The organism is Streptomyces sp. NPDC014861 (assembly GCF_043081625.1).
GTDB lineage: Bacteria > Actinomycetota > Actinomycetes > Streptomycetales > Streptomycetaceae > Streptomyces.
Genome location: NZ_JBIBWV010000007.1, coordinates 113,808 through 229,150, shown reverse-complemented (window position 1 = coordinate 229,150; position 115,343 = coordinate 113,808). Strand labels below are relative to the sequence as shown.

Here is a 115,343-nt window from a genome sequence, read left to right as displayed (position 1 = left end):
CCGCCGGGGCTTCGACATCGCCCGGCTCTCGGAGGCGTACGAGCTGCTGCGCGAGTGGGGCCTGCCCACCTCCACACACAACAAGGTGGTCGGCTCCCTCCCCGAGGTGCGCGAGTTCATCGCGCACTACGGCGAGAACCGGCACTCCGTCGCCCACGAGATCGACGGCGTCGTCGTCAAGCTCGACGAGATCCCCCTCCAGGGCCGGCTCGGCTCCACGGCGCGCGCCCCGCGCTGGGCGATCGCGTGGAAGTACGCGCCGGAGGAGGTCAACACCAAGCTGGTCGACATCAAGGTCGGCGTCGGCCGCACCGGCCGCGTCACCCCGTACGCCCAGGTGGAGCCCGTCACCGTGGCCGGCTCCGAGGTCGAGTTCGCCACTCTCCACAACCAGGAGGTGGTGAAGGCCAAGGGCGTCCTCATCGGCGACACCGTGGTGCTCCGCAAGGCCGGCGACGTCATCCCCGAGATCCTCGGCCCGGTCGCCGACCTGCGGGACGGCACCGAGCGGGAGTTCGTGATGCCGGCCGAGTGCCCCGAGTGCGGCACGGCGCTCAAGCCGATGAAGGAGGGCGACATCGACCTCCGCTGCCCGAACGCCCGGACCTGCCCGGCCCAGCTCCGCGAGCGGCTCTTCTTCCTCGCGGGCCGCCAGTGCCTGGACATCGAGAACTTCGGCGCGGTGGCCGCCGCCGCCCTCACCCGGCCCCTGGAGCCGTCCGAGCCGCCGCTCACCGACGAGGGCGACCTCTTCGACCTCACCATCGAGCGGCTGCTGCCCATCAAGGCGTACGTGCTCGACGCCGACTCCGGGCTGCCCAAGCGCGACCCGAAGACCGGCGAGGAGAAGATCGTCACTGTCTTCGCCAACCAGAAGGGCGAGCCGAGGAAGAACGCGCTCGCCATGCTGGCGAACATCGAGGCCGCCAAGACCCGTCCGCTCGCCCGTTTCATCAACGGCCTCTCCATCCGCCACGTCGGCCCCGTCGCCGCCGAGGCGCTGGCCCGCGAGTTCCGCTCCCTGGAGCGGATCGAGCAGGCCACCGAGGAGGAGCTCGCCGCCGTCGACGGCGTCGGCGGGATCATCGCCGCCGCCGTGAAGCAGTGGTTCTCCGAGGAGTGGCACCGCGAGATCGTGCGGAAGTGGCGCGCCGCCGGCATCGCCCTGGAGGACGAGGGCGCGGGGGAGGACGAGGGACCCCGCCCGCTGGAGGGCCTCACGGTCGTCGTGACCGGCACCCTGGAGCAGTTCACGCGGGATGGCGCAAAAGAATCGCTCCAGAGCCGCGGAGCGAAGGTCACCGGTTCCGTTTCGAAGAAGACGGGCTTCGTCGTCGTGGGGGAGAACCCGGGCTCCAAGTACGACAAGGCCATGCAGCTGAAGGTTCCGGTTCTGGACGAGGACGGCTTCAAGATCCTGCTCGAACAGGGTCCCGAGGCCGCCCGCGAGGTCGCACAGCCGATCGAGGAGTAACCACCGGTCACCCCTCTCCGGCCCCGGGAAGCTCACCCGTTCGGCGCATACCAGATCGTTACGGGTGGCCAGGTCGCATTCGGGCAAGAGAGGGAGAGCGCTGCCCCTCGGCGCCCTCGGCAGCCTAGTGTGGTGACCGTGCGTCTCGTCCCGCACCGCCGCGCGAGGGTTCTGCGCGGCCGTGCGCCAGGACGAACGGCCCCGTGCCCTGCGCCCCGCCCCTCGAAGCCGGCGGGGCGCACCAGCGGACGTCGGACGCCACCCGGGCCGCCTCGCCGCGGCCCATCCGACAGCGACGGCACCGCCGCCTGTGAGAGGGACGGGAATGGAACCGACCGAGAGTGCCGCCCCGGTGCCACGGCCGCGCGGCCGGGTGCTCCCCGCGGGCTTCACCGGACTGCCCGCCGCCGTGGTGGGCACCGCCGCCGCCGTGCTCGTCACCGGGCTCCAGCGCGCCCTGAGCACCGGCGACCCGCTCTTCCCCGGCGGGGTCGCCGGCTGGTCCCTCGCCCTCCTCACCGGCCTCATCGTCGGCCATCTCGTGGCCCTCGGCCGCGAGCGCTGGTGGGGCGGCACCGGCTCCGGCGCCGCCCTCACCCTCGCGGTCCTCCTGCTGTACGGCTGGGTGCCCGCCGGGCTCGTCTCGCTCACCGTCGTCGTCCTCGTCAGCGCCGCCCGCCGGCACCGCTGGCGCCAGGGCCTGCTGCACGGCGCCGCCGACATCCTCGGCGTCGGCGCCGCCGCGCTCGTCCTCGCCCTCTTCGGCGACGTCCCCGGCGTCACCGACCCGTGGCACCCGCTCGACTGGGGGATCGCCGACGTCCCGGAGGTCGTCCTCGCCGCCGGCGTCTACCTCCTCGCGACCCGGCTGCTGCTGTGGTACACCCTCGCCCCGCCCGGCCGCGGCCTGCCCACCGTCGCCCGCACCGCCCTCCTCCGGCAGGGCCTCGTCGCCGTCGCCCTGCTCGGCATCGCCCCGCTGATCTGCGTCGTCGCCGCCGCCTTCCCGCTGCTCCTGCCGCTCTTCGCGATCCCCCTGATCGCCCTCGACTCCACCCTCTGGATCGCCCGCGCCCGCGCAGAGGAACAGCTCCGCGACCCGCTCACCGGCCTCCCCAACCGCCAGTGGCTGCTGGAGCGCACCTGGACCGCCCTGGAGGACGCCGAGGGCGAGCAGGCCCGCGCCGCTCTCGTCCTCATCGACCTCGACCGCTTCCGCTCGGTCAACGACACCCTCGGCCACCTCGCCGGCGACCGGCTCCTCCTCCAGATCGCCGAACGGCTCCGGCTCGCCCTGCCCCGCGGCGCCGAGGCCGCCCGGCTCGGCGGCGACGAGTTCGCCGTCCTGCTCCCCGTCGCCGACTCCACCACCAGCGCCCAGCGCGTCGCCCGCCACCTCGTCGCCGCCCTGTCCTCCCCGCTCGACCTCGACGGGCTCACCCTCGTCCTGGAGGCCAGCGCCGGCGTCGCCGTCTACCCCGACCACGCCGGCGACGCCGAGGGGCTGCTGCGCCGCGCCGACGTCGCCATGTACCAGGCCAAGCGCGACCGCACCGGCGTCGAGGTCTACGAGTCCAAGCGCGACTCCAACACCCCCGACCGGCTCGGCCTCCTCGGCGACCTGCGCCGCGCCCTCGACGCCGGCGACGTCGAGCTCCACTACCAGCCCAAGGTCCGCTTCGACGGCCAGGTCGCCGGCCTCGAAGCCCTCGTCCGCTGGGTCCACCCCGAGCGCGGAAAGGTTCCACCGGACGAGTTCATCGCCATCGCCGAGTCCTCGGGCCTGATGCCGCACCTCACCGAGTACGTCCTGGAGACCGCCCTCGCCCAGGTCGCCCGCTGGCGCGCCCAGGGCCTGGAGGTGCCCGTCGCCGTCAACGTCTCGCCCCGCGACGTCCACACCCCCGGCTTCGCCGGCGCCGTCGCCGCCCGGCTCGCCCGACACGGCGTACCGGCGGGCTCGCTCCAGCTGGAGATAACGGAGCACGTCCTCCTGGAGGACCCCCAGCGCGCCGCCGACACCCTGAACGGCCTCACCGGCCACGGCGTCAAGATGTCCCTGGACGACTTCGGCACCGGCTACTCCTCCCTCGTCCACCTCCGCCGCCTCCCGGTCAGCGAGCTGAAGATCGACCGCTCCTTCGTCGCCCGGCTCGCCGTCGACACCGAGGACGCCGAGATCGTCCGCTGCACCGTCGACCTCGCCCACTCGCTCGGCCTGCTGGTCGTCGCCGAGGGCGTCGAGGACGACGAGACCTGGGAGCGGCTGCGCGACCTGGGCTGCGACGCCGTCCAGGGCTGGCTGGTCTCCGCCGCCATGCCGCCCGCCGAGACCACCGCCTGGCTGCTCGCCCGCGGCGAGCACGGCTGGCGCCGGGCCGCCGAGACCAGCCCCGTGATCGAGCTCGACCCGGCCCCCGGACACGCCGTGCAGTGACCCGGTGAGGGTCGGCCCGGGCGGCCCCGGGGGCCGCCCGGGCCGACCGTTTCACGGGGAGCGGCGCGGGCCCCATAGGATTGGGCCCACATCATCAGACTCACCCCAGAGGATCGCTGCATGCCTGGCATCACGCGCGAGGAGGTCGCACACCTCGCTCGGCTGGCGCGTCTGGAACTCGCCGACGAGGAACTCGACCACTTCGCCGGTCAGCTCGACGACATCATCGGCGCGGTCGCCCGCGTCTCCGAGGTCGCCGAGCAGGACGTACCGCCGACCTCCCACCCGCTGCCGCTGACGAACGTCATGCGCGCGGACGAGGTCCGTCCTTCGCTCACCCCCGCGCAGGCGCTCTCCGGCGCCCCCGCCCAGGAACAGCAGCGTTTCAAGGTGCCGCAGATCCTGGGGGAGGACTGACCATGACGGACATCATCATCAAGCTCACCGCCGCCGAGATCGCCGCGAGGATCGCCTCGGGCGAGCTCACCGCGGTCGAGGTGACCGAAGCCCACCTGGCCCGCATCGAGGCCGTGGACGAGAAGGTCCACGCCTTCCTCCACGTCGACCGCGAGGGCGCCCTCGCGCAGGCCCGCGCCGTCGACGAGAAGCGCGCCCGCGGCGAGAAGCTCGGCCCGCTGGCCGGCGTCCCGCTGGCCCTCAAGGACATCTTCACGACCCGGGGCGTGCCCACCACGGTCGGCTCGAAGATGCTGGAGGGCTGGATCCCGCCGTACGACGCGACCCTGGTCGAGCGCCTCAAGGCGGCCGACGTGGTCATCCTCGGCAAGACCAACATGGACGAGTTCGCCATGGGGTCCTCCACCGAGAACAGCGCCTACGGCCCGACCGGCAACCCCTGGGACCTCACCCGGATCCCCGGCGGCTCCGGCGGCGGCTCCTCGGCCGCGCTCGCCGCGTTCCAGGCCCCGCTCGCCATCGGCACGGACACCGGCGGCTCGATCCGCCAGCCCGCCGCCGTCACCGGCACCGTCGGCGTCAAGCCGACCTACGGCGCGGTCTCCCGCTACGGCATGGTGGCCTTCTCCTCCTCCCTCGACCAGGGCGGCCCCTGCGCCCGCACGGTCCTGGACGCGGCCCTGCTGCACGAGGCGATCGCCGGGCACGACCCGCTCGACTCCACCTCCGCGGCCCTTCCGGTCCCGCCCGTGGTCGAGGCCGCGCGCAACGGCTCGGTGGCCGGGATGCGCGTCGGCGTCGTCAAGCAGTTCCGCGGCGAGGGCTACCAGGCCGGCGTCATGCAGCGCTTCGACGAGTCCGTCGAGCTGCTGAAGGAGCTGGGCGCCGAGATCGTCGAGCTGGACTGCCCCAGCTTCGACCTGGCCCTGTCGGCGTACTACCTGATCGCGCCGTCCGAGTGCTCGTCCAACCTGGCCCGTTTCGACGGACTGCGGTACGGCCTGCGCGCCGGCGACGACGGCACCCGCTCCGCGGAGGACGTCACCGCCCTCACCCGCGAGGCCGGCTTCGGCCCCGAGGTGAAGCGCCGCATCATCCTCGGCACCTACGCGCTCAGCTCCGGCTACTACGACGCGTGGTTCGGCTCGGCCCAGAAGGTCCGCACCCTCATCACCCGCGAGTTCGACCAGGCCTTCGAGCAGGTCGACGTGATCGTCTCCCCGACGACCCCGACCACCGCCTTCCCGATCGGCGAGCGCGCCGACGACCCGATGGCGATGTACCTCGCGGACCTGTGCACCATCCCGACCAACCTGGCCGGAAACGCCGCCATGTCGCTGCCCTGCGGCCTGGCGCCGGAGGACGGTCTCCCGGTCGGGCTGCAGATCATCGCCCCCGCCATGCAGGACGACCGGCTCTACAGGGTCGGTGCCGCCGTCGAGGCCGCCTTCGTGGAAAAGTGGGGCCACCCGCTGCTTGAGGAGGCTCCGTCGCTGTGAGTGCCATGGCAAAGAAGGCCAAGAACTTCAAGAAGTCGAAGACCGGTGTCTACGTCTCGCTCGCGACCACCGCGTTCGGTGCCGTCAGCGTCGCCAAGCAGGCCAAGCTGGCCCGCAACGACAACGACGTGCTGCGGCTGATCGACTCCGCCGTGTCCGCCGCCGCCATCGTGACCGGCCTCGCGATCCTGTACCGCGAGCTGAAGCGCCTCGGCGACGACGACGTCCTGCTGGGCTGAGAGGGAAAGTTCCACCGTGACTGTCACTGAACTGCTGTCGTACGAGGCGGCACTGGCCTCGTTCGACCCCGTCATGGGCCTGGAGGTCCATGTCGAGCTCGGCACGCGGACCAAGATGTTCTGCGGCTGCTCGACCGAGCTGGGCGCCGAGCCCAACGCACAGACCTGCCCGACCTGTCTCGGCCTGCCCGGCGCGCTGCCGGTCGTGAACGAGATCGGCGTCGAGTCCGCCATCAAGATCGGCCTCGCGCTGCACTGCGAGATCGCCGAGTGGTGCCGCTTCGCCCGGAAGAACTACTTCTATCCGGACATGCCGAAGAACTTCCAGACCTCCCAGTACGACGAGCCGATCGCCTTCGACGGCTACCTGGACGTCCAGCTGGAGGACGGCGAGGTCTTCCGCGTGGAGATCGAGCGCGCCCACATGGAGGAGGACACCGGCAAGTCCACCCACATCGGTGGCGCGACCGGCCGCATCCACGGCGCCTCGCACTCGCTGCTCGACTACAACCGGGCCGGCATCCCGCTCATCGAGATCGTCACCAAGCCGATCGTCGGTGCCGGCGAGCGGGCCCCCGAGGTCGCCAAGGCGTACGTGGCCGAGCTGCGCGAGCTGATCCGCGCCCTGGGCGTCTCCGAGGCGCGCATGGACCAGGGCCAGATGCGCTGCGACGTCAACCTGTCGCTGATGCCGAAGGGTTCCGAGACCTTCGGCACCCGCTCGGAGACGAAGAACGTCAACTCGCTCCGCTCGGTCGAGCGGGCGGCGCGCTTCGAGATCCAGCGCCACGCGGCGGTCCTGGAGTCCGGCGGCTCGATCGTGCAGGAGACCCGTCACTTCCACGAGGACGACGGCTCCACCACCTCCGGCCGCATCAAGGACAACGCCGAGGACTACCGCTACTTCCCGGAGCCGGACCTGGTCCCGGTCGCCCCGGCCCGCGAGTGGGTCGAGGAGCTGCGGAAGGGCCTGCCCGAGCTGCCCCGCGTGCGCCGCAACCGGCTGCGCGAGGAGTGGGCCGTCTCCGAGCAGGAGATGCAGTCCATCCTCAACGCCGGCGCGGTCGACCCGATCGTCGCCACCGTCGAGGCGGGCGCCGACGCGGCCTCCGCCCGCAAGTGGTGGATGGGCGAGCTGGCCCGCAACGCCAACGAGAAGGGCGTCTCCCTGGAGGAGCTGCCCATCACGCCGGCGGACGTGGCCCGGGTCTCGGCCCTGGTCGCCGGCGGCGACCTCAACGACAAGCTGGCCCGCCAGGTCATCGAGGGGGTCCTCGCCGGCGAGGGCACCCCGGACGAGGTCGTCGAGAAGCGCGGTCTGAAGGTCGTCTCCGACGACGGCGCGCTCGGCGCGGCCGTCGACGAGGCCATCGCGGGCAACGCGGCCATCGCGGACAAGATCCGCGGCGGCAAGGTGGCGGCGGTCGGCGCCCTGGTCGGCGCGGTCATGAAGGCCACCCGCGGTCAGGCCGACGCGGCGAAGGTCAAGGACCTCATCCTGGAGAGGCTGGGCGTCAGCGAGGGCTGATCCCGGTCTCCGGATCGAGAACCAGAGGGGCCCCGCACCGGAATTCCGGTGCGGGGCCCCTCCCGTTCCCGACGCGGGTCAGCGCTTCAGCATCGGGGCCGCGATCACACCGTCGCCGGAGTCCGTGCAGGTCTCCTCGATCTTCAGGCGCAGCCGAAGGGCACCGCTGATGTCCAGAGTCTCGGTGATCGGCTTGCCCAGCCGGACGGTCTCGTTGAAGAGGGCGGGCTTGTCGTCGACGGAGATCACGACCCGCGCGGTCTCGACCTTGGAGCCGTCGTCGACGCCCGCCGTGAACTCGAAGGTCTTCCACTCCCGGTTGAGGTCGTACTCGACATAGGCGCCGTAGTAGCAGTCGCCGATCAGAGCGGAGCCATGCTCCTTGGTGTTGATCTTGGCGCTGCCGACCTCGAAGTTGTCGGGCTCGCTGACCGAGGCGAGGGTGGTCAGGTCGGCCTCGGTCGCGTCCGGCACGGAGCCGGGGGCGACGGTCGGGGTGCCGCTCGCGGTCGGCTCCTCCGAGGTCGCTTCCGGGCTCGGCGACTCGGTGGTCGGCTCCGTCGTCGGCTCCTCCGTGGGCGCCTCCGTGGTGGGTTCCTCGGTGGGCGTCCCGGAGGTGGCCGGAGCGGAGGAGCTCGCGCCGGCCGCCTGGTTGTTCTTGGTGTCCTTCGCGTCGCGGTCGCCGAGCAGCCGGATCCCGACCACCGCGAGGACGGCGATCAGGAGGACGCCCGCGACGGCGCCGATCAGCGGACCCTTGCGGCGCTTGCGCGGTGCGGGCGAGCGCTGCGGCCTGGGACCGGTCGGCCCGCCCGGGCCGCCGACGGTGGGCATCCCGGCCGTGGGCGGCCCGTACCCCTGTCCGCCGTTCCCGGGCCCGCCGTACGTCGGCACACCGGCGCCCGGCGGCCCGTACGCGCCCTGCCCGGCGTCGTAGCCCACGGGGGCGCCCGGGACCGGCGCGGGCGCGCCGAAGCCCGTGGGGGCCGTGTCGGAGGGCGCCGACGCCGGGGTCGGCGCCGGGGACGCTGGGGTGGGTGCGGGGGTCGACGGCTGGGACGGAGCAGGCGTCGGCGTCGGCGCGGGGTCCTCCGGAGCGGCGTCCTGCGGCGCCGCGTCCCGGGGTGCCGCGTCCTGGGGTGCGGCGGACGGCGCCTCGGTCGGCGGGGGCCCCACCGGCGGGGCCGTCGGGAGCGGCGGCACGGCCGGGGCGTCGGCCGGGCGGGGCGGGACCGCGTCCCGCGGTGTCGCCGGGCGGGAGGTGGTCGTGGTGGAGACCACCCCGTGCCGGACCTCCTTGACCCACGAGGACAGCGACAGCGGGCGCTTGTCCGCGTCGGCCGCCGCGATGGCCAGCACCTTCCTCCGCTGGTCCGCCGGCAGCCCGGCGATCTGCGGGATGCCGGCGAACGCCGCCGCGAGCTGCTCGGGCGCGGACGGCGGGGACTGGCCGCTCAGCAGGAAGTAGGCGATGGCGCCGAAGGCGTACCGGTCGGTGGCCGGGGTCCGCTTGCCCTCGAAGATCTCCGGCGCCGCGTACCCGGGCGTGAACCAGACCTCGGCGGTCTGGTGGTCGGCGGTCAGCTTGCTGAGGCCGAAGTCGACGAGGGTGGCCTGGCCGTGCTCGTCCACCATCACGTTGCCCGGCGAGAGGTCGCCGTGCACCACGGTCCGCCCCGACGGCGTGGCCTTGCCGGAGTGCAGCCAGTCGAGGACGTCCGCGAGCTGTTCGAGCGTCCGCATCACCTCGCGCCGCTCGGCGGGCGTCGTCAGCGTCCGCTCGGCGCGCCAGTCGCGCAGATCGAGGCCGTCGACGTGGTTCATGACGAGGACGAGCGCCCGGCCGGTGAGCGTGCCGGACTCGCCGGGCGCGTGGATGGGCGAGCCCTGGAAGTGCTCCCGCACGCCGACGACGCCGGGACGGCTGACGAACCGCAGCAGCTCGGCCTGCTCGTTCCACTTGCGGCTGACCCGCTCGAAGATCTCCGGCGTGATCGTCGTCTTGGAGTCCAGGACCTTCACGACGACGGGTTCGGTACCTCCCGCGAGCTCGATCTCGGCGAGATAGAGCACCGCCTCCCCGCCCCGCCCGATGGAGCGCAGCAGCCGATAGCGGTCCGGTGCGGAGTCAGGCCCGATGTGGTGTGCCGACTTGCTCAACGTTCCCCCAAGGCACAGTGAATGACAGGAAGTCAGCTTGCCGCCCGGCCACCGCCGTGGTCAACCGGAGAAGCCTCGCCGGACAGCGGCGGATCCCGGGCCCGCGCCGCCGGTCCCGACCGTCCGCGCGAGCGCCTCCGTCCCGCCTTCAGGACCGCCCCGGGACACCCGACGGGGCGGGCGCGAGGCCCGTGGGGCGGGGGCGCGGGCGATGCCGTGAGAGCGGGGCCCGGGTGCCGGACGCGGCGGTCGGGGCCCGGGTACCGGGTGTGAGGGCCGGGGCCTGGGCGTCGGGTGTGACGGTCGGGTGGGTGCCGGTCCTCGTAAGCCGCGAGCTGTGAGGATCGACACGAAACGGGCAAACGATCACGTTTGGCTGCGACAGTGGGCCGCGAGCACCGATCCAGGCAGGGAGCACGTCCTTTGGCAGCCATCGCACGGTGGTTCATCCGGCACCGCCTCGTCGCCGTCCTCCTGTGGGTCCTCGCCCTCGTCGGAGTGGGCGGCGCCGCCGCCTTCGCCGGCAGCGCGTACTCGAACGACTACGAGGTGCCCGGCACCGAGTCGGGACGCGCCACCGCCCTCCTCGACCGAGGCTTCGAGGGGCTCGGCGGCGACACGGACACCATCGTCTGGCACACCGAGCGCGGCAGCGTCCGCGCCGACGCCGTCCAGGAACGGGTCGGACCGATGCTGGAGGAGGTCGCCGGCCTGCCCGGTGTCGCCGCCGTCGCCTCCCCGTACGGGGACGGCGCCGCGCGCGGCCAGGTGAGCGAGGACGGGCGCACCGCCTACGCCACCGTGACCTTCCACGAGCAGGCCGACGACATCCCCGTCTCCCAGGCCCGAGCCCTCGTCGACACGGCGAAGGCCGCCGGGACCGACGGGCTCCAGGTGGAGCTCGGAGGCGGCGCCGTCGCCCTCACCGAGGCGCCCGGCGGGCACATCGCCGAGGCCGTCGGGGTGGCCGTGGCCGCCGTCGTCCTCTTCCTCGCCTTCGGCTCCCTCGCCGCCTCCCTGCTGCCCATCGCGACCGCCCTGGTCAGCGTCGGCATCGCCTACTCCGGGATCGTGCTCCTCGGGCACATGATGACCGTCGCCGACTTCGCGCCCATGCTCGGCATGCTCATCGGCCTCGGCGTCGGCATCGACTACGCGCTCTTCATCGTCACCAGGCACCGCAAGGGCCTGAAACGCGGCCTGAGCGTCGCCGAGGCCGCCGAGACCGCCGTCGCCACCACCGGCAGGGCCGTCGTCTTCGCGGGCGCCACGGTCTGCATCGCCCTGCTCGGCATGCTCATCCTCCGGCTGAGCTTCCTCAACGGAGTCGCCCTGGCGGCCTCCCTCACCGTGGTCCTCACCGTCGCCGCCTCGGTCACCCTGCTGCCCGCGCTGCTCTCCCTCATCGGCATGCGCGCCCTCTCCCGGCGCGAGCGCCGGGCGCTCGCCGAGCACGGGCCGCAGCCCGAGCTGCCCACGGGCTTCGCCGCCCGCTGGTCCGCCTTCGTCGAGCGCCACCCCAAGCTCCTCGGCGCCGTCGCCGCCGTCGTGATGACGGTCCTCGCGCTGCCCACCCTCTCGCTCCACCTCGGCACCTCGGACCAGGGCAACAACCCGGCCTCCGCCACCACGCGGCAGGCGTACGACCTCCTCGCCGACGGCTTCGGACCGGGCGTCAACGGCCCGCTGACCCTCGTCGCCGGGCTCGACGGCGCCGACGACCGCGTCGCCCTCGACCAGCTCCCGGACGCGCTGGCCGCCACCAAGGGCGTCGCCTCCGTCTCCCCGGTCACCTACAACGGCTCAGGCGACACCGCCGTCCTCACCGTCGTACCCGACTCCTCCCCGCAGTCCGAGGCCACCAGCGAGCTCGTCGACCGGCTCCGGCAGGACGTGATCCCGGCCGCGGAGAGCGGCACCTCCCTCGACGTCCACGTCGGCGGCATCACCGCCTCGTACGACGACTTCGCCGAGATCATCGTCGGCAAGCTGCCGCTCTTCGTCGGGGTGGTCGTCGCCCTCGGCTGCCTGCTCCTGCTGCTCGCCTTCCGGTCCATCGGCATCCCGCTCAAGGCCGCCGCCATGAACATCGCCGCCGTCGCCTCGGCCTTCGGCATCGTCGTGGCGATCTTCCAGTGGGGCTGGGGCGCCGAACTGCTCGGCCTCGGCAGCGCGGGGCCGATCGAGCCCTTCCTCCCCGTGATCATGGTCTCGGTCCTCTTCGGCCTCTCCATGGACTACCAGGTCTTCCTGGTCAGCCGGATGTACGAGGAGTGGCTGGAGACCGGCGACAACCGGCGGGCGGTGCGGGTCGGCCTCGCCGAGACCAGCCGGGTGATCAACTCCGCCGCGGTGATCATGATCGCGGTCTTCCTCGCCTTCGTCCTCTCCGGCGACCGGGTCATCGCGATGTTCGGCATCGCGCTCGCCGCCGCCGTCGCCCTCGACGCCTTCGTCCTGCGGACCCTCCTCGTCCCCGCCCTCATGCACATGCTCGGCGGCGCCAACTGGTGGCTGCCCCGGAGCCTCGACCGGATCCTGCCCCGGATCAGCATCGAGCCGCCGGAATCCCGTGCCGCCGCGGACGTCCGTGCGAAGATCCCCGGGCAGCGTGTGACAGCACCGACCACGGAGGAGCACGAGGATGTTCGCGATATCGCTGGGTGACGACGGCGCCGAGCTGCGGCCCCTGGAGCCCTGGCAGGCGGAGGAGTTCCTCGCCCACATGGAGCGCGGCAGGGAGTTCATCGGCACCCACATCGGCCTCGCCGACGCCGTCCACGACCTCGACTCCGCCCGTGCCTTCCTCCGCTCCTACGCCGAGAAGGCCGCGAACGACGCCGGACGCATCTACGGCATCTGGGCCGACGGGACCCTGGTCGGCGGCGTCATGTTCCGCACCATGGACGTGACCGCGGGCAACGCCGAGGTCGGCTGCTGGCTGGAGCCCGCCGCCGCCGGCCGCGGGCTGGTCACCCGCGCCTGCCGCACCCTCATCGACTGGGCCGTCGACCGGCGCGGCATCCACCGCCTCGAATGGCTCGTCTCCACGAAGAACCAGCCCAGCATCGCCGTCGCCCGCCGGCTCGGCATGACCAGGGACGGCGTCCTGCGCGAGAACTTCGCTCACCGCGGCACCCGCGTCGACACCGAGGTCTGGTCCCTCCTCGCCCCCGACTGGCGCGCCGCCCGATCCGCCTAGGCACCCCCGCACCGCCGTACGGGGGAGGCCCGGGGGGCGCCCTAAGGCACCCCCCGGGCCTCCCTAAGGCCCCCCGTACCCCGAACATGCGGCACTCGCCCGATGCCCCGGCACCGGCTGGGCGAGGAAGGTGGAGGCATCGCAAGGAGCGATGCCGAGACCGAAGCCCAGGGAGCACCCCATGTTCGAGTACGAACTCCACCGCGCCGCCCACGCCGAGCTGGTCCGCGAGGCCGGCGCCCAGCGCCTCGGCCGCGAGGCCGCCCGCGCCGCCAAGGCCGCCCGCCGGGCCGCCCGCCATGAACCCGAGGGGCGGGTGACCGCCGGCCGGGACCGCTTCGCCCAGGTCGCGTGACCCCGTATGGGTGACCCGCGGGGCGCCTGTGCGATGCTCGGCGCCGTGGAGACCCGGTCCGTCAGCCCCGTCTTCGTCGGCCGCGCCGGCGAACTCACCGCCCTCACCGAGGCGCTCTCCCGCGCGACCGCGGGAGAGCCCCAGGCCCTGCTCGTCGCCGGCGAGGCCGGTGTCGGCAAGACCCGCCTCGTCGAGGAGTTCCGCGACGCCGCCTGCGCCACCGGCGCCGTCGTCGCCCTCGGCGGCTGCGTGGAGCTCGGCGCCGACGGACTCCCCTTCGCGCCCTTCTCCGCCGCCCTGCGCACCCTGCGCCGCCGCATGCCCGAGGAGCTCTCCGCCGCCGCCGACGGCCACGAGAGCGAACTCGCCCGGCTCCTCCCCGAGCTCGGCGACCCCGGCTTCGCCGACGGCGGCGACGAGGACGCCACCGCCCGGCTCTTCGAGCTCACCGTCCGCCTGCTGGAACGGCTCGCCGCCGACCGCACCCTCGTCCTCGTCCTCGAGGACCTCCACTGGGCCGACACCTCCACCCGCCATCTCCTCACCTACCTGCTGCGCACCCTGCGCCGGGGCCGGGTCGTGGTCGTCGCCACCTACCGCGCCGACGACATCCACCGCCGCCACCCGCTCCGCCCCCTCCTCGCCGAGCTCGACCGGATGCGCACCATCCGCCGCATCGAGGTCTCCCGCTTCACCCGCACCGAGGTGCACCGCCAGCTCACCGGCATCCTGGCCGACGAGCCCGCACCCGGCCTCGTCGACGAGATCTTCGACCGCTCCGACGGCAACGCCTTCTTCGTCGAGGAACTCGTCGCCTCCCGGACCTGCGGCGACGGCGTCACCCCGCTCAGCGACTCCCTCCGCGACCTCCTCCTCGTCCGCGTCGAGGCCCTCCCCGAGGACGCCCAGCGGGTCGCCCGGATCGTCGCCGAGGGCGGCTCCACCGTCGAGCACGGGCTCCTCGCCGCCGTCTCCCGCCTCGCCGAGGACGACCTCATCGCGGCCCTGCGCGCCGCCGTCGGCGCCAACCTCCTCCTCGCCGTCCCCGACGGCGACGGCTACCGCTTCCGCCACTCGCTGGTCCGCGAGGCCGTCAGCGACGACCTGCTGCCCGGCGAACGCTCCCGCCTCAACCGGCGCTACGCCGAGGCCCTGGAGGCCGACCCCGGACTCGTCCGCCCCGACGAGCGGGCCACCCGCCTGGCCACGTACTGGTACCACGCCCACGATCCCGCCAAGGCCCTCCCCGCCGTCCTCGACGCCTCCGTCGCCACCCGCAAGCGGCACGCCTACGCCGAGCAGCTCCGCCTCCTCGAACGGGCCATGGAACTCTGGGACGAGGCCCCCGCCGAGGTCCGCGCCGGCCTGCGCCCCATGGACTACGCCGAGTCCTACCCGCCCTGCGGCTGCGACCCCGAGACCACCCCGCTGCGCCAGCTCGACCTGCTCGCCGAGGCCGCCGTCGCCGCCCGCCTGTGCGGTGAGCGCGAACGCGCCCTCAAGATCGGCAAGATGGCGCTCCGCCTCCTGGAGGACGACGAGCACGACCCCCTGCGCGCCGCCTGGTTCTGGACCGAGAAGGCCAAGCTCCAGTCCAACCTCGGCCGGGGTGACGGCTGGGCCGAGATCTCCCGCGCCCAGGAACTCGTCAAGGGCCTGCCGCCGTCCGCGGTCCACGCCACCGTCCTCGCCGGCGCCGCCGGCTGGGGCATGCTCCGCGATCCCGGCCCCGACTCCCTCGCCGCCGCCGAACGCGCCGTCGAGTACGCCCGCCTGGTGAAGGCCGAGGCGACCGAGCTCAACGCCCGCCTCACCCTCGGCACCATCATGGTCGCCGCCGGCGAACGCGAGTCCGGCCTCGCCGAGATGCACGCGGTCCGCGAACGCACCACCGCCCTCGGCCAGTTCCACGAAGCCGCCCGCGCCCACATCAACCTCGTCTCCGCCCTGGAGTCCCTCGGCCGCTCCGCCGAGGCCGTCGAACTCTCCGACGCGGGCCTCGAACTCACCCGCGCCCGCGGCCTGGCCGAGTCCGACGGCTGGATCCGCGGCAACAAGGCCGAGTCCCTCTACTCCCTCGGCCGCTGGGACGAGGCCCGCACCGAGGCCGAACGCCTCCTCTCCTCCGCCACCAGCACCAAGCCCCGCGGTTCCGCCCACCTCCGGCTCGCCCAGATCGCCGTCGCCCGCGGCGAGACCGCCACCGCCGCCCGCCACCTCGACGAGGCCCGCGCCGTCTACGGCACCCGCGACCCGATCCCGCAGTACACCCTCCCGCTGGCCGGCATCGACGTCGTCGCGGCCGCCGCGGAAGGCCGCCTCGCCGACGTCCGCGCCCGGCTCCTCACCGCCGCCGAGGGCGGCTTCCCGCCCGGCACCCACCGCTACGGCTGGCCCCTCGTCCTCGCCGCCGTCACCGCCGAGGCCGACAGCCGAGGCCTGCCCGCCGCCGAGGAGGGCCGCGCCGAGGCGCTGGCCACCGTCCGCCGCTGCGTCCGCGCCCTGGCCGCCCCCGCCCCCGTGTGGGCCGCCCACGCCGCCCAGGTCTCCGAGGAACTGGCCCGCGCCGAGGGCCGCGAGACCTCCGGCCGCTGGGCCGAGACCGTCGACGCGTGGACCACGCTCGACCAGCCCTACCCGCTGGCCCGCGCCCGCCACCGGCTCGCCGACGCCCTCCTCACCGAGGGCGGCCGGCGCGAGGAGGCCACGGCCCTGCTCCGGCAGGCCCACGCCACCGCCGTCGCCCTCGGCGCCCGCCCGCTCCGCGAGGACGTCGAACTCCTCGCCGCCCGCGCCCGGATCCCCCTCACCGCGGACCCGGCCGCCCCGGCCCCCGAGCCGGAACCGCAGGCCGACGCCTTCGGCCTGACCCCCCGCGAACAGGACGTCCTGCGCCTGGTCGCGGCCGGCCGCACCAACCGGCAGATCGCCGAGGAGCTGTTCATCTCACCGAAGACCGCCAGCGTCCACGTCTCCAACATCCTCGCCAAGCTCGGCGTCTCCGGCCGCGGTGAGGCCGCCGCGATGGCCCACCGCCTCCACCTCCTCGACAACCCCCGCTGACCCCGCGCCGCCCGGCCCCGGTCCGGCCTCCGCCGGGGGCGCCGGGCCGTCATCTCACGTCGAGCCGCAGGATCCGGTCGTCCCCGGACCCGGGCGTCCCCCGGCCGTCGGTCTCGCTCGTCACCAGCCACAGCCGCCCGGCGCCGTCCGCGAGGACGGTCCGCAGCCGTCCGTGCTCCCCGGCCAGGAACGCCTCCGGCTCCCCGGACCGCTCCGCGCCCGACAGCGGGACCCGCCACAGCCGCTCGCCCCGCAGCCCCGCCATCCACACCGCGCCCCGAGCGAAGGCGATCCCGCTCGGCGAGGCCTCCGAGGTCGGCCACTGCGCCACCGGGTCCGTGAACCGCGCCTCGCCGGCCCGCCCCTCCGCCTCCGGCCAGCCGTAGTTCTTACCCGGCTCGACCAGATTCAGCTCGTCCCAGGTGTTCTGCCCGAACTCGGCGGCCCACAGGCGCCCCTGGGCGTCCCAGGCGATCCCCTGCACGTTCCGGTGGCCGTACGAGTAGACCACCGAGTCCGCGGCGGGATTGCCCGGCGCGGGCTTCCCCTCAGGGGTCATCCGCAGGATCTTCCCGGCCAGCGACTCCTCGTCCTGCGCGAGCCCCGTCTCTCCCGTCTCGCCCGTCCCCGCGTACAGCATCCCGTCAGGTCCGAAGGCGATCCGCCCGCCGTTGTGGATCGTGCCCTTGGGAATGCCGGTCAGCACCGGCTCCGGGGTGCCCAGCCGGTCGCCGGCCGCCCCGCCGTACCGCATCCGCACGATCCGGTTGTCCGACGCGGCGGTCAGGTACGCGTACACCCACCCGTCCCGCACCGCGAGGCCCATCAGCCCGCCCTCGCCAGCCGGCACCACCCCGGGCACCTCGCCCAGCGAGGTCTTCGCCCCGCTCCGCCCGTCCACCCGCGTGACGGTCCGCTCGTCCCGCGAGGAGACCAGCAGGTCGCCGCCCGGCAGCGCGGCGAGCCCCCACGGCGAACGCAGCCCCTCGGTGAGTGTCCCCGCCACCGTCACCCGCCCCTCACCGGCGGGACCCGCGGGCGAGGAGGCGGCGGAGCCGGTGGGGGAGCCGGTGGAGGCGGGCGGCGGCGAGCCCGGCGGCGCCGAGGTGCCCCGGGGGCCGGCGTCACCGCCCGAGGAGCAGCCCGCCGCGAACACCAGCGCGGCGACGGCCCCCAGGGCCTTCTGTACAGCAGGACGGCTCATGATCCGGTCCCTTCGACGGTTCGAGAGGTCGAGCGGCATCCCTTCCCTCTTTGATACACCGCTCGCCCCGATCGCGTTCCCGCCTCCGGCCGACTTTCTCCGATCTTCCCCGGCGCCGCCGGTCGGAGCGGTCTCAGTCCCGCTGGTCCCACGACTCCCGGGGCGCGGGCAGCGCCGCGAGCTCGGCCAGGTCCCCGCCGCCGAGCCGCAGCCCCGCCGCCCCGGCGTTCTCCACCGCCCACCGCTCCCGCTTCGTCCCCGGCACCGGCACCACGTGCCGCCCCTGGGCGAGCACCCACGCCAGCGCCACCTGCGCCGGGGTCACCCCGTCGCCGTGCCGCGCCGCCACCCGCCGCAGCCCTGCCACCAGCGGCTGGTTCGCCGCCATCATCTCGGCCGTGAACCTCGGGTGCCGGGCCCGCGGGTCGTCCGGCTCGAAGCCGCCGCCCGGCGTCAGCGTCCCGGTCAGGAAACCGCTCCCCAGCGGCATCGCCGCCAGCATCCCGACGCCGCGCGCCGTGCACCAGGGCAGCAGCCGCGCCAGCGCCTCCGGCGCCCAGACCGACAGCTCGGCCTGCACCGCCGCCACCGGGAACACCTGCTGCACACGGGCCAGCTGACGGATCGTTCCCTCGTACAGATCGCCGGTCCGCGAACGCCGGGTCCGCCGCACGCCGACCGCGCTCAGTCCGAGCGCCCGCACCTTGCCCGCGGCCACCAGCCCCGCCATCGCGCCCCAGGTCTCCTCCACCGGCACCTCGGGATCGGCGCGGTGCAGCAGATACAGGTCGAGGACGTCCGTCTGGAGGCGCCGCAGGGAGGCGTCGCAGGCTCGGCGCACGTACTCCGGCCGTCCGTTGGCGACCACGTGCCCGTCGCCGACCAGCAGTCCGCACTTCGTCGACACGAAGACGTCCGCCCGGCGCTCCTTCAGCACCCGCCCCAGCAGCAGTTCATTGGTGAAGGGGCCGTACATGTCGGCGGTGTCCAGCAGACTGACCCCGGCGTCCAGCGCCGCGTGCACGGCCCGCAGCGAGCGGTCGCCCCGGGCCTGCGACCGGCCGTAGGCCCAGTTCATCGGCATGCAGCCGAGGCCGATGGCCCCCACGTCGAGCGCCGTCGCCCCGATAGTCCTGCGCTCCACGTGCCGCTACCCCTCCCTGTGCCGCCCCCCAAAGTAACCAATGGCGCGCGGGATTCTTCGCATAGCCTCCCGGTCATGACACTCGCACCCACCACCGCTGACGTGTGGCTTCCGATTCCCGCCGACGAGATCGGCGGATTGCCCGATCCGGGCGAGTCGGGGCTGAACTACCGTTTCTGGGACGGCGGAGCCGACTTCCCCGCCGACCCGGCCGACTGCGCCTTCTACGTCGTCCCGTACATGAAGGGCTCCGCCGTCGCGGTACGGCCGCTCGCCGCGATGACCTCGCTGCGCGTCGTCCAGACCCTCTCCGCAGGCATCGACCACGTCGTGCCCGGGCTCGGTTCGCTCGGCCCCGGCGTCTCGGTCTGCAACGCCAAGGGCGTCCACGAGGCCAGCACCGCCGAGCTCACCCTCGCCCTGATCCTCGCCTCCCTGCGCGGCATCCCCGGCTTCGTGCGCGGCCAGGACGCCGAGGAGTGGCGGGACGGCTTCTACCCGGCGCTCGCCGACAAGTCCGTCCTGATCGTCGGGTACGGATCGATCGGCTCGGCGATAGAGGACCGGCTCGCACCCTTCGAGTGCGCGCGGGTGGCGCGCGTCGCACGCTCCGCGCGCACCACGGCCCGCGGCCCCGTGCACGCCCTGACCGACCTGCCCGCCCTGCTTCCGGGGGCCGACGTGGTGGTGCTCTCCACCCCGCTCACCCCGGAGACCACGCACCTCGCCGACGCGGGCTTCCTCGCGCGGATGAAGGACGGGGCGCTGCTCGTCAACGTCGCCCGCGGGCCGGTGGTGGACACGAACGCCCTGCTCAAGGAGGTGGAGAGCGGGCGGATCACGGCGGCCCTGGACGTCACCGACCCGGAACCGCTGCCGGCCGGGCACCCGCTGTGGCACGCTCCCGGTGTCCTCGTCACCCCCCACGTCGGCGGATCCACCTCGGCGTTCATGCCCCGGGCGAAACGGCTGATCTCGGGGCAGGTCGGACGGTTCGCGGCGGGGGAGGAGCTCGTGAACGTGCTCCGCACCACCTGAGGCCGCCCGGCGGTGCGCGCCCCCTCGCGCGCCGCCCGCAAGCCCCCTGGCCGTCACGGAGAGTACTGCGACCCTGTCCCTGAGTGACGGTTCTGGTGTATCGTCCCGGATCGGGGGGACTGCGTCGTGTACGGGCTGACGCTGGGGAGCGAAGTGACGGGCCATCAGAATCCGAGGGGGGCTACCGGTGAAGCACGGCCGGAGGACCGACGGTTCCACGCGGCGACGCCGTCGGCCGACCTCCCGCGCCTCGCGGCCGGCCTCGTGCGTCCGGTGCCGGACCAGGCCGCGCCCCACCGCGCGGAACGCCTGGACGGCGCACCGCCGCACACCGACTCCGCGGACCGGACCGACCTCGCCACCGAGGCGCCACGGCAGGCCGGCACCCTCCCGACCCGCGAACCGACCCGCGAACCGACCCGCGAACCGACCCGCGAACCGGTCCCGCCCTGCCCGGCCGCACCCGGCCCGCCCTCATCCGGCCCGGTCCGGCCCCGCGCGGCCGTCACGGAGCCGTACACCCGCGCCCCCGGCGCATCCGCCCCGGCACCCGCACGCCCCGGCCTCCCCGCCCCGCGCGACGGCGCGACCGGCGGTGCCCCCCGGCAGGGCTCCCGGCGTGACCCCGCCCCGCGCGACGGCACGCGTGACCTCGCGGCCCCGCACTCCTTCGGCGGGGCGGACGGTGAGGGCGGGGGCTTCGGGCACGGCGAGGGGCGGGAGGACCCGGTGACCGGCACCGGCGCGACCGCGGTCATGCGACGCGGAACCGCCCTGGCCGACCCCGGCCCGCCCGGCCCCGGGGAGGCCGCGCACGACCCCGGACGGCCGCCCTCCTGGGCCGCCTCGCTCCTCGCGCAGGTCGCCCTCGGCCTCGTCTGCGCCGGGTACACCACCGGCGCCGCCCTCGGCTGGGGCTCCCCCCGACTCGCCCTCGTCATGGGCGACTTCGGGCTCAGCGCCGCGGCCTTCACCGCCGCCGTCTCCTGCTTCCTCTACGCCAGGACCGAGCGCGGCGGCACCCGCCCCGCCTGGCTCCTCTTCGCCTTCTCGTCCTTCATGGCCGGCGCCGGGAACGCCGTCTGGGGCTGGTACGAGGTCGTGCGCGGCCAGGAGGTCCCCGAGTCCTCCGCCGCCGACCTGTTCTTCTTACTCTTCGCCCCGCCCGCCATCGTCGGCCTCCTCGTCCTGGCCAAGAAGCCCGTCACCCGGGCCGGATGGGTCTGCCTGGGACTCGACGCCTGGCTCATCGCCGGATCCCTGCTGACCCTCTCCTGGAGCCTCGCCCTCGCCCACACCGCCCATTTCCAGGGCGAGTCCGTGGCCAAGGCCGCGCTGTCGCTCGCGTACCCGCTGCTCGACATCGTGCTCGTCAGCATGGTCCTCGCGCTCCACTTCCGCCGCTCCCAGGCGAACCGCTCGGCGGTCAACACCGCCATCGCCGCGCTCGCCCTCACGGTGCTCTGCGACGCCCTCTTCACCTCGCCGCTGCTGCGCGCCAACTACGTCTCGGGCCAGCTACTCGACGCCGGCTGGTTCGCCGGCTCGCTGCTGCTCGCCTACGCCCCCTGGGGGGTCCGCCGCCCGCCGGAGACCGACCCCGTCCGGGGCCCGGGGCTGCCCAGCCGGCCCATCGCCGGCTCGCTCGCCGCCCTCACCCCGTACCTCGCCGCCGCCGTCTGCACCCTCGGCATCCTCTACAACGTGGTCGAGGGCCGCCGGGTCGACCGGGTGGTCGTCCTCACCGGCTGCGCCGTCGTCCTCGCCCTCGTCGTCCGCCAGGGCATCATGCTCATCGACAACATCGCCCTGACCCACGAACTGGCCCAGAAGGAGAACCACTTCAGGTCGCTCGTGCAGGGCTCCAGCGACGTCATCATGATCGCCGCGCCCAGCGGCGTCCTGCGGTACGTCAGCCCCGCGGCCAGCGGGGTGTACGGACGGGACGCCGAGGAGCTGATCGGCTCCGAGCTGGCCTCGCTGATCCACCCCGAGGACCTCGGCGCGGTCGTCCACGAGGTGCGCCGCTTCCTCGCCGCCTCGCCCGCCGAGGAGCCCACCACCCGCATCGAGTGCCGCTTCCGCTCCGGCCACGGGGGCGCCGGGGGGGAGTGGCTCCACGTCGAGTCCACCGTCAACCGGCACCAGGGCGGCCTGATCTTCAACAGCCGCGACGTGACGGAACGGGTCAGGCTCCAGGCCCAGCTGCAGCACAACGCCGAGCACGACCCGCTCACCGACCTGCCCAACCGCGCGCTCTTCACCCGCCGGGTCGGACAGGCCCTCGGCGGCCGTCGCGCCTCCGATCCCGGCACCGCCGTGCTCTTCATCGACCTCGACGGCTTCAAGGCGGTCAACGACCGCCTCGGGCACCAGGCCGGGGACGACCTCCTCGTGCAGGCCGCCCGCCGTCTCCAGGAGGCCGTACGGTCCGGGGACACGGCCGCCCGGCTCGGCGGCGACGAGTTCGCCGCCCTCATCCTCGGCGACGGCCTGCACGACCGGCCCGCCCGCGAGGCCCAGGTCCAGGAGATCGCCGACCGGCTCCGGCAGACCCTCTCCCGCCCCTACCGGGTCGACGGGGGCACCGAGGTCAGGGTCGCCGCCTCCATCGGCGTCGCCTTCGCCGAGCCCGGCATCGGCGCCGGGGACCTGCTGCGCAACGCCGACCTCGCCATGTACCGGGCCAAGGCCGGGGGCAAGGACCGCGTCGAGCTGTACGTGCCCCAGATGCAGGCCGAGGTCGTCCGGCGCACCGAGCTCGCCGCCCGGCTGCGCAGCGCGCTCCACGACGGCGAGTTCGCCCTCCTCCACCAGCCCGTCGTGGACCTCTCCACCGGCCGGATCTCCGGCGTCAGCGCGCAGGCCCGCTGGCGCTCCGCCCAGGGCATCCTCTTCACCCCGGCGGAGTACCTCCGGGTCGCGGACGACGGCGAGCGCACCGCCGAGCTGGGCCGCTGGCTCCTGGAGGAGGCCGTCGAGCAGGCCGCCGAGCGGGCCGGCAGCGGCCACCGCACCCCGGTGACGATCCGGCTGGCCGCCCGCCGCCTGCTCGACCGCTCGGTCCCGCTCGGCACCGTCGAGGCGCTCCTGGCCCGGCACGGGCTGCCGTCCGGCTCGCTCGTCATCGAGCTGGCCGACACCGACCACCGGATCCCCCTCGACGAGCTCGAACAGCGGCTGGTCGCGCTCCGCAGGCTCGGCGTACGGATCGCCCTGGACGGATTCGGCAGCGGACACGTGGCCGTTCACGCCCTCAGACGGCTCCCGGTCGACATACTGAAACTGGACAGGGGTCTCGTCGAAGGCTTGGTCGAATCCGCCCGGCTCCGCAAGATCACCAGCGGAGTGCTCCGGATCGCCGGGGAGCTGGGCATGCAGACCGTCGCCGAGGGCGTCGACGTTCCCGAGCAGGCGCTGGCCCTGCGGGCGATGGGCTGCCGCCACGCGCAGGGCATGGCCTTCTCGGGCCCGCTCGACGAGTACCGGCTCCGCAGGGCCCTGGTCCGGGGCGACTATCCGCTGCCCGGGGCCGTCTCCGTACCCGCCGGGACGGGCCGGGAGACACGGCGGAATCCGTCCCCCGATCCGCTCACATGATGAGACGCGCGTCCCACCCACTTGACAGTGGCGCGGCCCGAGAGGGAGGGTCAGTGCCATGCGCACCCGAATTCTCGTACTTGGACAGCGCGTCGGCTGAGGCCGGGCCCCCGCAGGCCCGCTGAGAACCACCCGACGCGCTCCCCTCGCTTGCCTTCCGGCACGAGGGGTTTTTTGTTGCACTGGTTCTCCCCGAAGTCCACGCAAAACCTCGTAAAACACCTCGCAAAAACCCTCTGCTTCGAGAAGAGATGCTGATGACCGACCAGGCCACCGGGCACCATCCGCAGCCGCGGCCCCGCGGCGGCGCGACGCCCGCCACCACCGTCGAGCACGTCACGGGTGCGCAGTCCCTCATCCGCTCTCTCGAAGAGGTGGGCGCGGACACCGTCTTCGGCATTCCGGGCGGCTGCATCCTCCCCGCGTACGACCCGATGATGGACAGCACGAAGGTCCGCCACATCCTGGTCCGCCACGAGCAGGGCGCCGGCCACGCGGCCACCGGCTACGCCCAGGCCACCGGCAAGGTCGGCGTCTGCATGGCGACCTCCGGTCCCGGCGCCACCAACCTGGTCACCCCGATCGCCGACGCCCACATGGACTCGGTCCCGCTGGTCGCGATCACCGGCCAGGTCGCCTCCAAGGCGATCGGCACCGACGCCTTCCAGGAGGCGGACATCGTCGGCATCACCATGCCGGTCACCAAGCACAACTTCCTGGTCACCAGGGCCGAGGACATCGCGAAGACCATCGCCGAGGCCTTCCACATCGCCTCCACCGGCCGCCCCGGCCCGGTCCTGGTCGACATCGCCAAGGACGCCCTCCAGGCGAAGACCACCTTCTCCTGGCCGCCGCAGACCGACCTGCCCGGCTACCGCCCAGTGACCAAGCCGCACGCCAAGCAGATCCGCGAGGCCGCGAAGCTCATCGCCGCGGCCAGGCGCCCGGTCCTCTACGTCGGCGGCGGCGTCATCAAGTCGGGCGCCACGGCCGAGCTGAAGGTCCTGGCCGAGCTGACCGGAGCCCCGGTCACCACCACCCTGATGGCCCTCGGCGCCTTCCCCGACAGCCACCCGCTGCACGTCGGCATGCCCGGCATGCACGGCGCCGTCACCGCCGTCACCGCGCTCCAGAAGGCCGACCTGATCGTCGCCCTCGGCGCCCGCTTCGACGACCGCGTCACCGGCAAGCTCGACAGCTTCGCCCCGTACGCCAAGATCGTCCACGCGGACATCGACCCGGCCGAGATCGGCAAGAACCGCGCCGCCGACGTCCCGATCGTCGGTGACGCCCGCGAGGTCATCGCCGACCTGGTCCAGGCCGTCCAGGCCGAGCACAGCGAGGGCAACCGGGGCGACTACTCCGCCTGGTGGGCCGACCTGAACCGCTGGCGCGAGACCTACCCGCTCGGCTACGACCTGCCGGAGGACGGCAGCCTCTCCCCGCAGCAGGTCATCCAGCGCATCGGGCAGCTCGCCCCCGAGGGCACGATCTTCACCGCCGGCGTCGGCCAGCACCAGATGTGGGCCGCCCACTTCATCGACTACGAGAAGCCGGCCACCTGGCTGAACTCCGGCGGACTGGGGACCATGGGCTACGCCGTCCCGGCCGCCATGGGCGCCAAGGCCGGCGAGCCCGACCGCACGGTCTGGGCCATCGACGGCGACGGCTGCTTCCAGATGACCAACCAGGAGCTCACCACCTGCGCCCTGAACAACATCCCGATCAAGGTCGCCATCATCAACAACGGCGCCCTCGGGATGGTCCGCCAGTGGCAGACCCTCTTCTACAACCAGCGCTACTCGAACACCGTCCTGCACTCCGGCCCGGACGACGTCAACCCGGAGGCCAAGGGCACCCGCGTCCCGGACTTCGTGAAGCTGTCCGAGGCCATGGGCTGCGTCGCCCTGCGCTGCGAGTCCCCGGACGACCTCGACAAGGTCATCGCCGAGGCCAACGCCATCAACGACCGGCCCGTCGTCATCGACTTCATCGTCCACGAGGACGCCCAGGTCTGGCCGATGGTCGCCGCCGGCACCTCCAACGACGAGGTCATGGCCGCGCGGGGCGTCCGCCCCGACTTCGGCGACGGCGAAGACGACTGAGCAGCGACGAGCCACAGGGAAGAGGCCCACACACCATGTCCAAGCACACGCTCTCCGTCCTCGTCGAGAACACGCCCGGCATCCTCGCCCGGATCGCCGCCCTGTTCTCCCGTCGCGGCTTCAACATCGACTCGCTCGCCGTCGGCGTCACCGAGCACCCCGACATCAGCCGCATCACCATCGTGGTCAACGTCGAGTCCCTGCCGCTGGAGCAGGTGACCAAGCAGCTCAACAAGCTGGTCAACGTCCTGAAGATCGTCGAACTCGAGCCCAGCGCCGCGATCCAGCGCGAGCTCGTCCTGGTGAAGGTCCGCGCCGACAACGAGACCCGCTCCCAGATCGTCGAGATCGTCAAGCTGTTCCGCGCCAAGACCGTCGACGTCTCGCCCGAGGCCGTCACCATCGAGGCCACCGGTTCGAGCGACAAGCTGGACGCCATGCTCAAGATGCTGGAGCAGTTCGGCATCAAGGAGCTCGTCCAGTCGGGCACCATCGCCATAGGGCGTGGCGCCCGGTCCATCACGGACCGGTCCCTGCGGGCACTCGACCGCAGCGCGTGACGCTCCGCACCGTCCACGGGGGCTGACCGCCGGTCCATCCGGCGGTCCGCCTGACGAGACCCCTCAACCTTCCTTCCGCTCCCCGCCGTACGGTGGGACGCAACACCAGCACCTCAAGGAGATTTCCAGTGGCCGAGCTGTTCTACGACGCCGACGCCGACCTCTCGATCATCCAGGGCCGCAAGGTCGCGGTGATCGGTTACGGCAGCCAGGGCCACGCCCACGCGCTGTCGCTCCGCGACTCGGGTGTCGACGTCCGCGTCGGTCTCCACGAGGGCTCCAAGTCCAAGGCCAAGGCCGAGGAGCAGGGTCTGCGCGTGGTCACCCCCGCCGAGGCGGCGGCCGAGGCCGACCTCATCATGATCCTGATCCCGGACCCGATCCAGGCCAAGGTCTACGAGGAGTCCATCGCCCCGAACCTGAAGGACGGCGACGCGCTGTTCTTCGCCCACGGCTTCAACGTCCGCTTCGGCTTCATCAAGCCCCCGGCCGGCGTCGACGTCGCCCTGGTCGCCCCGAAGGGCCCGGGCCACCTGGTCCGCCGCCAGTACGAGGAGGGCCGCGGCGTCCCCGCGATCGCCGCCGTCGAGCAGGACGCCACCGGCAACGCCTTCGCGCTCGCCCTCTCCTACGCCAAGGCCATCGGCGGCACCCGCGCCGGCGTCATCAAGACCACCTTCACCGAGGAGACCGAGACCGACCTCTTCGGCGAGCAGGCCGTCCTCTGCGGTGGCGCCTCCGCCCTGGTCAAGGCCGGTTTCGAGACCCTGGTCGAGGCCGGCTACCAGCCGGAGATCGCCTACTTCGAGTGCCTCCACGAGCTGAAGCTCATCGTCGACCTCATGTACGAGGGCGGCCTGGAGAAGATGCGCTGGTCCGTCTCCGAGACCGCCGAGTGGGGCGACTACATCACCGGCCCGCGCGTCATCACCGCCGACACCAAGGCCGAGATGAAGAAGGTCCTCACCGAGATCCAGGACGGCACCTTCGCCAAGAACTGGATGGACGAGTACCACGGCGGTCTGAAGAAGTACAACGAGTACAAGACCCAGGACGAGCAGCACCTCCTGGAGACCACCGGCAAGGAGCTGCGCAAGCTCATGAGCTGGGTGAACGACGAGGAGGCGTAAGCCCCTCGGCACGGGGCCGGACACGCTGTCCGGCCCCGTGCCGCTTCCTTGGACACCCCGTCCAACCACGGACGGGTGATCCTTCCAACGAGGCGTACGACGTGCGCCGATGCGGCACTACACTGCTCAACAACATCGCGTCTGGCCCACAGCGTCGTGCGCTTTCACGCGGCAAGCCCCCTCCACCGCCTGCGGCCGTCGGGACGGCCGTCCGCACTGCCACTGTGAGGACTCACGTGAGCTCGAAACCTGTCGTACTCATCGCTGAAGAGCTGTCGCCCGCCACCGTCGACGCCCTGGGCCCTGACTTCGAGATCCGGCACTGCGACGGCGCCGACCGCGCCCAGCTGCTCCCCGCGATCGCCGACGTCGACGCCATCCTCGTCCGCTCGGCCACCAAGGTCGACGCGGAGGCCATCGCCGTCGCCAAGAAGCTGCGGGTCGTCGCCCGCGCCGGCGTCGGCCTGGACAACGTGGACGTCTCCGCCGCCACCAAGGCCGGCGTGATGGTCGTGAACGCCCCGACCTCCAACATCGTCACCGCGGCCGAGCTCGCGTGCGGTCTGCTCGTCGCCACCGCGCGCAACATCCCGCAGGCCAACACCGCGCTGAAGAACGGCGAGTGGAAGCGCTCCAAGTACACCGGCGTCGAGCTCAGCGAGAAGACCCTCGGCGTCGTCGGCCTCGGCCGCATCGGCGTCCTGGTCGCGCAGCGGATGTCCGCCTTCGGCATGAAGATCGTCGCGTACGACCCCTACGTGCAGCCGGCCCGCGCCGCCCAGATGGGGGTGAAGCTGCTGGCCCTGGACGAGCTCCTGGAGGTCGCCGACTTCATCACCGTCCACCTGCCGAAGACCCCCGAGACCGTCGGCCTCATCGGTGACGAGGCGCTGCACAAGGTCAAGCCGAGCGTCCGCATCGTCAACGCCGCCCGCGGCGGGATCGTCGACGAGGCCGCGCTGTACTCGGCCCTCAAGGAGGGCCGCGTCGCCGGCGCCGGCCTCGACGTGTACGCGAAGGAGCCCTGCACGGACTCCCCGCTCTTCGAGCTCGACCAGGTCGTCTGCACGCCGCACCTCGGCGCCTCCACCGACGAGGCCCAGGAGAAGGCCGGCATCGCCGTCGCCAAGTCGGTGCGCCTCGCGCTCGCCGGCGAGCTGGTCCCGGACGCGGTCAACGTCCAGGGCGGCGTCATCGCCGAGGACGTGAAGCCGGGTCTGCCGCTGGCCGAGAAGCTCGGCCGCATCTTCACCGCCCTCGCGGGCGAGGTCGCGGCCCGCCTCGACGTCGAGGTGTACGGCGAGATCACCCAGCACGACGTCAAGGTGCTCGAACTCTCCGCGCTCAAGGGCGTGTTCGAGGACGTCGTCGACGAGACGGTCTCGTACGTCAACGCGCCGCTCTTCGCGCAGGAGCGCGGTGTCGAGGTCCGCCTCACCACCAGCTCCGAGTCGCCCGACCACCGCAACGTGGTCACCGTGCGCGGCACGCTCTCCAGCGGCGAGGAGGTGTCGGTCTCCGGCACCCTGGCCGGCCCCAAGCACCTCCAGAAGATCGTCGCCGTGGGCGACTACGACGTGGACCTCGCCCTCGCCGACCACATGGTGGTGCTGCGGTACGAGGACCGTCCCGGCGTCGTCGGCACCGTCGGCCGGATCCTCGGCGAGGCCGGTCTGAACATCGCGGGCATGCAGGTCTCCCGTACGGAGGAGGGCGGCGAGGCGCTCGTCGTGCTCACCGTCGACGACACCGTCCCGGCGCCCGTCATCGCGGAGATCTCCACGGAGATCGGCGCCACCTCGGCCCGCTCGGTCAACCTGATCTGACGCGGATCCCCGGGCACTCCTTCCGTACCCGGGTGAGAGACGACCGTTCCGCACGGGCGTCCCTCACCCGGGTACGGTGCTTTTCCCGTCCCGACGGCGGGCGGCTCACAGCCGGGCCGTCTTGAGGGCCATGTGGAGCAGGAGGCGGTCCTCGCCGGTGTCCAGATCGAGGCCGGTGAGCTGTTCGACGCGGGAGAGGCGGTAGTAGAGGGTCTGCCGGTGGATGCCGAGGGCCGCCGCGGTCCGGCCCGCCTGGCCCGCGTGGTCGAGGAACACCTCGGCGGTGCGGGCCAGTTCCGTGTGCGCGGGGCCGAGCAGGGCGCGTACCGCCGGATCGGGCTCGGCCTGGGGGAGGGCGGTGAGCAGCCGGTAGGGGCCGAGCTCGGACCAGTGGGCGAGCGGGCCGAGCCGGGGCTGGGCGTGGGCGGCGCGGGCGGCGGCGGTCGCCTCGTGCCAGCTGTGGTCGAGGTCCCCGAGCCCCCGGCGGGGAGCGGCGATCCCGGCGACGGCCGCCGCGCCGGCCGGTCCGCGCAGCCGCTCGGCGGCGGTGGTGGCGGGGGAGAGGTTGTCGGCGGAGCGGAGCCGCACCAGCACGGCGAGCGCCCGCGGCGGGCCGGGGCGGGCCTCCAGGACCGGGCCGCCGGGGCCGGGGTCGGCCACCGGGGCCGGGCCGCCCGCGGTCGCGTACGGGCCGGTCGGTCCGCGCCACGGGAGGGCGCAGAGGGCGGCGGCGCCGGGGACCGTACGGGGGGAGGGGGAGTCCTCGCCGGCCCAGGGGGCGACGCAGACCAGGGCGTGCAGTCCCTCCGCGTCCGGGCCCAGGGCCGTACGGAGGGCGGCGACGGCCATGTCGTACTGCCAGCCGCGCTCCGCCGCGAGGACGGCCCGCAGCTCGCGGGAGAGGTCGGCCCCGGCCCGCTCCTCGTCGGCGAGGAGCTCGCCGATCCGGGCGGCGACCTCCATCGCCGCCGTGAGCCGGTCGTGCGAGGGGGCGGGCTCGGCGTCCAGGAGCCAGACGTAGCCGAGGACGACACCCCGATGGCGTACGGGCAGGCAGATCCGGTCGCGGAAGACGCCCGCGTCGGGCGCCGCCGGGATGCGGACGGGGCCGGTCGCCCGGGTGATGCCGAAGCCCTCGAACCAGGCGCGGACCGCGGGGGTGGACCTCCGGGTCAGGATCGAGCGGGTGCGCACCGGGTCCATGGCGCTGTCGTCGTCGCTGTCGTGGGCGCCGAAGGCGATCAGTCCGAAGTCGCGGTTCTCCAGGGTCGCCGGGGCACCGAGCAGCGCCGAGATCTCGTCCACCAGCTCCTGGTAATCGCCCTTCACGGGCCCATTCTCGCACCCGCCGCCCGGCCTTTCAGACAGATGTCTGAGGGCGTGTTCACGGATGCGTGACAGCTGTAGATGGCGCAGGATCGGAGCGATCCTTAGGTTTCACGGTGGTTCTCCGTGCTGTTCCCGGTTCGTACCCCTGTGACCGGTAACGGCCCCGTTCTACCCTTGCCCTTTGGAGGTGCCCCGTGCTGGGTCCCGTGATCCTCGCCGCGTCGCGCAGCGACAAGATGCGCCGTCTCGTGTCGGCCGCGCCCGGGACCAAGCAGGTCGTCGCGCGCTTCATCGCCGGCGAGACCGTCGGCGACGTCGTGCCGATCGTCCAGGAGCTGACCGACCGCGGCCTGGAGGTCACCCTCGACGTCGTCGGCGAGGACATCACCACCGTCGAGCAGTCGTACGCCGCCCGGGACGCCTACCTGGAGCTGATCGGCCGCCTCAAGGAGCTGGGCCTCGGCGAGCGCGCCGAGATGTCGGTGAAGCTGTCGATGTTCGGCCAGTCGCTGGAGAACGGCCACGAGCTGGCCCTCGCCAACGTGCGCCCGGTCGTCGCGGCCGCCGCCGAGATCGGCACCACCGTCACGCTGGACGCCGAGGACCACACCACCCTCGACTCGATGTTCGCCATCCACGAGGAGCTGCGGAAGGACCACCCGCAGACCGGCTGCGTCATCCAGGCGTACCTCTTCCGCACCGAGGAGGACGCCCGCCGCCTGGCCGCGAACGGCTCCCGGGTGCGCATCGTGAAGGGCGCCTACAAGGAGCCCGCCGAGGTCGCCGTCCAGGACAAGCCCGAGATCGACAAGGCGTACGTCCGGATCATGAAGATCCTGATGGACGGCGAGGGCTACCCGATGATCGGCTCGCACGACCCGCGCCTGATCTCGATCGCCCAGGAGCTGGCCCGCCGCGCCGGGCGCAAGCTGGACGAGTACGAGTTCCAGATGCTGTACGGCATCCGCTCCGAGGAGCAGAACCGGCTCGCCGCCGAGGGCCACCGCATGCGCGTCTACACGGCCTACGGCACCGACTGGTACGGCTACTTCATGCGCCGCCTCGCGGAGAAGCCGGCCAACCTGCTCTTCTTCGTCCGCTCCATCCTGACCAAGGGCTGAGCCCACTACCCCTCTTTGAAGGAGTTCCGAGACTCATGGACGCTGTGACCCAGGTCCCCGCTCCCGTCAACGAGCCGGTGCACGGCTACGCCCCCGGCTCCCCGGAGCGCGCCCGTCTGGAGGCCGCTCTCAAGGAGCTGGCCGACAACCCGCGCGAGCTGCCGATGACCATCGGCGGCGTGAAGCGCATGGGCGGCGGCGAGGAGTTCAAGGTCGTCCAGCCGCACAACCACAAGGCCGTCATCGGCACCTTCCGCGGTGCCACCGAGGCCGACGCCCAGGACGCGATCGACGCGGCCCTGGCCGCCGCCCCGGCCTGGCGCGCGATGTCCTTCGACGACCGCGCCGCGATCATCCTGCGCGCCGCCGAGCTGCTCGCCGGCCCGTGGCGCGAGACGCTGGCCGCCTCCACCATGCTCGGCCAGTCGAAGACCGCCCAGCAGGCCGAGATCGACACCCCGTGCGAGCTCGTCGACTTCTGGCGCTTCAACGTGGCGTACGCCCGCCAGATCCTGGCCGAGCAGCCGCCGGCCAACTCCCCGGGCGTGTGGAACCGACTGGACCACCGCCCGCTGGAGGGCTTCGTCTACGCGATCACGCCGTTCAACTTCACGGCCATCGCGGGCAACCTGCCCACCGCCCCCGCCCTCATGGGCAACGTGGTGGTCTGGAAGCCGTCCCCCACGCAGACCCACTCCGCCGTGCTCCTCATGGAGCTCCTGGAGGAGGCCGGCCTGCCCAAGGGCGTCATCAACCTGGTGACCGGCGACGGCATCGCCGTCTCCGAGGTGGCCCTGAACCACCGCGACCTCGCCGGCATCCACTTCACCGGCTCGACCAGGACCTTCCAGCACCTGTGGAAGACGGTCGGCAACAACATCGAGAAGTACCGCGCGTACCCGCGGATCGTCGGCGAGACCGGCGGCAAGGACTTCGTCGTCGCCCACCCCAGCGCCGACCGCGCGATCCTGAAGACCGCGCTGACCCGCGGCTCCTTCGAGTTCCAGGGCCAGAAGTGCTCCGCGTCCTCGCGGGCGTACATCCCGGCCTCCATCTGGAACGACGGCTTCAAGGAGGAGTTCGCGGCCGAGGTCGACGGCATCAAGATGGGTGACGTCACCGACCTGTCGAACTTCATCGGTGCCGTCATCGACGACCGCTCGTTCGCGAAGAACAAGGCGGCGATCGACCGTGCGTCCTCCGACCCGAGCTGCACGATCGTCGCCGGCGGCACCTACGACGACACCGAGGGCTTCTTTGTCCGCCCGACCGTCATCGAGTGCACCGACCCGGAGAACGAGGTCTTCAAGGCCGAGTACTTCGGTCCGATCCTCGCGATCCACGTGTACGAGGACGAGCGGTACGACGCCATGCTGGAGCAGATGGAGTCGGTCTCCGACTACGCGCTGACCGGCGCCGTCATCTCCAACGACCGCGCCGCCGCCGCGCACACGATGGAGAAGCTCCGCTTCGCCGCGGGCAACTTCTACATCAACGACAAGTCGACCGGCGCCGTCGTCGGCCAGCAGCCCTTCGGCGGCGGCCGCGCCTCCGGCACCAACGACAAGGCCGGCGCCCCGCAGAACCTGATGCGCTGGACGCTGACCCGCGCCATCAAGGAGACGCTGGTCCCGCCGACCGAGTACGGCTACCCGCACATGGGCTGACGCCCGCCCGCCGCGTGAGCGGCCCCTGATCACCGCCCCCCTCCCCGGTCCCCCCAGGCCGGGGTCGGGGGCGGTATTCATGTGCGGCCCCGGGGGAGCCGGTGGCAGGGTGGGCGGATGACCGTGAGGACCGCGCCCACCCACTCCCTCGGCGCGGAGCGGCTGGCGGCCGTCCGCGCCCTGCTCGACTCCGCCTTCGACGGAGACTTCTCCGCGGAGGACTGGGACCACACCCTCGGCGGCGTCCACGCCTGGATCGAGGACGGGACGGGCCTCCTCGCGCACGGGGCCGTCGTCCAGCGCCGGGTGCTCCACCGCGGACGCTCGTACCGGACCGGGTACGTCGAAGGGGTCGCCGTCCGGGCCGACGCGCGCCGGCGCGGGCTCGGGAGCGCCGTCATGGACGCCCTGGAGCGGGTGATCGACGCGACCCACGCCTTCGGCGCGCTCTCCGCCTCCGACGAGGGCGCCGCCCTCTACCGGGGGCGCGGCTGGCAGGTCTGGGGCGGCCGGATCGCGGTGCTGGGCCCGGACGGGGTCGTCGGGCTCCCGGAGGAGGAGGGCGGCCTCCTCGTCCGCCCCGCGGGTGCCCTCGCCCTCCCGGACGCCGCCGCTCCGCTCGTCCTCGACTGGCGGGACGGCGACGTCGCGTGACGGAGCGGCGGCCGGGGGAGAGCCGCCGTCTCAGATAGTAGGAAGTCCGAGTAATTGTGGAGACAGATGAGGGTCCCTGCCCTAGCTTTGTAGAAGCCGAACGTCTCGCTTCATCAGCGAATGGCGGTCGAGAGCGCGACGCCCCGTGCAGGCAACCCCTGCGGCGGCGCTCCCCGCCCCTTTCCGGCGCCTTCGATCACTGATCTCCCGATCGCAGCTGATCTCCGCACATCCGGATCACCACTGATCTCAAGGAGTCGATCCCTCATGGCCACTCAGACCGCCCCCCGCGTCCGCCACTCCGCCACCCGTCCCAGCGACGAGGCCCGGCAGAACGCCGCCGCCGCCCTCCAGCGCGCCCTCGACCGCCGGGACAACGGCGGCTCCACCGGCCACTGAACCGCCCGACGCCTGTCCGTTCGTCCACATGGTGGACGATGCGTGTCAGACGATGGGACGAAGAGTAGGGTGCCGCCATGTCTCACAGCATCAATCTCGCAGTCATCCCCGGCGACGGCATCGGCCAGGAGGTCGTGGCCCAGGGCCTCAAGGTCCTCTCGGCGGTGCTTCCCCAGGACGTGAAGCTGGAGACCGAGGAGTACGACTTCGGCGCCCGGCGCTACCACGCCACCGGTGAGACCCTCACCGACGCCGACCTGGACTCCCTCAAGAAGCACGACGCCATCCTGCTCGGCGCGATCGGCGACCCGTCGGTGCCGTCCGGCGTCCTGGAGCGGGGCTTCCTCCTGAAGCTGCGCTTCGCCTTCGACCACCACGTGAACCTGCGCCCCTCGAAGCTGCTCCCCGGCGTCTCGACCCCGCTCGCCGGCCAGCCCGAGATCGACTTCGTCGTCGTCCGCGAGGGGACCGAGGGCCCGTACACGGGCAACGGCGGCACCATCCGCAAGGGCACCGAGCACGAGGTCGCCACCGAGGTCTCCGTCAACACGGCCTTCGGCGTCGAGCGCGTGGTCCGGGACGCCTTCGCCCGCGCCCAGGCCCGCCCGCGCAAGAAGCTCACGCTGGTCCACAAGAACAACGTGCTGACCTTCGCCGGCCACCTCTGGACCGACATCTTCCACCGGGTCGCCCAGGAGTTCCCCGAGGTCACCACCGACTACCTGCACGTCGACGCCGCGACGATCTTCCTCGTCACCGACCCGGCCCGCTTCGACGTCATCGTCACCGACAACCTCTTCGGCGACATCATCACCGACCTCGCCGCGGCCGTCTCCGGCGGCATCGGCGTCGCCGCCTCGGGCAACATCAACCCCGGCCGCGAGTTCCCGTCCATGTTCGAGCCGGTGCACGGCTCCGCGCCGGACATCGCGGGCCAGGGCAAGGCCGACCCCACGGCCACCGTCCTCTCCGTCGCCCTCCTGCTGCGCCACCTCGGCCACGAGGCCGAGGCCGCCCGGGTCGAGGCGGCCGTCGAGGCCGACCTGACCGAGCGGGGCACCACCGTCCGCACCACGGACGAGATCGGCGACGCGCTCGCCGCGCGAGTAGCGAGCTGACCCGCGCGCCTCACTGACACCACAGAGCAGCCGCCGGGTCTCCCAGACACCCGGCGGCTGCTTCGTCGTATGCGGCCACCGGGCGCGAGAACCTCTACTCTCCCTCTCACCGGATCGCGCTCACCCGCGCCGCGTCCACCCGTTTCGTCCTCCGGTCCCCCCGGGCGATAATCGAACGTGGGGCCGTGGCATGCGGGCACGCCGTGGGCGCGGTCCGACCCACACAACCGGTGAAGGACACGCACTCATGACGAAGCCCACGATCGAGCTCAAGCCCTCCTCCAGCCCGCTGTCCACCGCGGAGCGCGAGGCGATCCTGGCCAACCCGGGATTCGGCCGCCACTTCACCGACCACATGGTCACCATCCGCTGGACCGAGGGCCGGGGCTGGCACGACGGGCAGCTCGTGCCGTACGGGCCGCTCTCGCTCGACCCGGCGACCAGCGTCCTCCACTACGCGCAGGAGATCTTCGAGGGCCTGAAGGCCTACCGCCGCCCCGACGGCTCGGTCGCCACCTTCCGCCCCGACGCCAACGCCCGCCGCTTCCAGTACTCCGCCCGCCGGCTCGGCATGCCGGAGCTCCCGGTCGAGACCTTCATCGAGGCCTGCGACGCCCTGGTCGGCCAGGACCGGTCGTGGGTCCCGCCGCACGGCGGCGAGGAGTCCCTGTACCTGCGCCCGTTCATGATCGCCACCGAGGTCGGCCTGGGCGTCCGCCCGGCCAACGAGTACCTCTTCGTGGTCATCGCCTCCCCGGCCGGCGCCTACTTCCCGGCCGGCGTCAAGCCGGTCGCCATCTGGGCCTCCGAGGACCGTGTCCGCGCCTTCCCCGGCGGCGTCGGCGACGCCAAGACCGGCGGCAACTACGCCGCCTCCCTGCTCGCCCAGGCCGAGGCCGCCGAGAAGGGCTGCATCCAGGTCGCCTACCTCGACGCCGTCGAGCACAAGTGGGTCGAGGAACTGGGCGGCATGAACCTGTACTTCGTCTACGGGAACAAGATCGTCACCCCGACCCTCACCGGCTCGCTGCTCGCCGGCATCACCCGCGACTCGCTGCTCCGGGTCGCCGAGGACCTCGGCTACGAGTCCGAGGAAGCCCGGGTCTCCATCGACCAGTGGCAGGAGGACGCCGCGAACGGCACCCTCACCGAGGTCTTCGCCTGCGGCACCGCCGCCGTCATCACCCCCGTCGGCACGGTGAAGTCGGCCCGCGGCGAGTGGCGGCACGCGGACGGCGAGCCCGGCGAGGTCACCATGCGGCTGCGCGAGGCCCTGCTGGCGATCCAGACCGGCAAGGCGGAGGACGCGCACGGGTGGGTGCACCAGCTGGGCAAGTGATTTCAGGGCCGGTCGGCCAGGGCGCCCGGGACGGTCTCCGTCCCGGGCGTCCCCCGTTCCGGAGCGGGGGTGAGGACCGCGTACAGCAGGCCGCCGGTGAGTCCCGACAGCACGAAGCTGCAGTCGATCCCGCCGGTCAGGGCCAGCAGCGGGCCCTCGTACAGCGGGGTGGAGACGGCGGCGAGGCCGACGGCCGCGCCGAGCGCCCAGGAGGCCGTGGCGCGCGGGTGCCAGCCGGCCGAGAACCAGTAGATCCCGCCGCGTGAGCGCCGGTTGTAGACCTGGAGCGCCTCGGGGTCGTACACGCCCCGGCAGCGGACGTGACCGATCAGGGTGACGACCGCCCACGGGGTGCCGAGCGCGGTCAGGAGCAGGACGAACGAGGTCATCGCCGACCGGGCGTCCGAGGCGAAGTGCCCGAGGAGGACGAAGCCGGTGGCGACCGCGGCGACGACGAGGGTGGCGCGCGCCCGGGTGGCCCGGGGCAGGATCGCGTCCAGGTCGAGGCCCATCGAGTAGAGCATCAGACCGGCGTTGCCGACCGAGCCCGCGGTGGCGGCCAGCAGCAGCGGGAGCAGGTACCAGACGGGGGAGGCGGCGACCAGCGGCCCCGCGTAGTCCTCGCCGGCCCGGGCGGCGAGCGCCGTGACCGTGCCGAAGAGCTGCGGCACCAGCAGTCCGACGAGCAGCCCGAGCGAGGTGGCCCGCCAGACGCTCCGCGCGCTGTGCCGGGCGGGGGATACGTACCGGGTGTAGTCGCCCAGCAGGGTGATGAAGGCGACCGGCCCGCTGAGACCGGCGGCGACCGCCGAGAGCAGCCAGGTCGGCCAGAAGGAGCCCAGCAGGTACGGGGTCTCCGGGACCGGCGCGGCGGTGAAGTCGCCCGCGTACGCGACGAGCCCCACGGCCAGGAGGAGGGTCATGCCGACGGCGAGCGCCTTGCTGAGCCGGAGCAGCAGCCGGTAGCCGTACACGGCGCCCACCACCGTGCAGGCCGCGAGCAGCGTGTAGACGGCCACGTGCGTGCCGTCGCCGGTGGGGAGGCCGGTCAGCCGGGCGAGGGTGCCCACCATGACGTCGCCGCCGATCCACAGGGTCAGCGCGGTGTAGCCCAGCGAGAGCAGCAGCCCCACCACCGAGCCGACGAGCCGGCCGCGGACGCCGAAGAAGGCGCCGGAGGAGGTGGAGAGGTTGGTGGCGGTGCGCAGGGAGACCAGCGCCAGCGGGGCGGTGACGGCGACGCCGGCGACCGTGCCGGCCACCACGGAGGTCACCGAGCCCCACAGGCCGAGGCCGAAGGAGACGGGCAGCCAGCCGAAGACGATCACCCCCAGGCAGAGGTTGGAGCCGAGCAGGATCGCGACGAGATCACGGGGGCCGCTGGTGCGCTCGGCCTCGGGGACGGTGTCGACGCCCCGCTGCTCGATGCCGCGGTGACCGGTTCCGGATTGTTCGACCGCCATGGGACCTCCGGGGGAGCGGGTCGGGAACTTTAGAGTGGCGCTCAATGTGACCTGTGCCTGCACCCGACGTCAATGCTTGGAGGTGAACCTCTCAGCATTTAGAGTGTTGCTCAAAGCGTCACCCGCACCGTTCCACTTCCCCGAGGACCCCGCCATGACCGCGTACCGCATGCCCGCCGAGTGGACCCCGCACGAGCGGACCTGGATGGCCTGGCCCAGCCCCAACCCCACCTTCACCGACGACGCGGAGCTCGCCGCCGCCCGCGAGGCGTGGGCCTCCGTCGCCCGGGCCGTACGCCGCTTCGAGCCGGTGACGATGGTCGTCGCCCCCGGCGACGCGGAGGGAGCCCGCGCGCTCCTCGGCGACGGCGTCGAGCTGGTCCACCGGGAGCTCGACGACGCCTGGATGCGCGACATCGGCCCGACCTTCGTCACCGACGGCACCTCCCTGGCCGCCGTGGACTGGGTCTTCAACGGCTGGGGCGCCCAGGACTGGGCGCGCTGGGAGCACGACTCCACGATCGCCCGCCACGTCGCGGACCTCGCCGAGGTCCCCGTCCTGAGCAGCGCGCTGGTCAACGAGGGCGGCGGCATCCACGTCGACGGCGAGGGCACCGTCCTCCTCACCGACACCGTCCAGCTCGGCTCCGGCCGCAACCCCGAGTGGAGCCGCGAGGAGGTCGAGCGGGAGATCCATGCCAAGCTCGGCACCAGCGAGGCGATCTGGCTCCCGCACGGCCTCGCCGGCGACTACGGCATGTACGGCACCCAGGGCCACATCGACATCGTCGCCGCCTTCGCCCGCCCCGGCACCGTCCTCGTCCACAGCCAGCAGGACCCGAACCACCCCGACCACGGCCGCTCGCGGCTGTACGCCGACATCCTGCGCGCCCGGACCGACGCCCGGGGCCGCCCGCTGGAGGTCATCGAGATCCCCGCCCCCACCGTCCTCAAGGACGAGGAGGGCGACTGGGTCGACTACTCCTACATCAACCACTACCTCTGCAACGGCGCCGTCATCCTGTGCGCCTTCGACGACCCGCACGACGAGCTCGCCGCCGAGATCTTCCGCCGCCTCTTCCCGGACCGCGAGGTCGTCCTGGTCGACGCGCGCACGATCTTCGCGGCCGGCGGCGGCATCCACTGCATCACCCAGCAGCAGCCCGCGGTGTAGAACGTACGAGTGAGTCAGAGCAGCAGCCCCGTCCCGGCCCGCGCCCCCCGCCGGCGCAACCAGCCCGCCCCGCCCCGCGAGGACGTCTTCGCGGCGGCGATGGACACCGTCGCCGAGCGCGGACTCGACGGACTCACGATGGCCGGGCTCGGGCGGCAGGTCGGGATGAGCAGCGGCCACCTGCTGTACTACTTCCGCACCAAGGACGAGCTGCTCCTCCAGACGCTGGAGTGGAGCGAGGGACGGCTCGGGGCCGCGCGCGGGGCGCTGCTCTCCGGGCCCGGGACCTCCCGCGAACGCCTCGACGGATACGTCGACGTGTACGTGCCCGCCGGACCGCGCGACCCGCACTGGACGCTCTGGCTGGAGGTCTGGAACCGGTCGCAGAACGCCGACGCGGACGCCCGCGCCCGCCAGTCCGCCATCGAGCGGGCCTGGCACCGGGACCTCGTCGCGATCCTCGCCGAAGGCGTCTCGCGGGGTGAGTTCCGCTCCGTCGACCCGGATCGCTTCGCCACCCGAATGCGCGCACTCCTGGACGGCTACAGCGTGCACGTGGCGGTCGGTCTCCCCGGCACCGGGCGAGGTGAAGTCCTCGCGCAGGTGCGGGAGTTCATCGACGAAACCCTGATCCCGCGAACTCAAGGCACGTAAGTACTCCCGATCGTTGCCCCCTGCACCCTTGTTGTGCGGGGGGTCGCTCCGGCACGGTTCCGGGCCATGGGACGAGATCACTGGAAGAAGATCTGGATCGGTTCGGCCGGGAACATGGTCGAGTGGTTCGACTGGTTCGTGTACGCGAGCTTCGCCGTCTACTTCGCGGGCGCCTTCTTCCCCGAGGGCAACGACACCGCCAAACTCATGAACACCGCCGGCATCTTCGCCGTCGGCTTCTTCATGCGACCCGTCGGCGGCTGGCTCCTCGGCCGGGTCGGCGACCGGAAGGGCCGCAAGGCCGCGCTCACCCTCACCGTCACCCTGATGTCCGCCTCGGCGCTCCTCATCGCCGTCGCCCCCACCTACGCCGTCGCCGGCTACGGCGGCGCCGCCGTCCTCCTCGTCGCCCGCCTCCTCCAGGGCCTCTCCGTGGGCGGCGAGTACGCGGCCAGCGCCACCTACCTCACGGAGGCGTCCGCCCCCGGCCGGCGCGGCCTCGCCTCCAGCTTCCAGTACGTCTCCATGACCGCCGGGCAGGTCTTCGGCCTCGGCCTGCTCCTGGTCCTCCAGCACACGATGTCCAGCGAGGCCCTGCACAGCTGGGGCTGGCGCGTCCCCTTCGTCATCGGCGCCCTCGGCGCCGCCGTCGTGTTCTACCTGCGCCGGAACATGCTGGAGACCGAGGTGTACGAGGAGACCGCCGACGCGGGCGTCGCCCACGGCGAGCAGGGCACCCTCAAGGCCCTGTGGGCGCACCGCCGCGAGGCGTTCCTCGTCGTCGCCCTCACCATGGGCGGCACCGTGGCCTACTACACGTACACCACCTACCTCACCAAGTACCTCTCCAACAGCGCCGGGCTGCCCAAGCAGACCGCCACCCTCGTCTCCTTCTGCGCCCTCATCGCCTTCGCCTGCCTCCAGCCGCTCGCCGGCGCGCTCTCCGACCGGATCGGGCGCCGCCCCCTCCTCATCACCTTCGCCGTCGGCTCCACCCTCCTCACGGTGCCGATCCTGACGATGCTCAAGCGGGCCGACTCGTTCTGGCCGGCCCTCGGCCTCTCGCTCCTCGCGCTGCTCGTCGTCACCGGCTACACCTCGATCAACGCCTGCGTGAAGGCCGAGCTGTTCCCCACCGGCATCCGCGCCCTCGGCGTCGCCCTGCCGTACGCCATCGCCAACGCGCTCTTCGGCGGCACCGCCGAGTACGTCGCCCTCTGGTTCAAGAACGCCGGGATCGAGTCGGGCTTCGCCTGGTACGTGGCCGGGTGCGCGGCCGTCTCGCTGATCGTCTACCTGACGATGCGCGAGACCCGTGACATCGACCTGGCCCGGGTGGGCGCCTCCGGGGGAACGGCCGCCGCGCCCGAGCCCGTACCGCCGGCCAGGAGGACCGGCACCGCCGTGGATTCCGCATCGTGAGATCCGCGTCCTGAACCGCGCGGGCCTGTGGCACACTGCGGGCGTGCTTGCTACCACGATGATTATCGGCAGCAGCGCGCCGGTCCGCAGTGGCCGCTGAACCCCGGGACCCCACCCCCGTGGCGGCGGCCACCGTGCCCCAGACCCGCGCGCAGACCTCTCGCACCCGCGAGGGGTTTTTTCGTTTTCCGGCCCCACCCACGCCGGAGACGGACAGCGCGTGAGAATGGGGGCAAGTGGATCCATACCTTCCGGAGCCACATCCGACAGGAGCCAACACAGTCATGACCACCGAGAACGGCGAGAGCCCCCGTCCGGGCGCCGGCCCGGCCGACGACAGCTTCCACGTCTTCGACACGACGCTCCGCGACGGAGCCCAGCGTGAGGGCATCAACCTCACCGTCGCGGACAAGCTGACCATCGCCCGGCACCTCGACGAGTTCGGCGTCGGCTTCATCGAAGGCGGCTGGCCCGGTGCCAACCCGCGGGACACCGAGTTCTTCGCCCGCGCCCGCCAGGAGATCCACTTCAGGAACGCGCAGCTCGTGGCCTTCGGCGCCACCCGCAGGGCCGGCGGCAGCGCCGCCGACGACCCGCAGGTCAAGGCACTGCTCGACTCCGGCGCCCCGGTGATCACCCTGGTGGCCAAGTCCCACGACCGGCACGTCGAGCTGGCCCTGCGCACCACCCTCGACGAGAACCTGGCGATGGTCCGCGACACCGTCTCCCACCTGCGCGCCGAGGGCCGCCGCGTCTTCGTCGACTGCGAGCACTTCTTCGACGGCTACAAGGCGAACCCCGCCTACGCCAAGGCCGTCGTCCGCGCCGCGCACGAGGCCGGCGCCGACGTCGTCGTCCTCTGCGACACCAACGGCGGCATGCTCCCCGCCCAGATCCAGGCCGTCGTCGCCACCGTCCTCGCCGACACCGGCGCCCGGCTCGGCATCCACGCCCAGGACGACACCGGCTGCGCCGTCGCCAACACCCTCGCCGCCGTCGACGCGGGCGCCACCCACGTCCAGTGCACCGCCAACGGCTACGGCGAGCGGGTCGGCAACGCCAACCTCTTCCCGGTCGTCGCCGCCCTGGAGCTCAAGTACGGCAAGCAGGTGCTGCCCGACGGCGCCCTCGCCGAGATGACCCGGATCTCGCACGCCATCGCCGAGGTCGTCAACCTCACCCCCTCCACCCACCAGCCGTACGTCGGCGTCTCCGCCTTCGCCCACAAGGCCGGCCTGCACGCCTCCGCCATCAAGGTCGACCCCGACCTCTACCAGCACATCGACCCCGAGCTGGTCGGCAACACCATGCGGATGCTCGTCTCCGACATGGCCGGCCGCGCCTCCATCGAGCTCAAGGGCAAGGAGCTCGGCGTCGACCTCGGCGGGGACCGCGCCCTGGTCGCCCGGGTGGTCGAGCGGGTCAAGGAGCGCGAGCTCCAGGGCTACACCTACGAGGCCGCCGACGCCTCCTTCGAACTGCTGCTCCGCGCCGAGGCCGAGGGCCGGGCCCGCCGCTACTTCCGCATCGAGTCCTGGCGGGCGATCACCGAGAACCGCCCCGACGGCACCCACGCCAACGAGGCCACCGTGAAGCTGTGGGCCAAGGGCGAGCGGATGCTCGCGACCGCCGAGGGCAACGGCCCGGTCAACGCCCTCGACCGCGCCCTGCGGGTCGCCCTGGAGCCGGTCTACCCCCAGCTCGCCAAGTTCGAGCTGGTCGACTACAAGGTCCGCATCCTCGAAGGCCGGCACGGCACCGAGTCCACCACCCGGGTCCTCGTCACCACGGGCGACGGCACCGACGAGTGGTCCACCGTCGGCGTCGGCGAGAACGTGATCGCCGCCTCCTGGCAGGCCCTGGAGGACGCCTTCACCTACGGCCTGCTGCGGGCCGGGGTGGACCCCGCCGAGTAAACGACCTTCGCCGGGTATGTCTAGTTCTGGTCCATTCGGGTAATTTCGAACCATGAGGACCAGGGCGATTTCGGTGTGGTCGGCCCTCGCCGGGCTGATCCTCCTGCTGCTCCTGGCCCTGGCCCCCGCGTCGGCGGGCGCCAGGGCCACCGGCGTACCCGAGGCGGGCGCGGCCCTGAGACAGGGGCCGGTCTACGTCGACCCGGGCGCCGCCGACCAGCTCTCGACGGCCGACGCGGCCGCCCTCGCGCAGAAGATCGAGGACGCCGGCAAGCCCCTGTTCGTGGCGGTGCTGCCGGAGGGCGCGGAGTACCCGCCGCAGGGGCTCATCGACAACCTGCGCGAGCAGACCGGGCTCGCCGGCGTGTACGCCGTGCGGCTCGGCGACGACCTCGCCGCGAAGGCCGACAGCCGGGTGCTGTCGGCGGGCGCGGTGGAGAACATGGTCGCCACCGTCGACCGGCCCGGCGCGGACGCCGCCACCGAGCTGAACGCCTTCGCCGACCAGGCCCTGCCCGCGATGCGCGGCACCGCGCCGGACGCCTGGGCCGGCGGCTCCGACTCCGGCGTGCCGGTCGCCGGCCTCGTCACCCTCGGCGCGGTCGCCGCCGCCGGCGGCGCGGGTGCCTACGCCGTGGTCCGCGGCAGGCGGAAGCGCAAGGAGGCGGAGGAGCGGGCCGCGCTGGAGAAGCTCCAGGTCGTCGTCGACGAGGACATCACGGCCTTCGGCGAGGAGCTGGAGCGCCTCGACTTCCACCCGGCGGAGCGTGGCGCCGACGAGGCGATGCGCGCCGACTACGAACGCGCCCTGGACTCCTACGACCGGGCGAAGTCGCTGATGGGCTCGGCCACCCGACCGCACGACGTCAGGGGCGTGACCGAGGCCCTGGACGACGGCCGTTTCGCGCTCGCCGTGCTCGACGCCCGCCGCGGCTCCCGCCCGCTGCCGGAGCGCCGCGCCCCGTGCTTCTTCGACCCGCGCCACGGCCCGTCCACCGAGGACCGCACCTGGACCCCGGGCGGCGGGAGCTCCCGCGAGGTCCCGGTCTGCGCCGCCGACGCGGCCCGCCTGGACGACGGGCAGGACCCGCGGGCGCGGACCGTCGAGACCGATTCCGGCCGCCGCCCCTACTGGGAGGCGGGCCCGGCGTACGGACCCTGGGCCGGCGGCTACTTCGGCGGCGGTCTCCTCCCCGGCCTCCTCGCGGGCACCCTGCTCGGCTCGGCCCTCGCCACCCCGGCCTACGCCTCCGAGTACGGCGGCCAGGACTTCCAGGACGGCCAGGGCGGCGACTTCGGCGGCACGGACTTCGGGGGCGGTGACTACGGCGGAGGCGGCGACTTCGGAGGCGGCGGTTTCGGCGGCGGCGACTTCGGCGGCGGCGGAGGCTTCTGAGCTCCCCGCGACGGCTGCCGGGGAACGCCGAGCGCCCGCCGTCCGCCGGGAGGCGGAGGGCGGGCGCGCTCGTGTCCGGGCCCTGCGGGGGAGGGTCAGGCGGCGTTCTTGATCGCGGAGATGTCGAAGTTCAGCTTCACCTTGTCGCTGACCATGACGCCGCCGGTCTCCAGGGCCGCGTTCCAGGTGAGGCCCCACTCGGAGCGGAGGATCTCGGCGGAGCCCTCGAAGCCGACGCGCTCGTTGCCGTACGGGTCGGTGGCCGTGCCGTTGAACTCCAGGTCGATGGAGAGCGGCTTGGTGACGTCCTTGATGGTCAGGTCGCCGGTGATCCGGTACTTGTCGCCGCCCAGCTGCGCCGCCTCGGTGGAGCGGAAGCTCATCAGGGGGAACTGCTCGGCGTCGAAGAAGTCGCCGCTGCGCAGGTGGTTGTCGCGGTCGCCGATGCCGGTGTCGACGGAGGCGATCCTGACGTCGATGGAGGCGCTGGAGGCCGCCGGGTCGGTGCCGTTCAGCTTCAGCGTGCCCTCGTGCTCGCCGAAGGAGCCGCGGACGTTGGTGACCATCGCGTGCCGGACGGTGAAGCCGATGCTGCTGTGCGCGGCGTCGATGGTGTAGTCGCCGGTCAGGGCGGCCAGGGCCGGGTCCACGGGGAGGGTGGCGGTGGCGGTGGCGGACTCGGTGTTCTTGCGGCCGAAGATACCCATGACGTGCTCCTTCTCGGGGGTGTCGTCGAAGCGGGGAGGGATTGTTGAAGCTTCAACGAGGACGACTGTAGCCCCATTCCGTTCAATATTCAACATCTGGCCCGAAGGTTCATCCGGATGGCGTCACGAGGGCGCCGACGCCCTCTGGCGGACGCGCGTAGAACTGCGGCACCATCTCCCTGCGCGACGAGCACCACCTGCACAGCCGTCCCCACCCGTCACGGTCACCAGCAGGAGGCAACCCCCGTGAAGCTCCGCTCCGTCCTCACCGCAGTCGCCCTCGTCCTCGGCGCCCTCTTCGCCCCCGGCTTCGGCGCCCTCACCTCCGGCGGCGAGGCCCACGCCGTCACCAAGATCAGCCACGCCACCGCGACCTCGATGTTCCGCAGCTCCGGCATCACCTGGTCCTCCTCCGGCGGCTGCTCGACCCGCTCCAACCCGACCTGCACCTCCTTCGAGCAGCTCAACCTCGCCACCGCCCAGGGCGCCCAGACCCTCAGGAGCGCCAGCGGCTGCGCCCTCAACATCACCGGCGGCACCGAGACCGGCCACGCCGGCGGCACCTACTCGCACTGGAACGGCTACAAGCTCGACTTCGGCAAGTACACGTGCCTCGGGAACTACATCAAGAACACGTTCACCTACATCGGCGTACGCGGGGACGGTGCCCCGCAGTGGCGCTCCGGCGCCGGTAACGTCTACGCCGACGAGGGCAACCACTGGGACGTGACCTTCTACAACTGCGGCGGCTGCTGAACCGCACGGCACCACCGGGCGCGGGCCCCCGTCACCCCGGGGGCCCGCACTCCACTTTTGTGGACTCTCCACAAGTAAACAGGTCTCCTGGCTGTGGACTCACTCCGTCGGTCCCACGGTTCTGTCCGTCCCCGCCAGGAATCGACACGCGAGACTGTACGGAGTCGACGGCGGGGTTTCCTTGGTCGAGTTCGTAGGGTCGGTACATGACCCTTGTCGACGAGATCCCGAGCGAGCCCACCGACGCACGCGGCCGTGTCGCCGAACTGCACGTCCTGCGCGAGCAGGCGCTGGCCGGCCCCAGTGAGCGCGCGACCGAGGCGCAGCACGCCAAGGGCAAGCTGACCGCGCGCGAGCGCATCGAGCTGCTCCTCGACCCGGGTTCCTTCAACGAGGTCGAGCAGCTCCGCCGGCACCGCGCCCAGGGCTTCGGCCTGGAGGCCAAGAAGCCCTACACCGACGGCGTCATCACCGGCTGGGGCACCGTCGAGGGCCGCACCGTCTTCGTCTACGCCCACGACTTCCGGATCTTCGGCGGCGCGCTGGGCGAGGCCCACGCCACCAAGATCCACAAGATCATGGACATGGCCATCGCGGCCGGCGCGCCGCTGGTCTCCCTCAACGACGGCGCCGGCGCCCGCATCCAGGAGGGCGTCTCCGCCCTCGCCGGCTACGGCGGCATCTTCCAGCGCAACACCAAGGCGTCCGGCGTCATCCCGCAGATCAGCGTGATGCTCGGCCCGTGCGCCGGCGGCGCGGCCTACAGCCCCGCCCTCACCGACTTCGTCTTCATGGTCCGCGAGACCTCGCAGATGTTCATCACCGGACCGGACGTCGTCAAGGCGGTCACCGGCGAGGAGATCACCCAGAACGGCCTCGGCGGCGCCGACGTGCACGCCGAGACCTCCGGCGTCGCGCACTTCGCGTACGACGACGAGGAGACCTGCATCGCCGAGGTGCGCTACCTCCTCTCGATGCTCCCGCAGAACAACCGCGAGAACCCGCCGACCGCCCCCTCCGAGGACCCGGCCGACCGCCGCTCCGACGTCCTGCTCGACCTGGTGCCCGCCGACGGCAACCGCCCGTACGACATGCACAAGGTCATCGAGGAGCTCGTCGACGAGGGCGACTACCTGGAGATCCACGAGCGCTGGGCGCGCAACATCATCTGCGCCCTGGCCCGCCTCGACGGCCAGGTCGTCGGCATCGTCGCCAACCAGCCGCAGTCCCTCGCCGGCGTCCTCGACATCGAGGCGTCCGAGAAGGCCGCCCGCTTCGTGCAGATGTGCGACGCCTTCAACATCCCGATCATCACCCTTCTGGACGTCCCCGGCTTCCTGCCCGGCGTCGACCAGGAGCACGGTGGAATCATTCGCCACGGCGCGAAGCTGCTCTACGCGTACTGCAACGCGACCGTGCCCCGGATCTCACTGATCCTGCGCAAGGCGTACGGCGGCGCTTACATCGTCATGGACTCCCAGTCCATCGGCGCCGACCTGACGTACGCCTGGCCCACCAACGAAATCGCGGTCATGGGCGCCGAGGGCGCCGCCAACGTGATCTTCCGCAAGCAGATCGCGGAGGCCGAGGACCCCGACGCCATGCGCACCCGCATGGTCAAGGAGTACAAGGCCGAGCTGATGCACCCGTACTACGCGGCCGAGCGCGGTCTCGTCGATGACGTCATCGACCCCGCCGACACCCGCCAGGTGCTCATCCGGTCCCTCGCCATGCTCCGCACCAAGCACGCCGACCTGCCGTCCCGCAAGCACGGCAACCCGCCGCAGTAAGACTTCAGCAAGAGGAGTCCACCGAAGTGACCACGCCTGCCACAGCCAACCTTCTCCGCGTCGAGAAGGGCCACGCCGACCCCGAGGAGCTGGCCGCCATCACCGCGGTCCTGCTCGCCCGCGCCGCCTCCCAGCCGGAGCCCGCCGTCGCCGGCCACGGCCGCACCACCGCCGGATGGCGCCGTCTGGAGCGCGAGAACGGCTTCCGCGCCCCGCACAGCTGGCGCTGACACCCCGGACGTACGCCAAGGGCCCCCGCTCCTTCGAGGAGCGGGGGCCCTTTCGTGTGGCGGTGCCACCGACGAACCCGGCGGGACGGTTACCGCAGGCGGGCCATGAGGGCGTGCTCGACGAGGGTGATGAGCGCGCTCTTGGCGTCCGCGCGGTGGCGGGCGTCGGTGGTGATGATGGGGGTGTCGGGCCCGATCTGGAGGGCCTCGCGGACCTCCTCCGGGTTGTAGGGCTGGTTCCCGTCGAAGCCGTTGAGGGCGATGACGAAGGGAAGCCCCGAGTTCTCGAAGTAGTCGACCGCGGGGAAGCAGTCGGCGAGGCGGCGGGTGTCGACGAGGACGACGGCGCCGATGGCGCCGCGGACCAGGTCGTCCCACATGAACCAGAAGCGGTCCTGGCCGGGGGTGCCGAACAGGTACAGGATCAGGTCCTGGTCCAGCGTGATACGGCCGAAGTCCATGGCGACAGTCGTCGTCGTCTTGTCGCCGGTGTGCGTGAGGTCGTCGATGCCCGCGGACGCGGACGTCATGACGGCCTCGGTGCGCAGCGGATTGATCTCCGAGACGGCACCCACGAACGTGGTCTTGCCCACGCCGAAGCCGCCCGCCACCACGATCTTCGCGCTGGTGGTTGAACGGGCCGCGCCGCCGCTAGAGCTTGCGAAGTCCACTGAGCACCCTTTCGAGCAGTGTCACGTCTGGCTGACCGCCGGCGGCCTCGTCGCCGCCGGGCTGGTGAATGGCGACAAGTCCGGCCTCGGCCAGGTCGGCGACGAGGATTCGGGCGACGCCGAGGGGGATGGAGAGAAGGGCCGAGATCTCCGCGACCGACTTGATCTCGAAGCACAGCCGGCAGATCCGCTGGTGCTCGGGCAACTGCCCCTGCAGGCGCGACGGATCGGCCGTGGTGCTGACCAGCGCCTCGATGGCGAGCTGGTAGCGCGGCCGGGTCCGGCCGCCGGTCATGGCGTACGGACGCACGAGCGGGTTGTGTCCGCCGCCCGCGCTCGCACTGCCCGCGGCCCGCTGGGGCGCGGGCTGCGCCTGCGGCTGCTGCCCGTAGTGCTGGGGGACACCCTGTCTGCTGGGTGCGGAAGGGAAGTTGTACCGGTTCTGCGCGGTGTCGCCCAGCGGCACCTGATGCGCGTCGAAACCGTTGTAGGGGTTCGCCCCCGGGGGTGTTCCCACGTCTCCTCCTCCGACTGCTTCGCGGTCCATGTCCCTTGGAGCCGCGTCACCGCACCCTAACGGTGCGGTGACGAGATACGCACTGTGTGTCTGTTAGTTGAGAAGACTTCCCTGGAGCTCCGCCCGCAGGTCCGGGGTGAGGACGGAGCCCGCGCGGTCCACCAGCAGGGCCATCTCGTAGCCCACGAGACCGATGTCGGACTCGGGGTGGGCGAGGACGGCCAGCGAGGAGCCGTCCGAGACCGACATGATGAAGAGGAAGCCGCGCTCCATCTCCACCACGGTCTGGTTGACCGCGCCGCCCTCGAAGATCCGGGACGCGCCCGCGGTCAGCGAGGTCAGCCCGGAGGCGACCGCCGCCAGCTGGTCGGCACGGTCCCGGGGGAATCCTTCGGACATGGCCAGCAGGAGTCCGTCGGCGGAGACCACCACCGTGTGGGACACCCCGGGGGTGTTGTCCACGAAGTTGGTGATCAACCAGTTCAGATTCTGCGCCGCCTGGCTCATCGGGCTCACACTAACGCTCCTGGTTGTAGGTACTACCCGGGCCGAGGCCCGATCCGTTCGTGTCCGACCCCGCGGTCCGTCCCTGCTGGACACCCCGGCGCAGGTTGCTCAACCTGCCCCGGACGTCCTCGGGCGCGCGGGAGACCTGGGGGCCGCCCTGCGGGGTCTGCTCCGCGGTGCCCTCGACCAGGTTGGCCTTCGGGACGCGCCGGGGGAGACCGGACGGAGTGACTCCGCCCGCCTTCGGCTCGCGGAGCTTCTTGGCCTGCTCCCAGCGCTCGTCGTTGGCCGAGCGCCATTCCTCGGAGCCGTTGTTCTGGTGCTGCTCGTCCTGCCCCACCGGCTGGGCGGGCTGGGCCGACGGCGCGGACCGCTGCGCCTGGGGCGCCTGCGGGGCACCACCGCCGCGGCGCGGCAGACCGGCGTCGGTCAGTCCGTTGCCGGTGTCCGGAGCGGGACTCGGAGCCGGAGCCGGACGGTCGAAGCCTACGCGCTCGCGGCCCTGTTCGGGAGCGGCCTGGGAAGATTCCGATTCCGGCCGGTAACCCTGGTCGAAAGCGCCCTGGTAGGAGCTCTGCGCAGGCCACTCGCCCTGGTGGGAGGCATCTTCGAACGTCTGGCCGTATCCGGCGTGGGTCGCGTCCTGACCGTTGTACGGCGCTTCCGCATACGCCTGCTGCGGGTACGCGCCGGGCTGCTGGTCGTAGCCCTCGTAACCCTGCTGCTGGGGGTAGCCGTAGCCGTCCTGCGGCTGCTGCTCGCCATAACCCTGGCCGTACTCCTGGCCGTAACCCTGCTCTTGGCCGTACTCCTGGGCCTGGACCTGGGGCTGAGCCGGGGCCTGCTGGTCGTAGCCCTGGGCGTACTCCTGGCCGTAGCCCTGCTCCTGGCCGTACTCGGCGCCGTAATCCTGGCCGTGCTCCGGCTCCTCGCCGTACAGCGGCGTGCCGTCGCTCTGCACCTGGGCCTCCAGGGCCGCGCGGCGCTCCTCACGCATCAGCGAGCGGTTGACCGGGTCCAGCTGCTGGCCCTCGCCCTGCTGCTCGTAGCGCGAGTCGTCGAAGCCGAGCTCGGCCGCGGTCCGCATCGGCGCCACCGCCGGCTCGAAGCCGCCCTGCTGCTGGTGCGGGATGATCTGGGAGACCGTGAAGTCGTCCTGGACCGGCTGCTCGCCACCGCCACCGTGGGTGATGGCGTCCGGCAGCATGACCAGCGAGGTGGTGCCGGCCTGCTCGCCCGAGGGGCGGAGCTGGACGCGGATGCCGTGCCGGTCGGAGAGCCGGCCGACCACGAAGAGGCCCATGCGCTGGGAGACGGCGGCGTCCACGGTGGGCGGGTTCGCCAGCTTGTGGTTGATGTCCGCGAAGTCCTCGGCGGTGAGGCCGATGCCCTTGTCGTGGATCTCGACCATCACGCGGCCGTCGGGGAGACGGGTCGCGGTGACGCGGACCTTGGTCTGCGGGGAGGAGAACGTCGTGGCGTTCTCCAGGAGCTCGGCGAGGAGGTGCACGAGGTCGGTCACGGCCTGGCCGTGGATCTCCGCCTCCGGCACGCCGGCGATCTCGATGCGCTCGTACTGCTCCACCTCGGAGGAAGCGGCGCGCAGCACGTCGACCAGCGGGACCGGCTGGTCCCAGCGGCGGCCCGGCTCCTCGCCGGCGAGGACCAGGAGGTTCTCGCCGTTGCGGCGCATACGGGTCGCGAGGTGGTCCAGCTTGAAGAGGTTCTCCAGCTGGTCCGGGTCGGCCTCGTTGTTCTCCAGGTCGGTGATGAGGGTCAGCTGGCCCTCGATCAGCGACTGGTTGCGGCGCGAGAGGTTGGTGAAGATCGCGTTGACGTTGCCCCGGAGCATGGCCTGCTCGGCGGCGAGCCGGACGGCCTCGCGGTGGACCTGGTCGAAGGCGCGGGCGACCTCGCCGATCTCGTCCTGCGAGTCGATCGGGATGGGCTGGACGCGGGTGTCGACCCGGCCCGGCTCGGTACGGGAGAGCTGGTCGACCAGCATCGGCAGGCGCTGCTCGGCGATGCCGAAGGCGGCCGTGCGCAGCTCGCGCATCGAGCGGCTCATCTGGCGGGCCATCATCCCGGCGAGGATGAAGGCGGCGAGCAGGGCGAGGACGACGCTGGCGCCGGTGACCCAGGCGTCGGTCGCGGCGCCGGAGGAGATGTCGGTGGCCTCGGCCACGGCCTTGTCGACGAGGACCTTCTCGACCTCGCTGTAGCCGTCGAACTTGGCGGTGGAGATCGCCAGCCAGGTCTCCGCGGTGATGCCCTTGGAGGCGAGCGCCTTGATCGCGTCGGCGTCCTCGGCGGTGCCGATCAGACCGGCGACGCCGGTGTAGACCGAGCCGTCCTTGCCCTTGGGCAGGGTGACGTCGGCGGCGCGCATCTGCTTCTCGCCCGCCGCGGCCTTGCCGGCCATGACCTTCTTCAGGCGCTCGACGTCCTCGGCGGTGCCGCCGGAGCTGTACTCGCCGAGGGCGATCTGCTCCAGGTAGTTGTACGAGTTGAAGGCGACCGACTGCTGGGCGAAGACGGCGTCCTTGGCGCTGGGCCGGACGAGCAGGTGGGTGCCGATGGAGCGCTGGAGCGAACCGGCGGCCTGCGCGAGCTGGATGGCGTAGACCGTGCGGCCGTAGCTGGTGATGTTGCCGGTGCCCAGGCCGAGCTCGTTGGAGAACTCCATGAGGTAGTGCTGCACGCCGGTGTAGGCGAGCTGGGTGTTCACCGGGTCCTGGGAGGCCGTGTAGGCGTTCTTGCGGAGCGCGGCGAGCTTGGGCTCCTCGTTCTTGAACGCCTGGAGACGGCGTTCGAGACCCTGGCCCGAGGGCATGTTCCCGACGGCCGCGTCGAACTTGGCGCGGGCCGCGTCCGTGGCGGCGTACGTCCGGGTGATGTCCTCGCCCGCGCGGTCCTTGCCGGCGAGCAGCGGGGCCGCCGTCAGGTCGCGCTCGTTGAGGAGGGCGGTGGAGTACTCCGAGGCGGCGCGCACGATGAGCGCCGTCTTCTCGGCGTCCTGGGCCTCCTGCCAGGTGTCGATCGACCCCTTGACCTGGAAGCCGCCCATGACGAGACCGACGAGCACGGGTATGAGGAGGATCGCGTTCAGGCGGGTGGGCACGCGCCAGTTGCGCGGGGACAGCTTGCTGGAGCTGCCGCGGGGGGCGGGTCCGGGCACGGGCGTCACGGGTACGTCTGCGGGCGACACCGCGCCGCGCGACGGCGGGGTGAAGTTGCCCCGCGCCTCCTGCTCCGCGGAGCCATCCATGCTTCGCCTCACTCGACCAACAACCTCTCGGCGTCGGCACCTACGTCGTGCCGGTGTTTCGTTCAGGGCCGTACTACTCGGGAGTTCATGAATTGCAGCACGTGATGGGGGTCCGTTCCAAACAGTGGGACGCGGGCGCTTTCAGTGGTCCACGCCTCACATAAAACGGGCATAAAGAGCGAGCCCCGCCAAATGGCGGGGCTCAGGTGAGCGCAGCGACACCGATCGGATGCGTCGGGTGTCCGGGGCGCCCGAATTCTCTGTCGAAATGTTATGAAGCCCGGGTCGGCCGTGTCGAAGGCCACAGATCGACTCCGGCCGCCCCGGTCCGGCGGCATATGACAACTGCGCTGGTGAGGACCTTACTTGAGACGGGCCATCAGGGCGTGCTCGACGAGGGTGATGAGCGCGCTCTTGGCGTCCGCGCGGTGGCGGGCGTCGGTGGTGATGATGGGGGTGTCGGGCCCGATCTGCAGTGCCTCGCGGACCTCGTCCGGGGTGTACGGCTGGGCGCCGTCGAAGCCGTTGAGGGCGATGACGAACGGCAGGCCGCTGTTCTCGAAGTAGTCGACCGCGGGGAAGCAGTCGGCGAGGCGGCGGGTGTCGACGAGGACGACGGCGCCGATGGCGCCGCGGACCAGGTCGTCCCACATGAACCAGAAGCGGTCCTGGCCGGGGGTGCCGAACAGGTACAGGATCAGGTCCTGGTCCAGCGTGATACGGCCGAAGTCCATCGCCACCGTGGTGGTGGTCTTGCCTCCGGTGTGCGTCAGATCGTCGATCCCGGCGGAGGCCGCCGTCATCACGGCCTCGGTACGCAGCGGATTGATCTCCGAGACGGCGCCCACGAACGTGGTCTTGCCCACGCCGAAGCCACCGGCCACCACGATCTTCGCGCTGGTGGTCGATCTGGCCGCGCCGCCGTTAGAGCTTGCGAAGTCCACTGAGCACCCTTTCGAGCAGTGTCACGTCCGGCGTGCCGCCGGCTTCTCCGTTGCCCGGCTGGTGGATCGCCACCATGCCCGCCTCGGCCAGGTCGGCCACGAGGATCCGGGCGACACCGAGCGGCATCGACAGCAGGGCGGACACCTCGGCCACCGACTTGACCTCACGGCACAGGTGGCAGATGCGCTGGTGCTCGGGGAGGAGCGTGGCGAGGTGTGCCGGGTCGGCCGTGGTGCTGACCAGCGCCTCGATGGCGAGCTGGTAGCGCGGCCGGGTCCGGCCGCCGGTCATCGCGTACGGACGGACCAGCGGCTGGTCGCCCTCATGACCGTACGGATCGTCGTACGGATCGTGAGTGGCGGGGGGCGGGGTCATGAATCCTCCGGGCGTGACGGCAAGACCTCTGCCGTCTGATGGGGCCGGTGGGGGGCCGGATGGGGCGGCCGGACGATGAACGGTGCCGGGGGCGGTACGAGTTGGGGGGCGTACCGCCCCGTCGAGGGGGCAGGTGCTGCGGGCGGGTGGGGGCCGCTAGTGCAGCAGGCTGCCCTGGAGCTCCGCGCGGAGATCCGGGGTGAGCACGCTGCCGGCCCGGTCGACCAGCAGCGCCATCTCGTAGCCGACGAGGCCGATGTCGCACTCCGGGTGCGCGAGCACGGCCAGCGAGGAGCCGTCCGAGACCGACATGAGGAAGAGGAAGCCGCGCTCCATCTCCACCACGGTCTGTGCCACGGGACCGCCCTCGAAGATCCGGGAGGCGCCCGCGGTCAGCGAGGTGAGCCCGGACGCGACCGCCGCCAGCTGGTCGGCACGATCGCGGGGGAATCCTTCGGACATGGCCAGCAGAAGGCCGTCGGCGGAGACCACCACCGTGTGGGACACCCCAGGGGTGTTGTCCACGAAGTTGGTGATCAACCAGTTCAGATTCTGCGCCGCCTGGCTCATCGCGCTCAACTATCGCTCCTGCTGGTGGTTCGGACCGAGGTGGAAGCTACCCGTGGTCGAGTTGCCCGCCTGTCGGCCCTGCTGGATCCCGCGGCGCAGATTGGTGAGCCGGCCGCGGACGTCGTCGGGTGCACGCGAGACCTGGGGGCCGGCCGTGTGGGCCTGCTCCTGTGCGGTCCCGGGTACGAGGTTGGCCTTCGGCACACGGCGCGGAAGACCGGAGGTGGTGACCCCGCCGGCGGAGGGCTTGCGCGCCCGCTCGGCCTGGCGCACCAGATCATCGTTGGGCGAGGGCCGCCACGAGGCCGAGCCCGGCCGCCCGTCGCCGGCCGGCTGCGGACCCGCCGGAGCGGGCTGCTGCACGACCGGGGTCTGCATGGTCTGCTCGACCGCGGGCGTCCCCTGCTGCGGCTGGACCGGCTGGGCCGGAGCCTGCTGCTGACCCTGGTCCTGGTGGAACCAGTTGGTCTCCAGGTTGTCGTACAGCGGGGTGCGTCCGTCGCCGGGAGCCGGCGCCGGCGGCAGGGCCTCCGGACGACGCGGCCGGCCGAGCTGCGGCTGCCGCGGCTCGGGAGCCTGGCCCTGCGGCGCGACGGGCTGCGGCCCCTGAGGCGGCACGGGCCGCTGGGGCGCCTGCGGCATCGGGGAGCCCTGGGGCGCCTGAGGCATCTGAGGCGGGAACTCGTTGCCGGTGCGCCGGCGCGGGGCCGGAGGCTGCTGCGCCTGCGGTACGTAGGGCTGGCTGCCGTACGACGGGCCGCCCTGGTACTGCGGGGCCTGGGGCGCCTGCGGGGCCTGCGGCTGCTGCGGTGCCTGCGGCGCACCGAAGTCGGGGCGCGGGAACTGGCCGGTGGAGCCGGGGCCCTGCGGGGCCAGGGGCGCGTCGTAGTCCGGACGCGCGAACTGCGCGGTGGACGCCGGGTCCTGGTACTGCGGGGCCTGGTACTGCGGGGCCTGGGGCGCCTGCGGGGCCTGGGGCTGCTGGGGTGCCTGCGGCGCACCGAAGTCGGGGCGCGGGAACTGGCCCGTCGAACCCGGACCCTGCGGCGCGCCGGGCGCGGCGAAGGAACCGGTGGTCTCCGCGTCGTCGTGGCCGCGCGGGGCGTCCAGCGGCGTCATGTCCTGCTGCGGACGGCGCACCGGCTGCTGGGCCGGGTCGCTGCCCCAGCTCGCGCCCTGCGGGCGCTGCGGCTGGGGGTTCCCGCCGGGCAGCTCGGCGCGCGGGAAGCCGTCGGGCGCGCCCAGCGGGTCCTGCTGCTGCGGGGCCTGGGGCTGCTGCGGGGCCTGCTGGTTCTGCGGACGGCCGCCCCACACGTCGGTGCGGGACGGGATGGCGCTGGCCGCGCCGCCGATGAGACCGGCACCCGGGCCGGGCTGCGGAGGCTGCGGGAGCTGCGGGAGCCGACCGGTCTGCTCCAGCTGGGCGTCGGCCGGCTGCGGCTGACGGGGCTGCTGGGGAGCCGGGGCCTGCGGCGCGCCGTCCCGGGCGGGCAGCGCGGTGCGCGGGGCGCCCGCGGCACCGACCTGGGGACGCGAGGCGCCGGGACCGGTGCCGAGGCGGCCGGCCGGAGCCGGGGGACCGCCGAGACCCGGACGTCCGGCACCGGGACCACCGGCACCCGGACCACCGGGCGCGCCGGGGCCGCCGGGGAGACGCCCGCCGGGGGCGTTGCCGCCCTGCGGGGCCGCGCCCTGGGAGCCGGGGCCGGTCTTGGGGGCCGGCTTGCGGCCGCCCTGGGCGACGTCGACCGGGAGCATGACGAGCGCCGTGGTGCCGCCCGAGTCGGACGGACGCAGCTGGATGCGGATGCCGTGTCGCAGGGACAGGCGGCCGACCACGAAGAGGCCCATGCGGCGGGAGACGGAGACGTCCACGGTGGGCGGCGAGGCGAGCCGCTCGTTGATCGCCGCGAGGTCCTCGGGGGAGAGGCCGATGCCGGTGTCGTGGATCTCGACCAGCACCCGCCCGTCGGGCAGCGCGTGGCCGGTGACCCGGACCTTGGTCTGCGGGGAGGAGAACGAGGTGGCGTTCTCCAGCAGCTCGGCGAGGAGGTGCACGAGGTCGTTGACGACCCGGCCGGCGACGTCGGTCGCCGGGACCGCGGCCAGCTCGATGCGCTCGTACTGCTCCACCTCGGAGGCGGCGGCGCGGAGCACGTCGACCAGCGGGACCGGGCGGGTCCAGCGGCGGCCCGGCTCCTCGCCGGCGAGGACGAGGAGGTTCTCGCCGTTCCGGCGCATACGGGTCGCGAGGTGGTCGAGCTTGAAGAGGGAGGACAGCTGGTCCGGGTCGGCCTCGCGGGACTCCAGCTCGGAGATGAGCGAGAGCTGACGCTGGATGAGGCCCTGCGAACGGCGCGAGAGGTTGGTGAACATCGCGTTGACGTTGCCCCGGAGGAGGGCCTGCTCGGCGGCGAGCCGGACCGCCTCGCGGTGCACGTCGTCGAAGGCCGCGGCCACCTGGCCGATCTCGTCCCGGGAGTGGACACCGACGGACTCGACGGAGGTGTCGACGTCCTGCGGGTCGGACTCGGAGAGCTGCTTGACCAGCTCGGGCAGGCGTTCCTGGGCGACCTTGGTGGCGGTGTCCTGGAGCCGGCGCAGCGAGCGGATCATGGAGCGGGCCACGACGAAGGCGCCGACGAGCGAGACGCCGAGGACGAGCAGGATCAGCGCACCGTTGATGATGGCCTCGCGCTGCGACTCCTGCCGCAGCTCACGGGCCATCGTCTCCATGTCGCCGAGGAGCTCGTTCTCGATGCGGCCCATGGCCGCGATCTTGGTCTCGTACTCGTCGGTGAAGTTGAGGTAACCACGCGGCGCGCCGCTCCGCATGGTGTCGTCGGACTTGAGCACGCGCTCCGCGTACTTCTCGGCGTCCACGATGGTGGGGTTGCCGGAGTGCAGCGACTCGGTGAGGTCGGTGGCGTCGCCGCCGGTCGCCTCGTAGATCGAGGTGAAGGACTTGAAGGCGTTGTTCTCGCCGCTGAGCGCGGCCTCGCCGTAGAGGCGGTCGCCGGGCTGGATCTCGCCTCTGGCCTTGTCGCTGGCCGGCAGGGCGCCCGCGATGATCGCCTGCTGGATGGAGGCGTACTCCTTGGCGGACGAGAACGCGGCGAGCGCGCGGGTCCGCTTGATCATCTCGGGGTTGCTGGTCGCCTGCGCCATGTCCTGGGAGAGGCTGAGCAGCGAGCGGATGAGACGGCTGTACGCCTCGACGGTCACCGACTGCTGGACGCCGTCCTTGTAGGCGGTGGTCCGGATGTTGTGCAGGTCGAGGACCTGTCCGGCGATGATGCCGACGTTGGAGCGGATGCTCTGGAGCGCCTCGTCGTCCTCGCTGTTCGGGATGGCCCGGGTGGCGTCGAGGAAGGCGTCGTACTGGCGGTCGGTGCGGCGGCGCGGGTTGGCGATCTGGTAGTCGCTGACCGGACGGCCGTTGGCGAGCGGACCCGCGGAGAGGTCGCGCTCGGCCTGGAGCGTCTGCGCGAGCGCGGTCGCCTCACGGGTCAGCTTGGTCAGCAGCTGCATGTGGTCGAGCTGCTGCATGTCCTGGAGCGACTCGTTGATGCGGATGCCGCCGAGGCTGGTGGCCGCGACCACGGGGAGGGTCAGCAGGGCCACGAGGCGGGTGGAGATGCGCCAGTTGCGGAGGGCTATTCGGGGGCCGGTGGAGTTCTCGGGGGTGGCGGGCGTGGTGCCCTTCTCCCCGCGCGAGGCCGCGTTCGCACCCTGTTCGCCGGGCGTGGCGGACGGGCCCGCGCCGCGTGCGGGACCGTCACCGGACTCGCCGTTCGGGCGCGCGGCCTTGCCCTGCTTCCTGCCCCGGCCGCCCGCTCCGGGCGCCTGCTGGGTGGGGTGCGGGGCCGCGGGACCGCGATCGGCCCCGGCACGCGGTTCCTGCTCCGACGGAGCCTCCGCGCGACCCTTGCGGGCCGGGGCGGAGCCCGCGCCATCCCTCTTGAAACGTCCCTGCACTAGCGTCGCAACCTCTGGACCAGGCGCCCTTTCCGGTCGGAACCGGAGCGGACGGTGTCGGCGTCGATGGGACGCGTGTGCGCGCCCCGGGTGGTCGTCGGTGACCGGCGCAGATCCCCCTTTCCCGCCACTCGGCCGGCGCTGCGTTGCGCCCCCTGCGTGCCGGCGTCGAACCCGCGGCGGTGCCGGAATTCCAGCACAGTGCCGGAACTCCAACAAGGGCTGCGGTCTGTACCGCGCGGGGGATGACCAACCGTACGCATCGCGTCACCCCGTGTAGAAGATGATCACGGAGGTTTCGGACTTTTCCCCTCCAATATCCCGGGGTCCCCGAGTGTCCCAGTCGCGATGATCAGGAGCGGAATGGAGGGTTCAGTGGCAGAATGTCCCTTTCCGTGACTTGACATGCGTGTCCGTAATGAGCGGTATATCCACCCGTTGGTGAGCAAACTCACACGGGAATGGATGTCTCCGCCATGCATTCGAAGGGAACGCCTTGATTTAGCCTGACGCTTTACACCATTCTTCGCGCCCGCACGGGCGCCCGTCCCGGAACAAGGACTGCCAGCGCGATGACTGCACCCACCCCCGCCACCACGGCCAACCCGCGCCGCTCCACCCTCGCCCACCTCGCGGACGCCGCCGCCCTCGGCCGCGGCGCCTCCCCCGAGTACGCGACCGAGCTGCCCGGCGCCACGGCCAACCCGCGCCGCACCGTCCTCATGCAGGCCCCCGCCCCCTACGTGCCGGCCTACCTCGCCGAGGCCTGATCCGCCCCCTCAGCACGCCCGCCACCGGCGATATCCGCCGGTAGGCCGCCCCGCGCCGCGTTAGCCTGGAGCGTCAGACTCCAGCCAGTACCAAGTGAGGGGCGACAGCACTCGTGCGCATCGCCAGATTCTCCATCGACGGCAATGTCGCCTTCGGCGCGGTCGAGGGCGAGGGGCCGGTCGAGTCCGGCGGCCTCGTCCTCGACATCATCAAGGGCATCCCGTACACCGACTTCGAGCTCAGCGGCACCAAGGTCCCGCTGAGCAAGGTACGGCTCCTGCCGCCGGTGCTCCCCAACAAGGTCGTGGCCATCGGCCGCAACTACGCGGAGCACGCCAAGGAGCTCGGCAACGAGGTCCCCGAGGTCCCGGTCGCCTTCTTCAAGCCGACCACCTCCGTCATCGGCCCCGGCGACGCCATCGAGTACCCCTCCTTCTCCAGCGAGCTGCACCACGAGGCCGAACTGGCCGTGGTGATCGGCCGCATGTGCCGCGAGGTGCCCCGGGAGCGCGTCAAGGACGTGATCTTCGGCTACACCTGCGCCAACGACGTGACCGCCCGCGACGTCCAGAAGCGCGAGGTCCAGTGGGCCCGTGCCAAGGGCTTCGACACGAGCTGCCCGCTGGGCCCCTGGGTGGAGACCGACCTCGACCCGAGCGACCTCGCCGTCCAGGCCACGGTCAACGGCGAGCAACGCCAGCTCGGTCGGACGAGCGACATGATCCGCTCCATCGAGGACCTGGTCGTCCACATCACCGAGGCCATGACGCTGCTCCCGGGCGACGTCATCCTCACCGGCACCCCCGCCGGGGTCGGCCCCCTCACCGTCGGCGACGAGGTCGCCGTCACCATCGAAGGCATCGGCACTCTCACCAACAGGGTGATCAAGCGTGGCTAACGCGAACCTCCGCGTCCGTTTCTGTCCGTCCCCGACCGGCAACCCCCACGTGGGCCTGGTCCGCACCGCCCTCTTCAACTGGGCGTTCGCCCGGCACAACCAGGGCACCATGGTCTTCCGCATCGAGGACACCGACGCGGCCCGCGACTCCGAGGAGTCCTACGAGCAGCTGCTCGACTCGCTCAAGTGGCTGGGCCTCGACTGGGACGAGGGCCCCGAGGTCGGCGGCCCGCACGCCCCGTACCGCCAGTCGCAGCGGATGGACATCTACAAGGACGTCGCCGACAAGCTGCTCGCCGGCGGACACGCGTACCGCTGCTACTGCACCACCGCCGAGCTGGACGAGCGCCGCGAGGCCGCCCGCGCCGCCGGGAAGCCCTCCGGCTACGACGGCCACTGCCGGGAGCTGTCGGACGGGCAGGTCGCGCAGTACGAGGCCGAGGGCCGCGAGCCGATCGTGCGCTTCCGGATGCCCGACGAGGCCATCACCTTCACCGACCTGGTCCGCGGCGAGCTCACCTTCACCCCGGAGAACGTGCCGGACTACGGCATCCTCCGGGCCAACGGCGCCCCGCTCTACACCCTGGTCAACCCGGTCGACGACGCGCTCATGGAGATCACCCACGTCCTGCGCGGCGAGGACCTGCTCTCCTCCACCCCGCGCCAGATCGCGCTCTACAAGGCGCTGATCGAGCTGGGCGTCGCCAAGGAGATCCCCGCCTTCGGCCACCTGCCGTACGTGATGGGCGAGGGCAACAAGAAGCTCTCCAAGCGCGACCCGCAGGCCTCCCTCAACCTCTACCGGGAGCGCGGCTTCCTCCCCGAGGGCCTGCTGAACTACCTGTCGCTGCTCGGCTGGTCCTTCTCGGCCGACCAGGACATCTTCACCATCCCCGAGATGGTGGCGAAGTTCGACATCGCCGACGTCAACGCCAACCCGGCCCGCTTCGACCTCAAGAAGGCCGAGTCCATCAACGCGGACCACATCCGCATGCTGGACGTGAAGGCGTTCACCGAGGCCTGCGAGCCCTGGCTCCAGGCCCCGCACGCCCCCTGGGCCGCCGAGGACTTCGACCGCGCGGCCTGGGAGCGGATCGCCCCGCACGCCCAGACCCGGCTGACCGTGCTCTCCGAGATCACGGCCAACGTCGACTTCCTCTTCCTGCCCGAGCCGGTCCTCGACCAGCCCTCCTGGGACAAGGCGATGAAGGGCGAGCCCGCGGCCCTCCTCACCACCGCCCGCGAGAAGCTCGACGCCGCCGACTGGAGCGACCCGGAGTCCCTCAAGAACGCCGTCCTGGCCGCCGGCGAGGCCCACGGCCTCAAGCTCGGCAAGGCGCAGGCCCCGGTCCGCGTCGCCGTCACCGGCCGCACCGTCGGCCTCCCCCTCTTCGAGTCCCTGGAGATCCTGGGCAAGGAGAAGACCCTGGCCCGCGTCGACGCGGCCCTGGCGAAGCTCGCCGCGTAGGCGCCACCCGCCGCACGGGACGGGGGCGGCGGCCGGAGTTCCCTCCGGCCGCCGCCCCCGTCGTCGTACCCGCCCCCCAGGGTCGGCCGCGACGCCGACGGCGAGGCCGCCTGCTCCGCCGCCGGCCTCCGCCCCTTCCGGTTCACCGGGAGCGGGTGAGAACCCCGCCCCTCCGGGGCCCCGGCGGCGTACCGTCGATCCCATGAGCATCCGCGCCGTCCTCTGGGACGTGGACGACACGATCTTCGACTACGCGAGCGCCGACCGCGCCGGGATGCGCGCCCACCTCGCCGCCGAGGGCCTGTCCGGACTGCACGGCTCCGTCGAGGACGCCCTGCGCCACTGGAAGGAGCTCACCGAGCTGCACTGGCGGCGCTACGAGGAGAGGCCCGCGGGCAGCTGGCAGGACCAGCGGCGCCGGCGCGTCCGCGACTTTCTGGAGCGCCCGGCCATGACCGACCCCGAGACCGACGCCTGGTTCGGCCGGTACGTGACCCACTACGAGGCCGCCTGGGAGCTCTTCCCCGACGCCCTGCCCGTCCTCGACCTGCTCGCCCCGGAGTACCGGCAGGCCGTCCTGTCGAACTCCAGCATCCACGCCCAGGAGCCCAAGCTGCGGGCCCTCGGCGTCCGCGACCGCTTCGAGTCCGTCCTGTGCGCCGCCGAGCTGGGCAGCGCCAAGCCGGCCGCCGAGGCCTTCCACGCCGCCTGCGACGCCCTCGGCCTCGCCCCGCGGGAGGTGGCCTACGTGGGGGACCTGCCCGACATCGACGCCCTCGGCGCCCAGGAGGCGGGGCTCCGCGGCATCTGGCTGGATCGCGCCGACAGCGGCGACCGGCCCGGCCTGCACCGCATCACCGACCTGCACCAGCTCCCTCCGCTGCTCCGCGGGGATACCCGTTTTGGAGCACCGTCCACCTTCGGGTAATGTTCTTCCTGCGCCGAGGGGAGCAAGCCGAAAGGCAAGAACCCGGAAAGCGCAAGCCGAGCAAGATCCCCCTCGCGGGGAAGTTGCCCCGGTGGCCTATGGTGTAATTGGCAGCACGACTGATTCTGGTTCAGTTAGTCTTGGTTCGAGTCCAGGTAGGCCAGCTCGCAGAGCTCATCTGCAACCGTGGATGGCATCCACAAAGCCCCCGTTGTGTAGCGGCCTAGCACGCCGCCCTCTCAAGGCGGTAGCGCCGGTTCGAATCCGGTCGGGGGTACAGATCCTTCCCGCGGGATCACTTGGGTAGCGCCCAGGTGGACCCGATGCAGGATCGCTAGGGCCCCCGTTGTGTAGCGGCCTAGCACGCCGCCCTCTCAAGGCGGTAGCGCCGGTTCGAATCCGGTCGGGGGTACGACGCTGGTCTAACCACGTATTGGTCTATGGTGTAATTGGCAGCACGACTGATTCTGGTTCAGTTAGTCTTGGTTCGAGTCCAGGTAGACCAGCTCGGATCTGCGGCGGAGACGCTCGCACGATCCAAAGCCCCCGTTGTGTAGCGGCCTAGCACGCCGCCCTCTCAAGGCGGTAGCGCCGGTTCGAATCCGGTCGGGGGTACGCGAGATGAGAAGCCCTTCCCTTCGGGGGAGGGCTTCTTCGCTGTTGCCCTGACCCGACCCGTGTCCGGACACAACTCCGGCCCACCGCTGCGGCGTTGGAGCGGTGGGCCGGGAACGTACAGGTGAACAGAGGAGAAGGGTCAGCCGTTGCGGCGGAGCGCCTCGGAGAGCCGGGCCGCGGCGTCGATGACCGCCTGGGCGTGCATACGGCCCGGGTGGCGCGTCAGGCGCTCGATCGGACCCGAAACCGACACGGCGGCCACCACGCGGTTCGAAGGGCCCCTCACGGGCGCGGAGACGGACGCGACGCCCGGCTCCCGCTCGCCGATCGACTGGGCCCAGCCGCGGCGCCGTACGCCCGACAGGGCCGTCGCCGTGAAACGGGCGCCCTGGAGACCGCGGTGCAGCCGCTCGGGCTCCTCCCAGGCCATCAGGATCTGCGCCGACGAGCCGGCCTTCATGGTCAGCGTCGAGCCCACCGGGACCGTGTCCCGCAGACCGGACAGCCGCTCGGCCGCCGCCACGCAGATCCGCATGTCGCCCTGGCGCCGGTAGAGCTGCGCGCTCTCCCCGGTGACGTCGCGCAGATGCGTCAGCACCGGCCCGGCCGTCGCGAGGAGGCGGTCCTCACCGGCCGCCGCCGCGAGCTCCGCGAGGCGCGGGCCCAGGATGAAGCGGCCCTGCATGTCGCGGGCCACCATCCGGTGGTGTTCCAATGCCACGGCCAGTCGGTGGGCCGTGGGTCGTGCGAGTCCCGTCGCCGCGACCAGTCCTGCGAGGGTGGCCGGACCGGACTCCAGGGCGCTCAGGACAAGGGCTGCCTTGTCGAGAACGCCTACGCCGCTAGAGTTGTCCATGCAACGATATTCGCGTCTCACTCTGTGAAACGCAAGTTCAATTTCCCGAGGAACTTGTCACTCTGGTGAGGCGGCCGCACAACGGCCCGCACAACGGTCTCTAGTGGTGTCGGCGCAGCCGCCGGCCGGAGGGAAAGCGATGGGTAGGACACTCGCGGAGAAGGTCTGGGACGACCACGTCGTCCGGCGCGCCGAGGGCGAGCCCGACCTCCTCTTCATCGATCTTCACCTGCTGCACGAGGTGACCAGCCCCCAGGCCTTCGACGGCCTCCGGCAGAACGGCCGGCAGGTGCGGCGCCTCGACCTCACCCTCGCCACCGAGGACCACAACACCCCCACGCTCGACATCGACAAGCCGATCGCCGACCCGGTCTCCCGCGCCCAGCTGGAGACCCTGCGCAAGAACTGCGCCGAGTTCGGTGTCCGGCTCCACCCGCTCGGCGACGTCGAGCAGGGCGTCGTCCACGTCGTGGGACCGCAGCTGGGCCTGACCCAGCCCGGCATGACCGTGGTCTGCGGCGACTCCCACACCTCCACGCACGGCGCCTTCGGCGGCCTGGCGTTCGGCATCGGCACCAGCCAGGTCGAGCACGTCCTGGCCACCCAGACGCTGCCCATGGCCCGCCCGAAGACCATGGCCATCACCGTCGACGGCGAGCTGCCCGCCGACGTGACCGCCAAGGACCTCATCCTCGCGATCATCGCGCGGATCGGCACCGGCGGCGGCCAGGGCTACGTCCTGGAGTACCGGGGCTCCGCCATCGAGAAGCTCTCGATGGAGGCCCGCATGACCATCTGCAACATGTCCATCGAGGCCGGCGCCCGCGCGGGCATGATCGCCCCCGACGAGACCACCTTCGCCTACCTCAAGGGCCGTCCGCACGCCCCCGAGGGCGAGGACTGGGACGCCGCCGTCTCCTACTGGAAGACGCTGCGGTCCGACGAGGACGCCGTCTTCGATGCCGAGGTCGTCATCGAGGCCGCCGCGCTGGCGCCGTTCGTCACCTGGGGCACCAACCCCGGCCAGGGCGCGCCGCTTTCGGCGAACGTCCCCGACCCGGCTTCGTACGAAGACCCCTCGGAGCGCCTCGCCGCCGAAAAGGCCCTGGAGTACATGGGGTTGACCGCCGGCCAGCCGCTGCGCGACATCAAGGTCGACACCGTCTTCGTAGGCTCCTGCACCAACGGCCGCATCGAGGACCTGCGCAACGCCGCCTCCCTCCTGGAGGGCCGCCAGGTCGCCGACGGCGTCCGCATGCTGGTCGTCCCCGGCTCCGTCCGGGTCGCCCTGCAGGCCGTCGAGGAGGGCCTGGACAAGGTCTTCAAGGAGGCCGGCGCCGAATGGCGGCACGCGGGCTGCTCCATGTGCCTGGGCATGAACCCCGACCAGCTGGCCCCCGGTGAGCGCTCCGCGTCCACCTCCAACCGCAACTTCGAGGGCCGGCAGGGCAAGGGCGGCCGCACCCACCTGGTCTCCCCCCAGGTCGCCGCCGCCACCGCCGTCCTGGGCCATCTGGCCTCCCCGGCCGACCTGTCCGACGCCGTCACCACCGCGGGGGTCTGAGGAACCATGGAAGCTTTCACCACGCACACCGGCCGGGCCGTCCCGCTGCGCCGCAGCAACGTCGACACCGACCAGATCATCCCGGCGCACTGGCTGAAGAAGGTCACCCGCGACGGCTTCGAGGACGGCCTCTTCGAGGCCTGGCGCAAGGACTCCGAGTTCATCCTCAACCGCCCCGAGCGGCAGGGCGCCACGGTCCTGGTGGCCGGCCCCGACTTCGGCACCGGCTCCTCCCGGGAGCACGCCGTCTGGGCGCTCCAGAACTACGGCTTCAAGACCGTGATCTCCGCCCGCTTCGCCGACATCTTCCGCGGCAACTCCCTGAAGAACGGTCTGCTGACGGTCGTCCTGCCCCAGGAGACGGTCGACGCCCTCTGGCAGCTGACCGAGGCCGACCCCACCGCCGAGATCACCGTCGACCTGGAGGCCCGCAAGGTCCTGGCGGACGGGATCGACGCCGACTTCGAGCTCGACGAGAACGCCCGCTGGCGGCTCCTGAACGGCCTGGACGACATCAGCCTCACCCTTCAGAACGAAGCCGACATCGCGGCCTACGAGGCGGAGCGACCGTCCTTCAAGCCCCGTACAATTACGGCCTGAGCAGCGCTTTTCCAAGACTGCGCCCCCCACCCTCCGGTGGGGGGCGCAGTCGCTTGTTGAGACCCTGTCGGGCGACAACTCGCCCTAGATGGCACAATCGGTGCATGGAACGCGACAGCCAACTCGAGCTCTACGAGGCAGTCGCCGCCCGATTGAAGGAAGCGCACTCCCGAGTGCGCGCACTGCAAGTCCCGGAGGGCGTAAGGATGGCGCTGTCCCGGAAGCTGCTGGTCGTCACGGCCGCGGCGAAGCACGATCTCGCGGACGCGGCAACGCGTCTGGACCGGTTGATGAAGGACCTCGACGAGGGCCGATTCCCTGAAGACGACTGACACCAGGAACTCCGCAACGGCACTTCCGCGTTGCGGCACAAGGGTGATAAGGCCGTTTCGTGTTTGATTTGCGGTATATACATGCCTAACGTGCGAAAACGCTAGAACAGTTTCGTTCCGGCAAAGTCTCCGAAGGGGAAGACGTGAACAAGGCGCAGCTCGTAGAAGCGATTGCCGACAAGTTGGGCGGTCGCCAGCAGGCCGCCGAAGCCGTCGACCACGTGCTCGACGCCATCGTGCGCGCCGTGGTGTCCGGCGACCGGGTCTCGGTCACCGGGTTCGGCTCGTTCGAGAAGGTCGACCGCCCGGCCCGCTACGCCCGCAACCCCCAGACGGGCGAGCGCGTGCGGGTCAAGAAGACCTCGGTTCCGCGTTTCCGCGCAGGCCAGGGCTTCAAGGACCTGGTCAGCGGCTCGAAGAAGCTCCCCAAGGGCGGCGAGGTCTCCGTCAAGAAGGCCCCCAAGGGCAGCCTGACCGGCGGCTCCTCCGCCACCGTGAAGAAGGCCGCGGCGAAGAAGGCCACCACGGCCAAGAAGGCCGCCGCCAAGAAGGCCACGCCGGCCAAGAAGACCACGGCCGCCGCCGCGAAGAAGGCCACTCCGGCCAAGAAGACCACCACCGCGGCCGCGAAGAAGACCTCCGCCGCCACCAAGAAGACGACTGCGGCCGCCAAGAAGACCGCCACCGCCGCCGCGAAGAAGGCCACCACGGCCACCACCGCCAAGAAGGCCACCGCCAAGAAGACGGCCCCGGCCAAGAAGGTCACGGCGAAGAAGGCGCCCGCCAAGAAGACCACGGCGCGCAAGACCGCCACGGCCAAGAAGGCCGCCGCCAAGAAGTAGGACGGTCCCCGCACGTCCGCCGGGCCGGGCTCCCCGCGAGGGAGCCCGGCCCGCGGCGCGTCCGCGCGGCCCGGGGCCGTACGAGGGGGAGCCGGACCCGCCTCGGTTCCGGGCGCACGTCAGGGCCGTGCGCACGACGGGCCGGGGGAGCGGTTCAGAAGGTCTGCAGCGTCACCAGGGTGATCCGCGGGCCCGCGCCCGGCTCGCCCGGCTCGGCCTCGATCCGCACCCGCTGACCCGGCCGCAGCAGCCGCAGCCCGCCCGCGTCGAAGGCCTCGGGACCGAACTCCACGGGGGTGCCGTCGTCGAGCAGCACGCTGCCGCTGCGGGTGTCGGGGTCGTACGTGAACGCGGTCGCCTGCATGCACCGCACCCTATCCGGCCGGTGCCGGCCGCCGGGCCGCCGTCCGCGGGCCGAGCCCCAGCGAACCCGCGGCCTCCAGGTCCTCCCCGGTGTCCACGTCCCGGCGCACGGAATCCACCCCCGCCAGCCGGATTTCCACCGCCCCCGACGACAAATGCCTCAGCCTCGACGGTCCTCCGAAAGCCGGTTCCAATTCCACCCCCGGTGCCGCCGAGAGGAATGTCGTACCTATTTCGGCGGCATCCGCGAGAAATGCCCTCGGGAATTGCCGGGCCGCCGCGAGCACCCGCCCCAGCTCCACCGGGCGCAGCGCCGGCAGGTCCGCGTTCAGCGCCGCCACGCGCGCGTGCGGCCGCCGCTCCCGTATCGCCCGGGCCCCGTGCGCCAGCGCCGCGTTGAGCCCCGCCGCCGGGGAGTCCGGCACGACCCTGGCCCCCAGCGCCGCCAGCGCCCGGCCCGCCGCCGGATCGTCCGTGACCACCACCACGTCCCGGACCTCCGGGCACTCCAGCGCCGCCGCCACGGTGTCCTCGGCGAAGGCCAGGGCCAGCCGCGGGCGCAGCCGCTCCCCGGCCGCCGCGGCGAGCCGGCTCTTCGCCAGGGCCAGGGGTTTCAGGGGTACGACCAGGGACCAGCCGTCGTCCGCATCCGTGTTCATCGCGGCCCATTCTGTCCCGCCCCGGCGGTACGGCCCCGCCCCCGGGGCGTACCGTGTCCTCGACAGAGCAGGACCACGGGGCGACACTTGACCCCCCTGCCGGCCAGACCCGGCAAGTCCCCGCACATCCCGGAGAAAGGTGCCCCGAGTGCCCCGCCGCAGAATCGGCTTCTGGTACCGCCTCGCGGCGGTCATCGCCAAACCCCCCCTGGTGGTTCTGTTCAAGCGGGACTGGCGCGGCACGGAGCACATCCCGGCCGACGGCGGCTTCATCACCGCGGTCAACCACAACTCGTACCTGGACCCGCTGTCCTACGCGCACTACCAGTACAACACCGGCCGCGTGCCCCGCTTCCTCGCCAAGGCCGGCCTCTTCAAGGCCGGATTCGTCGGCACGATGCTCCGCAACACCGGCCAGATCCCCGTCTACCGCGAGACCACGAACGCCCTCGACGCCTTCCGCGCCGCCGTGGACGCCATCGAGCGCGGCGAGTGCGTCGCCTTCTACCCCGAGGGCACCCTCACCCGGGACCCCGACATGTGGCCCATGCCCGGCAAGACCGGCGCCGCCCGTGTGGCGCTGCTGACCAAGGCGCCCGTCATCCCGGTGGCCCAGTGGGGCGCCAACCTCGTGATGCCGCCGTACGCCAAGACGGACAAGTTCAGCCTCTTCCCGCGCAAGACGCTGATCGTGCAGGCCGGCCCGCCCGTCGACCTCTCCCGCTTCGACGGTCTGGAGCCCACCCCCGAGGTGCTGCGCGAGGCCACCGAGACGATCATGAGCGCCATCACCGCCCTCCTGGAGGAGATCCGCGGCGAGCAGGCCCCCGCCGAGCCGTACGACCCCCGCCGCGCCCGCCTGGAGCAGCGCCGCAAGGCCGCCGAGGGAGGCGCCAAATGACCAAGGCCGCCGTCTTCGGCAACGGATCCTGGGGCACCGCCTTCGCCATGGTGATGGCCGACGCCGGCTGCGAGGTGAGCCTCTGGGGCCGCCGCCCGGCCCTCGCCGAGACCGTCAACACCACCCGTACCAACCCGGACTACCTGCCCGGCGTCGAACTCCCCAAGGGCATCACGGCCACCGCGGACGCGGCCGAGGCCGCCGAGGGAGCCGACTTCGCCGTCCTCGTCATCCCCTCCCAGACGCTGCGCGAGAACCTCGCCGCCTGGGCGCCGAAGCTGGGCCCCGACACCGTGCTCGTCTCCCTCATGAAGGGCATCGAACTCGGCACCGCCAAGCGGATGAGCGAGGTCATCACCGAGGTCGCCGACGTCCCCGCCGAGCGCGTGGCCGTCCTCACCGGCCCCAACCTGGCCCGCGAGATCGCCGCCCGGCAGCCCGCCGCCGCCGTCGCCGCCTGCGTCGACGAGTCGGTCGCCCAGCGGCTCCAGACCGCCTGCATGACCCCGTACTTCCGCCCGTACACCAACACCGACGTCGTCGGCTGTGAACTCGGCGGCGCCGTGAAGAACGTCATCGGCCTCGCCGTCGGCATCGCCAACGGCATGGGACTCGGCGACAACTCCAAGGCCACGCTCATCACCCGCGGCCTCGCCGAGACCACCCGCCTCGGCCTCGCCATGGGCGCCGACCCACTCACCTTCTCCGGTCTCGCGGGCCTCGGCGACCTCGTCGCCACCTGCTCCTCGCCGCTCTCCCGGAACAACACCTTCGGCACCAACCTGGGCCGCGGGATGACCCTCCAGGAGGCCGTCGAGGCCACCAAGCAGACCGCCGAGGGCGTCAAGTCCTGCGAGTCCGTGCTCGATCTGGCCCGCCGGCACGGCGTCGACATGCCGATCACGGAGACCGTCGTCTCCATCGTCCACGACGGCAAGCCGCCGACGGTCGCGCTCAAGGAGCTGATGTCGCGCAGCGCCAAGCCCGAGCGCCGCTGAGCCCCGGAGGCCGCCGGGCCGGGGCGCCGCCGAGCCCCGGAGACCGCTGAGCCGGACGCGGGAGGCCGCTGAGCCGGACGCGGGAGGCCGCCAGCGGGGCGCTCAGGAGTTCGGACACCGCAAGGTACGCTCAACGCGATATGAGCGAGAACACCCAGAGCCCCCGCAAGCCGCGCGTGGCCGTCGTCTTCGGCGGACGCAGCTCGGAGCACGCCATCTCCGTCGTCACCGCCGGCGCCGTCCTCAAGGCGATCGACCGGACCAAGTACGACGTGCTTCCCATCGGCATCACCCGGGAGGGGCGCTGGGCGCTGACCGCCGACGCCCCCGAGCGGATGGCGATCGCCGAGCGCGCCCTGCCGGACGTCGACCAGCTCGCCGAGTCGGCGACCGGCGGCGTGGTCCTCCCGGTCGACCCCGCCAGCCGCGAGGTCGTCCTGCACGAGCCCGGCTCCCTGCCGCAGGCCCTCGGCGAGGTCGACGTCGTCTTCCCGATGCTGCACGGCCCCTACGGCGAGGACGGCACCCTCCAGGGCCTCCTGGAGCTCTCCGGCATCCCCTACGTCGGCGCGGGCGTCCTCGCCTCCGCCGTCGGCCAGGACAAGGAGTACATGAAGCGGGTCTTCGTCTCCTACGGCCTGCCCGTCGGCCCGTACGAGGTGATCCGGCCGCGCGAGTGGGACCGCAACCCGGCCGAGGCCCGCAAGAAGATCGTCGAGTTCGCCGCCGACCACGGCTGGCCGCTCTTCGTGAAGCCCGCCCGCGGCGGCTCCTCCGTCGGCATCACCAAGGTCGACGACCTCTCCGGTCTGGACGAGGCCGTCGAGGAGGCCCGCCGCCACGACCCGAAGATCATCGTGGAGGCGCTGCTGCGCGGCCGCGAGATCGAGTGCGGCGTCCTGGAGTTCGAGGACGGCCCCCGCGCCAGCGTGCCCGCCGAGATCCCGCCCGTCACCGACCACGACTTCTACGACTTCGAGGCGAAGTACATCGACTCCGCCTCCGGCCTGGTCCCCGCGCCGATCGGCGACGAGGCCACCGCCGAGGTCCAGCGCCTGGCCGTCGCCGCCTACGACGCGGTCTCCTGCGAGGGCCTGGTCCGCGCCGACTTCTTCCTCACCGAGGACGGCGACTTCGTCATCAACGAGATCAACACCATGCCCGGCTTCACGCCGATCTCCATGTACCCGCGCATGTGGCAGGAGAGCGGCGTCGGCTACCCCGAGCTCGTCGACCGGCTGATCCAGGCCGCGCTGACCCGCTCCACGGGCCTGCGCTGACCCCCTGGGCCCGTCCCCCCGGGGACGGGCCTAACGGCATTCCGGCTCCAGGGCGCACGGCACCGCCCGCTCCACCGGGCCGGCCAGATCCACCAGCGGCCCGATGTCGTGCGCGTACCGCTCGTCCAGCGTCACCTCGACGTACGTCTCCCGGTACACCGAGGTGAACCGGGGGCCGCCCGCTCCGGGCTGCTCCAGCATCCAGCGCACACCCTCGGCGGAGACGCCCTGCGCCTGCGGATCGCTCATCTTTTCGGGCCGGGGGACCCCGCAGCGCAGTACGATCGCTCCGTCACCCCACCCCGCGGTCAGCTCGGAGTCGGGGGACGGATCGCTCCGCTCCCGCCCCGCCACGGTGTCCGGGAGCTCCTGCGCCAGCGCTCGGCAGAGCGCCGCCTCCGCCGGGGGCGGCGTGGGCACCGGCACGGACGCCTGGGCGTCGGCGGAGCAGCCGGTGACGGCCAGCAGCAGGACGGCGGCCGCGGCGGGCAGGCCGAGAGGCCGGTGGGAAGACATCACCGGCCAAGGGTAGACGGGGGCTAGAGATGGACGACCGGGCAGGTCAGGGTGCGCGTGATGCCGTCCACTTGCTGGACCTTCGCGACCACCATGCGGCCGAGCTCGTCGACCGTGTCGGCCTGCGCCCGCACGATCACGTCGTACGGACCGGTCACGTCCTCTGCCTGGATCACCCCCGGGATCTTGGAGATGGTGTCGGCGACGAGCGACGCCTTACCCACCTCGGTCTGAATCAGGATGTACGCCTGTACCACGGAACCTCCAGGGCGGCCACGAGGATCTTGTGGGAGAAAGAGACGCCACGGTACCGCGTCCCCGGAAGCCGCGGGGAGACCCGCGCCTTCCGGGGCGCCCGGAGTGTGGCGTACACAGGACGGAAGTTGACGGTCAACTTGACGGTACCCAGCACGGTGACGGCCCGCGACCCGCGGCGCGAGCGGACGCTCCGCCGACCGCCGGCCGGTACGACGACACGAGGTGAGACGCGGTGAAGGGCACAGTCGGAGAACTGGGCGAGTTCGGGCTCATCAGAGAGCTCACGTCCCGGCTCACCTCCACCCCGGCGGTACGGATCGGGCCGGGCGACGACGCCGCCGTGGTCTCCGCCCCGGACCGGCGCGTGGTGGCCAGCACGGACATCCTGCTCGAAGGACGGCATTTCCGCCGCGACTGGTCGACGGCGTACGACGTCGGCCGCAAGGCCGCCGCGCAGAACCTCGCCGACATCGCCGCCATGGGCGCGGTCCCCACCGCGCTCCTCCTCGGCCTCGTCGTCCCCGCCGAACTCCCCGTCACCTGGCCCACCGAATTGATGGACGGGCTGCGCGACGAATGTCAGGTCGCGGGCGCGGCGGTGGTCGGCGGCGACGTCGTGCGCGGCGACACGATCATGGTCTCCATCACCGCCCTCGGCGACCTCCGCAACCACGACCCGGTCACCCGGGGCGGCGCGGAACCCGGCGACGTCGTCGCCTACACGGGCTGGCTCGGCTGGTCCGCCGCCGGCTACGCGGTCCTCTCCCGCGGCTTCCGCTCCCCGCGCGCCTTCGTCGAGGCCCACCGCCGCCCCGAACCCCCGTACCACGCGGGTCCGGCCGCCGCCGGGCTCGGCGCCACCGCCATGTGCGACGTCAGCGACGGCCTCATCGCCGACCTCGGCCACATCGCCGAGGCCAGCAACGTCCGCATCGACCTGCGCTCCGGGCTCATCGACATCCCCAGCCAGATGCACGACATCGGCCAGGCCGTCGGCGTCGACCCGCTCCAGTGGGTGCTCACCGGAGGCGAGGACCACGCCATCGTGGCCACCTTCCCGCCCGACGTGAAGCTGCCCGCCCGCTGGAAGGTCATCGGCGAGGTCATCGCCCCCTCCGCCCTGCCCCAGGTGACCGTCGACGGCGCCCCCTGGCACAGCGCCGGCGGCTGGGACCACTTCGGGGAGACCGAGTGAGCACCGCCCCGCCGCTCGTCCTGACCGTCGCCGGATCCGACTCCGGCGGCGGCGCGGGCATCCAGGCCGACCTCAAGACCATGCTCGCCCTCGGCGTCCACGGCATGAGCGTGCTCACCGCCGTCACCGCCCAGAACTCGCGGGGCGTCCACGGCGTCTGGGAACTCCCCGAGGAGGCCGTCCGCGCCCAGTACCGGGCCGTCGTCGACGACATCGGCGTCCACGCCGTCAAGACCGGCATGCTCGCCACCGCCCCGCTCGTCGAGACCGTCGCCGCACTCCTCGCGGGAACCCCCGGCGTCCCGGTGGTCGTCGACCCCGTCGGCGTCTCCAAGCACGGCGACCCGCTGCTCGCCGCGTCCGCGCTCGACGCCGTGCGCACGAAGCTGCTCCCCCTCGCGACCGTCGCCACGCCCAATCTGGACGAGGTGACGCAGCTCCTGGACCTGCACGTCGTGTACGAGGGCGACATGAGGCGCGCCGCCGAGGGGATCCTGTCGTACGGGCCGTCCTGGGTGCTGATCAAGGGCGGACACCTGCCCACCGGCCGGGAGGCCGTGGACCTGCTCACCGACGGCGAGGAGGAGCACTGGCTGCGCGCCCCGCGCCACGACAACCGGCACACCCACGGCACGGGCTGCACGCTCGCCTCGGCGATCGCCTCGGGGCTCGCCAAGGGGCTGCCGGTGCCGGAGGCCGTCCGCGCGGCCAAGGAGTACGTGACCGGGGCCATCGCCTCCGGGTTCGCCCTGGGCGAGGGCATCGGGCCGGTGGACCACGGGTGGCGGTTCAGGGGGTAGCGGATCGGCCGTGGCCCGGGGCGGACCCGACTTCCGGGTACCGGTACGGGTCCGGACCTGGAATCGGGGCGTACCCGGATCCGGACATCGCCAGGATCCGGGTACGCCCCGATTCCGGTACCGCCCCGATTCCGGGTACGGCGAAAGGCCGGTTCACCTAGGTGAACCGGCCTTTCAAGGCAACCGCAGGGGCTGCGCTACGACAGAACGTCGCGACTAGCGCGAGACCTTGCCGGCCTTGATGCACGAGGTGCAGACGTTGAGCCGCTTCGGCGTCCGACCGACCACGGCACGCACACGCTGGATGTTCGGGTTCCAGCGACGAGACGTACGGCGGTGCGAGTGCGAAATGTTGTTGCCGAAGCCCGGCCCCTTGCCGCAGACGTCGCAGTTGGCAGCCACGGGTCACTCCAAAGACTTCAGATTTACAGTGAGATCCGGCGCACCGGAATCAGGAGTCTGAAGTGGCTTGCCGGGGATGGCCCGGCGAGTGCCGGGCAACCGAAGCAGCATACAACGCCTGCTCCTGTGGAACGAAACTACCACGGTCAGGGCCGACCCCGTCCCGGCCCCCCGGTCCGGGAACCCCCGGTCTACCCTGCGGTGAGCTTCACCGCCGAAGGAGGACCCCCGTTGTCGCGAGCCCCGCAGCCCTTCGACCACACCGTCCGGAGTGACGAGCGTCTCGTCCTCGACGCCGGGACGGTACGGGCCTGGAGCGCGCGGACGGCCGAGGCGCTCGAACGGGAGCGGGCCGCCATCGACGCCATCAACGTCTACCCGGTCGCCGACGCGGACACCGGCACCAACCTCTACCTGACCGCCGACGCCGCCCACCGCGCCGTCGAGGCCGTCTTCACCGCCCCCGGCGGCTCCGCCCCCGACACCGCCGAGGCCGTACGGGCCCTGGCCCACGGAGCGCTCCTCGGCGCCCGCGGCAACTCCGGCACCATCCTGTCCCAGCTGCTCCGCGGCATGGCCGGGGTGCTCGCCGAGGGCGCCGACGGCGACCACCTCGCCCGCGCCCTCGCCTCCGCCGCCGCCTCCGCCCGCGCCGCCGTCGCCCACCCCGAGGAGGGCACCATCCTCACCGTCGCGGCCGCCGCCGCGGCGGGCTGCGCGGACGGCGGCCCCCTCCCGGACGTGGCCAGGAGGGCCTACGACGGGGCCAGGACGGCCTTGGAGGCCACCCCCGGCCAACTGGCCGTGCTCGGTCGCGCGGGGGTCGTGGACGCCGGCGGACAGGGGCTGGTGGCCGTGCTCGGCGCGCTGGTGGAGACGGTGACCGGCCGGGCGCCGGAACCGCCGCCGGCCCCCACGGGGGTACGGGCCCTCCCGACCGGTACGGGGGAGACCTGCGCGCCCGCCGATCAGGGCCCGGGCCATGAGGGCCCCGGCCACGAGGTGCTCTACCTCCTGGAGGCCGGCGACGAGGCCGTCGAACTGCTCAAGGCCCGGCTCGACGCCCTCGGCGACTCCCTCGTCGTCGTCGGCGGCGACGGGCTCTGGAACGTCCACGTCCACACCGACGACCCCGGCGCCGCCGTCGAGGCCGGCATCGAGGCCGGCCGCCCCCACCGGATCCGCATCACCCACTTCGCGAGCGCCGCCCCCGCGCCCGCCCCCCTCGCCCCGGCCGGAACCGCCGTCCACGCGCGCGAGGAACGGGCCCCCCGCGCGGTCGTCGCCGTCCTCCCCGGCGAGGGCCTCGCCGGACTCTGCGCCGACGCCGGCGCCACCACCGTCCAGGCCCGGCCCGGCGAACCGCCCGCCGGCGACGAACTCCTCGACGCCGTCCGCCGCGCCCACGCGCGCGAGGTGGTCCTCCTGCCCAACGACACCGAGCTGCGGGCCGCCGCCGCGACCGCCGCCGAACGCGCCCGCGCCGAGGGCATCCGGGTCGCCCTCATCCCCACCCGGGCCGCCGTCCAGGGCATCGCCGCCCTCGCCGTCCACGAACCCGGGCGCAGCTTCGACGAGGACGTCGTCGCCATGACCGCCGCCGCCGGCGCCACCCGCTACGCCGAACTCGCCGTCGCCGAACGCCAGTCCTTCACCTCCGCCGGCGTCTGCCAGGCCGGCGACGTCCTCGGCCTGATCGAGGGCGACGTCGCCGTGATCGGCCAGGACCTCACCGACACCGCCCGCACCGTCCTCGACCGGATGCTCCAGGCCGGCGGCGAACTCGTCACCCTCGTCGTCGCCGACGGCACCCCGCCCGGCCTCGCCGACACCCTCGAAGCCCACGTGCGCCGCGGCTACCTGGCCGTCGACACCGTGACGTACCACGCGGGCGAGGGCGCCCCGCCGCTCCTCATCGGGGTGGAGTAGAAGGGCCGCACCGGCAGGTTGTCCACAGGCATCGCCCCGAGTGTCCGTCCCGTGGTGTGCAATGGAACACGTGCCCGCGCTCGACGAACCCCTCAAGAAGTCACTCGGCCCCGCCACCGCCAAGGTCATGGCCGAGGCCCTCGACCTGCACACGGTCGGGGACCTCCTCCACCACTACCCCCGGCGGTACGCGGAGCGGGGTGAGCTGACCACCCTCTCCGACCTGCCGCTCGACGAGCACGTGACGGTCGTCGCCCAGGTCGCCGACGCCCGGGTGCACACCTTCAACGGCGCCAAGGGCCGGAGCCAGCGGCTGGAGGTGACGATCACCGACGGGTACGGCCGGCTCCAGCTGGTCTTCTTCGGCAAGGGCATCCACAAACCGCACCACGACCTGGCCCCCGGCACCCGCGCGATGTTCTCCGGCAAGGTCTCGCTCTTCAACCGGCGCCTCCAGCTCGCCCACCCCGCCTACGAACTCCTCCGGGGCGACGGCGACGTGGCCGTCGACACCTGGGCCGGCGCCCTCATCCCGATCTACCCGGCCACCACCAAGCTGGAGTCCTGGAAGATCGCCAAGGCCGTCGACGCCGTCCTGCCGAGCGCCGCCGACGCCGTCGACCCGCTCCCCGAAGCCCTCCGCGAGGGTCGCGGCCTCGCCGAACTCCCCGACGCGCTCCGTCTGATCCACCGCCCCCGCACCAAGGCCGACGTCGCCGCCGCCCGGGAACGCCTCAAGTGGGACGAGGCCTTCGTCCTCCAGGTCGCCCTCGCCCGCCGCCGGCACGCCGACACCCAGCTCCCCGCCGTCCCCCGCCGCCCGGCCGCCGACGGCCTCCTCACCGCCTTCGACGCCAAACTCCCCTTCACCCTCACCGACGGCCAGCTCAAGGTCTCCAAGGAGATCTTCGACGACCTCGCCACCGACCACCCCATGCACCGCCTCCTCCAGGGCGAGGTCGGCTCGGGAAAGACCATGGTGGCCCTGCGGGCCATGCTCGCCGTCGTGGACGCCGGGGGGCAGGCGGCGATGCTCGCCCCCACCGAGGTCCTCGCCCAGCAGCACCACCGGTCGGTCGTCGAGATGATGGGCGAGCTCGCCGAGGGGGGCATGCTCGGCGGGGCCGAGCGGGCGACCAAGGTGGTGCTGCTCACCGGCTCCATGGGGGCCGCGGCGCGCCGGCAGGCCCTGCTCGACCTGGTGACCGGGGAGGCGGGGATCGTCATCGGGACGCACGCGCTCATCGAGGACAAGGTCAGGTTCCACGACCTCGGCCTCGTCGTCGTCGACGAGCAGCACCGCTTCGGGGTCGAGCAGCGCGACGCGCTCCGGGGCAAGGGGAAGCAGCCCCCGCACCTGCTGGTGATGACCGCCACCCCGATCCCGCGGACCGTCGCCATGACCGTCTTCGGCGACCTGGAGACCTCCGTCCTCGACCAGCTGCCCGCCGGACGCTCCCCGATCGCCAGCCACGTCGTCCCCGTCGCCGACAAGCCGCACTTCCTCGCCCGCGCCTGGGAGCGGGTCCGCGAGGAGGTGGAGGGCGGCCACCAGGCGTACGTGGTCTGCCCCCGGATCGGCGACGAGGAGGACCGGAAGACGGCCGCCAAGCGCAAGCCCTCCGCCGAGGACGACGCCGAGAAGCGGCCCCCGCTCGCCGTCCTCGACGTGGCGGAGAAGCTCGGCTCCGGCCCCCTGGCCGGACTGCGGATCGCCGTCCTGCACGGGCGCATGCACCCCGACGACAAGGACGAGGTCATGCGCCGCTTCGCGGCCGGCGAGCTCGACGTCCTCGTCGCCACCACCGTCATCGAGGTCGGCGTCAACGTCCCCAACGCCACCGCCATGGTCATCATGGACGCCGACCGCTTCGGCGTCTCCCAGCTCCACCAGCTGCGCGGCCGGGTCGGCCGCGGCTCCGCCCCCGGCCTCTGCCTCCTCGTCACCGAGATGCCCGAGGCGAGCCCCGCACGGCAGCGCCTCGGCGCCGTCGCCGCCACCCTCGACGGCTTCGAGCTCTCCCGCATCGACCTCGAACAGCGCCGCGAGGGCGACGTCCTCGGCCAGGCCCAGTCCGGCGTCCGCTCCTCCCTCCGGGTCCTCGCCGTCATCGACGACGAGGAGGTCATCGGCGCGGCCCGCGAGGAGGCCACCGCCCTCGTCCTCGCCGACCCGGAGCTCGACGCCCACCCGGGCCTGCGCACCGCCCTGGACGCCCTGCTGAGCGAGGAGCGGGAAGAGTACCTGGAGAAGGGCTGACCGCGCCCCCGGCCCGTACGGCCATATCCTGGGGCGTACGCACTGGACGACGCAGGACGAGGACACCGATGACCCGCGTGATCGCCGGCACCGCCGGCGGACGGCGCCTGGCCGTGCCCCCGGGCAACGGCACCCGCCCCACCTCCGACCGGGCGCGCGAGGGCCTCTTCTCCACCTGGGAGGCGCTCCACGGCATCGAGGGCACCCGGGTCGCCGACCTGTACGCCGGCTCCGGCGCCGTCGGCCTGGAGGCGCTCTCCCGGGGCGCCGCCCACGCCCTGCTCGTCGAGGCCGACGCCCGCGCCGCCCGCACCGTCCGCGAGAACGTGCGCGCGCTCGGCCTGCCCGGCGCCGAGGCCCGGACCGGGAAGGCCGAGCAGGTCGTCACCGGACCGGCCCCCGCCGAACCGTACGACCTGGTCTTCCTCGACCCGCCCTACGCCGTCGCGGACGAGGAACTGCGCGAGATCCTCCTCACACTGCGCTCGGGGGGCTGGCTGAGCGAGGATGCCGTCGTCACCGTGGAGCGCAGCACCCGAGGCGGCTCCTTCGGCTGGCCGGACGGCTTCGCACCACTGCGGTCCCGTCGCTACGGCGAGGGAACGTTTTGGTACGGTCGCGCCGCCTCTACGTGCGAAGACGCACGATGACCGGACCGGAGAGCGAGGGAACCAGGTTGCGCCGCGCCGTCTGCCCGGGGTCGTTCGACCCCATCACCAACGGACATCTCGACATCATCGCCCGCGCCTCCAAGCTGTACGACGTCGTGCACGTCGCGGTGATGATCAACCAGTCCAAGCAGGGCCTGTTCACGGTCGAGGAGCGGATGGAGCTGATCCGCGAGGTCACCGCCGACTTCGGCAACGTCGAGGTGGAGTCCTTCCACGGCCTGCTCGTCGACTTCTGCAAGCAGCGCGACATCCCCGCCATCGTCAAGGGGCTGCGCGCGGTCAGCGACTTCGACTACGAGCTCCAGATGGCCCAGATGAACAACGGCCTGTCGGGCGTCGAGACACTGTTCGTGCCCACCAACCCCACGTACAGCTTCCTGTCGTCCTCCCTGGTCAAGGAGGTCGCGGCCTGGGGCGGCGACGTCTCCCACCTGGTGCCGCCGCAGGTCCTCGGCCGGCTCACCGAGCGGCTCCGGCGGAAGTGACGCGCGGCCACCGCCGCTGACGCTCCGTCACCTGGTGTCGGACGGGCCGCGACTGCCCTTACAGTCGTCCCGTCCGTCTCCATCCAGCTGTAGAGAGTGGCGAGCACCCGGTGGACGTGCAGAAGAAGCTCGACGAGATCGTCGCGACCGTGCAAGGCGCCCGCTCGATGCCCATGTCGGCCTCCTGCGTGGTCAACCGCGCCGATCTCCTCGCCCTCCTCGACGAGGTGCGGGACGCCCTGCCGAACTCCCTCGCCCAGGCCCAGGAGCTGATCGGCGGGCGCGAGCAGATGGTCGAGCAGGCCCGCCAGGAGGCCGAGCGGATCATCGAGGCCGCCCACGCCGAGCGCGGCACGATCGTCTCCGACACCCAGATCGCCCGGCAGTCCCAGGAGGAGGCCGACCGGATCCTCTCCGAGGCCCGCCGCGAGGCCGAGGAGGTCCGCGCCGAGGCCGACGAGTACGTCGACTCCAAGCTCGCCAACTTCGAGGTCGTCCTCAACAAGACCATCGGATCCGTCGACCGCGGCCGCGAGAAGCTCCTCGGCCGCGGCCCGGGTCTGGACGAGCACGGCTACGCGGACGAGGACGCCCCCGAGTACAGCGCGGACCCGCAGACCCTGATCTCCCGCGCCGACGCGTACGTGGACGCCAAGCTGGGCGCCTTCGAGGCGGTCCTCTCCAAGACCCTGGAGGCCGTCGGCCGCGGCCGCCAGAAGCTGCACGGCCGGATCGCCACCGACGCCCTCGGCGAGCACATGGCCGCCCAGGACGGCCTCGGCGCCTCCGTGCACACCAGCGACGCCGACTACCTCGCCGGCCTCGCGGAGCTCGCCGACCCGGCGCCGGTCGCCCCCGCGCCGCCCGTGCCCGTGCAGGCCCCCGCCCCCGTCGCCGCGCAGATCCCGCCCCAGCAGGACCCGTACGGCTACCAGCAGCAGCCCCCGCAGGTGGACCCGTACGGCTACCAGCAGCAGGACCCCTACGCGTACCAGCAGCCCCAGCAGGTGGACCCGTACGGCTACCAGCAGCAGGACCCCTACGCGTACCAGCAGCAGCCCCCGGTCCAGCCGCAGCCGGCCGCGCTCGACGAGACCAGCTTCTTCGACACGAGCATGATCGACCTGGAGCAGCTGCGCCGGTACGAGCAGGGGCAGTAGCCGGGCCGGTCGCCGGCGGAAGGGCCGGATTGGGCCCTGGGCGAAGCGTCCAGTATCCTGGCCCTTCGGTCGCGTGTATGTCCGCGATCCATGCTGCCCGCGAGCGGCAGCCCCCTGAGACTTGCGACGCGAACGATCCGAAAGCAGGAAGAACCCTGAGCACGCGCCTCGACCACCGCAACCCCCTCGTGTTCGACACACACGAGCTGGGGCGGCGTCCCGGTGCCCTCCAGCGGATCTCCCGCACGATCGACGCGCCCGCCGATCTCGGCGTCGCGGGGGTGGTCGGAGTGCCCGAGGGCGCTCCGGTCGAGATCGAGCTCCGACTCGAGTCGGTCATGGAAGGGGTGCTTGTCACAGGCACCGCCCGTGCATCGGCCGAGGGGGAGTGCGTAAGGTGTCTGGAGCCCGTCGAGTTCGATCTCGACGCGGACTTCCAGGAGATGTTCTCGTACCCCGACTCCGACGACCGGGGCCGCGCCAAGGCGGCCACGGACGACGAGGACGATGAAGACGAGAGCATGACCCCCCTCGAGGACGGCATGTTCGACCTCGAACCCGTGCTGCGTGACGCAGTGGTACTCGCGCTGCCCATGCAGCCGGTGTGCCGGGAGGACTGTGCGGGTCTGTGTTCCGATTGCGGAATCAACCTGAACGACAACCCGGACCACCACCACGACGCCACCGACATCCGTTGGGCGGCACTGCAGGAACTCGCCGGTTCGCTGGGATCCGACGAGAAGGACAACATGAGCGACGCCGCTACCGGTGTCGACGAGAAGCAGGAGAAGTAGCCGTGGCTGTTCCGAAGCGGAAGATGTCGCGCAGCAACACGCGCCACCGCCGGTCGCAGTGGAAGGCTGCGGTCCCCACCCTGGTTTCGTGTGAGCGTTGCCAGGAGCCGAAGCTGCAGCACATCGCGTGCCCGAGCTGCGGCACCTACAACAAGCGCCAGGTCCTCGCGGTCTGAGCGGGCTGGTGAGAGGCACGATGTCTGACAACATCAGCAGCGCCTCGTCCCACACGCTTCTGGAAGGGCGGCTCGGGTATCACCTCGAGTCCGCCCTTCTGGTGCGTGCGCTGACCCACCGCTCGTACGCGTACGAGAACGGCGGTCTGCCCACCAACGAGCGGCTGGAGTTCCTCGGGGACTCCGTGCTCGGCCTGGTGGTCACCGACACCCTCTACCGCACCCACCCCGATCTGCCCGAGGGCCAGCTGGCCAAGCTCCGGGCCGCGGTGGTCAATTCGCGTGCGCTGGCGGACGTCGGGCGTGGTCTCGACCTGGGCTCCTTCATCCGGCTCGGCCGGGGTGAAGAGGGCACGGGCGGCCGGGACAAGGCATCCATCCTCGCCGACACCCTCGAAGCGGTGATCGGCGCGGTCTATCTCGACCAGGGCCTCGAAGCGGCGTCCGAGCTGGTGCACCGGCTCTTCGACCCGCTGATCGAGAAGTCCTCCAACCTCGGTGCGGGCCTGGACTGGAAGACCAGTCTCCAGGAACTCACCGCCGCCGAAGGTCTCGGCGTGCCGGAGTACCTCGTCTCCGAGGAGGGCCCCGACCACGAGAAGACCTTCACTGCTGCCGCCCGCGTCGGTGGTGTCTCGTACGGCACCGGCACCGGCCGCAGCAAGAAGGAGGCGGAGCAGCAGGCCGCCGAGTCCGCGTGGCGCGCGATCCGCGCGGCCGCGGACGAGCGCGCGGCGGCGGCCAAGGCCGCGGCCGAGGCCGGTGAGACCGTCGCGACCGGTGGTTCCGGCGACGTCGGCGGTACCGGTGCCGGCGCCTCCGGCGAGCAGGACCGGAAGGACGGGGCCGCACCGGCCACCGCCTGACCGCTCCGGCGCGACCGCACGCGTCCTTCGCCTCCCTTCAGCGGAGTCTCTCCCCGCCCGCCCCCGCCAGGGGCGGGCGGAGCCGTTTCCGGGAGCCGCTTCCGCCGAGTGGTTTCCGCTGGGCGGTTCCCGGGGGAGGGGCTGTTTCCGGGGGCGGCTCGGACGGGTCCGGGGGCGGCTCGGACGGGTCCGGGGGCGGCTCGGGCGGGTCCGGGGGCGGCTCGGGCGGGTCCGGGGGCGGCTCGGGCGGGTCGGTCCCTGGCGGTAGGCTGCGAGGACCAGCACCCCCACCCCGTACCCCTCCGGAGGACGTCCGTGCCCGAGCTGCCCGAGGTCGAGGTCGTCCGGCGCGGACTGGAGCGCTGGGTCACCGGCCGGACCGTGGCGGCTGTCGAGGTGTTCCACCCCAGGGCGGTCCGCCGCCACCCCGCGGGCGGCGCCGACTTCGCGGCCCGGCTGACCGGGCAGCGCTTCGAGCCGGCCCTGCGCCGCGGCAAGTACCTGTGGCTGCCGCTCGCCGACACCGGCAGCTCGGTCCTCGCCCACCTCGGGATGAGCGGACAGCTCCTGATGCAGCCGGAGTCGGCCCCGGCCGAGAAGCACCTGCGCATCCGGATCCGCTTCACGCCGTCCGACGGCGACTCCGCCGCGGGCACCGCCGGCACCGAGCTCCGCTTCGTCGACCAGCGCACCTTCGGCGGGCTCTCCCTGCACGACTGGGCCCCCGACAGCCCCGACGGGCTGCCGGACGTCATCGGGCACATCGCCCGCGACCCGCTCGACCCCGCCTTCGACGACGCCGCCTTCCACACCGCGCTCAGGCTGCGCCGTACGACGATCAAGCGGGCGCTCCTCGACCAGTCGCTGATCAGCGGCGTCGGCAACATCTACGCCGACGAGGCGCTGTGGCGCGCGAAGCTGCACTACGACCGGCCGACCGCGACCCTGACCCGCCCCCGCTCGGCGGAGCTCCTCGGCCACGTCCGCGACGTGATGCGGGCGGCGCTCGCCGCCGGCGGCACCAGCTTCGACAGCCTGTACGTGAACGTGAACGGCGAGTCCGGCTACTTCGACCGCTCGCTCGACGCGTACGGGCGGGAGGACGAACCCTGCCGCCGCTGCGGGACGCCGATGCGCCGCCGCGCCTGGATGAACCGCTCCAGCTACTTCTGCCCGCGCTGCCAGCGCCCGCCGCGCGTCAGCCCGTGACGGCGGCGCGCCCGGAGTCGTACGCCTCCCGGGCCGCCACGACCTCCGGCATCCGTCCCTCGACCAGCGCGATCAGCCCGACCAGCCGCTCGGCGACGTCCCGCCCGAGCGGGGTGAGCCGGTAGTCGACCCGGGGCGGATTGACCGGCTGCGCCTCCCGGTGCACGAGGCCGTCGCGCTCCAGCGCGTGCAGGGTCTGCGCCAGCATCTTCTCGCTGACGCCGTCGACCCGCCGCCGCAGTTCGTTGAAGCGGAAGGAGCCCTCGTACAGGGCCCCGAGGGTGAGGCTGCCCCAGCGCCCCGTGACGTGCTCCAGGGTGAGCCGCGAGGGGCACGCCCGCGCGAACACGTCGAAGGCGAGATCGTCGGTCATGCCCCTCACCGTACGCGCGGCGGCCACTCACCACCAGAGCGCGCTTTCGGAAAGTCAGTGCCTCAGCGGCCGAAGTCCTGCGTCCACCAGGGGCCGCCGTCGGCGAAGTGGACGCCGACGCCGAGGGTGGTGAGGTCGCAGTTCAGGATGTTGGCGCGGTGTCCGTCGCTGTTCATCCAGGAGACCATCGCGGCGGTCGCGTCGACCTGCCCGCGGGCTATGTTCTCGGCGCCGAGGTTCGTGATGCCGGCGGCCTGGGCGCGGTCCCAGGGGGTGGCGCCGTCGGGGTCGGTGTGGTCGAAGAAGCCGCGGTTCGCCATGTCGGCGCTGAGGTTCCCGGCGAGACGGGCGAGAGAGTCCGAGGGCCGCACGGGGGAGCAGCCGACCTCGGCGCGCTCGACGTTCACCAGACGCAGCACCTCCGCCTCGGCCGCTTCCTCGCGGTCGGCGGTGGAACCGGCGGCGGCCGCCGTCGTCTCCTCGGCCGGGGCCTCCGTGGTGGGCGCGGGCTTCGGCGCGACGGGCCTCGGCTCTGCGGCCTTCGTGCTGGCCGGGGCCTTCGAGGGCTCCGGCTCGGACGTCGGCTTCGGCTTCGGCGCGGACGTCGGCTTCGCCGGGGTGGTCGCGGGCGCCGGGGCGGCGGTGCGCGTCTTCGACGGGGTGGGGGAGGGGGGCGCGGTCTTCGTGGGGGTGGGCTTCGCCGTGGGCTTCGTCTTCGGGGAGGCGGAGACCGGCGCCTTCTTCTTCTCCGGCGCGGCCCTGCCGGTACCCGCGGTGGGTTCCGCCGGGGTGCGGCTCCCCCCGCCCTGCGTGGTCAGCTCGGGGGTCCCCCGGGTCTCCGAGGCGGTCGGGCGGGTGCTGCCCACGCTGCCGGCGGTGAGGGTCTCCCCGCCGGGAAGCAGGCCGGAGGCGACCGCGACGGCGCCGACGGCGACCGCCGCCGAGGCCCCGATCAGTCCGTTGCGGACGGGGTGGCGGCGCTTGCGGCGCGTACCCCCCTGACCGCGCTCGGTGCCGGTCGCGTAGTCTGCCTCGGCGGGCGCGGCGCCGGAGCGACGGTGGCGTCCCATCTGCCCTGCCTCCCTGAGCTGGCTCTCAGCTGGATCGGTTCGCTGGATCTTTGCTGCCTTTGCTTTCGGCATGGGTCGGTGCGGAGCGTGACGCTGCGTACGGACGGCCGAGAGGTGTGCACCCGTGCGGGTGAGGCGCATTCCGTCGGACTGTACGCCATGGGAAGCCGCCGCGACGTGCTGTTCGGGCAATCCGCCCGCTAGCGTGCAGCCATGAGCGACGATGTACGGATGACCGCCTGGGTGCGTGGGCGAGTACAGGGAGTGGGCTTCCGCTGGTTCACCAGGGCAAACGCACTGGAGATCGGCGGCATCGAGGGCTTCGCCCTGAACCTCGACGACGGACGGGTCCAGGTGGTGGCCGAGGGGCCGAGTGACAATTGCCACCGTCTCCTCGACTGGCTGCGATCCGATGACACGCCCGGCCGCGTGGACGGTGTCACCGAGATATGGGACACCCCCCGCGGCGGCTACGACGGCTTCGCCATCCGCTGACCCCACCCCGCACGGACCCCCGCCGGCCCTCCGTCCGACCCCCTTCCCGAGGGGCGGACAGGGGGCCGGTTTCGCGCGCATGAACGGGCGTGAACAGGGGAACCGCCTGGTGGTTGCCAAGATTCGACACTCGTGCAAGGCTTCCGGGACAAGGATGATCGCCGCGCCCCGGGGCAACGGGTCGAGAGGCGCCGCCGCCTGCGACGCGGCCGCGAACTCCCCGTCCGCCCCGCCGATCGGGGCGTGATCGTGTTGACCGTCAAACTTTTTGGTGAGACTCTGGAAGCCCCGCGCACCTTAGCTGTGTGGCAGTAGAACACCGGCACAACACAGGTACTGCCGAGCACCGCGGGTGCGAATCCATCCCTCACGACCCACACCGCAATCGGTCGGTCACTCAGTGTGGAGGACCACTCATCATGGCAAAGGCGCTTCTCGGTTACGTCGGCGGCTCCGACCCGCGACTTCTCTCCGAGATGCGACGGCTTCAGCAGCGTGTCCAGGATCTGGAATCCGAGCTCGTCAGGATCCAGACCGAGAACGACGCGCTCAACGCTGCCGCCGCTCATCAGGGCGAGTCGCTGCTCGACCGCATCGACCTCGACGTACCCCAGGCGGAGCCTGCGCTCACCTGACACCCACAGCCTCTACGGGCTCAGGTGAGAACAGCTGAATAGGCAAGGGGCGCTTCGGCGTCCCTTCTTTTCTTGGCCCCCTCGTCACCCCCGGGTCACCCGTTCCTCACCCGAGGGTCTGCCCTGCGCGATCACGGGCGAAACGCGACACCCCGGGTAGAGTCCCGGGGGTGCACCTCAAGGCCTTGACGCTCCGCGGATTCAAGTCGTTCGCCTCCGCCACCACGCTGAGGTTCGAACCCGGAATCACCTGCGTCGTCGGGCCCAACGGCTCCGGCAAGTCCAACGTCGTGGACGCGCTCTCCTGGGTCATGGGCGAGCAGGGCGCCAAGTCGCTGCGCGGCGGCAAGATGGAGGACGTCATCTTCGCCGGCACCACGGGGCGGCCCCCGCTCGGCCGCGCCGAGGTCTCGCTCACCATCGACAACTCCGACGGCGCCCTGCCGATCGACTACGCCGAGGTGACGATCACCCGGATCATGTTCCGGGGCGGCAGCAGCGAGTACCAGATCAACGGCGACACCTGCCGACTGCTCGACATCCAGGACCTCCTCTCCGACTCCGGCATCGGCCGCGAGATGCACGTCATCGTCGGCCAGGGGCAGCTCGACTCCGTGCTGCACGCCGACCCCATGGGCCGCCGGGCCTTCATCGAGGAGGCCGCAGGCGTCCTCAAGCACCGCAAGCGCAAGGAGAAGGCGCTGCGGAAGCTGGACGCGATGCGGGCCAACCTCGCGCGCGTGCAGGACCTCACCGACGAACTGCGCCGCCAGCTCAAGCCGCTCGGCCGGCAGGCCGCCGTCGCCCGCCGTGCCGTCGTCATCCAGGCCGACCTCCGCGACGCCCGCCTCCGCCTCCTCGCCGACGACCTCGTCCGCCTCCAGCGCGCCCTGGCCACCGAACTCGCCGACGAGGCCGCCCTGCTGGCCCGCAAGGAGGCCACCGAGGAGGAGCTGCGCACCGCCCTCGCCCACGAGGCGGCGCTGGAGGCCGAGGTCCGCGCCCTCGCGCCCCGCCTGGAGCGCGCCCAGCAGAGCTGGTACGCCCTCTCCCAGCTCGCCGAACGCGTCCGCGGCACGATCTCGCTCGCCGACGCGCGCGTGAAGAGCGCCACCGACGCCCCCGCCGAGGAGCGGCGCGGCCGCGACCCCGAGGACCTGGAGCGCGAGGCCGCCCGCGTCCGCGAGCAGGAGGCCGAGCTGGAGGCCGCACTGGAGGCCGCCGAGCGGGCCCTGGAGGACACCGTCGAGCACCGGGCCGAACTCGAACGGGCCCTCGCCGCGGAGGAGCGCCGCCTCAAGGACGCCGCCCGCGCCCTCGCCGACCGCCGCGAGGGCCTCGCCCGGCTCCACGGGCAGGTCAACGCCGCCCGCTCCCGCGCCGCCTCCGCCCAGGCCGAGATCGAGCGGCTCACCGCCTCCCGCGACGAGGCCGCCGACCGCGCCGTCGCCGCCCAGGAGGAGTACGAGCAGCTCAAGGCCGAGGTCGACGACCTCGACGCCGCCGACACCGCGCACGGCGAGCGGTACGAGGAGGCCCGCCGCGCCCTCGCCGACGCGGAGGCCGCGCTGAGCGCCGCCCGCGAGGAGGCCGCCGGCGCGGAGAGCCGCCGGGCCGCCACCCGCGCCCGGCACGACACCCTCGCGCTCGGCCTGCGCCGCAAGGACGGCACCGGCGCCCTGCTCGCCGCCGGCCTCACCGGGATCCTCGGCCCCGCCGCCGAACTCCTCACCGTCACCCCCGGGTACGAGGTCCCCGTCGCCGCCGCCCTCGGCGCCGCCGCCGACGCCCTCGCCGCCGACGGGCCCACCGCCGCCACCGAGGCCCTCCGCCTGCTCCGCAAGCAGGACGCGGGACGCGCCACCCTCCTCCTCACCGCCGACCCCGCGCCCGGCACCTCGCCCCGCCCGCTGCCCGCCGGCGCGCGGGCCGCCGCCGCGCTGGTCTCCGGCCCCGCCGACCTGCTCGGCTCCGTCCGCCGCCTGCTCGACGGCATCGTCGTCGTCGACGGCCTCGACGAGGCCCGCGACCTCGTCCGCGCCCACCCCGCCCTGACCGCCGTCACCGCCGAGGGCGACCTCCTCGGCGCCCACTGGGCCCAGGGCGGCTCCGCCGGCGCGCCCAGCCTCCTCGAAGTGCGGGCCCAGGTCGACGAGGCCGCCGCCGAACTCGCCGAACTGGCCGTCCGCTGCGAGGAGTCGGCCCGCGCCAAGGAGGAGGCCGCCGAGCGCCGCCGGGCCGGCGCGGCGCGCGTCGAGGAGCTCGACGCCCTCCGGCGTACCGCGGACAAGGAGAAGGCGTCCGTCGCCCAGGCGCTCGGACGGCTCGCGGGCCAGGCCAGGGGAGCGGCCGGGGAGGCCGAGCGGACCGCCGCCGCCGTCGCCCGCGCCCAGGAGGCCCTGGAACGCGCGCGTGCCGAGGCCGAGGAGCTCGCCGAGCGGCTGCTGGTCGCCGAGGAGGCGCCCGCCGAGGAGGAGCCCGACACCTCCGTCCGCGACCGGCTCGCCATCGACGGCTCCAACGCGCGCCAGACCGAGATGGAGGCCCGCCTCCAGGTCCGCACCCACGAGGAGCGGGTCAAGGGCCTGGCCGGCCGGGCCGACTCCCTCGACCGGGCCGCCCGCGCCGAACGCGACGCACGCGCGCGTGCCGAGCAGCGCCGCGCCCGGCTCCGCCACGAGGCCCGTGTCGCGGGCGCGGTCGCCGCCGGAGCCCGTACCCTCCTCGCCCACGTCGAGGTCTCGCTGGGGCGGGCCGAACGCGAGCGGGCCGTGGCCGCCGCCGCCCGCGCCGACCGGGAACAGGGCCTCGGCGCCGCCCGCGCCCGCGGCCGGGAGCTCAAGGCCGAGCTCGACAAGCTCACCGACTCGGTGCACCGCGGCGAGGTCCTGGGCGCCGAGAAGCGGCTGCGGATCGAGCAGCTGGAGGCGAGGGCCCTGGAGGAGTTCGGGGTCGAGACCGGCGCGCTCACCGCCGAGTACGGCCCCGACCAGCCGGTGCCGCCGTCGCCGCCCGCGGACGGCGAGACGCTTCCCGGCGCCGCGTCCGACGACGGCTCCGCCACGGGGCCCGACCCGCTCGACCAGCCCCGCCCGTTCATCCGTTCGGAGCAGGAGAAGCGACTGAAAGCGGCCGAGCGCGCCTTCCAGCAGCTCGGCAAGGTCAACCCGCTGGCCCTGGAGGAGTTCGCGGCCCTGGAGGACCGGCACCGCTTCCTCTCCGAGCAGCTGGAGGACCTGAAGAAGACCCGCGCCGACCTGCTTCAGGTCGTGAAGGAGGTCGACCAGCGGGTCGAGCAGGTCTTCACGGAGGCGTACCGGGACACCGCCCGCGAGTTCGAGGGCGTCTTCTCCCGCCTCTTCCCCGGCGGCGAGGGCCGGCTCGTCCTCACCGACCCGGACAACATGCTCACCACCGGCGTCGACGTCGAGGCCCGCCCGCCGGGCAAGAAGGTCAAGCGGCTCTCGCTGCTCTCCGGCGGCGAGCGCTCGCTGACCGCCGTGGCCCTGCTGGTCTCGATCTTCAAGGCCCGGCCGAGCCCCTTCTACGTCATGGACGAGGTCGAGGCGGCGCTCGACGACACCAACCTCCAGCGGCTGATCCGGATCATGCGCGAGCTCCAGGAGTCCTCGCAGCTCATCGTGATCACCCACCAGAAGCGGACCATGGAGGTCGCGGACGCGCTGTACGGGGTGTCGATGCAGGGCGACGGCGTCTCGAAGGTCATCAGCCAGAGACTCCGCTGATCGCCTGCCCGCAACTCCCGGATTTACTCCTTCAAGCAATGAACATAAATGGGCTCATCGCTGGGTAGACGGCGAGCGACCCTGCCTCTTGACTTCAAAACTTGAACGCATAGTCTCTGCAACGTTGCTTTTACCTTCACGTGGTGGGCGGCGCGAACCTGTGCGCCACTGGTAGCCACTGGAAGGGCTGTCCCCCCACCGAGGAGTCCATGTGACCGACACGCAGGCGCCCACGCCGCCGCCGTCCGACGGCCGAGCGGCCCATCCGGACCACCTCGGGCACGTCATCTTCATCACCGCCTCCGCCGCGATGGGCGGCTTCCTCTTCGGCTACGACAGCTCCGTCATCAACGGCGCCGTGGAAGCCATCCGCGACCGCTACGACATCGGCTCCGCGACCCTCGCGCAGGTCATCGCCATCGCCCTGATCGGCTGCGCCATCGGCGCCGCCACCGCCGGCCGGATCGCCGACCGCATCGGCCGCATCCGCTGCATGCAGATCGCCGCCGTCCTCTTCACCATCAGCGCCGTCGGCTCCGCCCTGCCCTTCGCCCTCTGGGACCTCGCCTTCTGGCGGATCGTCGGCGGCTTCGCCATCGGCATGGCCTCCGTGATCGGCCCCGCCTACATCGCCGAGGTCGCCCCCGCCGCCTACCGCGGCCGGCTCGGCTCGTTCCAGCAGGCCGCCATCGTCATCGGCATCGCCATCTCCCAGCTGGTCAACTACGGCATCCTCCAGCTCGCCGACGGCGACCAGCGCGGCGAGATCGGCGGCCTGGAGGCCTGGCAGTGGATGCTCGGCGTGATGGTCGTCCCCGCGCTCCTCTACGGACTGCTCTCCTTCGCCATCCCCGAGTCCCCCCGCTTCCTCATCTCCGTGGGCAAGACCGCCCGGGCCAAGGAGGTCCTCGCCGAGGTCGAGGGCAAGGGCGTCGACCTCGACCGCCGCGTCGCCGAGATCGACCGGGCCATGCGCAGCGAGCACAGGTCCACCTTCAAGGACCTGCTGGTCTCCGGCAGCCGCTTCCGCCTCCTGCCCATCGTCTGGGTCGGCATCGGACTCTCCGTCTTCCAGCAGCTCGTCGGCATCAACGTCGCCTTCTACTACTCCGCGACGCTCTGGCAGTCCGTCGGCATCGACCCGTCGAGCTCGTTCTTCTACTCCTTCACCACGTCGATCATCAACATCATCGGCACCGTGATCGCCATGGTCCTCGTCGACCGCGTCGGCCGCCGGCCCCTCGCCCTCGTCGGCTCCGTCGGCATGGCGATCGCCCTCGCCTTCGAGGCCTGGGCCTTCTCCGCCGACCTCGTCGACGGCAAGCTCCCCGAGACCCAGGGCGTCGTGGCGCTCGTCGCCGCCCATGTCTTCGTGCTCTTCTTCGCCCTCTCCTGGGGCGTCGTCGTCTGGGTCTTCCTCGGCGAGATGTTCCCCAACCGGATCCGCGCCGCCGCCCTCGGCGTCGCCGCCTCCGCCCAGTGGATCGCCAACTGGGCCATCACCGCCAGCTTCCCGTCCCTCTCGGACTGGAACCTCTCCGGCACCTACGTCATCTACACGGTCTTCGCCGTGCTCTCGATCCCCTTCGTGCTCAAGTACGTCAAGGAGACCAAGGGCAAGGCGTTGGAGGAGATGGGCTAAACCCCCGCTGCCCCTCTCCTCACGACGGCTGCCCCGGCCCGAGGCCCTGAGCCCCGAGCCGGGGCAGCACCTCGTCACAGAACAGGCGCACGCTCCGCCACCCTTCCTCCACCGGCATCCCCCCCGCACAGCGGATGCAGCACCAGGCTCTCCAGCCCCAGAGCCGCGCACTCCCCGGGCGTCACCACCCGGTACACCCCCTCCGCCCGCAGCTCCGCCACGCTCGACGCCCCCGACCGCACCGCCGACCTGATGTCCTTCGACTGCCAGGAGGCGTAGGTCCGCGCCTCGTGCAGGAAGTGCTCCCCGTACTCCGCCCAGGTCCGGTCCGGATCCTCCGACACGTGCAGCAGCGGCGTCACCGGGCCCGGCATCATCGTCCAGCCCTCCGTCCCGTACTCCGCGCACCGCTCCGTGTAGTACGCCTCCAGCTCCGGCAGGTGGGCCGAAGGGAAGAAGGGCAGCCCCAGCCGCGCCGCGCGCCGCGCCGCCGCCTTCGACGAACCGCCGACCAGCAGCAGCGGATGCGGCCGGGTGAAGGGCCGCGGGGTGACCCGTACCGTACGGCCCCGGTACGCGAAGGGCTCGCCCGTCCACGCGGCGAGCAGCGTCTCCAGAAGCTCGTCCTGGAGCCGCCCGCGCCGCCCCCAGTCCACCCCTCGCTCCTCGTACTCCTCCGGCCGGTAGCCGATCCCCGCCACCGTCACCAGCCGGCCCCGGCTCAGCAGGTCCAGGACCGCGATGTCCTCCGCGAGCCGCAGCGGGTCGTGCAGCGGGCCGATGATCGCGGAGACCGTGACCGCGATCCGGCGGGTGGCGCCGAAGACCGCGCCCGCGAAGGCGAAGGGGGAGGGGAGCCAGTTGTTCCCCACCCCGTGGTGCTCCTCGGTCTGGACCGTGTCCACCCCGTGCCCGTCGGCGTAGGCGGCCATCTCCAGCGCGGCACGGTACCGCTCCGCCAGCGACTCGGCGGTGGCACGCGGCTCGACCAGGTTGAACCGTACGACGCTGAAGGCCATGGGGGTCCCCTCCGCGGGTGGGCTGCCGGCGAGGGGCGACCATAGCTGACGGAGTGTCAGATGAGAACGGGTCCGGCACCCCGGGAACGCGCGACCCACACTGCGTGCGTACGGCGTCACCGGCCGGGTCGTGTCCGATACTGGGTGACGTTATGGAACTCATCCTTGCTGTAGTCATCGCTCTGGTCGTCGCGGTCGCCGTGACCAGCGGGCTCGTGATCAGCGGTCGCAAGAAGAAGCAGCTGCCGCCGGCCGAACCGCCGTCCACCACGCCGACCATCACCGCTCCGCCCGCCGAGCCGCACGTCGGCGACGAGGCGGAGACGCCGCGGGAAGAACCACGCCGCACCGTCGAGGAGGTCGACCTCCCGACCGCCGATGAGGCGGTCGAGACCCCCGTCGCCGTCGAGGACCCGGTCGTCGCCGAGGCGCCCCCGGCGCCCGAGATCGAGGTCCCCGAGCCCACCGCCGGACGCCTCGTCCGCCTCCGGGCCCGCCTCGCCCGCTCCCAGAACTCGCTGGGCAAGGGCCTGCTGACCCTGCTCTCCCGCGAGCACCTCGACGAGGACACCTGGGAGGAGATCGAGGAGACCCTCCTCACCGCCGACGTCGGCGTCGCCCCCACCCAGGAACTGGTCGAGCGGCTGCGCGAGCGCGTCAAGGTCCTCGGCACCCGCACCCCCGAGGAGCTCCGCGGCCTGCTCCGCGAGGAGCTGATCGCCCTCCTCGGCGACCACGACCGCACCGTCCACACCGAGAGCCCCCAGGACGTCCCCGGCGTCGTCATGGTCGTCGGCGTCAACGGCACCGGCAAGACCACCACCACCGGCAAGCTCGCCCGCGTCCTGGTCGCCGACGGCAAGTCCGTCGTCCTCGGCGCCGCCGACACCTTCCGCGCCGCCGCCGCCGACCAGCTCCAGACCTGGGGCGACCGCGTCGGCGCCCGCACCGTCCGCGGCCCCGAGGGCGGCGACCCCGCCTCGATCGCCTACGACGCCGTCAAGGAGGGCATCGCCGAGAAGGCCGACGTCGTCCTCGTCGACACCGCCGGCCGCCTCCACACCAAGACCGGCCTCATGGACGAGCTCGGCAAGGTCAAGCGCGTCGTCGAGAAGCACGGCCCGCTCGACGAGATCCTCCTCGTCCTCGACGCCACCACCGGCCAGAACGGCCTCATCCAGGCCCGCGTCTTCGCCGAGGTCGTCGACATCACCGGCATCGTCCTGACCAAGCTCGACGGCACCGCCAAGGGCGGCATCGTCATCGCCGTCCAGCGCGAGCTCGGCGTCCCCGTCAAGCTCATCGGCCTCGGCGAGGGCCCGGACGACCTGGCACCCTTCGAGCCCGCCGCCTTCGTCGACGCCCTCATCGGCGACTGACCTCCGCGACGCCACGCGAAAGGGCCCCCGCCGACCACGGCGGAGGCCCTTTCGCGTACGCCGACGGTCAGACGTGCGTCCGATGGCACATGTACGCGAGCGTGCCGAGCAGCAGCCGGGCCTGGGGCGGCGCCCCCGCCGTGTCCAGCGTCGGCGGCCGCAGCCAGCGCACCGGACCCAGGCCGCCCAGGTTCGACGGGGGAGCGGTGATGTGGCCGCCCGGTCCCAGACAGTGCAGGTCCAGGTCCGCGTCGTCCCAGCCCATCCGGTACAGCAGCCGCGGCAGCTCCGCCGCCGCGCCCGGCGCGACGAAGAACTGCGCACGGCCGGTCGGCGTCGCGCAGACCGGCCCCAGCGGCAGCCCCATCCGCTCCATCCTGACCAGCGCCCGCCGGCCCGCCGCCTCCGCCACCTCGATCACGTCGAAGGCGCGGCCCACCGGCAGCAGCAGCGCCGCCCCCGGGAACTCCGCCCACGCCTCGGTCGCGACGTCGAGCCCCGCGCCCGCCGGGACCGGCGACGCGAAGGAGAGGGGATGCGCGCCCGGAGCCGCGCAGGCCCGGTCGCCGCAGGAGCACTGGCCGGAGACGGCCCGCGCGCCGGGCTGGACGTCCCAGCCCCAGAGTCCGGTGTACTCGGCCACCGCCGTGCACTCGGTGGTGCGTGCGCGGCGGCGTGAGCCGGACCGCATCTCGCGGATGCCGCCGATCGTGAAGCCCATGCCCCCTCCAACGGGTCGGACGCGCCGGTGGTTACGACCCGGAACACATGTGTCACGCTCGGTGACGCCACGCCCGGGGGTGCTCGCCCGGGGTGGCGCTCGGGTGCGAACGGGGTGGTGCGCCCGGTGGCGCACGCCTCTGCGCGCTCCCGTCCGCCGACGCCGGGTCGTCGCATGTCAAGTGAATCGTGTGGAGCGCCCGGCGAGTTCATTCGAAGGGGTGGCGAATGGTGGCGTTTCTTGAAACGCCCTCACGGCAGGGGTGATCGTAGGATTACTTTCGGTACCCGAACCTCGGAGGGCATGCACGGGTGGGTATGCCGGAGGCAACCCGGTTTCCCGTTCGAAGGAGGCGGAACACCGAGCGGAGCGCCGCCGGACGCGGCATTCTGATAGGGGTTCGCACGACAGGCAATCAGGTGGATGGGGGCGTTCCAGTGGGCGGCAGCGGCACAGACGGTACGAATGCCGGCAAGCGCCCCAACGAGCGGCTCGGCTCGTGGTTCGTGCGCAGCGGCTGGTCCAAGGGCGAGCTGGCCCGCCAGGTCAACCGCAGGGCCCGCCAGATGGGCGCCCACCACATCTCCACCGACACCTCCCGCGTCCGCCGCTGGCTCGACGGCGAACAGCCCCGCGAACCCATCCCGAGAATCCTCTCCGAACTGTTCTCCGAGCGCTTCGGCTCCGTCGTCGCCATCGAGGACCTCGGACTGCGCACGGCCCACCAGACGCCCTCCGTCTCCGGCGTCGACCTCCCCTGGGCCGGACCCCAGACCGTCTCCCTGCTCAGCGACTTCTCCCGCAGCGACCTCATGCTCGCCCGGCGCGGCTTCCTCGGCTCCTCCCTCCAGCTCGCCGCCGGACCCGCCCTCATCGAGCCCATGCAGCGCTGGCTGGTGCCCACCCCCGCCGGCGAGCCCGCCCCCGGCGACCCCGCACCCGACGGCCGCCGCCCGCACCGCCTCTCCGAGATCGAGCTCGACCTCCTCGAATCCACCACCGCCATGTTCCGCAAGTGGGACGCCCAGTGCGGCGGCGGCCTGCGCCGCAAGGCCGTCGTCGGCCAGCTCCACGAGGTCACCGACCTCCTCCAGGAGTCCCAGCCCGCCGCCACCGCCAAGCGCCTCTTCACCGTCGCCGCCGAACTCGCCGAACTCGCCGGGTGGATGAGCTACGACGTGGGCCTCCAGCCCACCGCCCAGAAGTACTTCGTCCTCGCCCTCCACGCCGCCAAGGAGGCCGGCGACAAGCCGCTCGGCTCGTACATCCTCTCCTCGATGAGCCGGCAGATGATCCACCTCGGCCGCCCCGACGACGCCCTCGAACTCATCCACCTCGCCCAGTACGGCAGTCGGGACTGCGCCACCCCCCGCACCCAGGCCATGCTGTATGCGATGGAGGCCCGCGCCTACGCCAACATGGGCCAGCCCTCCAAGTGCAAGCGGGCCGTCCGGATGGCCGAGGACACCTTCTCCGACGCCGACCTCGAAGGCGGCCCCGAGCCCGACTGGATCCGCTTCTTCACCGAGGCCGAGCTCAACGGCGAGAACTCCCACTCCTACCGCGACCTCGCCTACGTCGCCGGCCGCTCCCCGACCTACGCCTCCCTCGCCGAGCCCGTCATGGAGCGGGCCGTGGAGCTCTTCGGGAAGGACCCCGACCACCAGCGGTCGTACGCCCTCAACCTCATCGGCATGGCCACCGTCCACCTGCTCAAACGCGAGCCCGAGCAGTCCGTCGTCCTCGCCGAGAAGGCCCTCGGGGTCGCCCGCTCCATCCGCTCCGAGCGGGTCAACAACCGGCTCCGCAAGACCGTCGACACCGCCGCCCGCGACTTCGGCGACGTCGCCGAGGTCCTCGACCTCACCGACCGGCTCACCCTGCTCCTGCCCGAGTCCGCCGAGGCCGTCTGACCGCCCCGCCGACTCCCGCGAGCCCCCGCACCCCGGCCGCGCCGGACGTCCCGTACTGCCCGACTCGGCTCCCCCGCCGCTCAGGACACACGGACGCCGGCGCGGCCGGTCCACGTCCCGGACCCGCCGCCGCCCCGCCCCCCGCACGCCCGGGCTCCGGACCCGCCGCCCCCGCCCGCCCGGGCTCCGCCCCGGCCTCCCGCCCGGCCGGCCGGGAGCGTACGCCCGTTACCTCCCTGTGACCCGGGCGTTCACGGTCACGTAACACACCCCCGTCCTTCGTCACTGCCCCGAAACATCGAGCGGCATCGTCGGAAACCGCGCTGCGCGAATCTCTGGCCCATAACCGGCCACCCCTCAGGCCGCCGCTCACCGCCGGCCCCGCCCCGCACAGGCCGCATCCGACGACGAGGAGACGCCGATGGCACCAGCCATCACGACCCTGGCAGCAGACGCCCCCGAGCTGTCCGCCGCCAACACCGGGTTCATGCTCATCTGCACCGCCCTGGTCATGCTGATGACCCCGGCCCTCGCCTTCTTCTACGGAGGCATGGTCCGCGTCAAGTCCACCCTCAACATGCTGATGATGAGCTTCATCAGCCTCGGGATCGTCACGATCCTCTGGGTGCTCTACGGCTTCAGCGTCGCCTTCGGCACCGACACCGGCGGCATCGTCGGCTGGTCCTCCGACTACCTCGGCCTCAGCGGCATCGGCGTCACCGAACTCTGGGACGGCTACACCATCCCCGTCTTCGTCTTCGCCGCCTTCCAGCTGATGTTCGCCATCCTCACCCCGGCCCTCATCAGCGGCGCCCTCGCCGACCGCGTCAAGTTCACCGCCTGGGCCCTCTTCATCGCCCTCTGGGTCACCGTCGTCTACTTCCCCGTCGCCCACTGGGTCTGGGGCACCGGCGGCTGGCTCTTCGAGATGGGCGTCATCGACTTCGCCGGCGGTACGGCCGTCCACATCAACGCCGGCGCCGCCGCCCTCGGCGTCATCCTCGTCATCGGCAAGCGCGTCGGCTTCAAGAAGGACCCGATGCGCCCGCACAGCCTCCCGCTGGTGATGCTCGGCGCCGGCCTCCTCTGGTTCGGCTGGTTCGGCTTCAACGCCGGCTCGTGGCTCGGCAACGACGACGGCGTCGGCGCCGTGATGTTCGTCAACACGCAGGTCGCCACCGCCGCCGCCATGCTCGCCTGGCTCTTCTACGAGAAGATCCGGCACGGCGCCTTCACCACCCTCGGCGCCGCCTCCGGCGCCGTCGCCGGCCTCGTCGCCATCACCCCCGCGGGCGGCTCCTGCTCCCCGCTCGGCGCCATCGCCATCGGCGCCGTCGCCGGCCTCGTCTGCGCCATGGCCGTCGGCCTCAAGTACAAGTTCGGCTACGACGACTCCCTCGACGTCATCGGAGTCCACCTCGTCGGCGGTGTCATCGGCTCCCTCCTCGTCGGCTTCTTCGCCACCGGCGGCGTCCAGTCCGAGGCCAAGGGCCTCTTCTACGGCGGCGGCCTGGAACAGCTCGGCAAGCAGGCCGTCGGCGTCTTCGCCGTCCTCGCCTACTCTCTGATCGCCTCCGCGATCCTCGCCCTGATCATCGACAAGACCATGGGCATGAGGGTCAGCGAGGACGACGAGGTCTCCGGCATCGACCAGGTCGAGCACGCCGAGACCGCCTACGACTTCAGCGGAGCCGGCGGCGGCGCCAGTGGGCGCACCGCCGCCGCCCCCGCCCCGGTCGTCACGGAGAACAAGAAGGTGGACGCATGAAGCTCATCACCGCGGTCGTGAAGCCGCACCGGCTCGACGAGATCAAGGAGGCCCTCCAGGCCTTCGGGGTCCACGGCCTCACCGTCACCGAGGCCAGCGGATACGGACGCCAGCGCGGCCACACCGAGGTCTACCGCGGAGCCGAGTACACCGTCGACCTCGTCCCCAAGATCCGCATCGAGGTCCTCGTCGAGGACGAGGACGCCGAGCAGCTCATCGACGTGGTCGTGAAGGCCGCCCGCACCGGCAAGATCGGTGACGGGAAGGTCTGGAGCGTGCCGGTCGAGACCGCGGTCCGCGTCCGCACGGGCGAGCGCGGCCCGGACGCGCTGTAGGAGCGGGCCCCAGGGGGTACGGCTCAGGGGGAACACGGCTTCCAGGGGTACGGCCTCGGGACCGGAGGCCGTACCCCTGGAGCCGTACCCCCGTAGTCGTACCCCCGAGGCCGTACCTCCCGCCCGCCGAGTCCCGCCCGGCCACCGGCCACCCCGTCACCCGCCACCCGCCACCCCTCCACCCCGCCGCCCCGCAGAGCGAAGGAGCCGTCGGTGACCACCCTCGAACCGCAGGACGCGACCGAAGAGCAGGGAGCCGGAGGCTACGCGGCGGCCCGGCTGCGACTCCTCCAGGAGAAGGCGCCGTCCGGGCCCGAGCGCCGCGGCGCCCTCGCCCGCCTCACCGACGACTGGCTGGCCGGACTCCTCACCGCCGCGGCACCGCCCAAGGGGATCGCCCTCGTCGCCGTCGGCGGCTACGGCCGGGCCGAACTCTCCCCGCGCAGCGACCTCGACCTCCTCCTGCTCCACGACGGCAGCCTCCCTCCGGAGACCGTCGCCGCCGTCGCCGACCGCCTCTGGTACCCCGTCTGGGACCTCGGGATCGCCCTCGACCACTCCGTCCGCACCCCCGCCCAGGCCCGCGCCACCGCCGCCGAGGACCTCAAGGTCCAGCTCGGCCTCCTCGACGCCCGGACACTCGCCGGCGACACCGCCCTCGCCGCCGCCCTCCGCTCCACCGTCCTCGCCGACTGGCGCAACCAGGCCGTCCGCCGCCTCCCCGAACTCGCCGAACTCTGCCGCGACCGCGCCGACCGCGCGGGCGAGCTCCGCTTCCTCCTCGAACCCGACCTCAAGGAGGCCCGCGGCGGCCTCCGCGACGCCCAGGCCCTGCGCGCCGTCGCCGCCTCCTGGCTCGCCGACGCCCCCCGCGACGGCCTCGACACCGCCCGCCGCCGCCTCCTCGACGCCCGCGACGCCCTCCACCTCGCCACCGGCCGCGCCACCGACCGCCTCGCCCTCCAGGAACAGGACGCCGTCGCCGAACAACTCGGCCTCCTCGACGCCGACACCCTCCTCCGCGAGGTGTACGAGGCCGCCGGCATCGTCACGTACGCCGCAGACATCACCTGGCGCGAGGTCGGCCGCGTCCTCAAGGCCCGCTCCGCCCGCCCCCGCCTCCGCGCCCTCCTCGGCCGCGCCGGCGACCGGAAGCAGCCCGCCGAACGCACCCCGCTCGCCGAAGGCGTCGTCGAGATGGACGGCGAGGTCGTCCTCGCCCTCCCGCAGCCGCCCGGCTTCGCCCGGACGCCCGGCACCTCCCTCGCCCGCCCCGAACGCGACCCCGTCCTCCCGCTGCGCGCCGCCGCCGCGGCCGCCCAGCACGGCCTGCCGCTCTCCCCGCACGCCGTACGCCACCTCGCCGCCACCGCGAAGGCCCTGCCCGTCCCCTGGCCGGCCGAGGCCCGCGAAGCCCTCGTCACCCTCCTCGGCGCCGGCGCCCCCACCGTCCCCGTCTGGGAGGCCCTGGAGGCCGAAGGACTGGTCACCCGCCTCCTGCCCGACTGGGAACGGGTCCGCCACCGCCCCCAGCGCAACCCCGTCCACACCTGGACCGTCGACCGGCACCTCGTCGAGACCGCCGTCCGCGCCGCCTCCCTCACCCGCCGCGTCGGCCGCCCCGACCTCCTCCTCGTCACCGCCCTCCTCCACGACATCGGCAAGGGCTGGCCCGGCGACCACTCCGTCGCCGGCGAGACCATCGCCCGCGACCTCGCCGCCCGCATGGGCTTCGACCGCACCGACACCGCCACCATCGCCACCGTCGTCCGCCACCACCTCCTCCTCGTCGACACCGCCACCCGCCGCGACCTCGACGACCCGGCCACCGTCGAAGCCGTCGCCACCGCCGTCGGCACCGTCGGCACCCTCGAACTCCTCCACGCCCTCACCGAGGCCGACGCCCTCGCCACCGGACCCGCCGCCTGGTCCGCCTGGCGCGCCTCCCTCGTCGCCGACCTGGTCAAACGCGTCACCGGCGTCCTCGCCGGCGAGCCGCTGCCCGACCCCGAGGCCGCCGCGCCCAGCGCCGAACAGGAACGCCTCGCCGTCGAGGCGCTGCGCACCGGCGAACCCGTCCTCGCCCTGCACACCCGCGACGAACAGCCCCTCGACCCCGACGACGAGCCCGCCCCCGTCGGCGTCGAACTCCTCATCGCCCTCCCCGACCAGCCCGGCGTCCTGCCGGCCGTCGCCGGCGTCCTCGCCCTCCACCGGCTCACCGTCCGCGCCGCCGAGCTGCGCGCCGTGGAACTCCCCACCGAACTCGGCACCGGGTCCGTCCTCGTCCTCGCCTGGCGCGTCGCCGCCGAGTACGGCTCCCTGCCCCAGGGCCACCGGCTCCGCGCCGACCTGCTGCGCGCCCTCGACGGCACGCTCGACATCCCCGCCCGGCTCGCCGAGCGCGAGTCCGCCTACCCGCGCCGCCGCGGCGTCCAGGCCCCGCCGCCCCGCGTCACCGTGGCCCCCGCCGACTCCCGCCTCGCCACCGTCCTGGAGGTCCGCGCCCAGGACGCCCCGGGCCTGCTCCACCGGATCGGCCGCGCCCTGGAGGGAGCGGCGGTACGCGTCCGCAGCGCCCACGTCTCCACCCTCGGCGCCAACGCCGTGGACACCCTGTACGTGACCCGCCCCGACGGCTCCCTCCTGCCGGACGAGGAGGCCATCGACCTGGCCAGGGCGCTGGAGGAGGCGCTGGGGTGACCTGGGGCGCCGTGTGTCGTCGAGCACCGCGTGCTCCCCGCCGGCGGGGATGGTCCGCTCCGCGGCGATGGCCGGCTCTCCGAGGCGGCGTGCTCCCTGCTCCTGCGGGGATTCCGCCCTCACCGGTCTTCTTCGACCGGCGAGGTCGGCTCCGTCCCGGGGCCGGATACCCTGGGTGGCGACCATCCGCCCCGACCCGAGGATCGCGACCAACGTGTTCGATACGCTTTCCGACCGCCTCAGCGCGACTTTCAAGTCCCTCCGGGGCAAAGGCCGCCTCTCCGAACAGGACATCGACAGCGCGGCCCGGGAAATCCGTATCGCCCTCCTCGAGGCCGATGTCGCCCTGCCCGTCGTCCGCGCGTTCATCAAGAACGTCAAGGAGCGGGCCCTCGGTGCCGAGGTCTCCAAGGCGCTGAATCCCAGCCAGCAGGTCATCAAGATCGTCAACGACGAGCTGATCGCGATCCTCGGCGGCGAGACCCGCCGCCTGCGGTTCGCCAAGACCGCGCCCACCGTGATCATGCTCGCCGGTCTCCAGGGTGCCGGTAAGACCACCCTCGCCGGAAAGCTCGGCCTCTGGCTGAAGGGGCAGGGCCACTCGCCGCTGCTCGTCGCCTGCGACCTCCAGCGCCCCAACGCCGTCAACCAGCTCTCGGTCGTCGCCGACCGCGCCGGCGTCGCCTTCTACGGCCCGCAGCCCGGCAACGGCGTCGGCGACCCGGTCCAGGTCGCCAAGGACTCGATCGAGTACGCGCGCTCCAAGGTCTTCGACGTCGTCATCGTCGACACCGCCGGCCGCCTCGGCATCGACCAGGAGCTGATGCAGCAGGCCGCGGACATCCGCGACGCCGTCAGCCCCGACGAGATCCTCTTCGTCGTCGACGCCATGATCGGTCAGGACGCGGTCAACACCGCCGAGGCCTTCCGCGACGGCGTCGGCTTCGACGGCGTCGTGCTCTCCAAGCTCGACGGCGACGCCCGCGGTGGTGCCGCGCTCTCCATCGCACACGTCACCGGCAAGCAGATCATGTTCGCCTCCAACGGCGAGAAGCTGGACGAGTTCGACGCGTTCCACCCGGACCGCATGGCGTCCCGCATCCTCGGCATGGGCGACATGCTGTCGCTCATCGAGAAGGCCCAGCAGACCTTCGACGAGGAAGAGGCCGCCAAGATGGCCTCGAAACTCGCGTCGAAGAAGGGCCAGGACTTCACCCTGGACGACTTCCTCGCCCAGATGGAGCAGGTCCGCAAGATGGGCTCCATCAGCAAGCTGCTCGGCATGCTGCCCGGCATGGGGCAGATGAAGGAGCAGATCGCCAACATCGACGAGCGGGACGTGGACCGTACCGCCGCCATCATCAAGTCGATGACCCCGGGCGAGCGCCAGGACCCCACGATCATCAACGGCTCCCGCCGCGCCCGTATCGCCAAGGGCTCCGGTGTCGAGGTCAGCGCCGTGAAGGGCCTGGTCGAGCGGTTCTTCGAGGCCCGCAAGATGATGTCCCGCATGGCCCAGGGCGGCGGTCTGCCCGGCATGCCCGGCATCCCGGGCATGGGCGGCGGCCCCGGCCGGCAGAAGAAGCAGGTCAAGCAGGCCAAGGGCAAGCGCAAGAGCGGCAACCCGATGAAGCGGAAGGCCGAGGAGCAGGCCGCCCAGGAGAAGCGGGAGCAGGCCCAGCAGGGCGGCGCCTTCGGGCTGCCGGGCGCCGGCCAGGGCCCGCAGGACTTCGAGCTGCCGGACGAGTTCAAGAAGTTCATGGGCTGACGCTCCGGCGACGCCCTGAGCAATCCGGCGATGCCCTGAGCCATCAAGCGACGTCCTGAGCGATCCGGCGACGCACGGGAGGAGGGGTCCGCGGCGGTACGAAACCGCCCCGGGCCCCTTTTCGTCCACCCGGTCCACCCGGAATGCCGTGTTCGTCACGATCTTCGATACTGAGGCCACTGCCGCCCCGAGGAGAGCGACGTGGCCAACCCCGTACCCCCGCGCGACCGGACCGACCAGCCCTGGCGCTCGGAAGGGGCGCCGCCGCCCCCGCCTCCCAAGAAGAAGATGCCCGGAGGCTGGGGCAGCCTCATCCTCACCGCGCTCGCCGTCTACCTCATCGCCAACCTCGTGCTCTCCTTCTTCAACGAGGGCGACGGGCCGACGATCTCGTACACCGAGTTCAACAAGCAGGTCACCGCGGGGAACGTCACCAAGATCTACTCCAAGGGCGACGCCATCCAGGGCCAGCTCAAGGAGAAGCAGCCGGTCCCCGACGGCAAGGGCGACTACACCAAGTTCCAGACCCAGCGGCCCGCCTTCGCCGACGACGACCTGTGGGCGCAGCTCACCAAGCAGAAGGTCACCGTCACCGCGGAGCCCGTGGTGCAGGAACGCTCCTTCCTCGCCAATCTCCTCCTCTCCCTCGCCCCGATGCTCCTCCTCGTCCTCCTCTGGGTCTTCATCGCGCGCCGGATGAGCGCCGGCATGGGCGGCGCCGGCGGCATGCTCGGCCGCAAGCAGCCGCCCAAGCCGGTCGAGGTGGAGGGCGGCAAGCGCACCACCTTCGCCGACGTCGCCGGCATCGACGAGGTGGAGGGCGAGCTCAACGACGTCGTCGACTTCCTCAAGAACCCGCAGGCCTACCGCGACATGGGCGCCAAGATGCCCCGCGGCGTCCTCCTCGCCGGGCCGCCCGGCACCGGCAAGACCCTCCTCGCGCGCGCCGTCGCCGGCGAGGCGGGGGTGCCGTTCTTCTCGGCCTCCGCCTCCGAGTTCATCGAGATGATCGTCGGCGTCGGCGCCTCCCGGGTCCGCGAACTCTTCGCCGAGGCCCGCAAGGTCGCCCCCGCGATCATCTTCATCGACGAGATCGACACCATCGGACGCGCCCGCGGTGGCGGCTCCGGCATGGGCGGCCACGACGAGCGCGAGCAGACGCTCAACCAGATCCTCACCGAGATGGACGGCTTCACCGGCTCCGAGGGTGTCATCGTCCTCGCCGCCACCAACCGCGCCGACGTCCTCGACCCTGCCCTCACCCGCCCCGGCCGCTTCGACCGGATCGTCCACGTCAACCCGCCCGACCGGGGCGGCCGCGAGGCCATCCTCAAGATCCACACCCGGCAGATCCCGCTCGCCAAGGACGTCGACCTGGAGCAGGTCGCCCGCACCACCCCCGGCATGACCGGCGCCGAACTCGCCAACCTCGCCAACGAGGCCGCCCTCCTGGCCGTCAAGCGGGAACAGAAGTCCGTCACCCAGTCCGACCTCTCCGACGCCCTGGAGAAGGTCCAGCTCGGTGCCGAACGCCCCCTCGTCATGCCCGAGGAGGAACGCCGCCGCACCGCCTACCACGAGAGCGGTCACGCCCTCCTGGGCATGCTCCAGCCGGGCGCCGATCCCGTCCGCAAGATCACCATCGTGCCGCGCGGGCGCGCCCTCGGCGTCACCCTCTCCACCCCCGACGCCGACAAGTACGCCTACACCGAGGAGTACCTGCGCGGCCGGATCATCGGCGCCCTCGGCGGCATGGCCGCCGAGCAGGTCGTCTTCGGCGTCATCACCACCGGAGCCGAGAGCGACCTCGAACAGGTCACCAACATCGCCCGCGGCATGGTCGGCCGCTGGGGCATGAGCGAGACCGTCGGCCGGCTCACCGCCATTCCCAGCGACGCCCAGCAGGCGTACGGGCTCTCCGCCGCCCCCGCGACCCTCGACACCGTCGACGCCGAGATGCGCCGGATCGTCGACGAGTGCTACGAGGACGCCGTACGCCTCCTGAACGAGAACCGCGACAAGCTCGACGCCCTGAGCGCCGCCCTCCTCGCGAACGAGACCCTGGAGGAGGGCGCCGCCTACCGGGCCGCCGGCATCGAACGACCGGACCCGAACGCCCCGGAGCCGGGGGTCGGGCCCAACCCGGAGACGCGGGGCTGAGCCTGGCTTCGGGGATGTCTGGATCCGGCATCGTGGATCCCGGATCGTGGATCCAACATCCCGGATCCAACATCCCGGATCCAACATCCCGGATCCAACATCCGAGATCTCGGCCTACGGCATGCGCGCGACCACGTACCGGAAGACGTTCGGCATCCATACCGTGCCGTCCGCGCGCCGGTACGGTGCCAGCGCCTCCTCGATCTCCTTCTCCACCTGCGCGGGGTCGCCGGTCCGCACCGCCGTGTCGAAGGCGCCGGTCGACAGCAGGCCGCGCACCGCGCTCGACTCGTCGGCGTATCCGAAGGGGCAGGCGACCCGCCCCGACCCGACCGGCCGCAGCCCGGCCCGCAGGGCCAGGGCGCCCAGGTCCGTGGAGGGGGAGGGGCGCCGGTCGGCGAGCCGGTCAGCGAGGCGCAGCAGCGGCTCCGTCGCGCAGCGCTCCGGCGGCCCCCAGCCCGCCAGCACGACCGCGGTGCCCGGTTGGGCCGCCCGGGTGAGGTCGGCAGGACCGAAAGCGGTGCGGTCCGCCGCGTGGAAGGCGGTGATCACGTCGTACGGGCCGTCCCCCGGCACCTCGGCGGTGACTGCCACATCCTCGGGAAGCCGGGTCCTGGCCAGCTCCACGCGCGCGTGGTCCCGTTCCGCCCCGGCTGCCGTCGCGCCCCGCGCGGTCGCCATCAGGAGGGCGAGGCCGGTGCCGCAGTCCAGGCCGAGCAGGCGGGTTCCCGGGCCCACGCCGAGACGTTCGTAGACCGCCTCGTAGAGCGGGACGAGCATCCGCTCCTGGATCTCGGCCCAATCGCGCGCGGGGTGGTGCGGGACGAGCGTAGGTGTCATGGATCAGGCCCCATTCCGTGCCGGACGACAGCCCCCCGTAGTCAGGGAACTGCGCTTCGCGTCCGGCGTCCAGTGCTCGTGCCGGACGACTCCGGACGAGTTCGCGCCAGGCCCGGGGGAGACCCTCGGCGAGGCCCGTGCCCGGAAGAGGGGGGTGGTGCCCGAACTCGGGCACCGGCCCGGTAGTGTCCCGTCCCACACCGCTCCGGCGCGCGTGACATGACCGCGCGCCGGGGCGTATGCGCCGCTGTGCACCAGCTCTGGACGCCTGGGTACCGACTGACGGGTACGTGCAAAATATTTGAGTTGCCCCGGAATGGAACCCGGAGGGGATTCGGCTCGTTGTACCCGACGTGAGCACGACACCACCTGTCCTCGCCGCAGAGCTGGCGCAGGCGTGGGCCGACATTCAGCGGCACCACCCCGAGCTGCCGGACCTCGCCGCGCCCGAGTCCCTGATCGGAGAGTCCTCGTCCGCCTGCGGCGCCGAACTCTCCTTCGAGCGACTGCTCCACGAGGCAGTCCACGGCATCGCCGCCGCCCGGGGTGTCCGTGACACCTCCCGCGCCGGCCGCTACCACAACCGCAGATTCCTCGCGATCGCCGAGGAGATGGGCCTCGACCATCCCGAGGAGCCGCACGCCAGCAGCGGCTTCTCCCTGGTCACGCTCAATCCCGAGGCGAAGCGGCGGTACCGGCCCACCATGGAGCGGCTCCAGCGAGCCCTCAAGGCCCACACCGTCGCCACGGCCGCCGACACCAAGCGCTCCTTCCGCGGACCGGCCGCCCGGCACGGCTCCTCGGGCGGCGGCGTCCGCGTCAAGGCAGTCTGCGACTGCGGGCGCAACGTGCGCGTGGTGCCCTCGGTCCTGGCCCAGGCCCCGATCGTCTGCGGAGGCTGCGGCAAGCCGTTCCGGATCCCCGAGACGGTGGGTGCCGTCGGCTGACCTGGCGGCGAGCGGCACGGCGGCGTGTGGCACAATGGTCAGCTGTACTCGACAGTCGCACAGGACCCCTCTCTCCTCCGGCTGACGCGTCCATCGGGCACCCGAGTACCGCAACCCCACGTGGCATCTCAAGTGCCCAACCACGTCAAGACCAGGAGACACCACTCCAGTGGCAGTCAAGATCAAGCTCAAGCGCCTCGGCAAGATTCGCCAGCCGCACTACCGCATCGTCGTCGCCGACTCGCGCACCCGCCGTGACGGCCGCGCGATCGAGGAGATCGGCCTCTACCACCCGACGTACAACCCGTCGCGTATCGAGGTCGACTCCGAGCGTGCGCAGTACTGGCTCTCCGTCGGCGCCCAGCCGACCGAGCCCGTCCTCGCCATCCTCAAGCTCACCGGCGACTGGCAGAAGCACAAGGGTCTCCCCGCCCCGGAGAAGGCCCTGCTCTCCCCGGTGACGAAGGAAGAGAAGCGCGCTTCCTTCGACGAGTTCGCCAAGGCCCTCGAGGGCTCTGACGACAAGGGCGAGGCCATCACCCCGAAGGCCAAGAAGGCGAAGGCGGACGAGGCCGAGGCCGAGTCCACCACCGAGGCCTGATCATGCTCGAGGAGGCTCTCGAGCACCTCGTGAAGGGCATCGTCGACAACCCCGACGACGTGCAGGTCGCCTCGCGCAACCTGCGCCGCGGCCGCGTGCTGGAGGTCCGGGTCCACCCCGACGACCTCGGCAAGGTGATTGGCCGCAACGGCCGCACCGCGCGTGCGCTGCGTACCGTCGTGGGCGCCATCGGCGGCCGTGGCATCCGCGTCGACCTCGTCGACGTGGACCAGGTCCGCTGAAAGTTTGACACCGGCACGGGCCGGGGAGGGCAGACCGCCCACCCCGGCCCGTTGCCGTACGACAGGAAGAGTTCACCAGTGCAGTTGGTAGTCGCGCGGATCGGCCGCGCCCACGGGATCAAGGGCGACGTCACCGTGGAGGTGCGCACCGACGAGCCCGAACTGCGGCTCGGTCCCGGCGCCGTCCTGCTCACCGATCCGGCATCCGCCGGTCCGCTGACCGTCGAGTCCGGCAAGGTCCACAGCGGCCGGCTGCTGCTGCGCTTCGAGGGCGTCCGCGACCGCAACGCCGCCGAGGCCCTCCGCAACACCCTCCTCATCGCCGAGATCGACCCCGAGGAACTGCCCGAGGAGGAGGACGAGTACTACGACCACCAGCTCGTCGACCTCGACGTGGTCCTCGCCGACGGCACCGAGATCGGCGTCATCACCGAGATCTCCCACCTGCCCTCCCAGGACCTCTTCATCGTGGAGCGCCCGGACGGCACGGAGCTGATGATCCCCTTCGTGGAGCAGATCGTCACCGAGATCGACCTGGAGAACCAGAGGGCCGTCATCGACCCGCCGCCCGGCCTCATCGACGACCGCGCCGAGATCGCCTCCGCCCGCGACGCCGAAGAGGACGGCCAGGCATGAGGCTCGACGTCGTCACGATCTTCCCCGAGTACCTCGAACCGCTGAACGTCTCCCTCGTCGGCAAGGCACGCGCGCGCGGGCAGCTCGACGTCCACGTCCACCACCTGCGGCAGTGGACGTACGACCGGCACAACACCGTCGACGACACCCCCTACGGCGGCGGACCCGGCATGGTCATGAAGACCGAGCCCTGGGGCGACGCCCTCGACCAGACCCTCGCCGACGGCTACGAGACCGGCGCGCACGGCCCCGTCCTCGTCGTCCCCACCCCGAGCGGCCGCCCCTTCACCCAGGAACTCGCCGTCGAGCTCTCCGAGCGACCCTGGCTGATCTTCACCCCCGCCCGCTACGAGGGCATCGACCGCCGGGTCATGGACGAGTACGCCACCCGCATGCCGGTCTACGAGGTCTCCATCGGCGACTACGTCCTCGCCGGCGGCGAGGCCGCCGTCCTGGTGATCACCGAGGCCGTGGCCCGCCTCCTCCCCGGCGTCCTCGGCAACGCCGAGTCGCACCGCGACGACTCCTTCGCCCCCGGCGCCATGGCCAACCTCCTCGAAGGCCCCGTCTACACCAAGCCCCCCGAGTGGCGCGGTCGCGAGATCCCCGAGGTGCTGCTCAGCGGCCACCACGGCAAGATCGCCCGCTGGCGCCGCGACGAGGCCTTCCGCCGCACCGCGGCCAACCGGCCCGACCTCATCGAACGCTGCGACCCGGCCGCCTTCGACAAGAAGGACCGCGAGACCCTCTCGATCCTCGGCTGGGCCCCCGAGCCCGGCGGCCGATTTTGGCGCAGGGTCGAGGGCGTGGAACAATAGGCGACTGCCGTCCGTCCGGCGCGCGCCCCTGCCACAGGGGGAGCCGCCCGCCATCGACCGGACGGCGATCTCATCGATTCGTACATCACCGCTGATGACCTGTGGCATCGGCGAGGAAAGAGACCTCCATGGCCTCCCTGCTCGACCAGGTGAACGCGGCTTCCCTCCGCTCCGACCTGCCCGCCTTCCGTCCCGGCGACACCGTGAACGTCCACGTGCGCGTCATCGAGGGCAACCGCTCCCGTATCCAGCAGTTCAAGGGCGTCGTCATCCGCCGCCAGGGCTCCGGCGTCTCCGAGACCTTCACCGTCCGCAAGGTCTCGTTCTCCGTCGGCGTCGAGCGCACCTTCCCGGTGAACAGCCCGATCTTCGAGAAGATCGAGGTCGTCACCCGCGGTGACGTCCGTCGCGCCAAGCTCTACTACCTGCGCGAGCTGCGCGGCAAGGCTGCCAAGATCAAGGAGAAGCGCGACCGCTGAGCCCCGGCTCACCGCTCGCGCGACGCTTCACGCTCCTCGTACAGGCGGGCCGGATAGGCTCACCCCCCGATGGACACCGAAGCACAGCACACGGAGCGCGACCCCTCTTCCGCGGCGGATCCCCCACCGGATCCCGCCACGGACGCCGGGTCGCGCTCCGTGCGCGTTTCCGGGGTACCGGCCACCACCGCCGACGGTCCTGACGGCGCCACCGAGGACGCCCCCGGCGACAGCGCGGGGCGCGGTCCCTCCTGGCGCAGGACGGGCGTCGCCGGCGCCGCCTGCGTGGTCTTCCTGCTGTTCCTCAGCCACTTCGTCGCGCAGCCCTTCCTGATCCCCAGCGGCTCCATGGAACCCACCCTCCAGGTCGGGGACCGGATCCTGGTCAACAAGCTGGCGTACCGTTTCGGCAGCGAGCCGCGCCGCGGTGACGTCGTCGTCTTCGACGGCACCGGATCCTTCGTCCAGGAAGAACCGGCCGGCAATCCCGTCACGGGCCTGCTGCGCGACGCCGCGGCCGCCCTGGGCCTGGCCGCCCCCGACGAGACCGACTTCGTGAAGCGGATCGTCGGCGTCGGCGGCGACCGGGTCGTCTGCTGCGACAAGGACGGCCGGATCACCGTCAACGGCACCCGCGTCGACGAGCCGTACCTCACCCCCGGCGACCGGCCCTCCGACGTACCCTTCGACATCGTCGTCCCCCCGGGCACCCTGTGGGTGATGGGCGACCACCGCAGCCAGTCCAGCGACTCCCGCGACCACCTCGGCAGCCCCGGCGGCGGCATGGTCCCCGTGGACAAGGTCATCGGGCGCGCCGACTGGATCGTCTGGCCCTTCGGTCGCTGGACCGGCGTGACCGAGACCGACGCGTACGACTCCGTCCCGGCCCCTCCCTCCGGCGGGCACACCGTCGGACCGCGGGGGAGCGGACATGGGTAGCCGCGGTATCCGTGCGGGCGCCGAACCGGGCACGACCCCGGCACCACCGCCCGGCCGCGCCGAGCGCCGCCGGCTCGCCCGCAAGGTCAAACGGCGCCGGCAGCGCTCCGCGCTCCGCGAGATCCCCCTCCTCGTCGGCGTCGCGGTGCTCATCGCGCTCGTCCTCAAGACCTTCCTCGTCCAGGCCTTCGTCATCCCGTCCGGCTCCATGGAGCAGACGATCCGGATCGACGACCGGGTGCTCGTCGACAAGCTCACCCCGTGGTTCGGCTCGAAGCCGCAGCGCGGTGACGTCGTCGTCTTCAAGGACCCCGGAAACTGGCTCCACCAGGACACCGCCCCCGTCGCCGAGGACCCCATCGGGATCAAGCAGGTCAAGCAGGCGCTGACCTTCATCGGCCTGATGCCCTCCGCCGACGACCGGGACCTCATCAAACGCGTGATCGCGGTCGGCGGCGACACCGTCCGCTGCTGCGGCAAGGACGGGCGGATCACCGTCAACGGCGTGCCGCTGGACGAGCCGTACCTCAACCCCGGCGACAAACCGTCCACGATCCCCTTCGACGTGAAGGTCCCCGAAGGACGCGTCTTCGTCCTCGGCGATCACCGCTCCGACTCCGCGGACTCCCGCTACCACCTGGACGAGCCGGGCCGGGGCACCATCGCCGAGGATCAGGTCGTGGGCCGCGCGGTCGTGATCGCCTGGCCGTTCGGCCACTGGCGGGGCCTGGAGGAACGCGAGACCTTCACCGCGGTGCCGGACGCGCGTACGACAGCCGAGACCGCGCTCGGTATGTCGCATAGTGTGTCCTCGCGGAACGTGAACGGAATGCCGTGGCCGCCGACCCCTGCGGAACTCCTGCTCGTTATGGGAGTGGCGGGCCTGTCCCTGTTCCGGGACGGGCGGTCGCACCGAGTGAGGAGTGGATGTGGGGGAAGTGGCCGTCGGCGCACGTTCCGGACAGGACGGGCCCGAGGACAGGGCCGACGGGGCCAGAGGTGAGAACGTGACGGAAGAGAACACCGGCGGCGACGGAACGCCGCCCCCCGGCGACGAGCCGGGCGGGACCGACGACAACGGCGCCAGGCCGAAGAAGCAGCGTTCCTTCTGGAAGGAACTGCCCCTCCTCATCGGCATCGCGCTGATCCTCGCGCTGCTGATCAAGACCTTCCTGGTGCAGGCGTTCTCGATCCCGTCGGAATCGATGATGAACACCCTGAAGAAGGGCGACCGGGTCCTCGTCGACAAGCTGACCCCCTGGTTCGGCTCCGAGCCCGAGCGCGGCGAGGTCGTCGTCTTCCACGACCCGGGCGGCTGGCTGGAGACCGCGGAGACGCCCAAGCCCAACGCGATCCAGAAGTTCCTCAGCTTCATCGGCCTCATGCCGTCCGCCGAGGAGAAGGACCTCATCAAGCGGGTCATCGCCGTCGGCGGCGACACCGTCTCCTGCAAGGAGGGCGGCAAGGTCGTCCTCAACGGCAAGGAACTCGACGAGTCCGCCTACCTCTACCCCGGCTCCATGCCCTGCCAGGACTCCTTCGGCCCGATCAAGGTCCCCCAGGACCGCATCTGGGTCATGGGCGACAACCGGCAGAACTCCCTCGACTCCCGCTTCCACCAGGAGCTCCCCGGCGGCGGCACCATCGCCAACGACCAGGTCGTCGGCCGCGCCGTCGTCGTCGCCTGGCCCCTCACCCGCTGGGCGACCCTGCCCGTCCCGGCCGTCTTCGACCAGCCCGGCCTCGACCCGGCCGCGGCGGCGGCCACGGCGGTGCTCCCGGTCGCGGCGACGACCCCGGGCGCGGCGGCCATCGGCCTCGCCGGAGCGCTCCCGCTGGTGATCGTCCGCCGGAGGAAGCGGGCCGCACGGCATACCGCCGAGTAGCTTCCCGCGGGTAGGGTGCCGTCCCAGATCGTCCACGGACCACGGACCTCTGGGGTGCACATGAGCGGAACCACCAAGAAGCGTGACGGCCACGGCCGGCTCGGCAGCGTGCTGTCGGGGCTGGCCGTGGCCGTCGGCTGTCTGCTCTTCCTCGGCGGTTTCGCCGCCGGAGCCCTGCTCTACCGGCCGTACACCGTGCCCACCGGCTCCATGGCCCCGACCTTCGAACCGGGCTCCAAGCTCCTCGCCCAGCGCATCGACGGCGACGAGGTCCGGCGCGGCGACATCGTCGTCTTCGAGGACCCCCTCTGGGGCGACTCGACCATGGTCAAGCGCGTCGTCGGCGTCGGCGGCGACACCGTCGCCTGCTGCGGCACCGACGGCCGGCTCACCGTCAACGGCACCCCCGTCGAGGAACCGTATCTGCAGCCCGGACCCGACGGCACCGTCCGCGCGTCCACCGAGGACTTCACCGCCACCGTCCCCGAAGGCAGCCTCTTCCTCCTCGGCGACGACCGCGCCACCTCCCTCGACTCCCGCACCCACCTGGAGGACGCCGCCCGGGGCTCGGTGCCCCGCTCCACCGTCGTCGCCCGCGTCGAGGCCGTCGCCTGGCCCCTCTCCGGCGGACTCGTCGACCGCCCCGCCGCCTTCGCGGCCCTCCCCGGCGGAGTCTCCACCCCCGGCCCCCTCGCGCCCCTCCTCACCGCCATCGCCGCCGGCGCCGCCCTCATCCTCGCCGGCGCCGCCTACGGCCCCCTGGCCCAGCGCCTGACAGCGCGCGGCAAGCCCGCGAGGGAGAAGGTGAAGGCATGACGGAGGGTACGAGGCACGGTCGCCACGACAGCGATCCGGACAGCGGCAGGGGCCCCGCCCCCCATGCCGGCGGTACGGGATCCGCTTCACACGCAGGCGGTACGGGCTCCGCCCCCCATGCCAGCGGTACGGGCCCCGCTCCGCAGGCCCAGGTCGGCGCTACGGGCCCCGCCCCCGGCCCGCCGCCGGCGCCGGAGGTGCGGCAGGTCGCCCGGGTCATCCTGCTCGACCCCACCGACCGCATCCTCCTCATGCACGGCCACGAACCCGACGACCCCGCCGACAGTTGGTGGTTCACCCCCGGCGGCGGACTCGAGGGCGACGAGACCCGCGAACAGGCCGCCCTCCGCGAACTCGCCGAGGAGACCGGCCTCACCGACGTCGAACTCGGCCCCGTCCTCTGGCAGCGCCGCTGCTCCTTCCCCTTCGCCGGCCGCCAGTGGGACCAGGACGAGTGGTACTACCTCGCCCGCACCCGCCGCACCGGCCCCGTACCCGGACCCCAGGCCCTCACCGAACTCGAGACCCGCAGCCTCTCCGGCCTCAGATGGTGGACCTCCGCCGAACTGTCGGCGGCCCATGAGACCGTGTACCCCATCAGGCTCGCCGGGCTGCTGCGCACGCTGCTCGACGAGGGACCCCCGAGCACGCCCGTCGTACTCGCCC

Annotated in this window: 98 protein-coding genes, 5 tRNA genes and 1 pseudogene (2 of these 104 cut by a window edge); 79 read left to right on the top strand and 25 right to left on the bottom strand. The window is 72.4% G+C overall.

The genetic code is table 11. The features are described 5' to 3' along the window. The 6 genes from ligA to gatB form a co-directional block, all read left to right on the top strand. Window positions 1–1,474, top strand: partial view of an NAD-dependent DNA ligase LigA gene (ligA, locus tag ACF1BN_RS17380; RefSeq protein WP_392332459.1) — the 3' portion only. 728 nt of this gene lie to the left of the window's left edge; only the last 1,474 of its 2,202 coding nucleotides appear in the window; its start codon lies beyond the left edge, outside the window; it ends in the stop codon at window positions 1,472–1,474. A gap of 208 nt (window positions 1,475–1,682) precedes the next feature. Next, window positions 1,683–3,911, top strand: a complete 2,229-nt coding sequence (locus ACF1BN_RS17375; RefSeq protein ID WP_392332599.1) for a putative bifunctional diguanylate cyclase/phosphodiesterase — start codon at window positions 1,683–1,685, stop codon at window positions 3,909–3,911. 120 nt (window positions 3,912–4,031) lie between these two features. After that, on the top strand, window positions 4,032–4,328 hold the full coding sequence (gene gatC / locus ACF1BN_RS17370; RefSeq protein ID WP_030492502.1) for an Asp-tRNA(Asn)/Glu-tRNA(Gln) amidotransferase subunit GatC: 297 nt from the start codon (window positions 4,032–4,034) through the stop codon (window positions 4,326–4,328). 2 nt (window positions 4,329–4,330) lie between these two features. Next, window positions 4,331–5,827, top strand: a complete 1,497-nt coding sequence (gene gatA, locus ACF1BN_RS17365) for an Asp-tRNA(Asn)/Glu-tRNA(Gln) amidotransferase subunit GatA (protein ID WP_392332458.1) — start codon at window positions 4,331–4,333, stop codon at window positions 5,825–5,827. A 5-nt stretch (window positions 5,828–5,832) separates the two neighbouring features. Beyond that, window positions 5,833–6,066: a hypothetical protein gene (locus ACF1BN_RS17360; protein ID WP_392332598.1), complete on the top strand. Its 234-nt coding sequence runs from the start codon at window positions 5,833–5,835 to the stop codon at window positions 6,064–6,066. Window positions 6,067–6,082: 16 nt separating this feature from the next. Beyond that, complete coding sequence (gatB, locus tag ACF1BN_RS17355) at window positions 6,083–7,594, top strand: Asp-tRNA(Asn)/Glu-tRNA(Gln) amidotransferase subunit GatB (protein WP_392332457.1); 1,512 nt, start codon at window positions 6,083–6,085, stop codon at window positions 7,592–7,594. A 78-nt stretch (window positions 7,595–7,672) separates the two neighbouring features. Here gatB and ACF1BN_RS17350 read toward each other — a convergent pair whose 3' ends face one another. Next, window positions 7,673–9,754, bottom strand: coding sequence for a protein kinase (locus ACF1BN_RS17350; RefSeq protein WP_392332456.1), 2,082 nt, complete (start codon window positions 9,752–9,754; stop codon window positions 7,673–7,675). 423 nt (window positions 9,755–10,177) lie between these two features. On the opposite strand from ACF1BN_RS17350, the gene ACF1BN_RS17345 reads away from it, so the two are divergent. From ACF1BN_RS17345 to ACF1BN_RS17330, 4 genes are all read left to right on the top strand, one after another. Next, window positions 10,178–12,421 carry an MMPL family transporter gene (locus ACF1BN_RS17345; protein ID WP_392332455.1) on the top strand — a complete coding sequence of 748 codons (2,244 nt, stop codon included), beginning with the start codon at window positions 10,178–10,180 and terminating at the stop codon, window positions 12,419–12,421. Next, the gene (locus ACF1BN_RS17340) at window positions 12,399–12,956 is read left to right on the top strand and encodes a GNAT family N-acetyltransferase (protein WP_392332454.1); all 558 of its coding nucleotides are present in this window, start codon (window positions 12,399–12,401) and stop codon (window positions 12,954–12,956) included. Before ACF1BN_RS17345 ends, ACF1BN_RS17340 begins: the two co-directional genes overlap by 23 nt. Window positions 12,957–13,137: 181 nt before the next feature. Next, window positions 13,138–13,311 carry a hypothetical protein gene (locus ACF1BN_RS17335; RefSeq protein WP_392332453.1) on the top strand — a complete coding sequence of 58 codons (174 nt, stop codon included), beginning with the start codon at window positions 13,138–13,140 and terminating at the stop codon, window positions 13,309–13,311. Between the two features lie 33 nt (window positions 13,312–13,344). Continuing rightward, window positions 13,345–16,374 (top strand): AAA family ATPase, encoded by a 3,030-nt coding sequence (locus tag ACF1BN_RS17330; RefSeq protein WP_392332597.1) that lies wholly within the window; start codon window positions 13,345–13,347, stop codon window positions 16,372–16,374. Window positions 16,375–16,423: 49 nt separating this feature from the next. Here the strand turns inward: ACF1BN_RS17330 and ACF1BN_RS17325 are convergent, their stop codons facing one another. Together ACF1BN_RS17325 and ACF1BN_RS17320 are read right to left on the bottom strand one after the other, a co-directional pair. Beyond that, window positions 16,424–17,578 carry a PQQ-dependent sugar dehydrogenase gene (locus ACF1BN_RS17325; RefSeq protein ID WP_392332452.1) on the bottom strand — a complete coding sequence of 385 codons (1,155 nt, stop codon included), beginning with the start codon at window positions 17,576–17,578 and terminating at the stop codon, window positions 16,424–16,426. 133 nt (window positions 17,579–17,711) lie between these two features. Next, the gene (locus tag ACF1BN_RS17320) at window positions 17,712–18,722 is read right to left on the bottom strand and encodes an aldo/keto reductase (protein ID WP_392332451.1); all 1,011 of its coding nucleotides are present in this window, start codon (window positions 18,720–18,722) and stop codon (window positions 17,712–17,714) included. Window positions 18,723–18,797: 75 nt separating this feature from the next. Between ACF1BN_RS17320 and ACF1BN_RS17315 the strand changes: the two genes are divergently transcribed. From ACF1BN_RS17315 to serA, 6 genes are all read left to right on the top strand, one after another. Further along, window positions 18,798–19,760, top strand: coding sequence for a 2-hydroxyacid dehydrogenase (locus ACF1BN_RS17315; RefSeq protein WP_392332450.1), 963 nt, complete (start codon window positions 18,798–18,800; stop codon window positions 19,758–19,760). A gap of 756 nt (window positions 19,761–20,516) precedes the next feature. Continuing rightward, a complete protein-coding gene (locus ACF1BN_RS17310) occupies window positions 20,517–23,360 on the top strand; it encodes a putative bifunctional diguanylate cyclase/phosphodiesterase (protein ID WP_392332596.1) in 2,844 nt (947 codons plus the stop codon). A gap of 257 nt (window positions 23,361–23,617) precedes the next feature. Then, complete coding sequence (locus ACF1BN_RS17305) at window positions 23,618–25,465, top strand: acetolactate synthase large subunit (RefSeq protein WP_392332449.1); 1,848 nt, start codon at window positions 23,618–23,620, stop codon at window positions 25,463–25,465. Between the two features lie 35 nt (window positions 25,466–25,500). Further along, on the top strand, window positions 25,501–26,025 hold the full coding sequence (gene ilvN, locus ACF1BN_RS17300) for an acetolactate synthase small subunit (RefSeq protein WP_043219928.1): 525 nt from the start codon (window positions 25,501–25,503) through the stop codon (window positions 26,023–26,025). A gap of 128 nt (window positions 26,026–26,153) precedes the next feature. Then, a complete protein-coding gene (ilvC, locus tag ACF1BN_RS17295) occupies window positions 26,154–27,155 on the top strand; it encodes a ketol-acid reductoisomerase (RefSeq protein ID WP_360317357.1) in 1,002 nt (333 codons plus the stop codon). A 236-nt stretch (window positions 27,156–27,391) separates the two neighbouring features. Beyond that, window positions 27,392–28,981: a phosphoglycerate dehydrogenase gene (serA, locus tag ACF1BN_RS17290; RefSeq protein WP_392332448.1), complete on the top strand. Its 1,590-nt coding sequence runs from the start codon at window positions 27,392–27,394 to the stop codon at window positions 28,979–28,981. Window positions 28,982–29,086: 105 nt separating this feature from the next. Here the strand turns inward: serA and ACF1BN_RS17285 are convergent, their stop codons facing one another. Then, entirely contained in the window at window positions 29,087–30,310 is a 1,224-nt protein-coding gene (locus tag ACF1BN_RS17285; protein WP_392332447.1) for a PucR family transcriptional regulator, read from the bottom strand. Window positions 30,311–30,504: 194 nt separating this feature from the next. Between ACF1BN_RS17285 and ACF1BN_RS17280 the strand changes: the two genes are divergently transcribed. From ACF1BN_RS17280 to ACF1BN_RS17255, 6 genes are all read left to right on the top strand, one after another. After that, complete coding sequence (locus ACF1BN_RS17280; protein WP_392332446.1) at window positions 30,505–31,431, top strand: proline dehydrogenase family protein; 927 nt, start codon at window positions 30,505–30,507, stop codon at window positions 31,429–31,431. Window positions 31,432–31,466: 35 nt separating this feature from the next. Further along, entirely contained in the window at window positions 31,467–33,098 is a 1,632-nt protein-coding gene (pruA, locus tag ACF1BN_RS17275; RefSeq protein ID WP_392332445.1) for an L-glutamate gamma-semialdehyde dehydrogenase, read from the top strand. A 117-nt stretch (window positions 33,099–33,215) separates the two neighbouring features. Further along, on the top strand, window positions 33,216–33,752 hold the full coding sequence (locus ACF1BN_RS17270) for a GNAT family N-acetyltransferase (protein WP_392332444.1): 537 nt from the start codon (window positions 33,216–33,218) through the stop codon (window positions 33,750–33,752). A 267-nt stretch (window positions 33,753–34,019) separates the two neighbouring features. Continuing rightward, entirely contained in the window at window positions 34,020–34,151 is a 132-nt protein-coding gene (locus ACF1BN_RS17265) for a hypothetical protein (RefSeq protein WP_376599504.1), read from the top strand. Between the two features lie 77 nt (window positions 34,152–34,228). After that, window positions 34,229–35,269: a 3-isopropylmalate dehydrogenase gene (locus ACF1BN_RS17260; RefSeq protein WP_392332443.1), complete on the top strand. Its 1,041-nt coding sequence runs from the start codon at window positions 34,229–34,231 to the stop codon at window positions 35,267–35,269. A gap of 247 nt (window positions 35,270–35,516) precedes the next feature. Next, window positions 35,517–36,608, top strand: a complete 1,092-nt coding sequence (locus ACF1BN_RS17255) for a branched-chain amino acid aminotransferase (protein ID WP_392332442.1) — start codon at window positions 35,517–35,519, stop codon at window positions 36,606–36,608. Window positions 36,609–36,610: 2 nt separating this feature from the next. On the opposite strand, the gene ACF1BN_RS17250 is transcribed toward ACF1BN_RS17255, so the two are convergent. Then, entirely contained in the window at window positions 36,611–38,071 is a 1,461-nt protein-coding gene (locus ACF1BN_RS17250) for a cytosine permease (protein WP_392332441.1), read from the bottom strand. 154 nt (window positions 38,072–38,225) lie between these two features. On the opposite strand from ACF1BN_RS17250, the gene ACF1BN_RS17245 reads away from it, so the two are divergent. The 5 genes from ACF1BN_RS17245 (at window position 38,226) to ACF1BN_RS17225 (ending at window position 44,633) form a co-directional block, all read left to right on the top strand. Beyond that, window positions 38,226–39,245 (top strand): agmatine/peptidylarginine deiminase, encoded by a 1,020-nt coding sequence (locus ACF1BN_RS17245; RefSeq protein WP_392332440.1) that lies wholly within the window; start codon window positions 38,226–38,228, stop codon window positions 39,243–39,245. Between the two features lie 99 nt (window positions 39,246–39,344). Continuing rightward, window positions 39,345–39,899, top strand: coding sequence for a TetR/AcrR family transcriptional regulator (locus ACF1BN_RS17240; RefSeq protein ID WP_392332595.1), 555 nt, complete (start codon window positions 39,345–39,347; stop codon window positions 39,897–39,899). Between the two features lie 66 nt (window positions 39,900–39,965). Further along, the gene (locus ACF1BN_RS17235; protein WP_392332439.1) at window positions 39,966–41,321 is read left to right on the top strand and encodes an MFS transporter; all 1,356 of its coding nucleotides are present in this window, start codon (window positions 39,966–39,968) and stop codon (window positions 41,319–41,321) included. Window positions 41,322–41,605: 284 nt separating this feature from the next. Then, entirely contained in the window at window positions 41,606–43,237 is a 1,632-nt protein-coding gene (gene cimA / locus ACF1BN_RS17230; RefSeq protein ID WP_392332438.1) for a citramalate synthase, read from the top strand. A 52-nt stretch (window positions 43,238–43,289) separates the two neighbouring features. Beyond that, window positions 43,290–44,633 carry a hypothetical protein gene (locus ACF1BN_RS17225; RefSeq protein ID WP_392332437.1) on the top strand — a complete coding sequence of 448 codons (1,344 nt, stop codon included), beginning with the start codon at window positions 43,290–43,292 and terminating at the stop codon, window positions 44,631–44,633. Between the two features lie 95 nt (window positions 44,634–44,728). On the opposite strand, the gene ACF1BN_RS17220 is transcribed toward ACF1BN_RS17225, so the two are convergent. Further along, a complete protein-coding gene (locus tag ACF1BN_RS17220) occupies window positions 44,729–45,340 on the bottom strand; it encodes a YceI family protein (RefSeq protein ID WP_392332436.1) in 612 nt (203 codons plus the stop codon). A gap of 246 nt (window positions 45,341–45,586) precedes the next feature. Between ACF1BN_RS17220 and ACF1BN_RS17215 the strand changes: the two genes are divergently transcribed. From ACF1BN_RS17215 to ACF1BN_RS17205, 3 genes are all read left to right on the top strand, one after another. Then, complete coding sequence (locus ACF1BN_RS17215) at window positions 45,587–46,096, top strand: hypothetical protein (RefSeq protein ID WP_392332435.1); 510 nt, start codon at window positions 45,587–45,589, stop codon at window positions 46,094–46,096. A gap of 206 nt (window positions 46,097–46,302) precedes the next feature. After that, complete coding sequence (locus tag ACF1BN_RS17210; RefSeq protein ID WP_392332434.1) at window positions 46,303–47,886, top strand: acyl-CoA carboxylase subunit beta; 1,584 nt, start codon at window positions 46,303–46,305, stop codon at window positions 47,884–47,886. A 26-nt stretch (window positions 47,887–47,912) separates the two neighbouring features. After that, the gene (locus ACF1BN_RS17205; RefSeq protein ID WP_360317315.1) at window positions 47,913–48,116 is read left to right on the top strand and encodes an acyl-CoA carboxylase subunit epsilon; all 204 of its coding nucleotides are present in this window, start codon (window positions 47,913–47,915) and stop codon (window positions 48,114–48,116) included. A gap of 89 nt (window positions 48,117–48,205) precedes the next feature. On the opposite strand, the gene ACF1BN_RS17200 is transcribed toward ACF1BN_RS17205, so the two are convergent. The 8 genes from ACF1BN_RS17200 to ACF1BN_RS17165 form a co-directional block, all read right to left on the bottom strand. Beyond that, on the bottom strand, window positions 48,206–48,787 hold the full coding sequence (locus tag ACF1BN_RS17200) for an ATP/GTP-binding protein (protein ID WP_226651380.1): 582 nt from the start codon (window positions 48,785–48,787) through the stop codon (window positions 48,206–48,208). Next, complete coding sequence (locus ACF1BN_RS17195) at window positions 48,768–49,304, bottom strand: DUF742 domain-containing protein (RefSeq protein WP_392332433.1); 537 nt, start codon at window positions 49,302–49,304, stop codon at window positions 48,768–48,770. Before ACF1BN_RS17195 ends, ACF1BN_RS17200 begins: the two co-directional genes overlap by 20 nt. Before the next feature lie 93 nt (window positions 49,305–49,397). Then, the gene (locus ACF1BN_RS17190; RefSeq protein ID WP_030496939.1) at window positions 49,398–49,811 is read right to left on the bottom strand and encodes a roadblock/LC7 domain-containing protein; all 414 of its coding nucleotides are present in this window, start codon (window positions 49,809–49,811) and stop codon (window positions 49,398–49,400) included. Between the two features lie 10 nt (window positions 49,812–49,821). Further along, on the bottom strand, window positions 49,822–53,091 hold the full coding sequence (locus tag ACF1BN_RS17185; RefSeq protein WP_392332432.1) for a nitrate- and nitrite sensing domain-containing protein: 3,270 nt from the start codon (window positions 53,089–53,091) through the stop codon (window positions 49,822–49,824). A 350-nt stretch (window positions 53,092–53,441) separates the two neighbouring features. After that, the gene (locus ACF1BN_RS17180) at window positions 53,442–54,023 is read right to left on the bottom strand and encodes an ATP/GTP-binding protein (protein WP_346170988.1); all 582 of its coding nucleotides are present in this window, start codon (window positions 54,021–54,023) and stop codon (window positions 53,442–53,444) included. After that, entirely contained in the window at window positions 54,004–54,399 is a 396-nt protein-coding gene (locus tag ACF1BN_RS17175) for a DUF742 domain-containing protein (protein ID WP_392332431.1), read from the bottom strand. Before ACF1BN_RS17175 ends, ACF1BN_RS17180 begins: the two co-directional genes overlap by 20 nt. Before the next feature lie 156 nt (window positions 54,400–54,555). Next, window positions 54,556–54,969, bottom strand: a complete 414-nt coding sequence (locus ACF1BN_RS17170; protein WP_030496942.1) for a roadblock/LC7 domain-containing protein — start codon at window positions 54,967–54,969, stop codon at window positions 54,556–54,558. A 9-nt stretch (window positions 54,970–54,978) separates the two neighbouring features. After that, window positions 54,979–58,947 carry a nitrate- and nitrite sensing domain-containing protein gene (locus ACF1BN_RS17165; protein ID WP_392332430.1) on the bottom strand — a complete coding sequence of 1,323 codons (3,969 nt, stop codon included), beginning with the start codon at window positions 58,945–58,947 and terminating at the stop codon, window positions 54,979–54,981. 572 nt (window positions 58,948–59,519) lie between these two features. On the opposite strand from ACF1BN_RS17165, the gene ACF1BN_RS17160 reads away from it, so the two are divergent. The 9 genes from ACF1BN_RS17160 (at window position 59,520) to ACF1BN_RS17120 (ending at window position 63,627) form a co-directional block, all read left to right on the top strand. Next, window positions 59,520–59,717, top strand: a complete 198-nt coding sequence (locus ACF1BN_RS17160) for a hypothetical protein (RefSeq protein ID WP_392332429.1) — start codon at window positions 59,520–59,522, stop codon at window positions 59,715–59,717. Window positions 59,718–59,830: 113 nt separating this feature from the next. Continuing rightward, window positions 59,831–60,616: a fumarylacetoacetate hydrolase family protein gene (locus ACF1BN_RS17155; protein WP_392332428.1), complete on the top strand. Its 786-nt coding sequence runs from the start codon at window positions 59,831–59,833 to the stop codon at window positions 60,614–60,616. Continuing rightward, the gene (gltX, locus tag ACF1BN_RS17150; RefSeq protein ID WP_392332427.1) at window positions 60,609–62,084 is read left to right on the top strand and encodes a glutamate--tRNA ligase; all 1,476 of its coding nucleotides are present in this window, start codon (window positions 60,609–60,611) and stop codon (window positions 62,082–62,084) included. The genes ACF1BN_RS17155 and gltX overlap by 8 nt, the downstream gene beginning before the upstream one ends. A gap of 202 nt (window positions 62,085–62,286) precedes the next feature. Continuing rightward, entirely contained in the window at window positions 62,287–63,012 is a 726-nt protein-coding gene (locus ACF1BN_RS17145; RefSeq protein WP_392332426.1) for an HAD family hydrolase, read from the top strand. A 92-nt stretch (window positions 63,013–63,104) separates the two neighbouring features. Further along, window positions 63,105–63,176 (top strand) — tRNA-Gln (locus ACF1BN_RS17140). 40 nt (window positions 63,177–63,216) lie between these two features. Then, window positions 63,217–63,289 (top strand) — tRNA-Glu (locus tag ACF1BN_RS17135). 62 nt (window positions 63,290–63,351) lie between these two features. After that, window positions 63,352–63,424 (top strand) — tRNA-Glu (locus tag ACF1BN_RS17130). 22 nt (window positions 63,425–63,446) lie between these two features. Further along, window positions 63,447–63,518 (top strand) — tRNA-Gln (locus tag ACF1BN_RS17125). A gap of 36 nt (window positions 63,519–63,554) precedes the next feature. Continuing rightward, window positions 63,555–63,627 (top strand) — tRNA-Glu (locus tag ACF1BN_RS17120). Between the two features lie 142 nt (window positions 63,628–63,769). Here ACF1BN_RS17120 and ndgR read toward each other — a convergent pair. Then, a complete protein-coding gene (ndgR, locus tag ACF1BN_RS17115) occupies window positions 63,770–64,486 on the bottom strand; it encodes an IclR family transcriptional regulator NdgR (RefSeq protein ID WP_005311436.1) in 717 nt (238 codons plus the stop codon). 139 nt (window positions 64,487–64,625) lie between these two features. Between ndgR and leuC the strand changes: the two genes are divergently transcribed. The 4 genes from leuC to ACF1BN_RS17095 all read left to right on the top strand — a co-directional run bounded on the left by leuC (window position 64,626) and on the right by ACF1BN_RS17095 (window position 67,824). After that, the gene (gene leuC, locus ACF1BN_RS17110) at window positions 64,626–66,050 is read left to right on the top strand and encodes a 3-isopropylmalate dehydratase large subunit (protein WP_392332425.1); all 1,425 of its coding nucleotides are present in this window, start codon (window positions 64,626–64,628) and stop codon (window positions 66,048–66,050) included. A 6-nt stretch (window positions 66,051–66,056) separates the two neighbouring features. After that, the gene (gene leuD / locus ACF1BN_RS17105; protein WP_392332424.1) at window positions 66,057–66,650 is read left to right on the top strand and encodes a 3-isopropylmalate dehydratase small subunit; all 594 of its coding nucleotides are present in this window, start codon (window positions 66,057–66,059) and stop codon (window positions 66,648–66,650) included. A gap of 104 nt (window positions 66,651–66,754) precedes the next feature. Further along, window positions 66,755–66,982, top strand: a complete 228-nt coding sequence (locus ACF1BN_RS17100) for a hypothetical protein (RefSeq protein WP_030496950.1) — start codon at window positions 66,755–66,757, stop codon at window positions 66,980–66,982. A 143-nt stretch (window positions 66,983–67,125) separates the two neighbouring features. Next, window positions 67,126–67,824, top strand: coding sequence for an HU family DNA-binding protein (locus ACF1BN_RS17095; RefSeq protein WP_392332423.1), 699 nt, complete (start codon window positions 67,126–67,128; stop codon window positions 67,822–67,824). Between the two features lie 154 nt (window positions 67,825–67,978). Here ACF1BN_RS17095 and ACF1BN_RS17090 read toward each other — a convergent pair whose 3' ends face one another. Then, window positions 67,979–68,188 carry a hypothetical protein gene (locus tag ACF1BN_RS17090; RefSeq protein WP_392332422.1) on the bottom strand — a complete coding sequence of 70 codons (210 nt, stop codon included), beginning with the start codon at window positions 68,186–68,188 and terminating at the stop codon, window positions 67,979–67,981. Window positions 68,189–68,198: 10 nt separating this feature from the next. Continuing rightward, window positions 68,199–68,846, bottom strand: a complete 648-nt coding sequence (gene cofC, locus ACF1BN_RS17085; RefSeq protein WP_392332421.1) for a 2-phospho-L-lactate guanylyltransferase — start codon at window positions 68,844–68,846, stop codon at window positions 68,199–68,201. Between the two features lie 148 nt (window positions 68,847–68,994). On the opposite strand from cofC, the gene ACF1BN_RS17080 reads away from it, so the two are divergent. The 3 genes from ACF1BN_RS17080 (at window position 68,995) to ACF1BN_RS17070 (ending at window position 72,025) form a co-directional block, all read left to right on the top strand. After that, entirely contained in the window at window positions 68,995–69,747 is a 753-nt protein-coding gene (locus ACF1BN_RS17080; RefSeq protein ID WP_392332420.1) for a lysophospholipid acyltransferase family protein, read from the top strand. After that, entirely contained in the window at window positions 69,744–70,745 is a 1,002-nt protein-coding gene (locus tag ACF1BN_RS17075) for an NAD(P)H-dependent glycerol-3-phosphate dehydrogenase (RefSeq protein ID WP_392332419.1), read from the top strand. Before ACF1BN_RS17080 ends, ACF1BN_RS17075 begins: the two co-directional genes overlap by 4 nt. A 140-nt stretch (window positions 70,746–70,885) precedes the next feature. Next, window positions 70,886–72,025 (top strand): D-alanine--D-alanine ligase family protein, encoded by a 1,140-nt coding sequence (locus tag ACF1BN_RS17070; protein ID WP_392332418.1) that lies wholly within the window; start codon window positions 70,886–70,888, stop codon window positions 72,023–72,025. Window positions 72,026–72,055: 30 nt separating this feature from the next. Here ACF1BN_RS17070 and ACF1BN_RS17065 read toward each other — a convergent pair whose 3' ends face one another. Both ACF1BN_RS17065 and ACF1BN_RS17060 read right to left on the bottom strand, forming a co-directional pair. Continuing rightward, a complete protein-coding gene (locus tag ACF1BN_RS17065; RefSeq protein WP_392332594.1) occupies window positions 72,056–72,541 on the bottom strand; it encodes a DUF3515 domain-containing protein in 486 nt (161 codons plus the stop codon). 23 nt (window positions 72,542–72,564) lie between these two features. Next, window positions 72,565–72,798, bottom strand: a complete 234-nt coding sequence (locus ACF1BN_RS17060; RefSeq protein ID WP_169086459.1) for an Lrp/AsnC ligand binding domain-containing protein — start codon at window positions 72,796–72,798, stop codon at window positions 72,565–72,567. 233 nt (window positions 72,799–73,031) lie between these two features. Between ACF1BN_RS17060 and ACF1BN_RS17055 the strand changes: the two genes are divergently transcribed. Both ACF1BN_RS17055 and thiD read left to right on the top strand, forming a co-directional pair. After that, window positions 73,032–73,994: a thiamine-phosphate kinase gene (locus ACF1BN_RS17055; RefSeq protein WP_189848093.1), complete on the top strand. Its 963-nt coding sequence runs from the start codon at window positions 73,032–73,034 to the stop codon at window positions 73,992–73,994. Continuing rightward, entirely contained in the window at window positions 73,991–74,794 is an 804-nt protein-coding gene (gene thiD, locus ACF1BN_RS17050) for a bifunctional hydroxymethylpyrimidine kinase/phosphomethylpyrimidine kinase (RefSeq protein WP_392332417.1), read from the top strand. Before ACF1BN_RS17055 ends, thiD begins: the two co-directional genes overlap by 4 nt. Before the next feature lie 216 nt (window positions 74,795–75,010). On the opposite strand, the gene rpmB is transcribed toward thiD, so the two are convergent. Continuing rightward, entirely contained in the window at window positions 75,011–75,196 is a 186-nt protein-coding gene (gene rpmB / locus ACF1BN_RS17045; RefSeq protein WP_003957616.1) for a 50S ribosomal protein L28, read from the bottom strand. Window positions 75,197–75,427: 231 nt separating this feature from the next. Here rpmB and ACF1BN_RS17040 point away from each other — a divergent pair, with 231 nt between their 5' ends. The 9 genes from ACF1BN_RS17040 (at window position 75,428) to mutM (ending at window position 84,746) form a co-directional block, all read left to right on the top strand. Further along, window positions 75,428–77,125, top strand: a complete 1,698-nt coding sequence (locus tag ACF1BN_RS17040; protein ID WP_392332416.1) for a DAK2 domain-containing protein — start codon at window positions 75,428–75,430, stop codon at window positions 77,123–77,125. A gap of 61 nt (window positions 77,126–77,186) precedes the next feature. Further along, window positions 77,187–79,385 carry an ATP-dependent DNA helicase RecG gene (gene recG, locus ACF1BN_RS17035; RefSeq protein ID WP_392332415.1) on the top strand — a complete coding sequence of 733 codons (2,199 nt, stop codon included), beginning with the start codon at window positions 77,187–77,189 and terminating at the stop codon, window positions 79,383–79,385. Window positions 79,386–79,453: 68 nt separating this feature from the next. Beyond that, window positions 79,454–80,035 carry a 16S rRNA (guanine(966)-N(2))-methyltransferase RsmD gene (rsmD, locus tag ACF1BN_RS17030; protein ID WP_392332414.1) on the top strand — a complete coding sequence of 194 codons (582 nt, stop codon included), beginning with the start codon at window positions 79,454–79,456 and terminating at the stop codon, window positions 80,033–80,035. After that, window positions 80,032–80,541, top strand: a complete 510-nt coding sequence (gene coaD, locus ACF1BN_RS17025; RefSeq protein ID WP_392332413.1) for a pantetheine-phosphate adenylyltransferase — start codon at window positions 80,032–80,034, stop codon at window positions 80,539–80,541. Before rsmD ends, coaD begins: the two co-directional genes overlap by 4 nt. Window positions 80,542–80,651: 110 nt before the next feature. Continuing rightward, a complete protein-coding gene (locus ACF1BN_RS17020) occupies window positions 80,652–81,701 on the top strand; it encodes a cell division initiation protein (protein WP_392332412.1) in 1,050 nt (349 codons plus the stop codon). A 77-nt stretch (window positions 81,702–81,778) separates the two neighbouring features. After that, window positions 81,779–82,495: a YceD family protein gene (locus ACF1BN_RS17015; RefSeq protein ID WP_392332411.1), complete on the top strand. Its 717-nt coding sequence runs from the start codon at window positions 81,779–81,781 to the stop codon at window positions 82,493–82,495. Between the two features lie 2 nt (window positions 82,496–82,497). Continuing rightward, entirely contained in the window at window positions 82,498–82,671 is a 174-nt protein-coding gene (rpmF, locus tag ACF1BN_RS17010; protein ID WP_043229344.1) for a 50S ribosomal protein L32, read from the top strand. 20 nt (window positions 82,672–82,691) lie between these two features. After that, complete coding sequence (gene rnc, locus ACF1BN_RS17005) at window positions 82,692–83,537, top strand: ribonuclease III (protein ID WP_392332410.1); 846 nt, start codon at window positions 82,692–82,694, stop codon at window positions 83,535–83,537. Window positions 83,538–83,852: 315 nt separating this feature from the next. Beyond that, complete coding sequence (mutM, locus tag ACF1BN_RS17000) at window positions 83,853–84,746, top strand: bifunctional DNA-formamidopyrimidine glycosylase/DNA-(apurinic or apyrimidinic site) lyase (protein ID WP_392332409.1); 894 nt, start codon at window positions 83,853–83,855, stop codon at window positions 84,744–84,746. Here mutM and ACF1BN_RS16995 read toward each other — a convergent pair. Next, window positions 84,736–85,119 carry a winged helix-turn-helix transcriptional regulator gene (locus tag ACF1BN_RS16995; RefSeq protein WP_392332408.1) on the bottom strand — a complete coding sequence of 128 codons (384 nt, stop codon included), beginning with the start codon at window positions 85,117–85,119 and terminating at the stop codon, window positions 84,736–84,738. The genes mutM and ACF1BN_RS16995 overlap by 11 nt on opposite strands. 62 nt (window positions 85,120–85,181) lie before the next feature. After that, complete coding sequence (locus tag ACF1BN_RS16990) at window positions 85,182–86,189, bottom strand: CAP domain-containing protein (RefSeq protein ID WP_392332407.1); 1,008 nt, start codon at window positions 86,187–86,189, stop codon at window positions 85,182–85,184. Between the two features lie 213 nt (window positions 86,190–86,402). On the opposite strand from ACF1BN_RS16990, the gene ACF1BN_RS16985 reads away from it, so the two are divergent. The 4 genes from ACF1BN_RS16985 (at window position 86,403) to ACF1BN_RS16970 (ending at window position 92,707) form a co-directional block, all read left to right on the top strand. Continuing rightward, window positions 86,403–86,684 (top strand): acylphosphatase, encoded by a 282-nt coding sequence (locus ACF1BN_RS16985; protein ID WP_392332406.1) that lies wholly within the window; start codon window positions 86,403–86,405, stop codon window positions 86,682–86,684. A 419-nt stretch (window positions 86,685–87,103) separates the two neighbouring features. Continuing rightward, complete coding sequence (locus ACF1BN_RS16980; RefSeq protein ID WP_392332405.1) at window positions 87,104–87,319, top strand: hypothetical protein; 216 nt, start codon at window positions 87,104–87,106, stop codon at window positions 87,317–87,319. A gap of 170 nt (window positions 87,320–87,489) precedes the next feature. Then, a complete protein-coding gene (smc, locus tag ACF1BN_RS16975) occupies window positions 87,490–91,065 on the top strand; it encodes a chromosome segregation protein SMC (protein WP_392332404.1) in 3,576 nt (1,191 codons plus the stop codon). A 211-nt stretch (window positions 91,066–91,276) separates the two neighbouring features. Continuing rightward, entirely contained in the window at window positions 91,277–92,707 is a 1,431-nt protein-coding gene (locus ACF1BN_RS16970) for a sugar porter family MFS transporter (protein ID WP_392332403.1), read from the top strand. 19 nt (window positions 92,708–92,726) lie between these two features. On the opposite strand, the pseudogene ACF1BN_RS16965 reads toward ACF1BN_RS16970, so the two are convergent. After that, a pseudogene (locus ACF1BN_RS16965) lies at window positions 92,727–93,726 on the bottom strand (LLM class flavin-dependent oxidoreductase). 152 nt (window positions 93,727–93,878) lie between these two features. Between ACF1BN_RS16965 and ftsY the strand changes: the two are divergent. Further along, a complete protein-coding gene (ftsY, locus tag ACF1BN_RS16960) occupies window positions 93,879–95,105 on the top strand; it encodes a signal recognition particle-docking protein FtsY (RefSeq protein ID WP_392332402.1) in 1,227 nt (408 codons plus the stop codon). A gap of 67 nt (window positions 95,106–95,172) precedes the next feature. Here ftsY and ACF1BN_RS16955 read toward each other — a convergent pair whose 3' ends face one another. Next, on the bottom strand, window positions 95,173–95,826 hold the full coding sequence (locus ACF1BN_RS16955) for a bifunctional DNA primase/polymerase (protein WP_392332401.1): 654 nt from the start codon (window positions 95,824–95,826) through the stop codon (window positions 95,173–95,175). Between the two features lie 437 nt (window positions 95,827–96,263). Here ACF1BN_RS16955 and ACF1BN_RS16950 point away from each other — a divergent pair, with 437 nt between their 5' ends. The 6 genes from ACF1BN_RS16950 (at window position 96,264) to ftsH (ending at window position 106,473) form a co-directional block, all read left to right on the top strand. Further along, window positions 96,264–97,739 (top strand): hypothetical protein, encoded by a 1,476-nt coding sequence (locus ACF1BN_RS16950; RefSeq protein ID WP_392332400.1) that lies wholly within the window; start codon window positions 96,264–96,266, stop codon window positions 97,737–97,739. Between the two features lie 421 nt (window positions 97,740–98,160). Next, window positions 98,161–99,507, top strand: coding sequence for an ammonium transporter (locus ACF1BN_RS16945; RefSeq protein WP_392332399.1), 1,347 nt, complete (start codon window positions 98,161–98,163; stop codon window positions 99,505–99,507). Continuing rightward, on the top strand, window positions 99,504–99,842 hold the full coding sequence (locus ACF1BN_RS16940; RefSeq protein WP_015036464.1) for a P-II family nitrogen regulator: 339 nt from the start codon (window positions 99,504–99,506) through the stop codon (window positions 99,840–99,842). Before ACF1BN_RS16945 ends, ACF1BN_RS16940 begins: the two co-directional genes overlap by 4 nt. Before the next feature lie 213 nt (window positions 99,843–100,055). Continuing rightward, the gene (locus ACF1BN_RS16935; RefSeq protein ID WP_392332398.1) at window positions 100,056–102,545 is read left to right on the top strand and encodes a [protein-PII] uridylyltransferase; all 2,490 of its coding nucleotides are present in this window, start codon (window positions 100,056–100,058) and stop codon (window positions 102,543–102,545) included. Between the two features lie 214 nt (window positions 102,546–102,759). Then, the gene (gene ffh / locus ACF1BN_RS16930) at window positions 102,760–104,313 is read left to right on the top strand and encodes a signal recognition particle protein (RefSeq protein WP_392332397.1); all 1,554 of its coding nucleotides are present in this window, start codon (window positions 102,760–102,762) and stop codon (window positions 104,311–104,313) included. Window positions 104,314–104,514: 201 nt separating this feature from the next. Further along, complete coding sequence (ftsH, locus tag ACF1BN_RS16925) at window positions 104,515–106,473, top strand: ATP-dependent zinc metalloprotease FtsH (protein ID WP_392332396.1); 1,959 nt, start codon at window positions 104,515–104,517, stop codon at window positions 106,471–106,473. Window positions 106,474–106,587: 114 nt separating this feature from the next. On the opposite strand, the gene ACF1BN_RS16920 is transcribed toward ftsH, so the two are convergent. After that, on the bottom strand, window positions 106,588–107,313 hold the full coding sequence (locus ACF1BN_RS16920) for a class I SAM-dependent methyltransferase (protein ID WP_392332395.1): 726 nt from the start codon (window positions 107,311–107,313) through the stop codon (window positions 106,588–106,590). Window positions 107,314–107,666: 353 nt separating this feature from the next. On the opposite strand from ACF1BN_RS16920, the gene ACF1BN_RS16915 reads away from it, so the two are divergent. The 11 genes from ACF1BN_RS16915 to ACF1BN_RS16865 form a co-directional block, all read left to right on the top strand. Then, entirely contained in the window at window positions 107,667–108,260 is a 594-nt protein-coding gene (locus tag ACF1BN_RS16915; protein WP_392332394.1) for a hypothetical protein, read from the top strand. Window positions 108,261–108,429: 169 nt separating this feature from the next. After that, a complete protein-coding gene (gene rpsP, locus ACF1BN_RS16910; RefSeq protein ID WP_376604508.1) occupies window positions 108,430–108,861 on the top strand; it encodes a 30S ribosomal protein S16 in 432 nt (143 codons plus the stop codon). A 2-nt stretch (window positions 108,862–108,863) separates the two neighbouring features. Next, the gene (locus ACF1BN_RS16905) at window positions 108,864–109,103 is read left to right on the top strand and encodes an RNA-binding protein (protein WP_005311361.1); all 240 of its coding nucleotides are present in this window, start codon (window positions 108,864–108,866) and stop codon (window positions 109,101–109,103) included. Between the two features lie 78 nt (window positions 109,104–109,181). Further along, on the top strand, window positions 109,182–109,739 hold the full coding sequence (gene rimM / locus ACF1BN_RS16900) for a ribosome maturation factor RimM (RefSeq protein ID WP_392332393.1): 558 nt from the start codon (window positions 109,182–109,184) through the stop codon (window positions 109,737–109,739). Further along, entirely contained in the window at window positions 109,736–110,557 is an 822-nt protein-coding gene (trmD, locus tag ACF1BN_RS16895) for a tRNA (guanosine(37)-N1)-methyltransferase TrmD (protein WP_392332392.1), read from the top strand. The genes rimM and trmD overlap by 4 nt, the downstream gene beginning before the upstream one ends. Window positions 110,558–110,685: 128 nt before the next feature. After that, the gene (rplS, locus tag ACF1BN_RS16890; RefSeq protein WP_043229374.1) at window positions 110,686–111,036 is read left to right on the top strand and encodes a 50S ribosomal protein L19; all 351 of its coding nucleotides are present in this window, start codon (window positions 110,686–110,688) and stop codon (window positions 111,034–111,036) included. 69 nt (window positions 111,037–111,105) lie between these two features. Continuing rightward, the gene (gene lepB, locus ACF1BN_RS16885; RefSeq protein WP_392332391.1) at window positions 111,106–111,975 is read left to right on the top strand and encodes a signal peptidase I; all 870 of its coding nucleotides are present in this window, start codon (window positions 111,106–111,108) and stop codon (window positions 111,973–111,975) included. Then, the gene (lepB, locus tag ACF1BN_RS16880) at window positions 111,968–112,978 is read left to right on the top strand and encodes a signal peptidase I (RefSeq protein ID WP_392332390.1); all 1,011 of its coding nucleotides are present in this window, start codon (window positions 111,968–111,970) and stop codon (window positions 112,976–112,978) included. The genes lepB (ACF1BN_RS16885) and lepB (ACF1BN_RS16880) overlap by 8 nt, the downstream gene beginning before the upstream one ends. After that, window positions 112,914–113,861: a signal peptidase I gene (gene lepB / locus ACF1BN_RS16875; RefSeq protein WP_392332389.1), complete on the top strand. Its 948-nt coding sequence runs from the start codon at window positions 112,914–112,916 to the stop codon at window positions 113,859–113,861. Before lepB (ACF1BN_RS16880) ends, lepB (ACF1BN_RS16875) begins: the two co-directional genes overlap by 65 nt. A 60-nt stretch (window positions 113,862–113,921) precedes the next feature. Continuing rightward, window positions 113,922–114,677 carry a signal peptidase I gene (gene lepB / locus ACF1BN_RS16870; RefSeq protein WP_392332388.1) on the top strand — a complete coding sequence of 252 codons (756 nt, stop codon included), beginning with the start codon at window positions 113,922–113,924 and terminating at the stop codon, window positions 114,675–114,677. 197 nt (window positions 114,678–114,874) lie between these two features. Then, window positions 114,875–115,343, top strand: the 5' portion of a protein-coding gene (locus tag ACF1BN_RS16865; RefSeq protein ID WP_392332387.1) for an NUDIX hydrolase. 41 nt of this gene lie beyond the right edge of the window; the window shows 469 of its 510 coding nt (coding positions 1–469); it begins with the start codon at window positions 114,875–114,877; the stop codon falls past the right edge of the window.

What these genes read in the sequence shown, in the direction of transcription:
- gatC (WP_030492502.1), top strand. Translation starts at nt 4,032, where the DNA reads ATGCCTGGCATCACGCGCGAGGAGGTCGCACACCTCGCTCGGCTGGCG.
- gatA (WP_392332458.1), top strand. Translation starts at nt 4,331, where the DNA reads ATGACGGACATCATCATCAAGCTCACCGCCGCCGAGATCGCCGCGAGG.
- ACF1BN_RS17360 (WP_392332598.1), top strand. Translation starts at nt 5,833, where the DNA reads ATGGCAAAGAAGGCCAAGAACTTCAAGAAGTCGAAGACCGGTGTCTAC.
- ACF1BN_RS17340 (WP_392332454.1), top strand. Translation starts at nt 12,399, where the DNA reads ATGTTCGCGATATCGCTGGGTGACGACGGCGCCGAGCTGCGGCCCCTG.
- ACF1BN_RS17335 (WP_392332453.1), top strand. Translation starts at nt 13,138, where the DNA reads ATGTTCGAGTACGAACTCCACCGCGCCGCCCACGCCGAGCTGGTCCGC.
- ACF1BN_RS17330 (WP_392332597.1), top strand. Translation starts at nt 13,345, where the DNA reads ATGCTCGGCGCCGTGGAGACCCGGTCCGTCAGCCCCGTCTTCGTCGGC.
- ACF1BN_RS17325 (WP_392332452.1), bottom strand. Translation starts at nt 17,578, where the DNA reads ATGAGCCGTCCTGCTGTACAGAAGGCCCTGGGGGCCGTCGCCGCGCTG.
- ACF1BN_RS17315 (WP_392332450.1), top strand. Translation starts at nt 18,798, where the DNA reads ATGACACTCGCACCCACCACCGCTGACGTGTGGCTTCCGATTCCCGCC.
- ACF1BN_RS17310 (WP_392332596.1), top strand. Translation starts at nt 20,517, where the DNA reads ATGCGACGCGGAACCGCCCTGGCCGACCCCGGCCCGCCCGGCCCCGGG.
- ACF1BN_RS17305 (WP_392332449.1), top strand. Translation starts at nt 23,618, where the DNA reads ATGACCGACCAGGCCACCGGGCACCATCCGCAGCCGCGGCCCCGCGGC.
- ilvN (WP_043219928.1), top strand. Translation starts at nt 25,501, where the DNA reads ATGTCCAAGCACACGCTCTCCGTCCTCGTCGAGAACACGCCCGGCATC.
- pruA (WP_392332445.1), top strand. Translation starts at nt 31,467, where the DNA reads ATGGACGCTGTGACCCAGGTCCCCGCTCCCGTCAACGAGCCGGTGCAC.
- ACF1BN_RS17270 (WP_392332444.1), top strand. Translation starts at nt 33,216, where the DNA reads ATGACCGTGAGGACCGCGCCCACCCACTCCCTCGGCGCGGAGCGGCTG.
- ACF1BN_RS17265 (WP_376599504.1), top strand. Translation starts at nt 34,020, where the DNA reads ATGGCCACTCAGACCGCCCCCCGCGTCCGCCACTCCGCCACCCGTCCC.
- ACF1BN_RS17260 (WP_392332443.1), top strand. Translation starts at nt 34,229, where the DNA reads ATGTCTCACAGCATCAATCTCGCAGTCATCCCCGGCGACGGCATCGGC.
- ACF1BN_RS17255 (WP_392332442.1), top strand. Translation starts at nt 35,517, where the DNA reads ATGACGAAGCCCACGATCGAGCTCAAGCCCTCCTCCAGCCCGCTGTCC.
- ACF1BN_RS17250 (WP_392332441.1), bottom strand. Translation starts at nt 38,071, where the DNA reads ATGGCGGTCGAACAATCCGGAACCGGTCACCGCGGCATCGAGCAGCGG.
- ACF1BN_RS17245 (WP_392332440.1), top strand. Translation starts at nt 38,226, where the DNA reads ATGACCGCGTACCGCATGCCCGCCGAGTGGACCCCGCACGAGCGGACC.
- ACF1BN_RS17240 (WP_392332595.1), top strand. Translation starts at nt 39,345, where the DNA reads ATGGACACCGTCGCCGAGCGCGGACTCGACGGACTCACGATGGCCGGG.
- ACF1BN_RS17235 (WP_392332439.1), top strand. Translation starts at nt 39,966, where the DNA reads ATGGGACGAGATCACTGGAAGAAGATCTGGATCGGTTCGGCCGGGAAC.
- cimA (WP_392332438.1), top strand. Translation starts at nt 41,606, where the DNA reads ATGACCACCGAGAACGGCGAGAGCCCCCGTCCGGGCGCCGGCCCGGCC.
- ACF1BN_RS17225 (WP_392332437.1), top strand. Translation starts at nt 43,290, where the DNA reads ATGAGGACCAGGGCGATTTCGGTGTGGTCGGCCCTCGCCGGGCTGATC.
- ACF1BN_RS17220 (WP_392332436.1), bottom strand. Translation starts at nt 45,340, where the DNA reads ATGGGTATCTTCGGCCGCAAGAACACCGAGTCCGCCACCGCCACCGCC.
- ACF1BN_RS17210 (WP_392332434.1), top strand. Translation starts at nt 46,303, where the DNA reads ATGACCCTTGTCGACGAGATCCCGAGCGAGCCCACCGACGCACGCGGC.
- ACF1BN_RS17190 (WP_030496939.1), bottom strand. Translation starts at nt 49,811, where the DNA reads ATGAGCCAGGCGGCGCAGAATCTGAACTGGTTGATCACCAACTTCGTG.
- ACF1BN_RS17175 (WP_392332431.1), bottom strand. Translation starts at nt 54,399, where the DNA reads ATGACCCCGCCCCCCGCCACTCACGATCCGTACGACGATCCGTACGGT.
- ACF1BN_RS17170 (WP_030496942.1), bottom strand. Translation starts at nt 54,969, where the DNA reads ATGAGCCAGGCGGCGCAGAATCTGAACTGGTTGATCACCAACTTCGTG.
- ACF1BN_RS17160 (WP_392332429.1), top strand. Translation starts at nt 59,520, where the DNA reads ATGACTGCACCCACCCCCGCCACCACGGCCAACCCGCGCCGCTCCACC.
- ACF1BN_RS17145 (WP_392332426.1), top strand. Translation starts at nt 62,287, where the DNA reads ATGAGCATCCGCGCCGTCCTCTGGGACGTGGACGACACGATCTTCGAC.
- ndgR (WP_005311436.1), bottom strand. Translation starts at nt 64,486, where the DNA reads ATGGACAACTCTAGCGGCGTAGGCGTTCTCGACAAGGCAGCCCTTGTC.
- leuC (WP_392332425.1), top strand. Translation starts at nt 64,626, where the DNA reads ATGGGTAGGACACTCGCGGAGAAGGTCTGGGACGACCACGTCGTCCGG.
- leuD (WP_392332424.1), top strand. Translation starts at nt 66,057, where the DNA reads ATGGAAGCTTTCACCACGCACACCGGCCGGGCCGTCCCGCTGCGCCGC.
- ACF1BN_RS17100 (WP_030496950.1), top strand. Translation starts at nt 66,755, where the DNA reads ATGGAACGCGACAGCCAACTCGAGCTCTACGAGGCAGTCGCCGCCCGA.
- ACF1BN_RS17090 (WP_392332422.1), bottom strand. Translation starts at nt 68,188, where the DNA reads ATGCAGGCGACCGCGTTCACGTACGACCCCGACACCCGCAGCGGCAGC.
- cofC (WP_392332421.1), bottom strand. Translation starts at nt 68,846, where the DNA reads ATGAACACGGATGCGGACGACGGCTGGTCCCTGGTCGTACCCCTGAAA.
- ACF1BN_RS17075 (WP_392332419.1), top strand. Translation starts at nt 69,744, where the DNA reads ATGACCAAGGCCGCCGTCTTCGGCAACGGATCCTGGGGCACCGCCTTC.
- ACF1BN_RS17070 (WP_392332418.1), top strand. Translation starts at nt 70,886, where the DNA reads ATGAGCGAGAACACCCAGAGCCCCCGCAAGCCGCGCGTGGCCGTCGTC.
- ACF1BN_RS17065 (WP_392332594.1), bottom strand. Translation starts at nt 72,541, where the DNA reads ATGTCTTCCCACCGGCCTCTCGGCCTGCCCGCCGCGGCCGCCGTCCTG.
- recG (WP_392332415.1), top strand. Translation starts at nt 77,187, where the DNA reads ATGGAACACGTGCCCGCGCTCGACGAACCCCTCAAGAAGTCACTCGGC.
- rsmD (WP_392332414.1), top strand. Translation starts at nt 79,454, where the DNA reads ATGACCCGCGTGATCGCCGGCACCGCCGGCGGACGGCGCCTGGCCGTG.
- coaD (WP_392332413.1), top strand. Translation starts at nt 80,032, where the DNA reads ATGACCGGACCGGAGAGCGAGGGAACCAGGTTGCGCCGCGCCGTCTGC.
- ACF1BN_RS17015 (WP_392332411.1), top strand. Translation starts at nt 81,779, where the DNA reads ATGTCCGCGATCCATGCTGCCCGCGAGCGGCAGCCCCCTGAGACTTGC.
- rnc (WP_392332410.1), top strand. Translation starts at nt 82,692, where the DNA reads ATGTCTGACAACATCAGCAGCGCCTCGTCCCACACGCTTCTGGAAGGG.
- ACF1BN_RS16995 (WP_392332408.1), bottom strand. Translation starts at nt 85,119, where the DNA reads ATGACCGACGATCTCGCCTTCGACGTGTTCGCGCGGGCGTGCCCCTCG.
- ACF1BN_RS16990 (WP_392332407.1), bottom strand. Translation starts at nt 86,189, where the DNA reads ATGGGACGCCACCGTCGCTCCGGCGCCGCGCCCGCCGAGGCAGACTAC.
- ACF1BN_RS16985 (WP_392332406.1), top strand. Translation starts at nt 86,403, where the DNA reads ATGAGCGACGATGTACGGATGACCGCCTGGGTGCGTGGGCGAGTACAG.
- ACF1BN_RS16980 (WP_392332405.1), top strand. Translation starts at nt 87,104, where the DNA reads ATGGCAAAGGCGCTTCTCGGTTACGTCGGCGGCTCCGACCCGCGACTT.
- ftsY (WP_392332402.1), top strand. Translation starts at nt 93,879, where the DNA reads ATGGAACTCATCCTTGCTGTAGTCATCGCTCTGGTCGTCGCGGTCGCC.
- ACF1BN_RS16955 (WP_392332401.1), bottom strand. Translation starts at nt 95,826, where the DNA reads ATGGGCTTCACGATCGGCGGCATCCGCGAGATGCGGTCCGGCTCACGC.
- ACF1BN_RS16945 (WP_392332399.1), top strand. Translation starts at nt 98,161, where the DNA reads ATGGCACCAGCCATCACGACCCTGGCAGCAGACGCCCCCGAGCTGTCC.
- ACF1BN_RS16940 (WP_015036464.1), top strand. Translation starts at nt 99,504, where the DNA reads ATGAAGCTCATCACCGCGGTCGTGAAGCCGCACCGGCTCGACGAGATC.
- ACF1BN_RS16920 (WP_392332395.1), bottom strand. Translation starts at nt 107,313, where the DNA reads ATGACACCTACGCTCGTCCCGCACCACCCCGCGCGCGATTGGGCCGAG.
- ACF1BN_RS16905 (WP_005311361.1), top strand. Translation starts at nt 108,864, where the DNA reads ATGCTCGAGGAGGCTCTCGAGCACCTCGTGAAGGGCATCGTCGACAAC.
- trmD (WP_392332392.1), top strand. Translation starts at nt 109,736, where the DNA reads ATGAGGCTCGACGTCGTCACGATCTTCCCCGAGTACCTCGAACCGCTG.
- rplS (WP_043229374.1), top strand. Translation starts at nt 110,686, where the DNA reads ATGGCCTCCCTGCTCGACCAGGTGAACGCGGCTTCCCTCCGCTCCGAC.
- lepB (WP_392332391.1), top strand. Translation starts at nt 111,106, where the DNA reads ATGGACACCGAAGCACAGCACACGGAGCGCGACCCCTCTTCCGCGGCG.
- lepB (WP_392332390.1), top strand. Translation starts at nt 111,968, where the DNA reads ATGGGTAGCCGCGGTATCCGTGCGGGCGCCGAACCGGGCACGACCCCG.
- lepB (WP_392332388.1), top strand. Translation starts at nt 113,922, where the DNA reads ATGAGCGGAACCACCAAGAAGCGTGACGGCCACGGCCGGCTCGGCAGC.